The sequence below is a fragment of the Bradyrhizobium sp. BR2003 genome (genome assembly GCF_009720285.1).
Taxonomy (GTDB): Bacteria; Pseudomonadota; Alphaproteobacteria; order Rhizobiales; family Xanthobacteraceae; genus Bradyrhizobium; species Bradyrhizobium elkanii.
The window spans coordinates 165,020-278,661 of sequence record NZ_SMYJ01000024.1 but is presented as its reverse complement, the minus strand read 5'-3'; the positions used below and the strand labels follow the sequence as shown (position 1 = coordinate 278,661).

The following is a 113,642-nucleotide window of genomic DNA, read 5'->3' as shown; positions in this document are numbered from 1 at the left end:
GGCCCGGACACGCCGCAGGCTGCCGAAAGGCAGTAAGCTCCCGCTCCATCTGATGTGATCAGGCGCTCGCGGCGCGGTGATCGCGCGTGATGAAATAATTACCTGGCGCCCGCGGTCCTTGATCACAGGAGCCGAGCTAGGTCGGCTTCAGCCACCGTACGGAGAAATCCCATGACCAAATTGACCCTCGCGGCGCTTGCGCTGGTTGCGGCGGCCGCCTGTTCGGCCCAGGCGTCCGCCGCCGGCAACAACGCTGCGGTGCGGCGCGCCCATGCTGCGATGACGACAACGCCGGTCAGCAGCAAGTCCAACGATTGCGTGCGCGCGCCGAAGGTCGGATCGTTCGCGACCGCTCCCTTCACCGAGCCTCCCTGCATGCCCGGCACGATGCGCTGACAGCGCACAGCAAAAAGCCCCGGACCTGAGGTCCGGGGCTTTGGGCCTGGCCTCGTTCCTGAGGCGGTTATTCCGGCTTGCCGATCGTCACCGCCAGCTTGCCGACGCCGTCGACGCCGCATTCGAGCTTGTCGCCCGCCTGCAGCTGCGAGACGCCGGCGGGCGTGCCGGTCATGATGATGTCGCCGGCGGCGAGCTTCACCTGCTGCGAGAGCTGCCAGATGATTTCAGGCACGTTCCAGATCAGCTCGGTGAGGTCGCCCTTCTGCGCTTCCTTGCCGTTGACGGTGAGCCAGATCTTGCCCGCGGTCGGGTGGCCGATCTTCGCGGCCGGCTGGATCGCCGAGCAGGGCGCGGAATAGTCGAACGACTTGCCGATCTCCCAGGGCCGCTCCTTCTTGCGCGAGGCGATCTGCAGGTCGCGGCGGGTCAGGTCGATGCCGACGGCATAGCCGTAGACATGCTCGAGCGCCTTGTCGGCGGGAATGTTCAGCCCGCCGCTCTTCATCGCCACCACCAGCTCGACCTCGTGATGCAGGTCCTTGGTCAGCGGCGGATAGGGGATGGTCGCGCCATCGGGCACCAGCATGTCGGCATGCTTGCCGAAGAAGAACGGCGGCGCGCGCTCGTCATTGCCCATCTCCCTGATATGCTCGAGATAGTTGCGGCCAACGCACCAGATGCGGCGGACCGGATAGGTACCGGATTCGCCGACGACGGGAAGCGAGGGCTGCGGGGGAAGCGGAATGACGGTGGAGGCGGCGTTCATGCGGGGTCTCGCTGCTCTTGAGGTGAATTCGAGTGGTCTAGCCGGTGGCGCTGATCGGCGCCAGCGCCAGCGGCGACGGGTCGTGGTGGTGCTGCAGGCGGAAGAACGAGGCGTAGCGGCCGCCACGGCGCAGCAGCTCCTCGTGCCGTCCGCGCTCGACGATCTCGCCGCCCTCGACCACCAGGATCGCATCGGCATGCATGATGGTGTGCAGGCGGTGCGCGATCACGATCGTGGTGCGGCCCTGGCAGAGATGCTCGATCGCTTCCTGCACCTGCTTCTCGGATTCCGAGTCGAGCGCGGCGGTGGCCTCGTCGAGCAGGATGATCGGCGCGTTCTTGATCAAGGCGCGGGCGACCGCGATGCGCTGGCGCTGCCCGCCGGACAGCTGGGTGCCGTGCTCGCCGACCGGCGTGTCATAGCCGAGCGGGAAGCTCATGATGAAGTCGTGCGCGCAGGCGGCCTTGGCGGCGTCGACGATCTCTTGCTCGCTAGCGCCCTGCTTGCCGAAGGCGATGTTGGCACGAATGGTATCGCGGAACAGATAGACGTCCTGTCCGACATAGGCGGTCTGCTGCCGCAGCGACTTGCGCGACACCGACGAGATCGGTTGTCCGTCGATCAGGATGTCGCCCTCGCGCGTCTCGTAGAAGCGCAGCAGCAAGGCCAGCACGGTCGATTTGCCGCCGCCGGAGGGGCCGACCAGCGCGGTCACCTTGCCGGGCTCGGCGACGAAGCTCATGCGGTTCAGCACCGGCTCGCCCGGCCGATAGGCGAAGCTGACGTCGCGCAGTTCTATCCGCGCGTCGGAGAGTTTCAGCGCCGGCTTGTCGTCATCGGTCTGTTCGCTCGCCGGGCTGTCGACCACCTCGAGCAGCATCCGTGCGCCGACCAGCTGGCTGTTGAGGTCGATGTTGAGCCGCGCCAGCCGCTTGGCCGGCTCGGTCGCCATCAGGAAGGCGGTCAGGAACGTGAAGAACTGGCCCGGCGTGGAACCGAGCGCCACCACGCTGTAGCCGCCATACATCAGGCAGCCGGCGACCGCGAAGCCGCCGAGCATCTCCATCAGCGGATTGGAGCGGTTGGCGACGCGTGCCATCTTGTTGGCATTGCTCTCGACGGTTGCGATGTGCTCGTCGATCCGCTGCTGCATGGTGCCTTCCAGCGTGAACGCCTTCACGGTGCGGATGCCCTGCAGCGATTCCTGCATCGTCTCCATGATGTCGGCGGTGCCGGTGAACTGGTTGTAGGCGAGCCCCTTGATCCGCTTCACCAGCTTGCGCAGCATCAGCATCGCCGGCGGCACCGCCACAAGCCCGATGAACGACATCAGCGGGTCCTGCCAGACCATGACGGCGACCATGCTGATCAGCATCAGGAAGTCGCGGCCGATCGCGTTGACCAGCATGTTGAGTACGTCGGTGATCGACTTGGCGCCGGCGGTCAGCCGCGCCAGGAATTCCGACGAGTGCCGCTGCGAGAAGAAGCCGATGCTCTCGCTCATCAGCTTGGCGAAGAGCTGCCGCTGGTTGCTGGCGAGGATGGCGTTGGAAATCTTGTTCAGGATCACCATGTGGCCGTAGGTCGCCACGCCCTTGATGAACAGCAGCACCACCGTGATCCCGGCGAACATGGCGATGCCGGGGATGTTCTTGTCGACATAGGCCTGGTTGATCACCTGGCCGAGCACGTAGGTGGCGCCGGCCGTCGAGCCGGCCGCAACGGCCATCAGGGCGAACGCCGTCAGATAGCGCCGCCAATAGGTAATCCCTTGTTCCATGACCAGGCGGCGAATCAGGATCGCCGCGCCATAGGGATCGTCGGTAATTTTCTTTGGAAACTGGGCCATCCGCGTTCCATTGACGGCGGGCAGCGCCGGCCGTCAGGGTTGCGGGACCTCCTTGCCCGCTTGGCGGGGCTTTTTCAAGCACAATAACTGCTTGATAACGGTTTGTTTTTTAGGCCGATTCCGCCTGTCGCGCGGAGCCGGCGCGCTCCCGGAACAGCTTCTCCTCCCAGGCCAGTGCGTGGCTCGCGATGGTCTCGAGATCGTCGAAGCGCGGCGTCCAGTCGAGCAGCGAGCGGATCCTGGTCGTGTCGGCCACCATGGTCATGATGTCGCCGGGCCGGCGCGCGGCGTAGGCGACTGCGAAATTGCGCATCGAGACCCGGCGCACCGCCTCGATGGTTTCGAGCACGGAATAGCCGCGGCCATAGCCGCAATTCATCGTCACCGATTGCCCGCCGGCGCGCAGATAGGACAGCGCCGCGCGATGCGCCTCGACGAGGTCGCTGACATGGATGAAATCCCTGATGCAGCTGCCGTCCTGGGTCGGATAGTCGGTGCCGAACACGTCGATCTTGGCGCGCTGGCCGGTCGCTGCCTCGACCGCGATCTTGAGCAGATGGGTGGCGCCGATGGTGGCAAGGCCGACGCGGCCCTTCGGGTCGGCGCCGGCGACGTTGAAGTAGCGCAGCACGACGTAGCTCATGCCATGAGCGGACGCGACGTCGTGCAGCATGATCTCGGTCATCAGCTTCGACGAGCCGTAGGGCGACAGCGGACGGGTCGGTGCGATCTCCGGCACCGGCACCTGGTCCGGGTTGCCGTAGACGGCCGCGGTCGAGGAGAAGATGAAGCGGCTGACGCCGCCCTTGACCGCGGCGTTGAGCAGGCTGCGCGTCGTCATGGTGTTGTTGCGGTAGTAGCCGAGCGGATCGCGCATCGAGTCCGGCACCACGACGGAGCCGGCGAAATGGATGATGCTGTCGATGCCGTGCTGGGCGATCACGCCCTCGACGAGGTTGTCGTCGCCGGCATCGCCGATGAACAGCGGCACGCCTTCGGGCAGGAACGCGGAGAAGCCCGTGGAAAGGTTGTCGATCACGACGACGCTCTCGCCGGCATCGACCAGCGCATGAACCATGTGACTTCCGATATAGCCGGCGCCGCCGGTCACGAGCACGGTCATGGATAGAGCTCTCCCGATATTCTTTAACTGACGATGCTAGCGGGAGTGCGGTGAAGAGGGGGTTTCGCCGCGGCCGAACTGGCCACTATGCTTAATGTTGCGTATAGGAACTGGCACGAAACGGAGACTTGCGTGCCGATCGAGAACACACCTGCCGGCGAGCTCGAGCTCATCGTGCCCAATCTGCACCGACGCTATTCGGGTGTCACCGCGACCAACCGCATGGTCGCGCCGAAGCTCGCAAAGATGTTTCGCGCAGGCTGGCTCGGCTCGCATCGGCCCGACGGCATCGACGCGATCGGATTTGCCGATCTCCTGCGCCTGTGGCGGCGCGCATCGCCGCTGATCTGGCACGCGCGGCGCAACGACGAGATGATCGTCGGGCTCGTGCTGCGCGCGCTCGGCTGGCCGCTGAAACTGATCTTCACCTCGGCGGCGCAGCGCCATCACACCTGGCTGACGCGCTGGCTGATCCGCAACATGGATGCGATCATCGCTACCAGCCCGCTGTCGGCCTCCTATCTGAAGCGCGATGCGACAGTGGTCATGCACGGCGTCGACACCGATCGTTATGCGCCGCCCGCCGATCGCGCGGCAGCCTTCGCCGAGAGCGGACTGCCGGGACGCTATGCGATCGGCTGCTTCGGGCGGGTGCGCGCGCAGAAGGGCAGCGACGTCTTTGTCGAGGCGATGTGCAGGCTGCTGCCGCGCTATCCCGATTTCACCGCCGTCATGGTCGGCGCCGTGGTGCCGGAGCAACTCGCCTTTGCCAACGAGCTGAAGCGGAAGATCGAGGCCGCCGGCCTGCAATCGCGCATCATCATCACGGGCGAACTGCCGATCGAGGATGTCGTGCGCTGGTACCAGCGGCTGACGATCTACGCCTTCACCTCGCGCAATGAAGGTTTCGGCCTGACCCTGATCGAGGCGATGTCGGCGGGCGCGGCGCTGGTGGCGGCGCGCGCCGGCGCGGCCGAGTTCGTGGTCGAGGACGGCGTCACCGGCGTGCTGACGCCGCCCGGCGACGCCGACGCTCTGGTGGCCGCGCTCGAGCCCTTGATGCGCGATCCGGCAGCGGCCGCGGCGATAGGCGCGCGGGCGCGGCAACGAGTTGTGGATAAGTTCAGCCTCGATGCGGAAGCGGGCGCGATCGCCAGGGTCTATCGCGCGCTGACCTGAGCCAGCACGCGCTGCGCAATCTCCACGACCTCTTCGGCTGCGATGTCGCGCATGCAGCGATGGTCGTTCATGGTGCAGACCGTGCGCTGGCACGGCTGGCAAGCCAACTTGCTTTTGGTCTGCAGCACCGTCGCGGCGAGGCCGTTGAGGGGCGCCCAGAGATAAGGATCGGTCGGGCCGAAGATGCCCATGGTCGGCGTGCCGATTGCGGCGGCGATGTGCATCAGCCCGGAGTCGTTGGTCACGGCGACGCTGGCCGCGGCCATCGCAAGGATGCCGTTACGCAGATCGGTGCCGGTGAGGTCGCGGACCCGCGGGCCGCCGACAGCCGAAATCTCCTGCGCCAGCGCCTTCTCGCCGGGACCGCCCACGACCCAGACGTCGAAACCATGGTCGGCGAACAGCCGCGCGGCCTCCGGATAATAGGTCCAGCGTTTCGAGGCGCCGACCGAGCCGGGTCCGAGCGCGATGGCGGGCCGGCGGTCGAGGCCGTTGGCCTGCCGCCAGCGTTCGATGTCATCCGCGGGAACCCGGAGCTGCGGCACCGGCCATTCCGGCGGGCGGACAGCGCCGTCAGGCAGCGCCAGGATCGCGTTCTTGTCGATGAAGCGCGGCTGCCGCTTTTCGCCCCATCGCATTGCGTTGATGAGGCCGAACCGCACCTCGCCAAAGAAGCCGACCCGTTCCGGGATGCCCGCCAGCGCCGGCGCGAGGGCGGCCTTCCAGGTCCGGGGCAGCACCAGCGCGGTGGCGTAGTTCCGGCTGCGAAGCTCGGCCGCGAGGGCCTGCTGCTGGGCCAGTGCCAGCCGGCTGCGCGGCAGGTCGAACACGATCCCGGCGCGAACATCGGGCATATAATCGACCAAAGGGGCGCAAAGCCTGGATGTCAGCAGGTCGATCGGCCGGTTCGGCCAGCGCTTGCGGAGCACCCTGACCACGGTGTGGCCGCGCACGAAATCGCCGATCCAAACATAGGGCACGACGAGGATAGGTCTGGTATCCTCGGTGTCCTGCGTTTCGATATCAGATATTGAATCAGTATTCATTTCTAAGTAGGCCAAGGCCGATCGGGCGCGGCCAAGTCGGTAACCGGTTCGCGATGAGAGGTAAAGCCGTCGTTGCCTGCGACGCGGGAGTGGGGCAAAGCTGACGGCTGCAAAGGAATCTGGCGGGATTTCATCATGTTTCTGGTAACCGGGGGCGCCGGTTTTATCGGATCGAACGTCGTGGCCGCGTTGAACGACGCCGGGCGCAGCGATGTCGCGGTCTGTGACGTGCTTGGGCAGGACGGCAAGTGGCGGAACCTGGCCAAGCGCCAGCTTGCCGATCTCGTTCCGCCGGCCGAGCTGGGCGACTGGCTGAACGGGCGGCGGCTCACCGCCGTGATCCATCTCGGCGCCATCTCCGAGACCACGGCAACCGACGGCGATCTCGTGATCGAGACCAATTTCCGCCTCTCGATGCGGCTGCTCGACTGGTGCACGGCAAATGCCACGCCGTTCATCTATGCCTCCTCGGCCGCGACCTATGGCGACGGCGAACGGGGGTTTGACGACGACGCGTCGGTCGAGGCGCTGAAGCGGTTGCGGCCGATGAACCTGTACGGCTGGAGCAAGCACCTGTTCGATCTTGCGGTCGCCGAGCGCGTTGCGAAGGGCGAGCGTCTGCCGCCGCAATGGGCCGGGCTGAAATTCTTCAACGTGTTCGGCCCCAACGAATACCACAAGGGCGCGATGATGAGCGTGCTGGCGCGCCGCTTCGACGACATCAAGGCGGGCCGCGTCGTGCAGCTGTTCAAGTCGCATCGCGAGGGCATCGCCGACGGCGATCAGCGCCGCGACTTCATCTATGTCGACGACGTCGTGCGGGTGATGATGTGGCTGATCGCGACGCCGCGGGTCTCCGGGCTGTTCAATGTCGGTACCGGCAAGGCGCGCAGCTTCAAGGACCTGATCGTCTCGGCCTATGGCGCGCTCGGGCTGGAGCCGAACATCCAGTATGTCGACATGCCCGAGCAGATTCGCGGCAGCTACCAGTACTTCACCCAGAGCGTCGTCGATCGTCTCGGGCGCGCCGGGTACAATGGCGGTTTCACCCGCCTGGAAGACGCAGTCGGGGCCTATGTGACGGGCTTTCTCGATCGCGCGGATCGCTATCGCTAGTGCGGATGACGGTGACTGATGTTCGATTTTGAAGCGATCTCGCGTGCAATGTCCGGCCAGACCGTACTCTGCGTCGGCGACCTCATGCTCGACGAGTTCGTCTATGGCGAGGTGTCGCGAATCTCGCCTGAGGCGCCGGCGCCGGTGATCGCGGTCAGGCGCAGCGAGACCAATATCGGCGGCGCCGGCAACGTCGCGCGCAACATCGCCGCCCTTGGCGGGCGCTGCATCTTCGTCGGCCTGATCGGCGAGGACGCCGCCGGCACGGTGCTATCAGAGGCGCTGGCGAAGGAGGCCGCTATCGAGACCGTGCTGGTGCGCGACGCCGCGCGTCCGACCACGCGCAAGGTGCGCTTCGTCTCCGAGCAATTCTCGACCCACATGCTGCGTTCCGACTGGGAGCTCGCCGCGCCGGCCGCGCCGGCCATCGAGCAGCAGCTGATCGATGCGATCCTGCCACGTCTTGCGCGGGCCGACATCGTGCTGCTGTCGGACTACGCCAAGGGCGTGCTCACCGCGCGCGTGATCCGCAACGTGATCGACGCGGCGCGCCAGGCGCAAAAGCGCGTCATCGTCGACCCCAAGAGCGCAAATCTCGCGATCTATCGCGGCGCGACCGTGCTGACGCCGAACCGCAAGGAATTCGCCGAGGCGACCCGCAGCCGCGCCGACAGCCAGGACAGCATCGCGCAGGCCGCGCCCGATGCGATGTATCTCGCGGATTGCGAGGCGATGCTGGTGACACAGGGCGAGCGCGGCATGACGCTGGTGACGCGGGACGGCGACTCGATCCATGTGCCGGCGCTGCCGGTCAAGGTGCGCGACGTTTCCGGCGCCGGCGATACCGTTGCCGCGGCGCTGGCGCTGGCGCTGGCGGGTGGGGCCGATTGGGAAGGCGCGCTGCGGATCGCGAGCGCGGCGGCGGCGGTTGCGGTCGGCAAGACCGGCACCGCGATCGTCAAGTCCGCCGAATTGCGCCGAAGGATCCTGCCGCACGCTTCGCTGGCGGCCGAGGAGAAGATCGTCCCGGCGGGCGGCGACATCGATGCACACCTTGCGGAGTGGCGCCGGCAGGATCTGCGCATCGGCTTCACCAATGGCTGCTTCGACATCCTGCATCCCGGCCACGTCAAGGTGCTGACCGCCGCGCGCGGCGCCTGTGACCGCCTGGTCGTCGGGCTGAACAGCGACCCCTCGGTGAAGCGGCTGAAGGGCGAGGGACGTCCGGTGCAGAACGAGCGCGCCCGCGCCGAGGTGCTGGCGGCGCTGGAAGCCGTCGACCTCGTCGCGATCTTCGAGGAGGACACGCCGATCAATCTGATCACGCAGGTGCGGCCGAGCGTGCTGGTCAAGGGCGGCGACTATACCCGCGAGCAGGTGGTCGGCCACGAGATCGTCGAAGCGGCCGGCGGCGAGGTGGTGCTGGTCGAGATCCTGGCCGGCCACAGCACGACGTCGCTGGTTGCGCGGGCCCGTGAGGGCAAAGCGTGAGCGCAAGCATGGCATCCCCGGCAGGCGCCGCGGCATGTCCGGCCTGGCGCGATCCGGCGCGCTGGCAGACCGCGACCGATGTGGTCGCGGTCCTGATCGCGCTGTCGCTGCCGTGGTCGACCTCGCTGGTCGGCATCTTCGGCGTGGTGCTGCTGATCGCGATTGCGCCGACCGTCGATCTGAAGGCGTTCTGGGCGCTGCTGAAGCGGCCGATCTGCCTGGCGCCGGTCGCGTTGTTTTGCCTCGCGCTTGTCGGCACGCTCTGGTCGGACGCGGCCTGGGGCGCGCGATTCTACGCGGTCGGGCCGACCGCAAAACTGCTCGTGCTTCCGGTCCTGCTCTATCATTTCCAGCGCTCGGCCCGCGGGACCTGGGTGTTCGTCGCTTTCCTCGTCTCCTGCACGCTGCTGATGCTGATGTCCTGGCTGGTGCTTGCCTATCCGCACCTCGCGCTGAGGGCGCCCGCGCCTGGCGAGCAGGGAGTCTTCGTCAAGAACTACATCGACCAGAGCCAGGAATTCACGTTGTGCGCGGTCGCGCTGGCCTATCCGATCGTGATGCTGCTACGGGCCAAGCGCATCCTGCCGGCCATTTTGCTGATCGCGATTGCGCTCAGCCTGTTCGCCAACATGGCGATGGTGGTGGTGTCGCGCACTGCATTGGTGACGGTTCCGATCATGTTCGCGGTGTTTGCGCTGCTCCATCTGCGTTGGCGCAGCATCGTCCTGATCCTTTGCGCGGCCGCCGCGTTAGCCGTGGTGGCGTGGTACGGCTCGCCCCAATTGCGCTCGACGGCGGAGTCGTTCGAGCGCGACTACAAGCTCTACATGGAGCGCAACGAGCCGACCTCGCTCGGCTTGCGGCTCGAATTCTGGCGCAAGTCGCTCGGCTTCTTCTCCGAGGCTCCGGTGATCGGCCATGGCACCGGCGCGACGCGGGGCCTGTTCGAGCGCGTCGCGAAGGGCGGTGTGACCCAGGCCTCCGGCGAAGTGATCGGAAACCCCCACAATCAAACGTTGAACGTCGCCGTGCAGTGGGGCATTGTGGGTGTAGCGATACTGTACGCGATGTGGCTCCTGCACCTTTTGCTGTTCCGCGGCGACGGTCTCGTCAACTGGATCGGGCTTCTCGTCGTGGTACAGAATATTTCTAGTTCGTTGTTTAATTCACACATCTTCGACTTTCATGAGGGCTGGATGTATGTGCTGGGCGTCGGAGTTGCGGGCGGCATGGCGTTGAAGGGGCAATTGGGGGCCGGTATGGAACCCGAGCCGCCTGCTCGTCCGTGATCGCTGGCAAGGGCTGTGCAGATACGCTATCAGCCTGCCAATGTCTCATCGCGAACTCCCAGTTGCCGGCAACCCGTCCGTTAGATGACGCGTCTTTCACAACTCACCCTGCGCAATTTCCTGATTTTGGTGCATGACGCGCTCGCGACGACGTTTGCGTTGCTGGCGAGCTTCTATCTGCGTTTCGAGGGCAGTCTCCTCACCGATCGATTGCCGCATCTGCTGCTGATTCTGCCCTGGTTCGTGCTGTTCAGCGTTTTCGTCAGCTATTTCTCCAATCTGACCACGGCGAAATGGCGCTTCACCTCGCTGCCGGACGCGGTGAATATCCTGCGGGTTGCAGCCGTGCTGACCCTGGCACTGGTCGTGCTGGACTACGTCTACTTCTTCACCGGAACGAATTCGCAAAGCCCGGTGTTCCTCGGCCGGGTCACGATCATCCTGTTCTTCTTCCTCGAGGTGTTCGCGCTGAGCGCGTTGCGTCTCGGCTACCGCTATTTCCGTTATTCGCGCACGCGCCTGCATGCCCGATCCGACAATGCCGCGCCGGCGCTGCTGGTCGGACGTACGGCCGATGCCGAAGTCGTGCTGCGCGGCATCGAGAATGGCGCGATCAAGCGGCTCTGGCCGGTCGGCGTGCTCTCGCCGTCGGACGCGGACCGCGGCCAGATGATCCGCAACATTCCCGTGGTCGGCGGCGTCGACGACATCGAGGCCGTGATTCGGGATTTCGAGACCCGCCAGCGGCCGATCAAGCGCGTGGTCATGACACCGTCGGCCTTCGAACCCGAAGCGCATCCGGAAAGCGTGCTGATGCGCGCCCGGCGGCTCGGCGTGATGGTCAGTCGCCTGCCGTCGCTGGAGGGCGGCGACGCGCCGCGACTGACCAACGTCGCCGTCGAGGACCTGCTGCTGCGCCCGAGCCAGAAGATCGACTACGCGCGGCTCGAGACGCTGGTGCGGGGCAAGTCGGTCATCGTGACCGGCGGCGGCGGCTCGATCGGCGCCGAAATCTGCGAACGGGTCGCGACTTTCGGCGCGGCGCGCCTCCTGGTCGTGGAGAACTCGGAGCCGGCGCTCTATGCGGTCACCGAGGCGCTGGCCGCGCGCGACTCCGGCCCCGAGATCGAGGGCCGGATCGCCGATATCCGGGATCGCGAGCGCATCACGCGGCTGATGAGCGAGTTCAAGCCCGACATCGTGTTCCATGCCGCGGCGCTCAAGCATGTACCGATCCTGGAGCGCGACTGGAGCGAAGGGGTCAAGACCAACATCTTCGGGTCGGTGAACGTGGCCGACGCCGCGCATGCCGCGGGCGCGAGCGCGATGGTGATGATCTCGACCGACAAGGCGATCGAGCCGGTGTCGATGCTGGGCCTGACCAAGCGGTTCGCCGAGATGTATTGTCAGGCGCTGGACCATGACCTGATGACCGAGGCAAAGGGCAGGCCGCACATGCGGCTGATCTCGGTGCGGTTCGGCAACGTGCTGGCGTCCAATGGATCGGTGGTGCCGAAATTCAAGGCGCAGATCGAGAGCGGCGGACCGATCACGGTGACCCATCCGGACATGGTTCGCTATTTCATGACGATCCGCGAGGCCTGCGATCTCGTGATCACGGCGGCGACGCACGCCATGACGCCTGCGAGGCCCGACGTCTCGGTCTATGTGCTGAACATGGGCCAACCGGTGAAGATCGTCGATCTCGCCGAGCGGATGATCCGTCTGTCGGGCCTGCAACCCGGCGTCGACGTCGAGATCGTGTTCAGCGGCATCCGTCCCGGCGAGCGGCTGAACGAGATCCTGTTCGCAAGCCAGGAACCGACGCTTGAGATCGGCGTCGCCGGCGTCATGGCGGCCAAGCCGAACCAGCCTCCGATGTCGACGCTGCGCAAGTGGCTTGCGGCGCTGGAGGATGCGATCGAGAGAGATGACCGTGTGACCATCCGCGCCGTCCTTCAGGACGCCGTGCCCGAGTTCGGATCGAATGCCGCCTGACCGCGCCGTTCTGCGGACGCCGAGACAGGACCGTTTCGAAAGCCATTGATGCGTAGTTCTCGAAAAGTCGTGGTCGTCAGCCAGCACTATCCGCCGGACCACAGCACGACCGCCGCGATCATGTCTGCGATCGCCGAACGGATCGCGCAGGAGGCGGAGGTGATGGTGGTCTCGGGGATGCCGGGCTCGGCGCGGGCGCCGGCGCCCGGGCGGCCCGCCGTCGTCGAGATCAGGAACTGGCTGCCTGGAAAGGCGGCGCTGATCAAGCGCGCGCTGGCCGAGGCGCTGTTCACCGGCCGGATCTTTTTTGCGCTGTTGTCGCGGCTGAAGCGGGGCGACGTGGCGCTGACGGTGACCGCTCCCTTCGCGCTGCCCTATGCGGTTGCCGCCGCGGCAAGGTTGAAGGGGGCCAAGTCGGCGCTGATCCTGCACGACCTGTTTCCCGACGTGCTCGTGATGGCCGGGCTGCTGCGGTCGTCCTCGCTGGTCGCGCGGGCGATGCGCGCGATCAATGCGCTGATGTTCCGGGCCCTGAACGCTGTCATCGTGATCGGCCGCGACGCCGAGAAGCTGCTGCTGCGATTTGGCGGAATGACTCAGGACAAGATCAGGTTCATCCCGAACTGGGCCACGCTCGCGCCCGGCAACCGTCCCGTGAGCCCCGACAATCCGTTTCGCAAGGCCATCGCCGCCCGCTTCGTCGTCGGGCTGTCAGGCAATCTCGGCTTCACCCATGATCCGGACATCGTGTTCGAGGCCGCGCGGCTGCTGCGTGACGAAAGCGAGATCCACTTCCTGCTCTCGGGATGGGGCATCGGCTTCGCGCGGCTCAAGGAACTGCAGGCCACCGCCCGGCTTGCCAACGTCACGCTGGTCGACCGCGTCGCGGACAGCGAGCTGGATGCGCTGCTCTCCAGCGCAGACGTCTGGCTCATTCCCTATCGCAAGGACGTCGCCGGCGTGTCGGTGCCGAGCCGGTTCTATAATCTGCTCGCGGCCGGTCGCCCCGTCATTCTCGTCTCCGAGCCCGAGGCAGAGGCCGCGCTCACCGTCAGCGAAAACCGGCTGGGCTGGGTCGTCACGCCGGGAAGGCCCGATCAACTGGCCGACGCCATCCGCCTGGCGTCGCGATCGCAGGACGCCGCGATGGCCGAGCGCGCCGTCGCGACCGCGCGGACCTTCAGTCCCGAGCGGGCGCTCGCGAGCTATGCTGCGCTGGTCCAGGAGCTGCTATCCAATCGCGATGTGGAGCGGATGGTATGAATGATGGTCGCCGGACGGTTCTGGTGACGGGTGCCAGCGGCTTCGTCGGCCGCCACGTCGTGCCCGTATTGGCGCGCAACGGCTGGGTGGTACGACGCGCGGTGCGAACGGCGCCGCAGGATGCGAACGACGTGACGATCGACTCGCTCAGTCCGGTCACCAATTGGGGCGCCGCGCTCGATGGCGTGGACGCCGTTGTTCATCTTGCGGCCCGCGTCCACCAGCAGTCCGACGAGCAGGCGATAGAGCTCTACCGCAACGTCAATATCGAGGGCACGCTGCATCTGGCACGTTCCGCGGCCGCCGCCGGCGTGCGCGATTTCATTTTCGTCAGCACGATCCTGGTGCATGGGCGCAGCAATTACGGGCGTCCTCCGTTTCGCGAGGACGATGTCCTGACACCGCGCGGCCTCTACGGAAACTCGAAGGCGGCCGCCGAGGTTGGCTTGAAGGAAATTGTGCCGGGCAGCGGCATGAGGGTGACCGTCATCAGGCCGCCGCTGATCTACGGCGCCGGCGCCAAGGGAAATTTCGCGTTGCTCAGGCGTGCCGTGATCAATCGCATGCCGCTACCGCTCGCTTATGTGAAGAATCGCCGCGCGTTCGTGTCGGCGGAAAACCTCGCGTCGTTCATCTTGCACCGGTTGTCGCACCCGGGAAACGATTTCGACGTGTTCCTGGTGGCTGACCGCGAGCAGGTCTCGACGCGGGAATTCGTCGAGCGCCTGGCCCGGGCGGCGGACACCGCGCCGCGTCTGTTCTGGCTGCCGGCGCCGCTCCTGAAGATGGCGCTCGGGATCAGCGGCCGCAAGGAAGCTTATGACAGCCTGTTCGCCTCGCTCGAGCTTGATCTCTCCAAGATCGCGGGCACCGGATGGCAGCAGCCGATCAGCCTCGACGAGGGGCTGCGGCGCGCGCTGCGTCAAACGGATAGCTGAGGCGATCAGAGCGGTCGCGAGAACCGCCGCAGCTGCCAGGCGACGGCGAGCGCGCCGGCCAGCAGCAGCGCGATGTCCGCGGTGAGCGAATTGAGGGCGACCGAGGCGAATGCGAGCAGCGCCAGCACCGCGTTGAGCGCAAACACCTCGCCGACGACGCGCCACACCGTGAACCCGTTGTCGGTCGCGCGCTGGTAGAAGTGCGAGCGATGCGCGGCCCAGAAAGGCTCGCGCCGCGCCATGCGGCGAAACAGCGTGACCGTCGCGTCCGTCAGATAGTACAGCGGCAACAGCAGCGCGGCGGCGAATTGCCGATGCAGGGCGAGCTCGAGCAGGCACCAGCCGAGCAGCAAGCCGATCGGCAGGCTGCCGACATCGCCGAGGAATATCCTTGCGACCGGTCGGTTGAAGGGCGCGAAGCCGAGCAGCGCGCCGCACAGCGCTGCCGCGACCAGCGCGGGAGCTGCGGGGACATGGCCGAAGCTACCGAGCAGGGCGATCGCCACGGTGATCGGCACGGCCTCGGCCGCGGTCATCAGGTCGAGCCCGTCCATGAAGTTGACGAGGTTCACGAACCAGAGGCCGGCGATCAGCAGCAGGCCGCGTTCGAGCCAGAGCGGGCCGGCTGGAACCAGCCTGAGACCATCAGGCGCGGAAAACACCACGGCCGCAACGGCGGCGGCCTGCATCAGCAGCCGCGGGACGACGGGCAGCGAGCGGATGTCGTCGGCAAAGCCCACCACCGCGATGAACAGGCAGGCCGCGAAGACGATGAAGGGAATCGTCAGGTCCTGCGATCCGGCCAGGACGATGACGATCCCGCCCGCCAGCAGCGTCGCCGCCGTGACCGCGATGCCGGCACCCTGCGGCGTTGGAATACGGTGCGACGAGCGCGCATTCGGCTTCGCCAGTGCCACACGCAGCAGCAGCGGCCGCGTCGCCTGGATCAGGACAGCCGAGATCGACGCAGCCAGAACCGCTGCGATCAATGACAAGAGGATTTCGAAAGCGCTCATTCTGGTCCGGCTATTGCGATCCCGGGACTCGCGATTGCGATCCCGGGACTTCGATCGGCTCTGTGCCCTTGGCGGCCTTTTCCGGGCTCAGGATCCACACCAGGCCGCCAAACACGCCAACCACGAACGATACTGCGCCGAACAACAGCGAGATGTTGACGCCCTCATTCGCGATCAATCCGGCGTAGCCGAAGGCCAGCGCCATCGTGGCCTCGCGCACGCCCCAGCCTGCGATCGAGATCGGCATCATCGTGATCAGCATCACCGGCGGCAACAACTGGAAGATCTGGCCGAAGGTGACGGGGGCGGTGATCGACTTCACCACGCACCAGGCGATCACGACGGTCACCACGTGAATGGCGATCGAGAGGGTTGCGACCCTCAATCCGTGCTTGCGGCTGAACAACACCCGGTTCGCGATGACCGCGCAGGCGTGGATGTGATGCGTCGCCCACCATTGCTTCAGCCAGGCCCATGGCAACACGCCGATCAGCAGGAAGCCAAATCCGGCCGCGAGTGCGGCGAGGTCGAGAAGCAGCAACGCCATCCAGCCGTTGGAATCGGAAATCAGCCGATAGCTCCAGGGCAGGGTGGCGGCGATGACGACGGCGAGGGCGATCAGTCCGATCGCGCGGTCGACGAAAATCGAATAGGTGGCTGCGCGCCAGCCCGCACCGGCACGCGCGACGAGCCAGAGCCGGACCGCGTCGCCGCCGATCGAGGACGGCAGTGTCTGGTTGAAGAAGGTGCCGATCACATTGAAGCGCATGGCCTGAGCGGTCTCCAGCGGAGCGCCGCACTCCACGCTGATCTCCCGCCAGCGCAACACCCCGAGAAAGATCTGCAGGAACGTGACCGCAATCGCGAGCCCGAGCCAGCCCAGGCTCTCGACCTGGATACGGGAGGCAAGGTCGTACAGATTGACCTTGCGCAGCGAGAAATAGAGCAGCGCGGCCGAGATCAGGATCTTGACGGTCGAAAGCAGGATTCGGCGCATTTCCGTTCGCGCTGCCAGGTTTCAGAATGTGTCAAAAACAGCGCAAAACGCTTTCGCGCGCCCAAATTCGCCGCCTTGGTATGGTTTCCGCGCCGATCTGGCAATACCCGTACTGGTCCCTATTGCGGCAGGCGCGAAGGGGTGGCTAAAGAGGCCGAAACGGGGGACGGCCGGCCACTCACCGGGGATTTAGGTTACCGGTAAAATCCGACCAGACGCGCGGGGGCGCGTGCTACTGCTTGGATAGTGCTTCCTAGGTAACAGGGCCGCCGGCTGCGATGGCCCGGGCTGATTTGGTGTGTCGTCGGCAGGCGGATACGACAGGATTTGCACGACAGGACTTGAGGCATCGATGGATCGACGAATTATTCCCCTGATCATGTGCGGCGGCGCGGGCACGCGGCTGTGGCCGGCGTCACGCGAGGTGCATCCGAAGCAGTTCCTGTCGCTGTTCGGGGCCCGCTCGACCTTCCAGGAGACGCTGCTGCGAGTTTCTGATCCGACTTTGTTCGAGCGTCCCATCGTGATCACCAACGAGGCCTATCGCTTCATGGTGCTGGAGCAACTGGCCGAGATCGGCCGCGAGGCCGACGTGCTGCTGGAGCCGATGCGCCGCGACTCGGGGCCGGCGATCGCGGCCGGTGCGGCGTTCGCGCAGAGCCGCGACAGCGAGGCGATCGTGCTGGCGCTGGCCGCCGACCATCTGGTGCGGGACACCCCGGCCTTCGTCGCCGCGTGCCGCGGTGGGTTGGTGGCTGCGGACACCGGCCGCATCGTGACATTCGGCGTCAAGCCGGAGCGGCCGGCCACCGAATACGGCTACATCAATCCGGGTGAGGTGGTCGCCGGAGAGGTGCGCGCGGTGGCGAAATTCGTCGAGAAGCCGGATGCCGCGACCGCGGCGGGCTATATCGATGCAGGTTATCTCTGGAACAGCGGCAACTTCATGTTCCGCGCAAGCGTGCTGCTCGACGAGTACCGCAATGTCGATGCGGACAGCGTGGCCTCGGTGGAGCAGTCGGTTACGTCGGCGGCGCGCGATCTCGGCTTCGTCAAGCTCGATGCGCCGGCCTTCGGCGCGGCGAAGGCGATCTCGATCGACTACGCCGTCATGGAGAAGACATCGCATGCCGCGGTGGTGCCGGTGGCGTGCGGCTGGTCCGACATCGGCTCGTGGCGTCAGGTCTGGGAGCTCGCCGACAAGGACAGCCTCGGCAACGCGGCGCGGGGCAAGGCGGTGTTCGAGGACTCCCGCAATTGCAACGTCTCGACCGACCGGGCGCTGGTTGCGCTCGAAGGCGTCGACGATCTCGTCGTGGTCGCGACCCAGGACGCCGTGCTGGTGTCACGCCAGAAGGACGCCAATGGGCTGAAGCGCCTGGTCGCGAAACTGAAAGTGGCGGCGCCGGAGGTGACCGAGAACCACATCAAGGTGCATCGCCCCTGGGGCTCCTATCAGTCGGTCGACAATGGCGATCGCCACCAGGTCAAGCGCATCGTCGTCAAGCCGGGCGGACGGCTGTCCCTCCAGAAGCACCATCACCGCTCCGAGCACTGGATCGTGGTGCGCGGCACCGCGCAGGTCACCGTCAACGAGCTGATCAAGACGGTGCACGAGAACGAATCGATCTACATCCCGATCGGCGCGGTGCACCGGCTGGAGAACCCGGGCAAGATCCAGCTCGAGCTGATCGAGGTGCAGACCGGCAGCTATCTCGGCGAGGACGACATCATCCGCATCGAGGATGATTATCGGCGCACCTGAGGCCAACGGGCCCGCGCTCAAGATCGAGTTGCGGGCGATGTAACTCTTTGAATCAAAACGTGTCCGGATTTCGCCGTTGGCATTCGCCACATTTGTGACGCCGTGCTATAGCGGCTGCCAACGAAGCGGTCGTGATTTGCGCCAAAGGCGCGGATCGGGCAGAGGGGCCTTGGTACTGATTCCCTCGGAGCCGGGACGGCTCCCTGAGAAGCCGGGACAACCGCCAGAACGTTACTTGGGGTCTACGATATGAATGCAAAAGTGTCCGCAGCCGGCGCGAAGGCCGATATCGGCCGCGCATTGCGCGTCGGCGTGATCGGCGCCGGCGTGATGGGCAGCAACCATGCCCGCGTGCTGGCCGGACTGCCCGGGGTGCTGTTGATCGGCATCGTCGATCCGCTGCCGGAACATCGCACCCGCGCCATCGACCTGGTCGGCTGCCGCGCCTTCGAAAGCCTCGATCAGCTGTTCGCCGAGGGCATCGATGCGGTGACGATCGCTGCCCCCACCCATCTGCATCACGAGATCGCGCTCGCCTGCATCGCGCGCAACATTCACATCCTGGTCGAGAAGCCGGTCGCATCCACGGTCGAAGAGGGCCGCGAGATCGTCGCGGCCGCCGAGCGGGCCGGCGTCACGCTGATGGTCGGCCATGTCGAGCGCTTCAATCCGGCGGTCGCCGCGATCAAGAAGGCGATCTCCGGCGAGGACATCCTGTCGATCGGCATCACCCGGGTCGGCCCGTTCCCGCCGCGAATGTCCAATGTCGGCGTCGTGATCGATCTTGCCGTGCACGACATCGACCTGATCCGCTGGTTCACCGAGTCCGACATCGTCGAGGTGCAGCCGCAGCTCTCGAGCGCCGTCGCCGAGCGCGAGGACATCGCGCTGCTGCAGTTCCGTACCGCGTCCGGCGTGCTCGCCCACATCAACACCAACTGGCTGACGCCGTTCAAGGCACGCAACGTGACGGTCGCAACCCGCGGCAAGTATGTGATGGGCGATCTGCTCACGCGTCAGGTCACCGAATGTTTCGGCTTCAAGCCGGACGGCAGCTATTCGATGCGTCATCTGCCGGTCGGTCACGACGAGCCGCTGCGCGCCGAACTGATCGCCTTCCTCGATGCCGTGCGCGGCGGCAAGCTGCCGGCCGTGTCCGGCGACGAGGGCGTGGCGAGCCTCGAGATCGCGATCCGCTGCCTGGAATCGCCCGCCAGGCCCGCCGCCTCGACAATGCGCAAGGGGCCGCGCCGCATCGCCGGCTGATTTTCATTCATTCAACACGTGCAAAGAGCTTCCATGAACCAGCATATGCAGCTTGAGCCCATTCCCTTCATCGATATCGCCGCGCAGCGCCGGCGGCTCGGCAAGTCGATCGATGATGCGGTCGCGCGCGTGCTCGACCATTGCCAGTTCATCAACGGTCCCGAAGTGACCGCGCTGGAGAAGGCGCTGGCGGATTATAGCGGCGCAAAGCATGTGGTCAGCTGTGCGAGCGGCACCGACGCGCTCTTGATGGTCCTGATGGCGAAGAATGTCGGGCCGGGCGACGCGGTGTTGTGCCCGACCTTCACCTTCTGTGCGACCGGCGAGGTCGTGACGCTGACCGGCGCGACGCCGGTTTTCGTCGACGTCGACGAGGAGACCTTCAACATCGACGTCAACTCGCTGAAGCGCGGCATCGCGACGGCGCGCGCGCGCGGCCTGAAGCCGGTCGCCGTGATCCCGGTGGACCTGTTCGGCCAGAGCGCCGATCACGATGCGATCGGCGCGGTCGCCGAGGCCGAGGGCCTGTTCGTGCTCGATGACGCCGCGCAGGGCTTCGGCGCAACCTACAAGAACCGCAAGCTCGGCACCTTCGGGCTCGCGACCGGGACCAGCTTCTTCCCGGCCAAGCCGCTCGGCTGTTTCGGCGACGGCGGCGCGATCTTCACCGACGACGAGGAACTCGCACGCACGCTGCGCAGCATCCGCGTGCACGGCCAGGGCTCGGACAAGTACGACAACGTGCGGCTCGGCCTCACGGCGCGGCTCGACACCATGCAGGCGGCGATCCTGCTTGAGAAGCTGAAGATTTTCGACGACGAGATCGCGGCGCGCAACAAGGTGGCGGAGCGCTATTCGCGCGCGCTCGGCAACCTCGTCGCGGTGCCGCGCCTTGCGCCGGGCTGTACCTCGGTGTGGGCGCAGTACACCATCCGCCTGTCCGACGGCATCGATCGCGACACCTTCGCGGCGGCCCTGAAGGCGCACGGCGTCCCGACCATGATCTACTATCCCAAATCGGTGCACCAGCAGACGGCCTACAGCCACTATCCGGTTGCCGACGGCGGCCTGCCGGTCAGCGAGCGCCTGTCGAAGGACGTCATCGCCCTGCCGATGCACCCCTATCTCGACGAGACGACGCAGGACCGCGTCATCCAGGCTGTGCGCAGCGCGCTACAGGCATGATCCCGAAAAGTGGCTTCCGGTTTTAGGGCAGGATCATGCCTAAATCGTTAAAGGCCTGATAGGAAACTTTTTCGTACCGTAATCATGCGCTAGAAGCAGCGCATGCTTGGGCGCATCTTCACCGTCGGCGGCTATACCCTGCTATCGCGGGTCACCGGGTTCGCACGCGACATCATGCTCGCGGCGATCCTCGGTGCGGGGCCGGTTGCCGACGCCTTCTTCGTGGCGCTGCGGCTGCCCAACCATTTCCGCGCGATCTTCGCCGAAGGCGCCTTCAACGCCGCTTTCGTGCCGGCCTACGCCCATGTCCATGGCGAGCGCGGCGAGGCGTCCGCACGGCTGTTCGCCGACCGCATCTTCACGCTCCTGTTCGCCTCGCAGGTGATCCTGCTGGCGGTGGCGATGGCGTTCATGCCGCAGGCGATGAGCGTCCTCGCGCCGGGCTTCACCGAGGACGCGGCGCAGCGCAAGCTCGCGATCGAGCTGACGCGGATCACCTTTCCCTATCTGCTGCTGATCACGCTGGTGACGCTCTATGGCGGCATGCTCAACGTGATGCATCGCTTCGCCAGCGCGGCCGCGGCGCCGATCTTCCTCAACCTCGCCATGATGATGACGCTGGCGCTCGCGGCTTTCTTCCCCAGCGCGGGCCACGCCGCGGCATGGGGCGTGCTGATCTCGGGCTTCCTGCAATTCTTCCTGCTCGCCGGCGACCTCGCGCGCCACAGCGGCCTGCCGCGGTTCGCGCCCTTGCGGCTCGACGAGGACGTCCGCGGCTTCTTCCGCGCGCTGGGTCCGGCGACGCTGGGCTCGATGGGCACGCAGGTGGCGCTGTTCGCCGACACCATCATCGCGACCTTCCTCCCCGCAGGCGCGCTGTCGGCGCTGTATTATGCCGATCGCCTCAATCAATTGCCGATCGGCGTGATCGGGATCGCGATCGGCACCGTGCTGCTGCCGGAGATGTCGCGGCGGCTGAGCGCCGACGACCACGCCGGCGCGATGGCTGCACAGCGCCGCGCCTTCGATTTCACGCTGCTGTTCTCGGTACCGTTCGTGGCGGCGTTCCTGACCGTGGCCGATCCGATCATGCGCGCGATGTTCGCCCGCGGCGCCTTCTCCAAGGCCGATGCGGCAACCGCCGGCGCCACGCTCGCGGCCTATGCGGTGGGGCTGATTCCGTTCGTGATGATCCGCAGCGCGGTTGCGACCTTCTACGCCCGCAAGGACACTGCAACGCCGGTAAAAGCGGCGCTGACCGGGGTCGCGGTCAACGTCGCGCTGAAGATCGCGCTGGTCGGCACGCTGGCGCAGGTCGGGCTCGCGCTCGCGACCGCGGTCGGCGCCTGGATCAATCTGCTGCTGGTGCTGATGTTTGCCGTGCGCCGCGGCTACCTCGCGCTCGATCGCGCGATGATCCGCTCGTTCGGCACCTTCGCGCTGTGCGGGGTGCTGCTCGCGGTCGCGCTGTGGCTGACCTCGCATTTCGCTTATGTGTGGTTCGCGCCGATGCAGATCTTTCGTGATGAGCTGATCCTGCTGCTGCTGATTGCCGTCGGCGTCTTCGTCTATGCCCTCTCGATCCTCACGCTGTTCGGCCGCGGCTGGCTGTTCGCGCTGCGCCGCGTATAGTTTTACCTGTCAAATCAAGTGCATAGGAGGCGGCTGTGTGATAGCGCCGCGCGCGGCGGAAAGCGGTTTGCGCTTCGCCGACAACCACGCCAATATGCGCAAAACACACCAAGGCAATTGGAGAGACGATGGCAGCTCCCATCAAATTCGGCGTCGGACAAAGTGTGCGGCGCAAGGAGGACGACGCTCTGATTCGCGGCAGGGGCCGCTATACCGACGACGTTGCACCGTCTCCCGCATTGCACGCGCTGATGCTGCGTTCGCCGCATGCGCACGCGACCTATACGATCGATGCCGGCAAGGCCCGCGGCATGCCCGGAGTGGCGCTGATCCTGACCGCCGCCGACGTCGCCGAGCTCGGCGGCCTGCCGTGCCTGTTCAATCTCGAAACCGATCCGTTCACCGCTCCGCCTTATCCGATCCTCGCCAGGGACGAGGTGCGCCATGTCGGCGACGCGGTAGCCTTCGTGGTCGCCGATACCGTCGACCATGCCCGTGACGCGATCGAGGCGATCGACGTCAAATGGACGCCGCTGCCGGCCGCGGTCGGCCTCGTCAATGCGGTGAAGAAGGACGCGCCGCAGGTCTGGCCGGACAAGCCCGGCAATGTGCTGTTCGACGTCTCGATCGGCGACAAGAAGGCCGCCGAAGACGCGTTCGCCAAGGCGCATGCGGTAGCCGAGATCACCATCGTCAATCCGCGCGTCATCACCAATTTCATGGAGACGCGCGCCGCGGTCGCGGAATACGACGCCAAGAAGGATCATCTGACGCTGACGATCGGCAGCCAGGGCAGCCACCGCCTGCGCGAGATCCTCTGCGACATGATCCTGAAGATGCCGAAGGAGAACATGCGGGTGATCTGCCCGGATGTCGGCGGCGGTTTCGGCACCAAGCTGTTTCCCTATCGCGAATATGCGCTGATCGCGGTCGCCGCGCGCAAGCTCAAGAAGAGCATCAAATGGACGGCCGAGCGCTCCGACCATTTCATGGGCGACGCGCAGGGCCGCGACAATCTCACCACCGCGAAGATGGCGCTCGCCGAAGACGGCAAATTCCTCGGCATGGATGTCGACCTGATGGGCGACATGGGCGCCTATCTCTCGACCTTCGCGCCTTATATCCCGCATGGCGGCGCCGGCATGCTGCCGGGCCTCTATGACATCCAGGCCTTCCACTGCCGGGTCCGCACCGTGTTCACCAACACGGTGCCGGTCGATGCCTATCGCGGCGCCGGCCGCCCGGAGGCCGCCTATGTCATCGAACGCCTGGTCGATGCCGCCGCGCGCAAGCTCGGCATGACGCCGGACGCCATCAGGCGGAAGAATTTCATTCCGCCGAAGTCGCTGCCCTACACGACCGCGACCGGCAAGGTCTACGACTCCGGCGACTTCGTCGCGCACATGAAGCGCGCGATGGAGATTGCCAACTGGAAGGAGTTTCCGAAGCGCGCCAAGGCGGCCAGAAAGGACGGCCTGGTGCGGGGCATCGGCATGGCGAGCTATGTCGAGGTCTGCGGCACCATGGGCGAGGAGACCGCCAATGTGGCGCTCGATGCCAATGGCGATATCTCGGTCCTGATCGGCACGCAGTCGAGCGGGCAGGGCCACCAGACCGCCTATGCGCAGATCGTCGCCGAGCAGTTCGGCGTGCCGCCCGAGCGCGTCCATGTGCTGCAGGGCGATACCGACAAGATCGCGACCGGCCTCGGCACCGGCGGCTCGGCATCGATTCCGTCCGGCGGCGTCAGCGTGCAGCGCGCGACGCATGATCTCGGCAACAAGCTGAAGGAGCTCGCGGCGCAGGCGCTGGAAGCCGGCGCCGGCGACCTCGAAATCGCCGACGGCCGCATCCGCATCGCCGGCACCGACCGCTCGATCAGCTTTGCCGATCTCGCCAAACGCCCCGGCGGCGATACGTCGAAGATGAATGCGAGCGCGACCTTCGCTAGCGCCGACGGCACCTATCCGAACGGCACGCACCTCGCCGAGGTCGAGATCGATCCCGCCACCGGCATCATCAAGATCGTCAGCTACGTCATCGTCGACGATTTCGGCGTCACGCTCAATCCGCTGATGCTGGCGGGCCAGGTTCATGGCGGCGCGATGCAGGGCATCGGACAGGCGCTGATGGAGCAGGCGGTGTACAGCCCGACCGACGGTCAGCTCGTCACCGGCACGTTCATGGACTATGCGCTGCCGCGCGCCTCCGACGGGCCGTCCTTCGTGTTCGAGACCCATAACGTGCCCTGCACGACCAATCCAATGGGCGTGAAGGGCGCGGGCGAGGCCGGCGCGATCGGCTCGTGCCCGGCGGTCGTCAACGCGATCGTCGAGGGGCTGCATCGCGAGTACAAGATCGACCACATCGACATGCCGGCGACGCCGGAACGGGTCTGGATCGCGATCCGCGAGGCGCAGCGCCGCCACAATCTCTGATAAATTGTCGCAGGCGGAATGAAGATTCCGCCTGCGGTGTTTTGCAAACCAGGCCGGCCGCAGACCGCGGACCGGGACAGAGCGGAATTGAGGGGTTTTGCCGATGAAGCGGATTGTCGTCGTCGCAGCGATGCTTGCGTTGAGTGCCGGTGCCGTCGTGGCCCAACAGGATCAGGTCAAGAAGACCCAGGCCATGATGAAGGACAATGGCAAGAATGCGGGCGCGCTGGCGGCGATGCTCAAGGGCGAGAAGCCCTACGACCAGGCGACCGTCAATGCCGCGCTGGCCCAGTTCGAGGACACGGCCAAGCAGCTTCCGACACTGTTTCCGGAGAGCATGAAGGGCGTCAAGCTGGACGGTGACTATGCCCCTTCGCCAAAAATCTGGGAAGACAAGACGGGTTTCGCGCAGCAGGCAACGAGCTTCGCCAAGGCCGTCACCGATGCCAAGGGCAAGATCAAGGATGTGGATACCCTGAAGGTCGAATTGGGCCTGATCGGCAAGCAGTGCGGCGGCTGCCACGAGACCTATCGCCTCAAGAAGGGTTGATCGCCATTCGGCCCATCGTCGTTCGATCAATGAAAAGGGCGGACGCTTCGAGGCGTCCGCCCTTTTTTGTGTCGGCCGCTTCTTGTTGAAGCGACGTCGCGACGACGACTTCGTCAGGATGACTTGGTGACGGATTACTTCGTCACTTGGCCGCGGATCTCACCGCCCGGGTTGGCCGCGGTGTGAACGTTGACATAGTACTTGCCGGCGAGGAGATCGGCGGCCTGCGCGTCGGTCAGGGTTGCGCTGCCTTCGACCGGGCTCGATGTCGCGTTCGGGATGGCGACCGCGACACCGGAATTCTTGCCGGCCTCGGCGGGGCCGTGGAAATGCGCGGCGGTGGCCGGACCCGACAGGCCGGAATAGGTCAGCTTCCAGCTCAGCTTCTTGCTGGCGGCATCGTAGTCGATGTCGGCGGTGCCGGTGGCGGCGCTGGTATTCGGCGGCACTTCGCTCTTGCCATCCAGCTTCGCCGTGAACTTCTCGGCAAAGGCCGGACCGGCGAGGGCGATGGCGGCGCCGAGCGTCAGCGTGGCAAGCAAGGTCTTGTTCGACATGGTTCTCTCCCCTTTGACGTTACAGGATGGTTGCAATCTTCAAACAGCGGCTTTTCGGATTTATTCCCAAAATGATCGTGGGTGCGGCAAATTTGATGCGAGCTTGTCCGACGGGTTGCCATCATACTGGTTGCTACGATGACGCGACCAATGACGGATCGGCGAATGCTGCGACGAATTTTCCTCCTGGCGATTCTGGCCGGCGTAATCGGCCTTGGCGTGTTCTGGTGGCTGACGATCCCCGCGACCGTCGCCGCCGGCGCCCTGCCAGCCTATCAGCCTGACCTGGCCAACGGCCTCACAACGTTCAATGCGGGGGGATGTTCCTCCTGCCATGCCGTGCCGAAGCAGGACGACCGCACGAGGCTCGGCGGCGGGCTCGCGATCACCTCGCCGTTCGGTACCTTCTATGCGCCGAACATCTCGCCCGACCCGAACGACGGCATCGGCCGCTGGAGCGAGGCCGATTTCGTCACTGCGGTCATGAAGGGCACCTCGCCATCGGGCGCGCACTATTTCCCGGCGTTTCCGTACCCGTCCTATCAGCACGCCAAGGTCAGCGATGTGCGCGACCTGTTCGCCTATCTGAAGACCTTGCCGCCGGTCGCCGGCAAGGTGCGCGACCACGAGTTGCCGTTTCCGTTCAACATCAGGCGCAATGTCGGCGTCTGGAAATTGCTGTTCATGAACGGCAAGCCGTTCATCGCGGATGCAAGCCGCTCCGCGCATTGGTATCGCGGCGCCTATCTCGTCAACAGCTTCGGCCATTGCGCCGAGTGCCACAGCCCGCGCAATGTCCTCGGCGGCATCGTCACCGCGCAGCGCTTCGCTGGTGGTCCGAATCCGGAGGGCGAAGGCTGGGTGCCCAACATCACACCAAGGGGGATCTCGGACTGGAGTGTGAAGGATATCGCCTATTTTCTCGAGAGCGGCCAGACGCCGGACGGCGACTCCGCCGGTGGGGCGATGGTGCGCGTGATCCGCAACACCTCGCAACTGTCGTCGTCCGACCGCGACGCGATCGCCGAGTACATCAAGTCGCTGCCGCCGGTCGAGGGACCGCCGAAGCCGGTGAAGAAGGAGAAGGAGTCGTAAAGCGGGATGAGCTTTGGTTGAACCGGCTCGCCGCGGTTTCGGTTCACCTCTCCCAAGGGAGAGGTGAACTTTCGACGCCGTTCAAGCTCGATCCAATCTCATCATGCTCTCGTGGACGCGTCCTACTTCGCGCCGAACGCCTTGAAGGTGATGATGGTGAGGGTGTCCTGGATGCCCGGGATCACCTGAACCTTCTCGTTGATGAAATGGCCGATGTCGGTGTCGTGGTCGACGTAGAACTTGACCAGAAGGTCGTAATTGCCCGCGGTGGAATAGATCTCGGACGCAATCTCGGCCTCCGCCAGCGCGTTGGCGACGGCGTAGGACTGGCCGAGCTTGCATTTGATCTGGACGAAGAAAGGAACCATCAAAGTCGTCTCCGGGGATTTCCGCGACTATAGGCCCAAAACGGGCGACCAAGGCAAGGGGCGAGGCAAGGGGGCAAGGCGAGGCCAACCCGCGCTAAAGTCAGGCGAACTTGCCGTCGATCCGCGGTCGGGCTAGGACAGGCCATGGTCTTGTTCGCGATGGTCGCATTCGTATCAACCGCCGGTTCTGCTAGATGACGCCGGTCGCGCTCACCATTGCCGGCTCGGACTCCTCGGGCGGGGCGGGCATCCAGGCCGACCTCAAGAGCTTTGCCGCGCTCGGGGTGTTCGGGGCGTCTGCGATCACGGCGCTGACCGCGCAGAACACCACGGGGGTCAGCGGCATTCATCCGGTGCCCGCGTCATTCGTCACCGCCCAGATCGATGCGGTGTTCTCCGACCTCGCGGTCGGCGCGGTCAAGATCGGCATGGTGGCACAGGCCGAGACGATTGCGGCGATCGCCGACGGGCTGATGCGCTGGGCGCCGCGTCATGTCGTCCTCGATCCGGTGATGGTCGCAACCTCGGGCGATCGGCTGCTTGCCGCCGAGGCGGTCGATGCGCTGAAGACCCTGCTGTTTCCGCTGGCCTCGCTGATCACGCCGAACCTGCCGGAAGCGGCGGCGCTGCTCAACGAGCCGGTTGCCGAGAGCGAGGCCGACATCGAGCGACAAGGCAAGCGATTGCTGGCGATGGGTTGTCGCGCGGTGCTGGTCAAGGGCGGCCACGGCCACGGCGTTGACAGCATCGACTATCTGATCGACGCCGAGCGTAGCATCGCGCTGGCTGCGCCGCGCATTGCGACCGCCAATACGCATGGCACCGGCTGCTCGCTGTCCTCGGCAATTGCAGCAGGGCTCGCGAAGGGCGAGAGCATGGAGACCTCCGTGCGCAACGCCAAGGCCTGGATCACCGAAGCAATCGCCGCTGCCGATCGTTTTGCCGTCGGCCACGGCCATGGGCCGGTGCATCACTTTCACAAATACTACTGAAAGTATCGTAGCCGTGTAGCCCGGATGGAGCCAACGGGTCGCGCGAACGCGCGCCGGTTGGCTCCATCCGGGCTACGCACCGCGCGCGTCGTTCCATCGCGTTACGCAGCCACACAACGCCTCTTCCCCACAGCCGCGACCGCCGATGTCGCCAGATTGTCGCACGCTGCTGTTATCCGCAGGGCAGGGGCGTACTGCTGATTCTCGTTAACTGTTTGTGGGGCCTTGGGTCGCGGGGATCGTCATCGCCTTGTCACAGGAATCTGTTAGGTGCACAGGCATGGGAAGTGACTCCTTGAGTGAAGAAAGTCCCGAGCGGCACTTTCGCACTTTGTTTATCTCCGATGTCCATCTCGGAGCCCGCGGTTCGCAAGCCGACCGCCTGCTGGACTTCCTCCGCTCTCACGATGCCGACACGATCTACCTCGTTGGTGATATCGTCGACGGCTGGGCGCTGAAGTCGAACTGGTACTGGCCGCAGACCCATAACGATTTCGTGCAGAAGATGCTGCGCAAGGCGCGCAAGGGCGCCAAGGTGATCTACGTCCCGGGCAACCACGACGAGTTCCTGCGCAAATATTACGGCACGCATTTCGGCGGCATCGACGTGGTGGAGAACACCGTCCACACCGGCGCCGACGGCAAGCGCTATCTCGTGATCCACGGCGACATCTTCGACCTCGTGGTGCAGAACGCGCGCTGGCTCGCCCATCTCGGCGACAAGGCCTACGACTTCGCGATCCAGATGAATCGCTTCGTCAACTTCTTCCGCAAGATGTTCGGCGTGCCGTACTGGTCGCTGTCGCAATGGGCCAAGCTGAAGGTCAAGAAGGCGGTGAACTATATCGGCGCCTTCGAGGCGACGCTTGCCGGCGAGGCGCGGCGCCACGGCTGCGACGGTGTGATCTGCGGCCACATCCACTACGCGACGATTCATGACGAGCACGGTATCCGCTACATGAATTGCGGCGACTGGGTGGAGAGTTGCACAGCGCTCGCCGAGCATGAGGACGGCCATTTCGAGATCATCACCTGGACCGACCCGGTGCGCCGGATCGCGCCAGTTCCGCGAGTGACGGCACGCGCTGCATGACGCATATCCTGGTCGCGACCGATGCGTGGCATCCCCAGGTCAACGGGGTTGTCCGCACGCTGACCATGATGGCACAGGCGGCGAAATCGCTCGGCGTCGAGGTGAGCTTCCTGACGCCGGACGAGTTCCGCACCTTCGCGATGCCGAGCTATCGCGATCTCCGGCTGGCGCTGCCGTACCGGGCCAAGGTCGCAAGTCTGATCGAGGCTGCGAGGCCCGACAGCATCCATATCGCGACTGAGGGGCCGATCGGGCTTGCGGTGCGCCGCTACTGCCGCAAGCGCGGCCTGCCGTTCACGACGAGCTTCCACACCCGCTTCCCCGAATACGTCTCGGCGCGGACGCCGGTCCCGGAGGCCTGGGTGTGGCGCGCGCTGCGCTGGTTCCACAGGCCGAGCCGCGCGGTGATGGCGGCGACCCCGGCGCTGGCGGCCGAGTTGCGTCAGCGCGGCTTCCGCAACGTGGTGCTGTGGTCGCGCGGCGTCGATACTGCGCTGTTCCATCCGCGCGACGTCGATCTCTGCCTGCCGCAGCCGGTCTATCTCAGCGTCGGCCGGGTGGCGGTGGAGAAGAATCTGGACGCCTTCCTCGAGCTCGATTTGCCGGGAACCAAGGTCGTGGTCGGCGACGGCCCGGCGCGGGCGGCGCTGGAGCGGAAATATCCGGACGCCGTGTTCCTCGGCGCCCGCCATGGGGAAGAATTGGCTGAGATCTACGCCGCGGCCGATGTGTTCGTTTTCCCGAGCCGGACCGATACGTTCGGTCTGGTGCTGCTTGAAGCGTTGGCGAGCGGCCTGCCGGTTGCCGCTTTTCCGGTCACCGGTCCCCGCGACGTGATCGGCGCGGCGCCGGTCGGCGTGCTCGATGAGGATTTGCGCCATGCCTGCCTGGAGGCGCTCAGCATCCCGCGGCAGGCCTGCGTCGATTTTGCTGCGCTCCACACCTGGCAGGCGTCGGCCCGGGTGTTCATCGACCGTTGCATGAACGTCCGTCCCGCGCCGCCGGATGGCGAAGGGGAAGCGTTCGAATTCGGTGCCGAAGAGCACCATTTCGCCGTCCTGCCGGCACCACAGCCAAACTCACGCTAGTTGGGTCACGCAAGCTTGTTTTTGACGCGTTTTCTTCACGCGAACCGGTCCCCACTTCACTCGAAAACGCTATGAAGCGTCTTGCCCGCCAGCCTGCTGCCGCGATACAAATTGCGAATGACGGACACCGTTCTCAATCCACCCGTCGCTGCCGCGGACATCGATGCCGCCGCAAGGGTGGTCGCGCCGTTCGCGGTGCGCACGCCGCTCCTGACCTTCCCCGTTCTCAACGAACGCGTCGGCAGCCAGGTTTTCCTCAAGCCCGAAATGCTGCAGCGGACCGGATCGTTCAAGTTTCGCGGCGCCTTCAACAAGCTCGCCTCGATCCCGCAGGACAAGCGGAGCGGTGGCGTCGTCGCGTTCTCCTCGGGCAACCACGCCCAGGGCGTCGCCGCGGCGGCCAAGATCCTCAACATGCAGGCGACCATCGTGATGCCTGCGGACTCGCCGATCACCAAGCGCGAGCGCACCAAATCCTATGGCGCCGAAGTCGTGCTCTACGACCGCGATCGCGACGACCGCGAGGCGATCGCCAACGGCATTGCCGGCAAGCGCGGCGCGACCTTGGTGCGCCCCTACGACGATCCCTTCGTGATCGCGGGCCAGGGCACCGCCGGCCGCGAGATCGCCGAGGACATGGCCGCGCTCGGACTGACGCCCGACATCGTGGTCGCGCCGGCGTCGGGCGGCGGATTGATCGCCGGCGTCGCAACCGCGGTGAAGGCGAAATATCCGCAGGCCCAGGTGATCGTCGCCGAGCCCGCGGGCTATGACGACCACGCCCTGTCGCTCAAGGTCGGACATCGCGAGGCGCATCCGGTCGCGGCGCGCACCATCTGCGATGCGCTGATGGCGATGATGCCGGGCGAACTGACCTTCGCCATCAACAGCAAGCTGCTCGCAAATGGCGTCAACGCCACCGATGACGAAGTCGGCGCCGCCGTCGCCTTTGCCTACCGCGAGCTGAAGCTCGTGGTCGAGCCCGGCGGCGCGGTCGGACTCGCCGCGCTGCTCGCGGGACGGATCGACGCCAAGGGCAAGAACGTCGTCATCGTGCTGTCGGGCGGCAATGTCGACGCCGACCTGTTCGCGAAACTCGTTGCCTGACGCCGGGTTAGGCACCGATGCTGCCGCGGCACATGAGCTGGCTCACGTTGCGTGTGCGGGGCATGAATGCTTCGCGCGCCACGCATCATGCGCGGGCTTGACCCGCGCATCCATCTCAAAGGAAGCTCTTGGTCGATGGATTGCGGGGGCGCAGGCGAGCTGAGCGACGCCGTCCTTTGGACGGCTATGCCCGACAATGACGAAGTGCGGACGTCGGCGCTTACGAGAAGAACGCGATCCTCTCGGCCTGGCTCATGCGGCGGATCGGCGCGAGCGGGTCGTTGGCCGCAGCACTCGGCCTTTTCAGAAGACCACTGGCGATGATCGTCGAGCCGAGTGAGACCTCCGCTGCTGGAACAGCAGCCTCAACGGCGGGCGGGAGAGGCGGCGGCATCACCAGAGTTTCGGCAATCGGCGCTGCGGCCAGCGGTGGCGGCTCGATCTTGACTTCGGCCCTGACCTCGACCTGCGACGCGGGCGCCGGTGCAGGCTCGGGCTGAATGGCGGGCGCAACCATTTCGGGCTCGGCCGTCATCGCCTCGGCGACGCCCATCGCTTCCGCGATGCGCATCTCCTCGGCGGCGCGCATTTCCTCCGCGATCGCCTCTTCGTCGATCGGATCGGGCGCGCCCATCTCCATCGCGATCAGGTCGAGCACCGCCTCGTCATGGGCGTCGGCCGCCGCTTCGTTGCTGACGCGGGCGAGTTCTGCGGCCTCGGCTTCGGCCAGCGCGGCTTCAGCCTTGAGCCAGGCCTCGCTCGGCTGTGGCATCACGGCCGTAGCGGCCTCAGGGGCGGGAATCGCGGCTTCGACGTTCGACACGGCAGCGGCCTCCTGAGGCGGCGCTGGCGGCGTAGCGGCCATATCGGGGGCTTCACTTTCGACCACCGGTGGCGGCGCAGGGGCCGCTGGCGGCGGCTCCGCAACCGGCGCCTCGGCCACATCTGGCTCGGCCGCAGGCGTCGCCGCCTTGTCCGGATCGAATTCGCTCAGGCGGCGTGCCAGCGCAGCGAAGGCGGCATCCAGCACGGCCTTGGCATCGTCCATCGAGACCTCGGCGGCGCCAGCCTCGATCGCGCTGACCTGCGAATCGATGATGTCGCAGATCCGGCCGTCATTGCCGATCTCGCGCAGCCGCCACGAGATCTCCCTGATCACCCGCACGCCCTTGCGCACCGGCGCGAGGCTCTGCTCGAAGCTGATGCCGTCGAGCGCGGCGATGGCGGAGGCCTGGGCGGCTTCGATTGCGCCGCGCAGGGCGGCCAGCGCCTGCGCCACCTGCTCGTCCCTGATCGCCGCTGCGGCGGCTTGCCGCTGCGCGCTGAGGCTTTCCTCGATCCGCGCCACCGCATCGAGCACCATGCGGGTATCGGCATTGCGGTTGCGCTTGGCGTATTCGCCGAGGAACCAGCGGCCCCGCGAAGTCTCCATGAAGGCCGCGCTGATCGCGGCATAGTCCTCCTCGCTCGGCAGGGCCGCGCGGGCGGATATCGGCGACAGGGCGAATGCTTCTTCGGCCATCACAATCTCTCCGCGCAAATCACTGCGCGTTACGCTAACGATCACCACGATATCGCGCGAATCGCAATTGAATTGATGTCTTCCGAATCACAAATCCCCATTGCAGCAAAGGTTGCATCGCGGCGATTCGCGCGCAGCCTTGCGGCATTCTATGCCACGCTGTTCGGCATGACCGGCGTTCACCTGCCGTTTTTCACGGTGTGGCTGAAGGCGGTCGGCATCGACGCCACCTGGATCGGCATCATCACCGCGGTGCCGCCGGTGACGCGTTTCACCGTGCTGCCGCTGGTCACCGCGGCGGCGGAACGGCGCCAGATGCTGCGCGGGGCGATCATCGCCACCGGATTCGCCACCGCGTTCGGCTTTGCCGTGATCGGCACCCAGCACCAGGCGTTCGTGCTGCTGGCGATCTATGCGCTGACCTGCTGCGTCTGGACGCCGATGGTGCCGCTCACCGACGCCTATGCGCTGCGCGGCGTCAGGCAATTCGGCCTCAGCTACGGACCGCTGCGGCTGTGGGGCTCGGCCGCCTTCGCGGTCTGCGCGCTGCTGTGCGGCTTCCTGCTCCGCTATGTCGCGGAGGTCGACCTGATCTGGATCATCACGGCCGTGACGGTGCTCGGCGCGCTGGTCGGGCTGACGCTGCGGCCGCTGGGCCGTCCAGCGGCTGCCGTCACACCTGCGGCCGGCGCGCCAAAACTGCTGCGCAATCCCACCTTCCTCGCCATCATCGTATCCTCGGCGCTGATCCAGGGCAGCCACGGCGCCTATTACATCTTCGCATCGATTGCCTGGCAGCAGGCCGGCTTCAGCGGCCTGACGATCGCGTGTCTCTGGGTGCTCGGCGTGATCGCCGAGATCGTGCTGTTTGCGGCCTCGCCGCGCTTCACTCTGCCGTCCGCTGTGCTGGTGATGATCGCAGCCTCCAGTGCCGCGGCGCGCTGGGCGATTACCGCGCAGGACCCGCCGCTTGCGGTGCTTGCCGTGGTCCAGCTCGGACACGGGCTGAGCTTCGGCCTGACGCAGGTCGGCATCATGGGCCTGATGGTGCATCACGTGCCGGTTCACGTGATGGCGCGCGCGCAAGGCTATCTCACGGCCTGCGGCGGCATTGTCGCCAGCACCACCGCGATCGTCAGCGGCACGGTCTATGCGCGCTTCGGGCTCGGCGTCTACGACATGATGGCCGCAATGGCGGCCACGGGCGGGCTCGTGATGTGGCTGGCGCGCAAGCGTCTCACCGATTAGCCCCAGAGCGCGGCGTCGGGCGGATAGACCAGGCTGCCCTCGTAGCGCAGGCCGTGGTCGCGGTCCCTGGCCAGCAGCAGCGGGCCGTCGAGATCGATGAAGCGCGCGGCTTGCGCGATCAGCATCGCCGGTGCCATCGCCAGCGAGGTCGCGACCATGCAGCCGATCATGATCTCGAAGCCGAGCGCACGGGCGGCATCCGCCATCGCCAGCGCTTCGGTCAGGCCGCCGGTCTTGTCGAGCTTGATGTTGACGGCGTCATAGCGGCCGCGCAGGCCGGCAAGCGAGCCGCGGTCGTGCACGCTCTCGTCGGCGCAGATCGCAACCGGGCGCCGGATCCGCGCCAGCGCCTCGTCCTTGCCCGCCGGCAGCGGCTGCTCGATCAGGGTGACGCCGGCATCGGCGCAGGCCGCGAGATTGGCGGCGAGGTTGTCCTCGGTCCAGGCCTCGTTGGCGTCGACGATCAGCTCGGATCGAGGCGCCGCCTTGCGCACGGCGGCGATCCGTGCGCCGTCGCCATCGCCGCCGAGCTTGATCTTGAGCAGCTGACGATGCGCAGCCTTCGCGGTGGCCTCCGCCATCGCCTCGGGCGTTCCGAGCGAGATCGTATAGGCGGTGGCGCGCGGCTCCGGCGCGGGCCGGCCGAGCAGGTTCCAGATCCGTTTGCCGGCGCGTTTGGCCTCAAGGTCCGCCAGCGCGCAATCCAGCGCGTTGCGGGCGGCGCCGGCGGGCATCCGCTCCTGCAAGGCGATGCGGTCCATGCCGCCGGCGAGCGGCGCCTGCATCGCCTGGATCGCCTGCAGCGTCGCCTCGGGCGTTTCGCCATAGCGCGGGTAGGGCACGCATTCGCCGCGGCCAGTGCGGCCGCCCTGGCTTACCTCGGCGACCACGACGACGGCCTCGGTCTTGGCGCCGCGGCTGATCGTGAAGGTCCCCGCGATCGGCCAGCGCTCGATCCGACCGGTCAGGGAAATCGCTCCGGATGGGGTGGAAGTCATTTTAAAGTCTACTATTTCCTGAACCGTAGCTTGCGACGCGCAGCCAACTATGGCTGGTTAGCGGCAGATTCGACAAGCCGATCCGGCAGCGCCGGAGATCAGCGTTAGCGGCAGCCAGCCGGCTTGAGGGGTAGGCAAAAGGTGAGCGGCGACCCGACACTGGAGCGGATAGCCCAAGGCGAAGGACTGGCGTTGTGTGCGGCGGGCAACTGGACCGCCCGCTTTGCCCCTGCGCTCGAGCGGATCGTCTCCGACGCGGAGAAGCTGCGCGGCAGCCGGCCGCACATCTTCATCGACGTGTCGCAGGTCGCGAGCCTCGACACCTTCGGTGCCTGGCTGATCGAGCGGCTGCGCCGCAGCCTCAGCGACGCCAGCGGGGAAGCCGAGATCGCGGGCCTGTCGGCCAACTATTCCAGCCTGGTCGACGAGGTCCGCCGCGTCGGCCCCGCGCCCAGGGTCGTCGGCGACCCGCTGTCGATATCAGGCATGCTCGAGCAGATCGGGCGCACCGTGGCCGGGATCGGCGGCACGATCATCGGCCTCGTCGACATGCTCGGCGCGGTGCTGGCGGCCTCCGGCAAGGTGCTGATCCATCCGCGCAGCTTCCGCCTGACCTCGACCGTGCATCACCTCGAGCAGGTGTGCTGGCGCGCGGTGCCGATCGTGGTGCTGATCACCTTCCTGATCGGCTGCATCATCTCGCAGCAGGGCATCTTCCATTTCCGCAGGTTCGGCGCCGACATCTTCGTCGTCGACATGCTGGGCGTCCTGGTGCTGCGCGAGATCGGCGTGCTGCTGGTCGCGATCATGGTCGCGGGCCGTTCCGGCTCGGCCTATACCGCCGAGCTCGGCTCGATGAAGATGCGCGAGGAGATCGACGCGCTGCGCACCATGGGCTTCGATCCGATCGAGGTCCTGATCCTGCCGCGCATGCTGGCGCTGGTGCTGGCGCTGCCGATCCTGGCCTTTCTCGGCGCGATGGCCGCGCTCTATGGCGGCGGCCTGGTGGCCTGGCTCTATGGCGGCGTCGATCCGGAGGCCTTCCTGCTCCGCCTTCGTGATGCCATATCGATCGACCATTTCATCGTCGGCATGGTCAAGGCGCCCGTCATGGCGGCGGTGATCGGTATCGTCGCCTGCGTCGAAGGCCTGGCGGTACAGGGCTCGGCGGAGTCGCTCGGACAGCACACCACCGCCTCGGTGGTGAAAGGGATCTTCTTCGTGATCGTGATGGACGGCGTGTTCGCGATCTTCTTCGCTTCGATCGGGATGTGATCATGGCGGAAGAGGACAACGACGCCATCATCCGGGTCCGCGACATCACGGTTCAATTCGGCAACACGCGGGTGCTCGACGGCCTCAACCTCGACGTCAGGCGCGGCGAGATTCTCGGCTTCGTCGGGCCCTCGGGGGCCGGCAAGTCGGTGCTGACGCGCACCATTATCGGGCTCGTGCCGAAGGTCGCCGGCCGCATCGAAGTGTTCGGCGTCGATCTCGACGCGGCGAGCACCTCGCAACGCCGTGCCGTCGAGCGCCGCTGGGGCATCCTGTTCCAGCAGGGCGCGCTGTTCTCCTCGCTCACGGTGCGCCAGAACATCCAGTTTCCGGCGCGCGAATATCTGCGCGTCTCGCAGCGGCTGCTCGATGAGATCATGGTGGCGAAACTCGTGATGGTCGGGCTGAAGCCGGAAGTCGCCGATCGTTATCCGTCGGAATTGTCGGGCGGCATGATCAAGCGCGTCGCGCTGGCGCGCGCACTCGCGCTCGATCCCGAGCTCGTGTTTCTCGACGAGCCGACCTCGGGTCTCGATCCGATCGGCGCCGGCGAGTTTGACGAGCTGGTGCGCACCCTGCAGCGCACTTTGGGGCTGACCGTTTTCATGGTAACCCACGACCTCGACAGCCTTTACACCGCGTGCGACCGCATCGCCGTTTTAGGGAACGGTAAGATCATTGCTGCAGGATCGATCGCCGACATGAAGGCATCGCAGCATCCATGGCTGCAGCAATATTTCAACGGCAAGCGCGCCCGTGCCGTTGTGGCCTAGCCCATGATCCCGAAACCTGGAGCCGATTTTCGGACGAAATCATGCGCCAACAGGGAATTCGACGGGTTCGAGCGCAGCCGGCTGCGCGAGGGCCCAAGAGTGATTCCAAGAGTGATTAACGCGAGTAATTGATGGAAACGCGGGCGAACTACGTCTTGATCGGGGCTTTCACGCTGGCGGTGATCGCCGCCGCGTTCGGCTTCGTGCTCTGGTTCCAGAGCCTGCACACCACCAAGCAGCGCAGTCCCTTGCGGGTGATCTTCGAAGGGCCGGCGTCAGGCCTGCGCAACGGCGGCAATGTCAATTTTAACGGTATTCGGATAGGGGAGGTGGTCTCCGTGAAGCTCGACAACCCGCGACGCGTGGTCGCGCTGGCGATGATCGAGAACAACGCACCGCTCCGCAAGGACACCCTGGTCGGTCTCGAGTTCCAGGGGCTCACCGGCGTCGCCGCGATTTCGCTCAAGGGCGGCGAGGAGGCCGCCCCGCCGGTGCCGCTGGACGAGGACGGCATCCCGGTTCTGACCGCCGACCCGAATGCGTTGCAGGACGTCACCGAGGCGATCCGCGCCACCCTGCAAAACGTCAACCGCATTGTCGCTGACAATCAGCAGTCGGTGAAGAATTCGCTGAAGAATCTCGAGGTCTTCACCCAGGCGCTGGCGCGCAATTCCGAGAAGATCGACAACGTCATGCTCAAGGTCGACGGTGTGATGGGCAAGGCCGACAGCCTGATGCTGGGCCTCAATGCGATCGCGGGCGGCAACAATGGCAGCGAGCTGAACCTGATGGTGAAGTCGATCCGCGAGCTCGCCGAGGATCTCGACAAGCGCTCCAATCTCCTGATCAACGACGGTCGCAGGACGCTGTCCGATATCAGCCGCGCGGTGAACAATTTCGACCGCAACCCGAGCCGGGTGATCTTCGGCGGCAGCAACAACGCCGCACCCGAGCCCGCGCCGGCTCCGGCGGCACCCGGGCCGCGGCGGCGGCAGTAGTGAACGTCGTGGGCGAATAGCGAGTAGGGTTCGCTAGCGAGCGGATCCGTCATTGCGAGCGAAGCAACTCGTAGCCAGGATGGAGCGAAGCGTAATCCGGGGTCAACTCCGCGGCGGCACTGCCCCGGATTTCGCTGCGCTCCATCCGGGCTACGGCTCGTTGCATTCGCGTGACCGCGGCTGAGCCGGCCGGCTGCGAACCCAATTCCGAGCCCAAAACAAAAACGGAGGCCTTTCGGTCTCCGTTTTCCATTCGCTATTCGCCACTCACTATTCGCTTGCTTCGCAGCTTACCCCAGCCGTCCCGCGGCGTGCGCGAGCAGGGTGTAGACCAGCCCGGTCTCCGAGGTCAGGTGGCTGCTCAGCTCCTGCTGGCCGCGGCCGTCGCGGGCGACTTCGTCGAGCAGGCGCTCGAACTCCGCGATGTAGCGGTCGACCGTCTGCTTGAAGCCGCGGTCGGAGCGGTACTTGCGGGCCACCTCATCGAAGGCCTTCTGGCCGGCCGGCGTGTAGAGGCGCTTGGAGAACGCCTTGTTCTCGCCGCGCTGGTAGCGATCCCACATCTCGGCCGCAAGCGTGCGGTCCATCAGCCGGCCGATGTCGAGCGACAGCGACTCCAGCGGATTGACCGGCTGCTGCTGCGGACGCGGGCGCTGCTGGGCATCGCGGCTCTGCGGGGCGGGCGGCGGCGCGTCGCTGCGGTTGAGCAGGTCGGACAGCCAGCCGTCGCCGTTGTTGTTGGGGCCTGCCGGGCTGACCGGCGGGGCCTCGGTGCGGCGCGAACTCGCCATGCCGAGATCCGGCGGCGGCAGCGTCGAGGCGCTGTTGCCGTTGTCCCGCATGCGCACATCGCCGCGGCCGCCGCCGGCAGCCATCACCGGCTCCTCGTGGCGAACGCTGGCGCGGTTGGTCGAGACCACGTCGAGTCCGCGGCCGTGATGAGCGACGATGCGGTTCAGCTCGGCCAGCGCCTCGATCTGGTCGACGATCACCTTGCGCATCTGCGCGGTGTTCTCGGCGGCCTCCTGCGGCATCTCGAGCACGCCGCGGCGCAGCTCGTTGCGGGTGGCCTCGAGCTCGTTGTGCATCTCGCTCGCCATCTGCTTCATCGCCGTGACCATCGCGGAGAACTTCTCCGTCGATTCCTTGAACATCGCATCGGTCTCGGCATTGCTCTGCTGGTAGAGCTCGTTCATGGCGTCGACGGTCTGCTGACGCTCGTTCTCGGCTGCCTGGCGCACCGCCTCGAACTGCCTGCTGATCGCAGCCGAACCGGCGCCTGCGGTCTCCGCCACCACGCGGGCGATGTCGCGGGCGCGTTCCTCGGCCGCTCCGAGCGATTCATCGAGCAGCCCGGTGAAGCGTGACAGCCGCTGGTCGAGATCGGTGGTGCGAAGGTCGATGGTCGTGACCAGCGCTTCCAGCGCCGACTTGCGCTCGCTGACGGAGGCCGTCGTCGAGCGGTTGGCCTGCTCGACCAGGGCAGCCGCATCGATCAGCGCCTTGCCATGGGTCTCGAACTGGCTCGACAGCGCGCCGAGATCTTCCAGCGCCTTGCCGGTCTTGCTGTTGAACACCGTGAGCTGGTCTTCCAGCGTCTGGGTTGCCACGCCGTTGCGCGAGGTGACGTCGTTCATGGCGGACACGAAGTCGGCCACGCGGGTCACCAGCGCGCGCTCCAGCGAGTTGAGGTTGTCGTGGGCGCCGGTCAACACTTCCTGCAAGAGGATGTTGCCTTCACGCAGCCGCTCGAACAGCGCGACCGTATCGGTGCGCAGGATCTTGCTGGTCTCCTGCATCTCCGTGACGGCCGAGATCGAGACCTGGCGCGACTGGTCGATCGCCGCGCGCGAGGCCTGCTCGAGCTCCTTGAGCGACTTCGCCACCGCGCCGGTCGCCTGATCGCCGGCCGAGGTGATGTTGCGCGCGACATCGCTGCCGTGGGCCGCCATCGACTGCGAGAAGGCGAGGCCGCGGGTTTCGATCGCCTTCAGCGCGTCAGCGGTGGCGCGATCCATGTCGCTCGACAGCTGCGTGGTCTTGGCGGTCAGCGCCTCGACCAGCGAGCCGCGGCGGCCGTCGACCATTTGCGACAGACGCTCGGTCTGCTGCTGCACATAGGTGACGATCTCGTCGGTCTTGCCGGTCATCGCCGAGCCGAAGGCGCTGGAGGCCGACAGCACCGAACGTTCTATGTCGGCGGAGGTCGTCTTGACCTTGGTCGAGACCTCGTTGGACATGGTGATCAGCGCGGCCTGGGCGTTCTGCGCCGAGGTCTGGATGTTGTCGGTGGTCTTGGCCGTGACCGCACTCAATGCGCGCTCGATATCGGTCGAGAGCGTGCGGATCTGGGCGGCAGCATCGGCGGAGGTCGCCGCAAACGAGCCCTGGGCCTCGCGGGCGCTGCCCAGGATGGTCTGCGCAGTCTCCGCGCTGGCTGTGGTCAGCGAGCGCTCGATCTCGGCGGAGATCTCGCGGATCTGGCTTGCGGCCTCGCTGGAGGTCGCCACGAACGAGCTTTGCGCATCGCGGGCGCTGCCGAGGATCGCCTGCGCGGTGTTGGTGCCGACCGAGGTCAGGGTGCGCTCGACATCGGCGGCCAGCGACTTGACGTGGTTGGCTGCCTCCGTCGATGCGGTGACGAGGGTGTTCTGCGCCTCGCGGGCGCCGGCCGTCAGCATCTCGACGGTGCCGGAGCCGGCCATCGACAGCGCACGCTGGATGTCGGCGGCAAGCGCAGACACCTTGGTCGCAGCCTCGGTCGACGCGTTGACCAGCGTGCTCTGGGCCTCACGCGCACCTGATGTGATCGATTCCGCGGTGGCGGAGCCGGCCATCGACAGCGAACGCTCCATGTCGGCCGCCAGGGTGCGGACCAGATCGGCGGCCTCGGTGGATGCGCCGGCCAGCGTGCTCTGGGCCTCGCGGGCGGAGGCGACGACGGCTTCCGCGGTGGCGGAGCCGGCCATCGACAGCGAGCGCTCGATGTCGGCCGACAGTGTCCGGACCAGGTTGGTGGCGTCGGTCGACGCGCCGGCCAGCGTGCTCTGGGCCTCGCGGGCGGAGGCGACGATGGATTCCGCGGTGGCGGTGCCGGCGGTCGAGAGCGAGTGCTGCATGTCGGCCGCGAGCGTGCGGACCAGGTTGGCGGCTTCGGTGGATGCGCCGGCCAGCGTGCTCTGGGCCTCGCGAGCGGAGGCGACCACGGCTTCGGCAGTCGCGGTGCCGGCCATCGACAGCGAACGCTCGACGTCGCTGGCGAGCGACTTGACCTGGCCGGTGACGTCGGTCGACGTCGAGATCAGCGTGGTCTGGGCCTCGCGGGCACCGGTCATGATCGCCTCGGCGGCGGCAGAGCCGGCCATCGACAGCGACTGCTCGACATCGGTGGCCAGCGACTTGACCTGGCTCGCGGCGTCGACAGAGGCGCTGACCAGCGTGGTCTGCGCGTCGCGGGCGCCGGCCAGCACGGAGGCTGCGGTAGCGCTGCCGGCCGCCTGCAGCGTGCGCTCGACATCCTCGGACAGCGCCTTGATCTGCGAGGCGACGTCGCCGGAGGCCGAGACCAGCGACACCTGGGCGTCGCGGGCACTGGTGAGGATCGAGTTGGCGGCGCTGGTGCCGACGGCGGTCAGCACGCTCTCGACCTCGGCCGAGCTCAGCTTGAGCTGGTTGCCGACGTCCGCGGACACGGTGAGCAGCGCCTGCTGCGCGGTGCGCGCGCCGGTCTGGATGGTTTCGCTGGTGTTGACCACGAGGTTGGTCAGCGAGCGCTCGGCGTCCTCGACATGGGACTTGATGCTCGACGACAACAGCTCGGCGCGGGACATCAGGTCCTCGCTCGCCTGGCGGCCGCTGCTCTCGATGCGGCCGGCGACGGCCTCGACGCGCGAGCCCAGCAGGTCCTCGAACTGCGCGACGCGGGTGTCGATGTCGCCGGCGATGACGCCGACGCGGCTCTCGATGCCCTGCTGGATGTCGGCGAAGCGCGCCGAGATCGTGTCGGTCAGGTTCGCGCTGTGACCATTGATGGTGTCGGCGAGGCGGGTGCTGTGGCCGTTGAGGGTGTCGACCAGACGGACGCTGTGGCCGTCGATGGTCTCGGTGACGCCGTTGATGCGATGGTCGACCGCGGCGATCGCCTGCACGGTGCCTTCGGTCAGGGTGGTGGTGAGCAGGCCAAGCCGCGAGTCGATCGACTGGATCGCCTGGGTGGCGCCGTCGGTCAGCTGGGTCGCGAGCGTGCCGAGATGGCCGTCGATGGTGTCGGTGACCGACTTGGCGCGACTCTCGAAGGTAACTTCGAGGGACTTCATGCGGCCGTCGATCGCATCATCGAGCGATTGCAGACGGCCGTCGAACGAGCCGATCTTGGTGGCGAGCGAACTATCGAACGACGACAGCTTGTCGGTCAGCGAGGCATCGAGATTGGTGACGCGACTGCCGAGCGTGGTCTCGAACTGCAGCAGACGCTGGTCGAGCGAGGCGGTGATCTCGCCGCTGTTCGTGGTCACGCGATGGTCGAAGGTGTCGACATAGGTCTTCAGGCTGTCGGCGATGTCCTGGGTCCGCTGGCCCATGCGCTCGACGATGTCGCCGCCGAAGGTCTTCACCGTGCGGTCGAATTCCGAGATGTGCCGGGTGATCAGCGCGCCGAGCGTGCCGGAGTCGCGGGCGAATCTCTCGGCGAGCTCGCTGCCATGGTTCTTCACCAGGTCGTCGAACGCGCTCATCTGCAGCGACAGCGAGTCGTGCGCGGTCTCGGTCTGGCCCACCACCTTGGCGACCAGCGAGTTGACGGTGACGTCGAGCGCCTCGCTCGCCTTGTCGCCGGACGTCAGGATCTGGCCGGCGAGGCGGTTGCCGGCGTCGTCGATCTTGCTGACGAGGTCGTTGCTGCGCAGCTCGAGCTCGAGCAGCAGCGAGTCCGCGGAGTTCTTCAGGGAGTCGTGGACCTCTTCGGTGCGGTCGGAGATGCCGTCGACGATGGCGGACGAACGCTGCTCGAACTCGCCGGTGATGCGGTCGATGCGCTCGTTGAGCAGCTCGTGGACGCGATCGGCCAGATCGACGAACTCGTCATGGACGTGGCCGGTCTTGAAGTTGAGGCTGGTGGTCAGCCGCTCGGAGGCATCCATCACCGCGCGCGTGGTCTCGGCGCTGGCTTCCTCGAGGCGGTCGAGCAGGTCGCCGCCGCGCTCGCCGAGCGCGAGGATCATGTTGTCGCCGGCGTGGCTCAGCGCGGTCGTGATGTGCTGGCCGCGCTCTTCCAGCGCGCCGGTGATGCTCTTGGCGACCTCGTCGACGCGCGAGGCGATCGCGTCCGAGATCAGCGCGATATCGTGGCGCAGGTCGATCTGCACGCCGGAGATCGCGCTGCGCACCTGCTCGGCCTGGCCGACCAGGTTGTCGCGCTGGTGGGCGATGTCCTGCAGCAGCGCGCGGATGCGCACCTCGTTGTCGGAATAGGCGCGTTCCAGCGCCGCGACCTCGTTGGCAACGAGGGTCTCGAGTTCGCCGGCGCGCGCGATCGCGCGCTCGACGCCGTCGCCCATCGCCGCGACCTCGCGGCGAATCGCCTGGCCGACCGTCACCATGGAATCGGCGGCGGCGTTTTCGGGCTCGGAGAATCGCATCGCGACCTGCGCCATCGATTGCGCGATCATCTGCATGCGCTGACCGTGCGAGGCGAGGCTGGCGAGATAGTAGAACAGCAGGATCGGCACGGCGAACAGCGCGGCAAGGCCGGCGAGCACCAGCACACCGGTGCCCTGGGCCATCGAGGCCTGCAGGGCCGGCCAGAACGCGATGGTGAGAATCACGCCGCCCAGCAGCCAGGCGCCGGAGCAGACAAAGAACAGCGTGAAGGCGTTGCGCGCTCGTCCTCCCTGCAGCGTCTGCAGCATCTGGCCGATGGTTTCGCGATCGTCGTTGGCGGCGCGGCGCGGCGCGCGCGGTTCTTCGATCGGCTCGAACGCCGAACGATCGGTATTGTTCGGACGGGACTCGAACGATGCGGCTGAAAAATCGGCCGCGGGCGGCGGCAGGTTCGGCGGCGCGGCGCCTTCGTTGAGGGGGCTGCGATTCTCCGCGCTCTGTTCGCTGATGTTGAGGGCTTCCTGGATGGCAGAAAGCGCGACTTCGGTGGGATCTTTGACCTTCTTGGGAGTGTTCGCCATGTTCAGTCTGAGCCCTCTCACTATTTACGCGTCGGCGAGCCTGCGATCGTCCCCACGCAAGCTCGAAGCCGGTGCCCACAAGCGGAGCGCAAGCGGCCCCCTCGGCGGCTTGTCCGCTACATCCGCAAACATCCTATTGGGAGAGCGATGCGAATGAAATGCTTGCGATTAATACTTTCTTAATCATCGTTAACAGCTTTGCGCCATAAGGCCTTATGGGTACTCGAAATTCCGGCCGTAGAGCGTCGATTGTGTCCAGAAATTGTCCAGAATCGGGCGGTTTTGCCGATCATCCCGACAACAATCCGTTAACCAGTTTCGTGATTGGCTGGGCCAACGATCCGCCGGCGAGGGTCCGGCGGAGACGACAGGGACTGGCCATGCCGCTTCATCTCGAACGGGTCGAATGGACGCAATCGCCGCCGCTAGCGCCCGGCGCCGGGCCGATCGACGTCGATCACCTTCAGCGCATGACGCTGGGCGATCCGGGCCTCGAGCGGGAAGTGCTGGCCATGTTCTCGGCCCAGTCGGCCCGGATCCTCGGTGAACTGGCCGCCTTGCCGCCCGAGGCGGCGACCCACGCCCACACCCTGAAAGGATCGGCGCGGGCGATCGGCGCCTTCGGCGTCGCCGAGGCTGCGGCCCAGCTGGAGACCGCGCTGGCCGGCGGTTCCGATGCGGCCCAGCCGCTTGCCGCGCTCGGCGCAGCGATTGCCGAGGCGCGCACGGCGATCGAGCTGATCCTGGGCCGCACCTAGGCCTCCGGCGTCTCGGCGGCGCGCCGCGACAGCTTGGGCGGCGTCCCAACCGGCGGGCAGGTTTTCGGTCTCCGTGCTAGCGCTGTGCGGATCGACCCGTTATACGACTGCCCGGGACCTTTCCATCCATCGTCCGGCGCATTCCGGCAGCACGAGCAATCATGGCCAAAATCCACTTTATCGACCATTCCGGCGAGAAACGCACAGTTGAGATCGAGAACGGCGCGACGGTGATGGAAGGCGCGATCCGCAACGCCATTCCCGGCATTGAAGCCGAATGCGGCGGCGCCTGCGCCTGTGCGACCTGCCATGTCTATGTCGATGAAGCCTGGCGCGAGAAGGTGGGCGCGCCGTCGCCGATGGAAGAGGACATGCTGGATTTCGGCTTCGACGTGCGTCCGAACTCGCGGCTGTCCTGCCAGATCAAGGTGACCGACGATCTCGACGGACTGGTCGTGTCGACGCCGGAGCGGCAGGCCTAATGCTTCGGTTCTGATTGAATCAGAACCGAAGCTTCAGCTTTCTGTTTTGACGCGTTTTCTTGACGCGAACCGGCGTCTACTTCGCTCGAAAACGCTCTATTGTCTTTCATTCGCCGTCCGGATTCACACCGCGACGGACCCAGCGGCGGAAGTTCTGCTTGACCTCCGCCGGCAGCGGCGTCGGCCTGCGCGTGGCCTCATCGATCATCACCGTGACCGCCTTCGCCGACGCCACGCACCTGCCTTCCGAAAACACCACCTGGTCGAAGGTGGTCGATGTGCGTCCAAACTTGACGAGACCGAGCCCGAGCTCGATCTGACCCGGCCAGTGCAGCTCGGCGCGGAAATGGATGTCGAGGCGCACCATGATCCAGCCGAGCCCCGCCGGCATCAGCCCCATGCTGCGGTCCTTCACCAGCGTGACGCGGCCGGTTTCAAAATAGCTCGCATAGACGGCGTTGTTGACGTGGCCGTTGGGGTCGAGATCGGCAAAGCGCACATTGTCGGACAGGCGATAGGGAAAGTCTTCCAGGCGCGGCGCATCGTCAGCACGGACAGGGGCATTCACGAGGGGGATCTCCGTCGGTTTCCCGCCCATACAGCCGAGTTGCGCAGGCTCGGCAAGGGGTTGCCGCGCCAGCCGCTGTCCCTATTATGCATGTCCCGATCGGGCCATACTTGGCTGGGCAGGCGAGAGCCGTCCAGTCGATTTCAACTGAAAAGAAGCGGATATGAGCGAAGCGATCAAAACCGATGTGCTGATTATTGGCGCGGGTCCCTGCGGACTGTTCGCCGTGTTCGAACTGGGCCTGCTCGACATGAAGGTGCATCTGGTCGACATCCTCGACAAGATCGGCGGGCAGTGCGCCGAGCTCTATCCCGAGAAGCCGATCTACGACATTCCCGGCATTCCCTTCGTCACCGGCCAGGGTCTCACCGACCAGCTGCTGGAGCAGATCAAGCCGTTCAATCCGACCTTCCATCTCAACGAGATGGTCGAGAGCATTGAGAAGATCGGCGATCCCCTGTTCCGGGTGAAGACCGATGCCGGCAAGGAGTTCGAGTGCAAGGTCGTCGTGATCTCGGCCGGTGGCGGCTCGTTCCAGCCGAAGCGCCCGCCGGTGCCGGGCATCGAGGCCTATGAAGGGACGTCGGTGTTTTATGCCGTGCGCAAGATGGAGCAGTTCCGCGACAAGAACATCCTGATCGTCGGCGGCGGCGACTCCGCGCTCGACTGGACGCTCAATCTGCATCCGATCGCCCAGCGCATCACGCTGCTGCACCGGCGTGACGATTTCCGCGCGGCGCCGCACAGCGTCGAGCAGATGCGCGCGCTCGTTGCCGACGGCAAGATGGATCTGAAGATCGGCCAGGTCACGGGGCTCGAAGGCGCCAACGGCCAGCTCTCGGGCGCCGCGCTCAAGGGCAACGACAATGCGGTCTCGACGATCGCCTGCGATACGATGCTACCGTTCTTCGGGCTCACCATGAAGCTCGGCCCGGTCGCGAACTGGGGCGTGGCGCTGGAGAACAATCTGGTGCCGGTCGACACTGCGGCGTTCGAGACCAACGTGTCCGGCATCTTCGCGATCGGCGACATCAACACCTATCCGGGCAAGCTCAAGCTCATTCTCTCCGGCTTCCACGAGGGTGCGCTGATGGCGCAGAAGGCGCACCGCTACGTGTATCCGGACAAGCGGCTGGTGTTCCAGTACACAACCTCGTCATCGAGTCTGCAGAAGAAGCTTGGGGTGAACTGATTTCACTCGAGCAGAGACCAATGCCGGCGGCACGGGCCATTTCCTGCGCGGCGCGGGTACTGGAACACTCCGTGAAATGGCCGTAGTTTGCTTGTACTCGAGTTGGTCGATTGATCAGGTGATGATGATGCGGAACACGCTATCCAGACTTCGGCTGATCCTCGCGATCGCCACGGCCTTTGCGCTAGCTGCTCCGCTTGCGGCCTCGGCGGCCGACCCGTCGGCGGCCGGCCTGTGGCAAAAGATCGAAGACGGCAAGCCCGAGGGCTGGTTCCTGGTGATCGAGCGCAATGGTCTGTTCGAAGGCATGATCGCAAAGATGTTTTCATCGCCCGGCGATCCGCCCAATCCGGTCTGCTCGAAATGCACCGACGATCGCAAGGACATGCCGTGGCTCGGCATTCCGCTCATCCGCGACATGAAGCGCAACGGGCTCGCCTATGAAGGCGGCAACGTGCTCGATCCGCGCAACGGCAAGGTCTACAAGGCCAAGATGACGTTGAGCGCCGATGGTCAGACGCTGACGATGCGCGGCTTCCTCGGCATCTCGCTGTTCGGCAAGGATGAGGTCTGGACCCGGCTGCCTGACACCGCGGTGGCCCAGCTCGATCCCGCGATCGTCGCCAAATATCTGCCGGCGCAAGCCGCTGTAGCGAAGCCGGCGCCGGTGCCCGCGACGAAGCGGCACTAACACTTCTCTCTGGCTAACGCTCCGATCTGCGCGCGCTCACGCTCCGCTCTTGCCTGGCAGCGTGAGCGTTCAGCGCTGTCCCATTGGTGCAATCGGCATCGGCAATGGCGCGACCGGCTCGGAGATCACTTCGGGCACGGCGGTGTTCAACTGCAGCACGGTAGCGGCCGCGGGGACCGCGGCATCGGCCATCGCCGCATGGCCTTCGGCGCTCGGATGCACCGCGCCGCCATACACCGCCGACAGGATGCCCCATGTCGCGTCGTGGATGTCGCTTGGCTGCATCGAGGACGGCAGGCCCTGCGGGTAGGTCATTGCCGTGAAGTAGCTGTCATTGGCGTCGCGGATCCAGCGCGCGCGCGGCAGATAGGCGCGGTATTCGCCGGCGCTGCGGCCGCATTTGAGTGGCTCGTTGGCCGCGGCGACGATGTCCGAGACGAAGCTGTCGCCATTGGCGGCGAAGCAGTCGCGGTCGAATTCCGGATCGGTCGACGCGCGTGCGCAGAAGCCATGGCTCGCAAACGCGTCCTGATGCGCATCGACGAAGGTCATGCGATCGGCCTGCGGATTGCGGCAGATGATGCCGGACTGGCACTGCGCGATCGCCTTGAGCTGCGGCAGGAACTCGTTCTGCACGAAGCTCGAGACCGACGCGAGGCGATTGGGATCCGCGTTGAAGGAGGGATGGATCTCGAAGCCGGCGCGGCCGCCGGGGCAGGGCGCCCCGCCATTGGCCAGCGCCGGATTGGCATAGGCCGTGTAGATCACGTGCGAGAGATCGCCGCCGACCAGCGGCTTCAGCGCATCGCGCAGTTTGGCAAAATCGGCCGGCAGGTCGCGCGCCAGTGCCGAACGGGCATCGTCGACGCTGGCCATCGAGCCGCCGCGGCTGAACAGCGTGCGCTCGGTCGGCGTGTCGACGATCACGTTGGCGACGAGGCCTGAGAAATAGATGTCGTTGGCACCGATCGACAGCAGCACGAGGTCGAGGGTGCGGTCCGGCTGACGGCGCTTGGCGGCGGCGAGTGCCGTGCGCAACTCCGCGATCTGGCCGTTGACGGTGCCCGAGCAGGTATTGGCTGTCTTCGTCGGCAGGCATTCCCGCGCCTGCTGCGAGCCGAGCAGGCCGTCGGAGATGGTGGCGCCGGTGCAGGCCAGCGGCAGATAGGTCACCGCGATGTGCGGATATTGCACGGCGAGCGCGAGCGCCGTGCGGGTCTGGTAGCTGTACAGCGACCGGTGACAGGCCGAGTTGAGCCACAGCGCGCTCTGGCGCTGCCAGTTGGTCAGGGTGTCCGGTGCTTCGCAGGCGCGGCCGCCCTTGTAGCCGGCGCGGCTCGGCCGGTAATATTGCGCCCCGCCGAGATAGGAGCGGAAGCAGAACCCCTCGTCGGAGAGCGCAATCGCGCGGTCGGGATTGCCCTCGCCGGACGCGATGCTGTCGCCGAGGCCCGCAATCAGCAAGTCGCGCACCTCGATCGGCGTCGTTACGCGCTGGTTGGCGTCCGAGCCGCTCGCGACGTCGACGGTCGCGACTGTGGTGCGGCCGTAGCGAACGCGTAGATTGACCGGCTCGGCGCAATCGAATGTCGAGGATTGCGGCCCGTCGCCGTCGTCGAACGACCAGGCGCAGGTCGCGCCGACCGGAACCGGTCCGGTGAGCCGCACGACGATCGGATGATCGATCGGCGTCAGATAGCTTTCCTTGACGTTGTCGCGCGTGCAGGGCTCGCTGACGCGGCCCTGCAGGTCGATGCAGAGCCGGTTCACGGTGTTGCGCGCCCAGCCGCGGCCGTCGCTTTGCAGTTCCAGCGCCTGTTCCGAGGCCAGCACGCTGCGGCCAAGCCCGCTTTCGACATGCAGGCGGAAGTCACGTTCCTCGCGGAACAGGCGGAAGCGGTTGCGGACCTCCCAGGAGATCTGCAGTTGATTGTCCTGCGCGTCCGCGGCCGATGCGAATACCGCGGCCAGCGCGCTGCCGAGCAGCACGCTGCAGACCGTCACCCGAAACGAAAATCGAACCAAAATGCCAATCATGGCGCGGTTTGACGCGAGCGGTACGGCGAAAATAAGAGAAGGGGCCGCGAGGATCGAAAATCCGGGGTCGAGCGGCCCGCACAAGGGCCGATAACCTTGTCTGTTATCGTTTCAGCTGCCTGACCCGCTGCTGCCGGCTTTCGATCGGTTGCCGCACGGTCGCCGAAGCCGTGCAGGCTTGGCTTAGTCGTTTCCGTTCTTGCCAGGGCTGCACCACGTTGAGCCAGAGCTCGCGCATGCCCATGATCGAGATCGAGATCCCGAACGGGATCAGGAAGTAGAGGATGCGGAACACGACCAGCGTCGCCAGCAATTGTTCCTTGCTGAACTCCGGCAGCGCCACCAGCATCGCGGCGTCGAACACGCCGATCGAGCCGGGGGCGTGGCTGGCGAAGCCGAGCAGCGTCGCCAGGATGAACACGACCGCCAGCGAGACGAAGTCGATATGCGGCTCGGTCGGCATCAGCAGGTACATTGCGAGCGCGCAGAAGCCGAGATCGACCACGCCGATCAGGATCTGCAGCAGCGTCAGCTTGGCCGAGGGCAGCACCACCTTCCAGCCGTTCTGGCCGAGCTCGCGGCGCTTCTCGCCGGTCAGGAGCCAGACGAAATAGGCGCCGATGCCGGCAAGGCAGCCGAGCGCGATCAGCCGGTTCATCGCCGGCGGCAGCAGGTCCATCGCCGACGCTGCCGCCGGGTGCCAGGCCATGCCGAAGCCGAGCACGAACAAATTGCCGAGCCAGAAGGTCAGGCCCGACAGAAAGCAGATCTTGGCGACGTCGATCGCGGAGAGGCCGTAGTCGGAATAGATCCGGAAGCGGATTGCGCCGCCGGTGAAGACCGTGGCGCCGATATTGTGGCCGATCGTGTAGCTGGTGAAGCTCGACAGCGCTGCGATGCGGTAAGGGACATGGATCTTGCCGATCGTGCGCAGCGCGAAGAAGTCGTAGAAGGTCAGCGTGCAGAACGCCCCGACCACGCAGAGCGCCGCGAGCGCGATCCGATGCGGCGCGATGTTGGTGAGCGCGGTGAGAATGATGCCGGTATCGACGCCCTTCAGGGTGTGAACAAGCGACGTGATCGCGAACGCGATGATCAACACACTCGCGGCGATCCCGAGCCGTTTCCAGCCGATCTTTTCCTTGAAACCACGCCCAAGCGTGGTCAGCAGCCGAAGCATTCATCCTCCCGGCGGGGCGGCAATTTCAGTGGGACCCGGTCACGGACGGCGACGGGTGACGGGCAAACGCACCGTACGCGATGACCCATAAGGCAAAACCGATGCGTTGTGCAGCCCTTGACAAGCCAAGCTTCGGCCCTCGTCCAGCGTCATTGTCATATTGGCTACATATGTTCTCGCTCTGCGGAATGTGAGTCGCAGGACAGCGACGGGGCCATTGCATGTTCCGCCGTTCCAGGCGATTTCGTCGGCTTTTTTGCCGATTTTCCCGCCGTCCCCGCGACGGTGCGGGTTCGTTGGCGCGAGGCGAATAGACGATATGCATCAGCCTGGGGACGCCTGAGCCGGCCATGGCGTTTACCAAAGTGTGAAGTCGACAGGCGCTTTGGGCGTGATCGGCCCTGCGCTCGGGGCCGGGTGAGGCGCGCGAGGGCGGTCCGTAGGTCTATTGAGGCAAAACGCCGCGCGAGCCGGCCGCCGTCGGGCAGGCCGGCCAGGCATGCGATTCCACACTTCGATTGGTGGCGAAGTGTTGCGGCGAAACGAAGGCCTATGTCTCGCATTGGTTGCCGAGAGCAAGGACAAGACCATGCAACAGACATCCCTGAACGTCCGGCACATGCCGGATGAGTGCGCAGCGTCAGATCAGCAAACGAGCGGGCTCGCGGCGACGCTGACGCTCGCCGCGATGAGTCTCGGCTATGGCGTCGTGCAACTCGACGTCACCATCGTCAACACGGCGCTCAATGCGATCGGCGCCTCGCTCGGCGGCGGCGTCGCCGAACTGCAATGGGTGGTCAGCGCCTACACGATTGCCTTTGCGGCCTTCATCCTGACCGCGGGCGCGCTCGGCGACCGGATCGGCGCCAAGCGCATCTTCATGGCCGGGTTTGCGATCTTCACCGCGGCATCGGTTGCCTGCGCGGTCGCGCCTGATGCGGCGACGCTGATCGCCGCCCGCTGCGTGCAGGGGCTGGCCGCGGCCATCCTGGTGCCGAACTCGCTGGCGCTGCTCCGCCATGCCTATGAAGACGAGAAGGCGCGGGGACGCGCGGTCGGGGTCTGGGCCGCGGGCGCGAGCCTTGCGCTGACCGCCGGCCCGTTCGTCGGCGGCGGACTGATCGCGCTGGTCGGCTGGCGCGCGATCTTTCTGGTCAACCTGCCGATCGGCCTAGCCGGCCTGTGGCTCGCCTGGCGCTTTGCCGGCGAAACCACGCGTCATCAGCAACACCGGCTCGATCTGCCGGGTCAGGTCGCGGCGATCGCCGCGCTCGGCACGCTGGCCGGCGCGCTGATCGAAGGCGGCGCGCTCGGCTGGGGCAGCCCGTTCGTGATCGCAGGCTTTGTTCTCGCCGCCGTCTTCTCCGTGCTGTTCGTCTGGCGAGAGGCGCGCGCGCCGCAGCCGATGCTGCCGCTCTCGCTGTTCCGCCACCCGATGTTTGCCCTGACCTCGCTGGTCGGCCTTCTGGTCAATGTCGCGTTCTACGGTCTGATCTTCGTGCTCAGCCTCTACTTCCAGCAGGTCAACGGGCTGTCGGCGTTCGCCACCGGCCTCGCGTTCGTGCCGATGCTCGGCGCCGTGCTGCCCGCCAACCTGATCGCGCCGCATGTCGCGGAGCGGATCGGCGCGCCGGCGACAATCGCGCTCGGCGCCGCGCTCTCGGCCGCCGGATGCCTGGCGCTGCTGTTCATCGGCCCCGGTACGCGCTATCTCGCGATCTGCCTGCAATTGCTGGCCATCAGCGGCGGCCTCGGCCTGCTGGTGCCGCCCCTGACATCGGCGCTGCTCGGCAGCGCCGGGCAGCAGCATGCCGGCATCGCGGCAGGGGTGTTGAACGCGACCCGGCAGACCGGCAGCGTGCTCGGTGTCGCGCTGTTCGGCTCGATGGTCAGCCGGTCCGCGGCCTTCATCGCCGGCCTGCATGCGGCCCTCGTCATCTCCGCCGGCGTGCTGCTGGCGGCCGCTGCGCTGATCTGGATCGGGGCATGGTCACGGGCTCGGCGTTGAGACGAACTGCGGCGAGGGATCTCCGCTCGCCCTGACCCGATCGCCTGCATTCAAGGCTTCTTCACCATGCGTGGAACCTTGCTGCAGTGCGGTTACCGTTCGTACACGAATGCGTCTGTTCTTATAGGTCCATAAAGGGGGCCTATATGTATCGCGTTCTGACCTGTCTCACTTTGGAACATGACTGGCGGCTGGTCGTCCTTGGCGGGGTGATCTGCCTGCTCGCCAGCGCCGTCGCGATCAGCCTGTTTCACCGCGCCCGCGCCGCACAGGGGCGTGCCCGCGAGATCTGGATCGGCCTCGATGCGGCGGTCGGCGGTTGCGGTATCTGGGCCACCCATTTCGTCGCCATGCTGGCGTACGATCCCGGCATCGAGGCCGGGTACAACGTTCCCATCACGCTGCTGTCGCTGGTGCTCGCGGTTGCGATCCTGGCCGTCGGATTGGCCGTCGCCACGCTCGACGAACGCTGGCGGACGGTTGCGGCCGGCGGCGCGATCGTCGGCGCCGGTGTCGCGGCGATGCATTACACCGGCATGCTCGGGCTGGAGCTGCCCGCGCGTATCGTCTGGTCGCCCGGCATCGTCGCCGCGTCGATCGCGTTCGGAAGCCTGTTCGGCGCGCTCGCGCTGGTCGTTGCCACGCGTGGCGAACGTTTCGGCACCACCGCCGCCGCGACCGGTCTTCTGACGGTCGCGATCGTCTCGCATCATTTCACCGCGATGGGCGCGGTGACGCTCGTCCCGGATCCGACGATCGTTTCCGGCGGACTTACGGTCTCGCCGCGCGTGCTCTCATTCATGACCGCCGTTGCGGCCTTCGCGATCCTCGGCCTCTCGCTGATCGCCTCGATCCTCGACCGTCGCGCCAAGACCGAGCTTCACAAGCAGAAGGTGGTGCTCGATACCGCGCTCGAGAACATGTCGCAGGGGCTGTGCATGTTCGATGCCGACGGCCGCATCATGCTGTTCAACGAGCGCTACAGCGAGATGATGGGGCGCAGTCGCGTGCCGCTGCAGGGACGCCTGCTGATCGACGTGCTGCAGGATCTCCATTCCATCGGCGAGTGGGACGGCGATCCCGAGGAGTTCTGCAACGCGCTCGTCGCCGAGGCAAAGGCCGGCCACAGCGCGACGCGGATCGTCAGCCGCAACGAGCGCGCGATCCGCGTCGTCGACCAGCCGATGAAGGGCGGCGGCTGGGTCGCGACCTTCGAAGACATCACCGAATGGCAGCAGGCGCAGGAACAGATTTCGCACATGGCGCGGCATGACGCGCTGACCAATCTGCCGAACCGGACGCTGTTCCGCGAGCAGCTCGAGAAGGCCTCGAGACTGGCCAAGCGCTCCGACCAGCTGGCCGTGCTCTGTCTCGATCTCGATCATTTCAAGGAAATCAACGACACGCTCGGACATCCGATCGGCGATGCGCTGCTGCGCGAAGTCGCGCGCCGGCTGGGCGAATGCGTGACCGAGCACGATACCGTGGCGCGGCTGGGCGGCGACGAATTCGCCATCGTGCAGTTCTGCAGCAATTGCGAGCCGTCCGTCGTGTCGTCGCTGGCAAGTCTCGTGGTCGAGCGGATCGCCGCGCCCTACGAGATCGGCGGCCATCAGCTCGTGATCGGCGTCAGCATCGGCATCTCGCTCGCGCCCGAGGACGGCAAGGATCCCGACGAATTGCTGCAAAAGGCCGATCTTGCGCTGTACCGCGCCAAGGCCGACGGCCGCGGCACCTATCGCTTCTTCGAGACCGGGATGGATGCGCGTGCGCAGGCGCGCCGCCTGCTCGAGCGCGACCTGCGGCTCGCGCTCGAGCATGACGAGTTCGAGGTCTACTATCAGCCGATCCGCGATGTCGAGGGCGATCGAGTGGTCGCCTTCGAGGCGCTGGCTCGCTGGAATCACGCGCAGCGCGGGCTGATCGCGCCGAACAATTTCATTCCTGTCGCCGAGGAAACCGGGCTGATCGTTCCGCTCGGCGAGATCGTGTTGCGCAAGGCCTGCGCGGATGCCGCGGGCTGGCCCGAGGCCGTCGCGGTTGCCGTCAATCTCTCGCCGGTGCAGTTCAAGAACCCGAACCTGGTGTCGTCGGTGAAGGCGGCGCTGCAAGCATCCGGCCTGTCGGCGGACCGGCTCGAGCTCGAGATCACCGAATCGGTGCTGCTGCAGAACAGCGAGGCGACGCTCGCGGTGCTGCATGAGCTGCGCGGCTTCGGCGTCCGCATCTCGCTGGACGATTTCGGCACCGGCTATTCCTCGCTGAGCTATCTGCGCAGCTTCCCGTTCGACAAGATCAAGATCGACCGCTCCTTCGTCACCGACCTTGCGACACGCGAGGACTCGATGGCGATCGTGCGCGCGGTCACCGGCCTCGGCAAGAGCCTCGGCATCGTCACGACCGCCGAAGGGGTCGAGACCGATACCCAGTTCGACCTGCTGCGTCAGGAGGGCTGCACGCAGGCGCAGGGCTATCTGTTCAGCCCGCCGCGGCCGGCAGCCGACGTCGCCAAGATGTTGCGCAGGGCGCCGGAACGGTCGGTCGCCTGAGTTGGAAGGCCGGGAAGCTGGATTCTGGTTTGGACGCGTTTTCTTCACGCGAACCGCGTCCGCTTCGCTCGAAAACGCTCTAGCTCTTGCGCAGGGCAAAATAGGCGCCGCAGAACGCCATCACTGCGCCGAGGCACAGGGCGGCGAGGCCTGCGAGCACGGCGGAAATGGTTGAGACCGAGCTCGGCGCCGACGCGGCCTGGCCTGCGCCGGCCAGCATCAGCACGCCGACGACGATCAGGAAGTTGCGCATCCGATGCGGGATCTGGCCGGCCACCGCGCTGTGCATCAGATTGGCGGTGAAGTAGCCGCCCGAAAATCCGACGGTCGCGATCAGCCACCACGCAATCGCGGCGCCCGCCGGCATGAACTCGTGGCTATCGGAGCGCCACAGGCCGCCGAGATCGAGCCCGTAGCGCGCGCCGAGCATGTGCACGGCAAGCGCCAGCAGCACGCCGGATATCATCGCGCCGCCGAGGATGAGATAACGCGGAAAATAGGTCGTCTCGGGCATGGCTCGCTTGTAGGATAGGCGCGACAGGTAGCGCAAGCCAGAGCATGATCCGGAAAAGTGGAAACCGGTTTTCCGAAGAGATCATGCTCAAACAGAGAGTCTTGCGCGTACGTTTGAACGGGTGGAACGGCGAATTGCCAACAACGTTGCAGGACCGGTCGGAGGCAGGTGAGGGCACGGCGGTGCGCTACGCCTACAACGCCTCCTTGATCGGCTCGGCGCACCAGTTCGAGCTGACCGAGGAGGGGCTGTCGTGGCGGATCGCCGGCCGGACCGGCGTGTGGGACTATGCCGATATCTCCGCGGTGAAACTGTCCTATCGCCCGGTCTCGATGCAGCAGCAGCGGTTTCGCGCCGACATCGACAACGCCAAAGGCGGGCGGATCGCGATTCTCTCGACCACCTGGCAGACCGCGACGCTGGTGGCGCCGCAGGGGCATCTCTACCGCGACTTCATCGTCGAACTGCATCGCCGGATGCAGGCGGCGGGCAGCAACGCCAGGCTGGTCGGAGGCCTCGGGCCGAAGACGTACACCGCCGCGCTGGCGCTGCTGGCCTGCCTTGCGGTGGCAATGATCGGATTGCTGCTGATGGCGCTGCTGACGGCGAACTGGATGGGGGCGCTGTTCCTGGTCGGCTTTGCCGCGCTGTTCACCTGGCAGGTCGGCGGCTTCGTCACGCGCAACCGGCCGCGGCGCTACAGCTTCGATCAATTGCCCGATGCGCTGCTGCCGAAGGCGGTTCGCAATCAAGCCCGATGACGTGCGATGGCCTCGCACTCACTCGGTCGAGTCAAAATCCTCTTCGGTCGCGCTCAGCATGCCTGCGAGAGTCCGCAGGCCGAGGTCGAGCTGCTCCATCGGCGGCGCGGCCAGCGCGAGCCGCACCGCATTGGGCGCATGCCCCGGCGTGGCGGCGAAGGTCGTCGACGGCGTCAGCGCGATGTCGCGCCGCGCCGCGGCCGCGACCAGGGTCTGCGAGCGCCAATGCGGCGGCAAGGTCAGCCAGAGATGATACGACTTCGGGTTGGTCTGGATTTCGAAATCGGCCAGATGCTTCGCCGCCAGAAGCTGGCGGCGACCGGCATCGATCCGCTTCAGCCGTGACAATTCGGCGGCGGTGCCGTCGGCCATCAGCCGCTGCCCCGCGGCGAAGGCGTAGCCCGACGCGGTCCAGCCGCCCGAGCGCACCGCGGCCATGATGCTCTCGCGCAGCCGCGGCGGCGACACGATGAAGCCGAGCGCGAGGCCCGGCGCCACCTTCTTCGACAGGCTGTCGAGCATGATGCAGCTGTCGGGTGCCAGCGCGGCGAGCGGCGCCTCATCGTCGAGGAATCCGTAGACGCCGTCCTCGATGACGACGAGGCCGAGCTTCTCCACCACGCGCAACAGCTCGGCGCGGCGCTCGGGCGGCATGGTGATGCTGAGCGGGTTCTGGATCGTCGGCTGGACGTAGATCGCAGACAGATGCGCCTCGCGATGCGCCTTCTGCACCGCATCCGGTCGCACGCCGTGCTCGTCCATCGCGAGCGGCACCAGCGAGATGCCGAGCCGCGCGGCAATGCCCTTGACGAACGGGTAGGTCAGCGCCTCGACGCCGCAGCGTCCGCCGGCCGGCACGACGGCGGCGAGCGCGGCGGCGATGCATTGCCGGCCATTGGCGGTGAACAGGATCTGGTCCGGATTTGGCGTCCAGGTCTTGCGCGCCAGAAATTCCGAGGAGATGGTTCGGGCCGCCCGCGTGCCGAAACTGGTTGCCGGCCGCAGCGCGCCCTCGAGCACCTCGGGCCGCTCCAGCCCTTCGAGGCTCTTGGCAATCATCGTCGCCTGGTGCGGCAGCAGCGGGTAGTTGAACTCGAGGTCGATGCGGGCGCCGCGCGGCTCGGTCGGGGCCGCGATGCCGCGGCGTGCCTCGCCGGAGACGAAGGTGCCGCGGCCGACTTCACCGACCACCAGTCCGCGCCGCAACAGCTCGGTATAGACCCGGCTCGCCGTCGAGACGGCGATGTTGCGGTCATAGGCGAAATGACGCTGCGGCGGCAGCCGGTCGCCCGCCTTCAGCGCGCCGCTCGCGATCTCGGCGGCGACCGCATCCGCCAGCTTCAGATATTCGAACCTCGACATTATTGCACCGAGAGCAATATTTTACTTGCTCCGACCAATGTACCGGATCATTTAAGAGGGAACAAGCCCATGATTGCACCGAGGAGCGCGCAAGCAATCCGAGGTTCCGACGGCGCAGGCGCTGAAACAGCATTTGTGTCAACGGCGTAGCTTTGTCTATGGGCAGCGAAGGAGACGACAATGTCAGCGATATCCTCAGCCGCCGCAGGGCCCGCGCGGCCCAGTATGTTGGGCGGATTGCTCCGATTGCTCCGAGTGTGGGGTGATGCACTCGCGACCTATTGGGTGCGCCGCGAGGCGATCAAGACGCTGCGCCAGCTCGATGACCGGGCGTTGCGCGATATCGGACTCTCGCGCTGCCAGATCGAGACCGCCGTTACCGGCGACTTCGACCTCGAGCTGCTGCGGATCCGTTAAGATGCCGTGCGGCGGCAAAGCATGGTCCGGAAACGTGCGAAGCGGTTTTCCCTCGCGACAAACGCGGGACGCGTTTGCGGAGATCATGCTCAAACAAAGAGCTAAAGCGCGATGACGATTCAACCCAATCACATCGCGCTTTAGGGCCGGGCGCCGACTGCCGGTTGCAGAATTCACCGAAACTACACCAAAGAAGCGGAAGAACCTCGTCTCGTCACCGCCGTTGCTCCAAGGTTGTGAGGCCATATGCTAGCCTGTTAGCTGCGTACGCTCGCGTTGAGTTGGGGACCGATGGCCGCTCGCAAATTGTCGCAAGGGCAGGTCCCGACCCGGGAAGCGCGTCGCCGCTGGCATGAGGAGCGATCGCTGCGCTGTGCGATCAGGTTGGCCCGCATGGGCTACTGGGAGTCGCAGAGCGCCGCCGCGACCGATCTCTGGATATCGCCTGAGCTCGCCGCATTCTACGAATTCGAGACCGCCGACGGCTACATCCCCATCGCCACGGTGCGCGAGCGCTATTTGCCTGAGAGCCGGAAGCTTTTGGAGGCGCATTACGCGGCCTGCTGGACGGAGGGGCGGCCCTATGCGGTGCGCACGAGACTCCGCAGTACCGATGGCAGCCTGCTCGACTGTGTGGTGCACGGCGAGCCGGAATTCGACGCGCATGGTCAGGTTCGACGCGTGTCCGGCATCGTCCGCGACGTCACGGAGGAGACCTCCGCACTGCGGCGCCTGGCGGAGAGCGAGCAACGGCTGGCCGATTTTGTCTCTACCGCCTCGGACTGGTGCTGGGAGAGCGACGCCGAGCATCGGCTGCTGCCCTATCCCAAATCGCTTGCCGGCAATGCGGCGTTCCAGACGGTGGCCGCCGGCAGGAAGGCGCGCTGGGAACTGACTTATGCGCCCGAGGATGGGGAGGCGATGGCGCGGCACCGCGCCGATATGGAGGCCCACCGCCCTTTTCGCGACTTCACCTATACGCTGATCGGCAAGGACGGCTCGCGCGTCAGTATCTGCACCAGCGGCAAGCCCATCTTCGCCGATGACGGCAGCTTTCTCGGCTACCGCGGCACGTCCAGCGACATCACCCAGCTCAGGGCGGCCAAGGCGCTGCTCGACCAGCGCACGCGGGCGCTGGAGGAGGCCCACCGCCTCGGCAAGATCGGCACCTGGAGCCACCGGCTGGACAGCGGCCGCACGATCTGGGCGCCCGAGCTCTACCAGCTGCTCGGCTTGCCCGACACGTTCGAGCCGACCGATGAGAACATGCAACCCTATTTCCTGGACGGCGACGCCGACCGCTTCCGGGAGGTGCAGAAACGCGTGCTGCGCACCCGCCGGACCGAGGCCACCGACCTGCGCATCCTGCACGCGGACGGCATGCCCCGCGATCTGGCTGTGATCTGCAAGGCGGAGGTTGCCCACGACAAGGTCATCGGCATCATCGGTACCGTGCAGGACGTCACCGAGCGCAAGGAAGCCGAGCGCCAGCTCGAGCAGCTCGCCTACAGCGATCCGTTGACCGGCCTTGCCAATCGCGCGCTGTTCACGCGCCAGCTCGCCGCCCTGACCGAAGGCTGCTCCCAGGGAGGCCGGACTGGTGCGCTGCTGCTCATCGACCTCGATCGCTTCAAGGAGGTCAATGATTCCCTCGGCCATGCCGCCGGTGACGAATTGCTGATCAAGGTGGCGGCTGCGTTGCGGCAGGACCTGGGGCCGCGCGCCTTCATCGCCCGGCTCGGCGGCGACGAATTCGCCGTGCTGGCGGACGGATGCGACACGTCCGACGCCGCGCTGACCGGGCTTGCCGATCGGCTCATCGGCAAACTGTCCGGCCCCGTCGATCTCGCCGAAGGCGAGGCCTCGGTCGGCGCCACCATCGGCATCGCCCGCCTGCCGGAGCATGGCGCGACGGCGGAGGCCGCTGTGCGCAACGCAGACCTCGCGCTCTACATGGCCAAGGAGGCCGGGCGAGGGTTGGCGCAGCTGTTCGAGCCGGTCTATGCGCAGGCGGTCGATGAGAGGCTCGATCTCGGCCGCCATCTGCGCCACGCCGTGGAGGCCGGCGCCCTCGAGGCCCATTACCAGCCGCAGGTGGATCTGAAGACCGGCCGCGTCACCGGTTTCGAGGCGCTGCTGCGCTGGAGCCATCCCGAACGCGGGCCGATCTCGCCGGCGGAGTTCATCCCCATCGCCGAAAGCTCCGGCCTGATCGTCGACCTCGGCCTCTGGGTGCTGCGCGAGGCCTGCCGGCAGGGCCGCGCCTGGCTGGATGCCGGGCTGCCGCCGCGCTCCATCTCGGTCAATGTCTCGCCGGCGCAGATCTGGAGCGTGGATTTCGAGACCGCGGTCTCGGCCATCCTGGCAGAGACCGGCTTCCCGGCGGAGCTGCTCTGCCTGGAGCTGACCGAAAGCCTGTTCGTGGATCATACCGAGCAACGGATCAGCCGCACGCTGACGGCGCTGTCCGGCTTGGGCGCCCGGCTGGCGCTGGACGATTTCGGCTCGGGCTATTCCTCGCTCGGCTACCTGACGCGCCTGCCGTTCGACTGCCTGAAAGTGGACCGGGCCTTCGTGGATGGCATTTCCACCGCGCCGGAGAAGCGCAAGCTGCTCGGCGGCATCATCGCCCTGTCGCACGGGCTCGGCATGACGGTCGTGGCGGAGGGCGCCGAATTGTCCGCCGAAGTGGATGTGCTCGGCACGCTCGATTGCGACCTCGTGCAGGGCTTCGTTTTCTCGCCGCCGATCGCAGCCGACCAGGCGCCGCTGGTCGCCGCCTCGATCGAGCGCGAGGCGCGCCGGATCCAGCCGAAACGGAATCGCCTCTAGGCGAACATCGCTTTGGCAGCATTCATTGCCCGCGGCTTTGCCTCGATGGTGGCCGCTGACCAAATAGCCAAGCCGGGTACTCATCAAGTGGGTTGGGTGAGGGGCGCTTGATGTCCGCTTTCACCCTGACAGCGGCGAGAAGGCGGACCTCGCCGGAGGTTCGAGAAGGGCCAATAGCGGACGTGCCGTCCTCGCTGCCGCGTTCGGGAAGCTGACCGGCGAGAACCCGAGCGATTGGCGCAGGCCTATGCGTTAGTAGCAATCGCTCGACAGAAACGGCAACCGTTCTGCCGCCGGGCGGCGCGGCGGAATTGGACCGAACGGCCGCGGTGCACACGTCGGCCGCAATCTCTCTACAACTAGCTCAATCGCTCGGGGGCAACGGCACACCCGGTTCGCTAGATGTCGTCGTGTCCATGCCAATGACACGGAGACGATAGCGGTGTGCAACAGATGTTTGACTTCTTCTACTGCCAGGGACGGCGTCCTCTTTTTCGGGAGCGCATCATGATGCCGGGTTTGAGCTTGACGATGTTGGTGACGGTCCATGTGATCGTCAGCCTGATCGCAATCGTGGCGGGCGTAGTCGTGATGTTCGGGATGCTTGGCTCGAAGCAGATGCCCGGACTCACTGCGACGTTCCTTGCGTTCACTATCCTGACCAGCGCTTCGGGGTTTCTGATCCCACCGCTGCTGTTCGAAAAGTTCTTGCCGTCTCACATGATCGGCATTCTCTCGCTGGTTCTGCTGTCGATCGCCTGTTTCGCACTTTACGGCATGAAACTCACCGGCTCGTGGCGCTGGATCTATGCACTGACCGCCTCGGTCGCGCTTTATCTCAACGTATTCGTGCTGGTCATCCAGTCCTTCCTGAAAGTACCGAAGCTGCATGCGCTGGCGCCGAGCGTGCCGCCGGCCGAGCCGCCGTTCGTCATCGTTCAGGGCGTCGTGCTGGTATTCTTCGCCGTCGTGATCGTCGGCGTGATCGGGCGGTACCGGCCAACGCCCTCAACTTAGGTTTCGTCTTCTCCGAGACGAAACCGGAGATCATCGAGTTCAAACCACGCTAACACTTCTGCGACCACCCGACTCTGACTCCGCAGCCAAGCGTCTTGCTTGGACCCGCGTATGAGGTCACATGTTTGAAACTATTGCAGCAGTCCTTTTCGCTCTCAGCATCGGAATTTTTGCCGCCCACGTCTTCGATGCTTTGCGGTGGTGAAAGGAAAATATTCGGGCCATGCGCGCTCGCTGACCATCACCCGCCGCCGCGCTTGCTCGCCGGGAATTCAAACGAGCGACGCCAGCATGGGATCAGGGACTGGGCCCACGCCTTCGAGACTGAACGCTTCTAGCCGGAGCGGACAAGGCGCGGTCACTTTAGGAGAGACTCCAGACCCGTAAGGCGCTAAGAACGCCCGAGCGCTCGAACTAGGCCCTCTCAACGACGAGAACAGGTCCATGAGCAAATCACTCCTGCGAGATATCTCGCAGAACCAGCAAGACACATCCCAGGTACAGCAGCGAGATATGTCGGTCGGCGAACGTCCTCACGCCGACGAGGAAATGACGCGCGTGCTCAAGACGGCACCACTGCGCATGGCTTCAGACCCATCCAACGGCGTGATCACCTTCTGGAGGCATGATCCCCTGCACGACATCGTCAAACCCATGGTCGATCATGTCATCATGGCTTTCCCCGCCGAGCCAGTGCGGTTCGAGCGCCGCGACGGGAAAACGTTTGCGAACGGAATGACGCGTCCCGGGACCCTGACGATCATTCCGGCCGGTTCATCCTCACGATGGGATATCTATCACCCATTGAGCGTGCTTCAGCTCTACCTCCCGCAGGCAACGCTGGACCGCGTAGCCCGCGAAGCCGGAGCAGGCGATCCCACCGACCTTGTGGAGCGAACTGCCCATCCCGACCCCGTTACAGCCCGATTGCTGCTGAGTGCGGCGGACGCACTGGAAGGCAGCGAGGCGCTGGACACGCTGTTCAGGCACCAATTGACCGACCTTCTGGCCACGCGGCTGCTCGCAGCTCATGCCGGCGCGCCAGTAACGTTCCGGCCGATCATGGGCGGACTGTCGCCCAAGGTGCTGGCCCGCGCCATCGAACGCCTGCACTCGGACAGCGATGCGGATGTCTCGCTCGCGGCGCTGGCGTCCGATGCTGGTCTGTCGCGCTTCCACTTCTGCCGCGCCTTCAGGGAAAGCACCGGGCTTTCGCCGCACGCATGGTTACGCCAGCACCGGCTCGAGCAGGCCATGAACATGTTGCGAGACACTGACGTGTCGGTCGTCTCGGTCGCAGCCGCGCTCGGCTATTCCTCCCAGAGCGCCTTCGCTGCGGCGTTCAGGAAGCTGACCGGCGAGACCCCCAGCGAATGGCGCAAACACATGCGGTGATGGTTTCGGCAACCGTGATCTCACCCGTTTCAAGTGCAACATCGAAAGGAGACAGGAGATGAAGACATTTCTCAGCATCGGAGCGGGCCCGGGAATCGGTTTCGCAACCGCCGAACGCTTTGCCAGAGAAGGTTTTCAGGTGGTTTTGGCCGCCCGGAGCGTCGCCAGGACGCAAGAGCTAGCCGAAAGATTGATAAAGAAAGGGTACAAGGCAGACGCTCGCCAAGTGGACTCCAGCGATCCGAAGAGCATTGCGGAGTTGGTCGCTGAAGTTCAGAAACAGCACGGCTCTATCGACGTCTTGCACTACAACGCCGCATCCGCGCGAAAGGCGACCCTCTCTGAACAGCCTCGCGACAGCTTCAACGATGATCTCGCGGTGAACATCGGAGGAGCGCTTGTCGCCGCCCAGGCTGTTGCCCCGAAGATGGAAGAGCAGAAGTCCGGCGCCATCTTTTTGACGGGAGGTGGCTTCGCCCTAGCTCCCCACCCGGACTACCTCTCGGTAAGCATCGGCAAGGCCGGCATTCGCGCCTTGGCTCTCGGGCTTTTCGAACCGTTCCGGGAGAAGGGAATTCACGTCGCGACAGTGACGGTCTGCACCCTTGTTTCTCCGGAATCGAAGGAGGCCTCTGCGGTGGCCGAGCACTTCTGGCGTCTGTACAGCCAGCCCCAGGATTCCTGGACCGTCGAAACGAGCTACGTCCCTGCGGCACATGAGCATGCTGCGTAGTACCGAAGCGATCGTGTCAATGGCAGCCGCACTTCGCCATTCCCTGCAGGCCGCGTTCGCCGCCGCATTCAGGAAGTGACTGGCCAGAGCCGAGCGATTGCTGCAGGCGCATGCGTTGGCAGCAATCGCTCTACAGGTACGGCAATCGCTCTGGGGCAGCCGCAGCTCAAATCCGCTAGATCATCACGGTGCCCACATCCAACCGGATGGAGAAAAAAGATGATCCGCAAGAGCATCGTCGGTTCCCGTGCGATTGCAGCAAATTTCTCGCGCTGGTCCGCAATGTCTGATCTTACCAGCAAGACGGTTGAGACAGTCTCCGACTTCGCCGGCTTCATTCACAACCTGGTTCTGGACGTACGTGACAGCTATCGGCCCGAGCTGCACTACATGCGTGGCCCCGGCCCAAAATGGCGCGCCAAGCACCAGCCCTTTGCCGGGGTTTGACCCCGTGCCGAGCGACTGGCGCAAACGCATTCATTAGCAGCAATCGCTCGACAGGTACGGCAATCCCTCAGGGGCAGCGGTACCCGGCATCAGTTAGACCATCATAGTGCCCACGAACGCCGATGGAGATCGACGATGATCTGGAAAACCTTCGTCAACCGGCTTGCAATTGCATCGCGACGACGCGGTCTTGCTACTGCGTTCGTATACGGGCTTTCGCTGGCCGTCCGCTTCACCTCCGCAGCGGGCGAGGAGGTGGAAATCCCGGTGCAGTCCGTGCAGAGGACCTATCCCGCGATCTCCATCATGAGCACGGCTCAGCCGATTGTTCTTCGACAAGGCTGGTCGTTGAAGTCTCCGATGTCGGCGCGCTCGTCGCCGGAGTGCCTCACGCCATAGCGAGCTACGCCTTCGTTTCACGCCTTCGCGTCGTCGTCGATCGCCACCCTTGATGAAGGGCGGCGGCGGGAGCGCGCGGACTTTTGGAAGTCCAAACTAGGAAGAAAACACATGAGACTAGTCATCATTGGCGCCGGCTTCGCCGGCATGTATTCCGCCCTCTCCGCCGCACGCCTGCGCGATATCCGCGGCGTTTCACCGGAAGAGCTCGAGATCGCGCTGGTTGCGCCGGAGCCGACGCTCGTCGTCCGTCCGCGGCTTTACGAGCCGAAGCCGGAGACCCTGACGGCGCCGCTGCTCGATGTCCTCAACGCCATCGACGTCAACCACGTGCAAGGCAGCGCCGAGACGATCGACACCAAGTCCCGCAAGGTGCAAATCGCGACAGGCGTGGGAACGCGGAAGACGCTGTCCTACGACCGCCTGGTCGTGGCCACCGGCAGCAAACTGTTCCGTCCGAATATTCCGGGCCTCGCCGAGCACGGCTTTGCCGTCGACTCGTTCGATGATGCGCTTGCCCTCGACAAGCATCTGCACGGCCTCCCCGACCGACCTGCCGTGAACGGCCGCGACACCGTCGTCGTCGCCGGCGGCGGCTTCACCGGCATCGAGGCGGCAACCGAAATGCCGGCGCGGCTGCGCGAGATCTTCGGCAAGAAGGCGACGCCGCGCGTCATCATCGTCGACCGCAACAAGGCGATCGCCCCCGACATGGGCGAAGGCGCCCGCCCCGTCATCGAAGACGCACTACGCAGGCTCGGCGTCGAGACCCGGCTCGGCGCCGGCGTCGCCTCGCTCGATGAATCCGGCATCACGCTCTCCAGCGGGGAACGCATCGAAACCGAGACCGTGATCTGGGCCGCGGGCATTCGCGCCGCGCCCTTGACCCAGCAGATTCCCGCCGAACGCGACAATTTCGGCCGGCTGCTGGTTGATCGCGATCTGCGCGTACCGGGAGTGGACGGCGTCTTCGCCACCGGCGACGCCGCACGCGCTGCCTGCGACAATGACGGCAACTACGCGCTGATGTCGTGCCAGCACGCCACGCGAATGGGCGCCTTCGCAGGCAACAACGCCGCCGCCGAGCTGCTGGGCGTTCCGACCAAACATTACCACCAGAAGGGTTACGTCACTTGCCTCGACCTCGGCGAAGCCGGTGCGCTGTTCACGACCGGCTGGGAACGCAAGGTGGCGATGGTCGGCGACGTCGCCAAGAAGACCAAGCAGGAGATCAACACCGTCTGGATCTATCCGCCCAAGGCCCAGCGCGCCGCTGCGCTGGCCTCCGCCGATCCCGAGCGTGTGACCGATGTGACCGGCTTCCTCTAAGCCTTCACGCGGAACGGGCCACACTTCGCAAAGCGCGGGCCGCTCGACCGAGAACCGTCCAGGAACCTCAACAAGTGCAACAGGAGACAAACATGAGCTTGGACTACACCCCACAACCCTTCAGGCCGAGGCACGACGAGTTGGTTCCGTCGCGCTACGCGCTGAAGGTCGGCGAGATTGACGTGCTGGTGATCAGCGATGGAGTGCTGCATCTGCCAACCAATGTGTTGGTCGCTACCGCCGACCCGGCTGCCCGACAGGCCGTGATCGACCAGCTGATGCTGCCGCCGGAAATGCTCGATTGGCCGCTGAACGTGGTCGTGGTGCGGAGCGGCGGCCGAACCATCCTGGTCGACTCCGGGGCGGGAGTGAACTCGAACCTGCCGAAGGCCGGACAGTTGACCCATCGACTGGAGGCCGCCGGCATCGATCTTGCGGACCTGACCGACGTGGTGCTGACCCACTTGCACATGGACCACGTCGGCGGGCTGCTCGTCGATGGGGTAAAGGAGCAGCTGCGTCCGGACCTGCGAATCCACGTGGCCGCCGCCGAGGTCAAGTTCTGGGCGAAGCCCGATTTCTCCCTCGTCTCCATGCCGGAGGGTTTCCCGGAGGTGCTTGAATCGACCGCGCAGAAGTTCCTGCGCGAATACCGCAGTTATCTGCGGACGTTCGAGGACCGGGCTGAAATCGCGCCGGGCGTAGTCGCCCAGCGCACCGGTGGTCACACCCCCGGCCACTGTGTGGTCCGCCTCAGGTCCGGCAGCGATCGGCTGACGTTCGCCGGCGATGCCGTATTCCAGATCGGGTTCGACCACCCCGACGTGCACAACGGCTTCGAGCACAACCCGATGGAGGCGGCCCGCATCCGGGTCCGTCTGTTGCGGGAGATGGCGGAGAGCGGCGAACTGCTGCTGGCCACCCACCTGTCGTTCCCCTGCATTTGCCATGTGAAGGTCGACGGCGACGTGTTTCGCTGTCTGCCGGTCAACTGGGACTACTGACCGCTTGCTCTTAAACTGGCGCCTTCGTTTCTGACGAAGGCGCCGACATGAACAGCAACCGAAACAGTCTAACAGAAGGAATCAACAATGTCACAGCGGATGGATTACAACGCAGCCTCGCCGGCTGGAGCGAAGGCACTCGGCGCCGTACATGCATACGTTTATCAGTCGGGACTGCCCGCACAGCTTATCAACCTAGCGTGTCTCCGCGTGTCCCAGATCAACGGATGCGCCTTCTGCATCGACTTTCATTCGCAGGACCTTCTCAAGGCCGGACTATCTGTCGAACACCTCGTTCTCGTAGCTGCCTGGCGCGAGGCCGGCAGTGTGTTCGACGAGCAGGAAAAGGCAGCGCTAGCCTGGGCAGAGGCCGTGACTCGCCTTGGAGACCAAGGTGTTTCGGACGAGGCATTTGAAGCGGCGTCGGCTGTTTTCAACGAGAAGCAGCTCGCCGACCTGACAATCGCGGTTGGCCTGATGAATGCCTACAATCGGATGGCGATTAGTTTCCGCACGACGCCGCTCGCGGTCGTCAAGCACAGCGCACAACAGCGCTCTCCGTCGAGAGCCGCGTCATGATCGTCTGTTCGTGCAATGTGTTGAGCGATCAGGACGTGCGCTCCGCCGCAGAAGCGGAGCGGACTCGGTCGACCAGCCGGGTCTATGGCTGTCTCGGCTGCAGCGCGCAGTGCGGCCGCTGCGCGCGCACCGTCCGCCGCCTCGTGGACGAGACGCAAGCCGTGCGGCGTGCCACGAGCGAAATGACCATCGCTGTTGCTGCGCGTCAATCAGTCCGCGTCCTGGTCTGATCGAGCAGGATGCGACTAGTCTGCGTCCGCAAATAGGGCGCGTTCCCTTTCCCGCCTGCAACGTATGGGGCGAGGGGATGTGGGCACAATTTCGGAATATTAGAATAATATCCCTGAGTTGCCCGACGTGTCAAGTTAGCCTGGCCGAACGCCGGCAGCCGCCGGCTCCTTTGCATGGGGTTGTTTTCGATATTTTGGCAGCGCCGCCTGCGACGGCCCCATAACTCATCCCGCTTTAGTGCCGCACCACCAGCACCGAGCATTTGGCGTAGCGCACCACGTGGCCGGCATTGGAGCCGAGGAAGTAGGTGCGCATCGCCGGGCGGTGCGAGGTCATCACGATCAGGTCGGCCTTCATGGTCGCGGCCTCTTCGAGGATCTCGTGATAGATGCCGCCCTGGCGGACCACGCCCGAGATGCGGGAGGGCGCGATGCCGGATTCACGTGCGACGATCGCAAGCGCTTCCTCCGATGTTTCGCGCTGCTGGCTGTCGAAATCCGCCGGCACGTATTCGGCGAGCATCACCGGCGTCATCGGCAGCACGTTGAGCAGGCGCACCGACCCGTTCCATGTCTGCGACAGCGTCGCGGCGGTTGCGATCGCCGGTTTCGCCAGATCGGTATCGGCAAGGTCGATCGGAACGAGAATGGACTTGTACATCTGCGCCTCCTGTCCGCGATTGGTCTGGAGCCGTTTGGTCCCTGTGCCCGGGACGCGCGCCTTCTTGTTCTTGAAGTCGTTCTGTATCGACGCGAACCGGTCCCCCTGTCGCGCAGACGTCAATATAGCATGGCGGCGCGGCGCTGTCCGCTTGCGTCAGCTGCGCGAGGCCTGCTTCAACAGTTTAGGGCTGACGAACAGGACGAGCTTGCCGCGCCGGAACGAGACGTCGTTCCAGTCGTCGATCGCGAAGTCGAAGACGGCGAGCCCCGAGGTCGGCAGATTGTCGCCGAGCGCGCGTTTTGCGGCCCCGTCGCCGCTGCCGGTCAGCGTCAGCGCGAGTTCGTGCATGCCGGGATTATGGCCGATCAGCATCAGGCGCTTCGGATCGCTGACCGAGGCCATCCGAATCGCGGTCAGCAAATGCACCGGATCGGCGCCGTAGAGCTCCGGCACGAATTCGACTTTCGGCGCAGGCCCGGCGCCCTTCAGCGCCTCGCGGACGATGTCCCAGGTCTGAGTGGTGCGGACTGCCGGCGAGACCAGGGCCAGATTGGGCAGGGGCGGATGACGGGCGATCCAGCCGCCGATCTCCGCAGCGTCGCGGTGGCCGCGCTCGTCGAGGCGGCGGTCCTGGTCGTGCCCCGAAGGCGCGTCGTGTTCGGTCTTGGCGTGGCGCAGCAGCAGCAAACGGCGCATGGACTTCCATTCTCGATTCGGTCAGGTCGAATTAATTCTACAGGCTCATGCCCTGGACAAGGTGACAAGCGCCGCAGCGGTCCGTAAGAAACGCCATGAGCGAGAGTTCCACAAGTGCGGCGGACGGCCCCGACCAGGCGGCCTCGCCGCTCCGCGACCGTCTGGCGTTCGACCTCGACGTCGACATTTGCGTGGTCGGGGCCGGGCTGGCCGGCCTGACCGTGGCGCGTGAGGCCGCGCGGCTCGGTGCGAGCGTCGCGGTGCTCGAAGGCCGCCAGATCGGCTGGAACGCCTCCGGTCATCATCTCGGCACCGTGATGCCGGGATTCGGCCTGCCGATGACGGACGTGATCGAGCGCGTCGGCCTCGACGATGCCCGCGAATTATGGGCACTGTCGAAGGAGGGGGCCGATTATGTCCGCGCCACCGCTACCGAAGATTTGATCCCCGGCATCAAGCCGAGCGATGGCGCGCTGGAAGTCTCCAATGTCGATGTCGGCGAGGCGCTGATCAGCCGCCTGCAGACCTTGGGCGAGGATTTCGCGACCGAGGTCGAGGGCTGGCAGGTCGATCGCGTGCGCAGCGTGCTCAGGACCGGCCGCTATTTCCACGGCATCTATTATCCGAAGGCGTTCCAGATCGATGGCCGCAAATATGTGCATGGCCTCGCCGCGCTGGCGATGCGGGCGGGCGTGCGGATCTTCGAGGAGACGCCGGTCGTCAGCATCGATTTCTCGGGCATCCGCAAACGCATCGTGACGCCGACGGCGCGGCTGCGCGCCAACCATATCGTCCTCGCCGGCAATATCCATCTCGGTGCGCCGTTGAAGCGCTTGTCCGATACGCTGCTGCCGGTGTGGCGCTACGCGGCCTTGACCGAGCCGCTCGGGGAGCGGCTGGCGGAGACCATCGCCTTTCCCGGCTCGGTCGTCGACAGCGATGGCATCGACCATTTCCGTGTCGTCGATGGCGATCGGCTGTTGTGGGCGAGCCCCGAAACCACCTGGGACGCACGGCCGAAGCGGCTCGGCGGGGCGGTGCAGCGCCGCATCGCCACGGTGTTTCCACAACTCGGCAAGGTTCCGATCGCGGAGATGTTCGGTGGCGCGGTCGGCGTCACCGTGCATGGCATGCCGCAGATCGGCCAGTTGCGCCGGGGCCTGTGGGTGGCGAGCGGCTTCGGCCGGCAGGGGCTCAACACCTCGGCGCTCGCCGGGCAGCTGATCGCGCGCAGCATCCTGTGGGGCGACGACCGCTGGCGGCTGTTTTCGCCGTTCGAGCTGGTCTGGGCCGGCGGCGCCACCGGCCGCGTCGCCGGTCATTTCGTCAGCCTGTGGACGAGAGGCGCCGCGTCCGCAGCGGGTGTTCTGGCGCGCTACCGCGAGGGTACACGTGCGAAGGAGCGCCTGCGCGAGGCGCGGCTCGCCGAGGCCAATCTCAGGGCGGGAACCCGGGGACCCGCACCCCGCCGTCCGCCCCCGTCGGCGGTGCGGCCGGTGCGGCCGCCCGCGCCCAGGCAGATCGAGGACGGCGAGGCGCCGTATCCGGATGCCTCGCAAGAAAGTGAGCAGATCTCCGACGGGCGGATGTAACGTCCGCCGGCGGGGTTCGTATCTGTTGACGAACCTCGGGCACGCCCTCCTGAGCCGTCCGCACCGGAGATGATTGATGATCGATCGCCGCATCCTGCTTGCTTCCGTCGCCGGCCTGTTCGGCCTTGCCGCCTTTCGCTGGCTGCGCGCCTCGCCGGCGCAGGCCGCCGAGAAATTCGAGATCGAGAAGACCGACGCCGAATGGCGCGCGCAGCTGACGCTGCAGCAATACGAAATCCTGCGCAACCAGGGCACCGAGCGGCCGGGATCCAGCCCGCTGCTCAAGGAGCACCGCAAGGGCACCTTCGCCTGCGCCGGCTGCGACCTGCCGCTGTTCTCGTCCGAGACCAAGTATGAGAGCGGCACCGGCTGGCCGAGCTTCTGGAAGCCGTTGGACAATGCGGTCGGCACGACGTCGGACCGCACCTTCGGCATGGTGCGCACCGAGGTGCATTGCCGCCGCTGCGGCGGCCATCTCGGCCACGTCTTCGACGACGGCCCGAAACCGACCGGACTTCGCTACTGCATGGACGGTTTCGCGCTGGTGTTTCACCCGGCGGCGCCGTCCGCGACCTGACATTTCTTCCCGGCAATTGTTGCCGCTCCCGGCAAATGTGCCCCGGTCGAACGACCGGGGCATTTTTTTCAAGCGGATGATTTTGTTACGTTTTGTTTCGTGGCACGACCTTTGCGACATGCTCCGCCGATGCGGCCATTCCTGTGATTGCCAGCCGCCGGGAATCGAATTGGAGAACATGTCATGGGTATCTTCGGCGCTCTCACGACGGCTGTCGGTGGCTTGCGCGCGGGGTCTTACGCGCTCGAAAACATCTCCGGCAACATCGCCAACTCGCAGACCACGGCCTTCAAGCGCATCGATACCTCATTCCTCGACCTCGTCCCGCAGACCGCGTTGACCGCGCAGCTCGCCGGCGGCGTCACCGCGCAGTCCCGTTCGACCAACTCGGTGCAGGGCGACGTGCAGTCGGCATCGGTCGCGACCTTCATGGCGATCAACGGCAACGGTTTCTTCGCGGTACAGAAGCCCGGCAGCTTCACCGACGGTGCGCCGGTGTTCGACGGCGTCGACCGCTATACCCGCCGCGGCGATTTCCAGCTCAACAAGGACGGCTATCTCGTCAACGGCGCCGGCTACTATCTCGAGGGCGTGCCGATCGACCCGACCACCGGCAACCCGGCAGGCTCATCGCCGCAGGTGCTGCAATTCAAGAACGACTTCCTGCCGGCGCAGCAGACCACCAAGATCGACTATCGCGCCAACCTCGCGTCTTATCCCTTGACCACCGCGCACGACACTTCGGTTCCCGGTTCCGAGCTGATCCGGCCGGGCGCGTTCAGCAGCGGAAATAATCCGTTGGTGCTGGGCACGCCGGCTGCGCCGTATACCGATTCCGCCATCACCGGCACAGCGCAAAACAACAAGGCGACTCCGTCGGTGGCCATTACCGCCGCGACCTTGCTTTCGGGCGCAGCCGGCACCGATTCGATCAATACGAACTTCAGCGCCGGCTCTGCCGGCCCGCCCGTCGTGCCCGCCGACACGATCACGGTCAACGGGACCGTCATCACCTTCGTCGCTTCGGGGGCGACCGGCAACCAGCTGAACGTCACCGATAGCATCGCAACGCTGCTCGCGAAGATCGACGCGATCACCGGTACCACGACGCCATCGACGATCAGCGGCGGCAAGATCACCTTGCACTCCGGCAAATTGGCCGATCTCAACGTGACGAGCTCGAACTCGACCGCTTTTGCGGCGCTCGGCTTCACCGGGTCGGCGGTTGCGGTTCGCGGCGGCGGCGGCACCGTCGGCACCGGCCAGGTCGTCGGCAACGACAACTCGACCTTCCTCAACGAATCCGTCTCAGGCGGCGCCGTCACGGCCTACGACGTGTCGGGCGCGCCGGTGAACCTGCAATTCCGCTGGGCCAAGACCGACAGCTCCTCGCTGGGCAGCGGACATACCGATACCTGGAACCTGTTCTATCAGGTCAATCCCAATGCGACCGGCACGCAGGTCTCCTGGCAGAACGTCAACGTCAACTTCACCTTCGCCTCGAACGGCCAGATGTCGCCGGCGATCTCCTCGGTGGCGCTCACCAATGCCGTCGTCAACGGCGTGTCGCTCGGCAGCCCCGTGATCAATTTCGGCTCCGGCGGCGTGACCCAGTTCGCCGATGCCAACGGCAACGTTCAGGTCAACCAGATCCAGCAGGATGGCTTCCCCGCCGGCCAGCTGCAGTCGGTCAGCGTCTCCACCAACGGCCGCATCGTCGGCAACTACACCAACGGCCGCAACATCGACCTCGCCGAAATCTCGGTGGCGACCTTCAACGGCACCAACTTCCTCAAGCGCATCGACGGCGGTGCGTTCGAGGCGACCGACGAGTCCGGCGCGGCGCTGTTCGGCAAGGCCGGCACCATCGTCGGTTCCTCGCTCGAGAGCTCGAACACCGATATTGCCGACGAGTTCACCAAGCTGATCGTGACCCAGCAGGCCTATTCGGCGAACACCAAGGTGATCACCACAACCAATTCGATGGTGCAGGATCTCCTGAACGTGGTGCGCTGATCGCATCGTTGCGGCACGTGTGAAGAAGTAAAGGCGAGTACACATCATGGGTTTGAGCCAAGCCCTTTCCACCGCGATGTCGGGCCTGCGCGCCACGCAGGCCTCGCTCTCGCTCGTGTCGTCGAACGTCGCCAACGCGGAGACACCTGGCTACGTCAGGAAGACGCTCAACCAGGTCACCGGCACCACCGGCCAGTACGGATCGAGCGTCCTCATCACCGGCGTCAACCGCCAGCTCGACGAATTCCTGCAGACCCAGCTCCGCACCGAGACGTCGGGAGCGGCCTACGCCGACGTCCGCTCGGATTTCCTGGCCAATCTGCAGGGCGTGTACGGCAATCCCGACTCCACCGGCACGATCGAGGACGCCTACAACAAGTTCCTGACCGCGCTGCAGGGGCTGTCGACCAGCCCGGAATCGCAGTCGGCCCGCATCGGTGTCATCAATGCCGCGCAATCGATGGCGCAGCAGCTCAACGCGACCTCGCAGGGAATCCAGACGCTGCGCGCCAACGCCGAGGCCGGCATCAGCGATTCCATCAACAGCGCGAACAATGCGTTGCAGCAGATTGCGCGCCTCAATGTCCAGCTGGCGGCCAATGGCGGCACGACCGATGCATCGACCGCGGCATTGCTCGATCAGCGCGACCGCTACGTCACGCAGCTCTCGCAGCTCATGGACATCCGCACCGTCACCAACAGCCAGAACCAGGTGAGCGTCTTCACCAATTCCGGCGTGCAGCTGGTCGGCACCGAGGCCGCGACGCTCAGCTTCAACGCCCAAGGCACGATGACGCCCAACACGTTGTACAATACCGACCCGACCAAGAGCACCGTCGGCACCATCACCATCACGTTCCCGCATGGCGGCACCTATGACATGGTGTCCACCAACTCGATTCGCTCCGGCAAGATCGCCGCCTATCTCGAGTTGCGTGACAACACGCTGGCGCAGGCCCAGACACAGATCGATCAGTTCGCCGCCGCGATGTCGAGCGCGCTGTCGGACAAGACCACCGCGGGCACCGCGGCGACGGCGGGGGCGCAATCCGGCTTCGACCTCGACCTGTCGGGGTTGCAGAACGGCAACACCATCCACGTCTCCTACAAGGACAACACCACCGGCCTCACGCATAATCTGTCGATCGTCCGCGTCGACGATCCGAGCGTGCTGCCGCTGAGCAATACCGCAACCGTCGATCCGAACGACGAGGTGCTGGGCATCGATTTCTCCGGCGGCATGAGCTCGGTGCTGTCGCAGCTCAACGGCGCACTCGGCGGAACCGGCCTGCAATTCTCCAATCCGTCGGGGTCGACGCTGCGCGTGCTCGACGACGGCGCCGCCAACAAGGCCGATGTGGCCGCGGCGTCGGTCACGTCGACGGTTTCGTCGCTGACCTCAGGCGATCCGCACCTTCCGCTGTTCACCGACAATGGCGGGCTCTACACCGGCGCGATCACCGCCAACGGCTCGCAGACCACCGGCCTTGCCGCGCGCATCAGCGTCAACACCGGCCTGATCGGCGATCCCTCGCGCATGGTGGTGTACTCGACCAATCCGCAGACGCCGGCCGGCGACACCACGCGCGCCAACCTCGTTCTGAACCAGCTGTCGAACGCCTCGTACAGCTATTCGCCGCAGACCGGCCTTGGCACGTCAGGCGCGCCGTTCACCGGCACGCTGCTGAACTTTGCCAAGCAGTTCATCAGCCAGCAAGGCGAGTCGGCGACCGCTGCCAAGCAACTCGCCGACGGCCAGGACGTCGTGCTGAACACGCTGCAGACCAAGATGGACTCGACCTCCGGCGTCAACATGGACGAGGAGATGGCGCATCTGCTTTCGCTGCAGAACGCCTATTCCGCCAATGCGCGCGTGATGTCGTCGATCAAGCAGATGTACGACGCGCTGCTGCAGCTCACGTGAGGGTAACATGTCGATCGACGGCGTAAGCGGCAGAACTTCCTATATCGGCACCACGATCCTCAACCTGCGGAATCAGCTCAATGACCTGACCACGCAGCTTGCGACCGGCAAGGTATCGACGACCTATGCGGGGCAGGGGCTTGATCGCGGTTTTGCGCTTAGCCTGCGCGCGCAGATCAGCGGCATCAACGCGTTCTCCGATACCGCCACCAACCTCAACACGCGCCTGAGTGTCGCGAACCTCACCTTGCAGGGCCTGTCCGACGTCGGGACCCAGGTGAAGAACGCCGCGACGACGGCGACGCTGACGCTCAACGACAGCGGCCAGACCTCCGGCCAGATCACGGCGCAGGCGGCCTTCGCCAACGCGGTCGCGATGCTGAACAGCCAGTCGGGCGACCGCTATCTGTTTTCCGGCCGCGCGATGGATACGCCGGCCACGGTGTCCGCCGATACCATGCTCAAGGGCACCGCAACCCAGGCCGGCCTCACCCAGCTCATCAATGAGCGCAAGCAGGCCGATCAGGGTGCCGGCATGATGGGACGCCTGAGCGTCTCCTCGCCGCCGGCGACCACGATGGTCACGAGTATCGCCGAGGACGGCTCGCCGTTCGGCCTGAAGCTCCTTTCGGTGCAGTCATCGTTGACGGGCGGCGCCACGGTGACGCAGCCGATCGGCACGCCGAAATCGGCTTCGGTCGATCTCGGCGTCGTCAATCCGAAGGACGGCGATAAGATCAAGTTCAACTTCACGTTGCCCGACGGCACCACCGAAGCGATCGAACTCACGGCGACTGCGACGAACCCGCCGCCCGCCGGCTCGTTCCTGATCGGCGCCGACACCGCGGCGACGACGGCCAACCTGCAGTCGACGCTGACCTCGTCGATCAAGACCTTGAGCGACACGTCGCTGGTCGCGGCGTCCGCGGTCGCGGCGTCGAACAATTTCTTCAATCCGGTCGCGACCGTCTCGGGCGCAGCGGTCAACAACCAGAACACGCCGCCGGCGCCGATCAGCGGCGCCACGGCGCTTTCGGGGGCAGCGGGCACCGACTCGCTGTCCACGAGCTTTGCCGCCGGTGACACCATCACGGTGAACGGCACGCCGATCACCTTCGTGGCCTCGGGCGCCACCGGCAACCAAGTCAACGTCACCGACAGCGTGCAGACGCTGATGGCCAAGATCGACCAGATCAGCGGCACCAAGAACCCGTCGACCATCAGCAACGGCGCGATCACCTTGCACGGCGCGGACGGCGAGAGCCTGTCGATCTCGAGCTCCAATACAGCCGCACTCGGCGCACTCGGCATCGCCAACAACACCACCGCAGCGCCGGCGCCGCTCAGGGTAGGGGGACCGCCGTTCGACACCGCGGCCAACCTGGTCGCCGGCACGCCCGACAACACCGTCTACTGGTACACCGGCGAGAATGGCCCGGGGTCGGCGCGCGGCACCGCGGTCGCGCAGGTCGATCAGTCGATCACCGTGCAGTATGGCGCGCGCGCCAACGAGCAGGCCTTCCGCTATCTGCTGCAGAACGTCGCGGTGTACGCAGCCGTCACCACCAATGCCAGCAACCCGAAAGCGAGCGCGCAGGTGACGGCGCTCGCGCAGCGCGTAAGCGCCAACCTCGCCCCGCAAAACGGTCAGCAGCAGATCCAGGACGTCCAGGCCGAATTCGCCGGTGCCCAGACCGCGACCAAGGCGGCCACCGATCGGCAGACCCAGCTCAAGGGGATGGCAGAAACGATGCTCGACTCGGTCGAGGGCGTCAATCAGGACGAGGTCGCGACCAAGATCCTGGCGCTGCAAACCAGCTTGCAGGCGTCGTACCAGACCACGTCGATGCTGTATCAGACGACGCTGCTGAAATATCTGCCGATCAGCTGATCACGGGCCCCTCATCTCCAGCCAGAAAAAGGCCTCCGCGAGGAGGCCTTTTTCGTTGAGATGAGTGAGGTTAGAGCGTTTGAAGTGGACGTCGGTTCGCGTGAAGAAAACACGTCAAAACAAGAAGCTCTACGCGCTCTTGCGTGTGTCGTCACGCTCGGCGTTTTGCTGGTCGCGCGCGGTTTCCAGCAGCTTCTCTTCGTGTGCGATCAGCTTCTTGGACTCCTTCAGCGCGTGATAGAGGTCGCCGTTGAGGATGAAGTTGTTGACGCTTTCGATGAAGGGCCACGCGCTCGGCATCGCGGTGATAATGTCGCGCACCAGACTGAAATAGGTCGGGTGGTGCGCCATCGGGTCCGGCGACAGATACATCAGCTGCACGGCGAGATAGATCAGCTTCGCCGGCGTGTCCGCGGTCTCGGGCGTCAGGATATCCTTCTCGCGCAGGATCGGGATGCGGTCGCCATCGATCAGCAGGCGGGCGCGCTGGTCGGTGTTGGTGATCACGCAATTGCCGACGATGATGCGCTCGTTCGGTTTGAGTTCGACCTTCAGGGCCATGACCGTTCTCCTTTGCCTGCAGTCGCGCGACGTCTTCGCTGGCGGAGCGAAGTGGTTCGGCACTGCTTAGCAGCCGCCGTTGCGGCCGGGGGCCGATGCGACAGCGATCCTTTCCCATGATGGTTAATGCTTGATGAACGAGGGGCGGGCGCGAACGTCTACACGTCGTCGGAATTGACAGTCCTGTCAGTAGTTTTCGGGACGAGGCTCGTCCAATGGCGACAATTTTATTCTTCGGCCTTTGTCTCAAATGCCGTGCTGGAGATTTCGTTTTCCTTCGCGGCTTGACCGCAGGATCGGCTGTCCGCCCGATCAGAAAGGATTGGAGCGGCTTTTTCCTCAGTTTCACACCAGAAAGGTATGAAAATGTCCGATATCATTCTCTCCTCCTCCGTTCGTCAGAACCTCCTCTCCCTCCAGTCCACCGCCGATCTGCTCTCCACGACGCAGAACCGCCTTGCCACCGGCAAGAAGGTCAACACGGCGCTCGACAACCCGACCAACTTCTTCACCGCGCAGTCGCTCGACAATCGCGCCAGCGACATCAACAACCTGCTGGACGGCATCGGCAACGGTGTGCAGGTGCTGCAGGCCGCCAACACCGGCATCACCTCGCTGCAGAAGCTGGTCGATACCGCGAAGTCGATCGCCAACCAGGTGCTGCAGAGCCCGACCGGCTACACCACAAGGTCGACGGTCACCTCCACCGCGGCGCTCGGCGGCACGTCTGCCAACCTCGTCGACGGCACCACGATCAAGAGCGGTGACGTCCTGGCGATCGCAGCGTCGGCCGGCCAGCCTGCCTTCAGCTTTACGTTCGGGGCCAGCACGTCGCTGGCGCAACTGAACACGTCGCTGGCGGCCAGCAACCTGACGGCGAGCCTCGACAGCTCGAACAAGCTCGTCATCACCACGACCAACGACGCGGCCTCCTCGACGATCGGTGCGGTGACCTTCACCAACACCGGCGGCGGCACCGCGACCTTCAGCGCGGCCGGCACGGCGCCGGTTGCCGACCAGGCCTCGCAGTCGGCTCGCGCCGCTCTGGTCACGCAGTACAACAACACCATCGCGCAGATCACGACCACGGCGCAGGACGCGTCTTTCAACGGCATCAACCTGTTGAACGGCGACAGCCTGAAGCTGACCTTCAACGAGACCGGCAAGTCGACACTCGCCATCACCGGCGTCACCTTCAATGCCAGCGGCCTCGGTCTGAAAGCGCTGACCGCGGGCACCGACTTCCTCGACAACAACTCGGCGAACAGCGTCATTGCGTCGCTGAGCTCGGCGAGCTCCTCGTTGCGCAGCGAAGCCTCGACGCTGGGTTCGAACTTGTCGATCGTGCAGATCCGCCAGGACTTCTCGAAGAACCTGATCAACGTGCTGCAGACCGGCTCGTCCAACCTGACGCTGGCCGACACCAATGAGGAAGCGGCCAACAGCCAGGCGCTGTCGACCCGCCAGTCGATCGCGGTGTCCGCGCTGGCGCTCGCCAACCAGAGCCAGCAGAGCGTGCTGCAGCTGCTCCGCTAAGCGCGCCGGCAAGTGCTTCGAGAGCGGCGGGGGAAACCCCGCCGTTTTCTTTTGTCTCCGGGATATTACGGTCTCTGTCCATGCCGTCAGAACGACGCATTTCGTAACGGCTGCTAACCATATTTAAAGGCGCCGGATGCATAAATATCGGGCGCTAGAATTGCGTCTTCGCGGCTCGAGAAATCCGCATCCCATCGAGGTCATTGAATGTCGAATGCAGCCCAGGCCTACGCTCGTACCTCCACGACGACGGCGTCCCCACGTGAAATCGAAGCGCAGGCGCTGTTGAAGGCCGCGCGGCAGCTGCAGGAAGTCCAGACGAACTGGAACGGTCCCGACAGGGCGCTCGATCACGCATTGCTGTTCAACCGCCGGCTGTGGTCGATCTTCCTCAGCGCCGCGCAGGGCGACGACAATCCGCAGCCGCTCGAGATTCGCCAGAACATCGCCAATATCGGCGTGTTCGTGATGAAGCAGACCGTCGACATCCAGATGAATCCGGATCCGGCGAAACTGAAGTCGCTGATCGATATCAACTGCAATATCGCCGCCGGTCTCTCGGGCCGCGGCTGATTGATTCCTGACGGAGACCTCGGCATGGCCGACGTGTTGAGCATCCTGTCGGCCAACTACAAGGCCGCCGGCCTGACGGTTCCGTCGAAGACGCCCTATGTGGCCGTCGATCCGAACCTCTATGAGGGCAGCTGGAGCGGCAAGTACGCCAACAACAAGTCGTTCAACATCTCGGTGTCGAACGTCGATGGCTTCCGCGCCAAGGTCCACTACCAGAGCGACGGTACCAGCAAGTATCAGGACGTGCTGATCAAGGACGGCGGGTTCCGGATCGGCGATACCAAGTTCGCGCTGGTGCAGCAGGGGACGGCGTTGATCGCCAATGTCGTCACCGATCCGGCCACCGGAGCGACCTATCTCGACAAGGCCTACGCCACCCAGAAGACCTGAACGGTCGTTGGTCCGCGCCTAAAGCATGATCCGGAAAAGTGTGAAGCGGTTTTCCCTCGCGACAAACGCGGGACGCGTTTGCGCGGAGATCATGCTCAAACAAGGAGCTAAGGCGCGATGATGCTTCAACCTAATCTCATCGCGCTTTAGGCGCGGCGATCGGTGGCACGCACCCGCGTCGGCGCGTCCTTGCTGAGATCGAGCGCGTGGAAATAGGCGCGGCGGCGCAATACGGCTTCTTCCGGAAACTGCCTCACCACCAAATTCGTGCGATTGTCGACCACCTGATAGACCACGGCGCGCGCGTCGCGGTCGATGATGACCTGATCGCTGACCGACGGAGCCTGATTTGAAATCGATGCGTTGACGGCGTTGGGATCGATGGTGACGCGCACGCTCGGCTCCGGAGCGGTGACGCTCTGGCTCGCCGGCAGTTCAGTCTTGACCGCCTTCTGCGCCGTATCGCTCGTGGGAGAGATCATCGGCGCTGCGACCGGTGCCCCCACCGGCTTGATGTTGAAATCTGTACTCATGGCAGCCTCGTAGTGCACAGGCACTAGTTTGCTTGAGTCAAATCCCAACCCCTCACGATCCGCAACTCTACGGGGAACCTCTCAATAGGCTGTTAGAAAACACGCTGAATGCCGCGCTGCCGGGGCTGCGTCGAATTGAGCCAAATTGTAGGCGTTCGCGTCAGAGCGTGCGGCTGACCGCGATCGGCGTCATGTTGCGCGGGCCCGGCGTGGCGCGCTGTCCGCTTGCGGTGTAGGTGTTCGGAATGTTGCGGCGCTGCACTTCGGCATTGACGCCGCGCACGATTCCTTCGGAGACGGCGTGCGCGGTCGCAAGCACGGTCAGATTGACCTGCAGCATGGCGCGGAACGTCTCGTGATGCCGGCGCAACGTCGCGAGCAGCTCGGGATCGGTCTGCGACAGCATCTTCTGCATCGATTTCAGGTGCTCGACCGCGAGCATATACCGCCGCGACAGCTCCGACTTCTGCGGCTCGAGCTGCATGCCCTCGCGGATCTTGCCGGCGCGGACGAACTCGGTCTCCTGCTCGATCACGGCGAGCAGGCCGCTCATCACTTCGGTCAGCTCGTTGGCGAGACGCGCGACGTCCGGCGGCGTCGACGTCGCGGACCGCGCGGCGGAGGCGGATGCTACTGGCCGCGGCTGCTGTGGACGCTGGTTCATCGCGCTGCTCCTTGAAACCCTAGCTCTTGTTCGCCTGCTGCAGGATCAGCGAGCGGAACACTTCGTTGGAAATGCCGACGCCGCCGGCCTTGGCGAAGTTCTTCGAGTATTCGTCGGTCAGCATCGACCGCCATGCGCCGGTGCCGACGGTGTCGCCGTACGGGCCATCGCCCTTCAGGCCGGTCGTCATCTGCGAGAACATCGAATTGAGGAACATCGATTCGAAATCGGTCGCGGTCGCCTTCGCCTTGGCGGCCTGCTGCGGCGTCACCTTCTTCAGCGCGTCCTGCAGCACGGGATCGGGGCGGCCGTTGAACGTCGGCATCAACGCCTTGTTCGGCATGCTGCCGGTGGTGCTGTTGATCAGGCTCGCCATCACATCACCTCGATGTCGGCTTCGATCGCGCCGGCGGCCTTGATCGCCTGCAGGATGCTGATGAGGTCGCGCGGTCCGATGCCGAGGCCGTTGAGGCCGTCGACCAGCTGCTGCAGCGAGACGCCGTCCTTGACCACGGCGAACTTCTTGCCGTCCTCGCTGACGCCGACGCTGGTGCGCGGTGTCACGACCGTTCGGCCGCGCGACAGCGGATTGGGCTGGCTGACCTGCGGACTCTCGGAGATCGAGACGGTGAGGTTGCCCTGCGCCACCGCGACGGTGGCGACGCGAACGTCGCGGCCCATCACGATGATGCCGGAGCGCTCGTCGATCACGATCTTTGCCACGAGATCGGGATCGACCTGCAACTGCTCGATCTCGGTCAGGAAGGCGACGACGTTGCCCTTGAACTCCGTCGGGATCGCAAGCTGCACCGTGGAGGGATCGATCGGCTCGGCGGTCTTGACGCCGAGATAGTCGTTGACCGCGGCGGCGATCCGCTTGGCGGTGGTGAAGTCTGCGTTGCGCAGCGCGAGGCGCACATTGGGCAGGCGGTTGAGCGCGAACTCGATCTCGCGCTCGATGATGGCGCCGTTGGCGATCCGGCCGACGGTCGGCACGCCGCGCACGACGCTGGCGGCGGCACCTTCGGCCGCGAAGCCGGCGACCGCCACCGATCCCTGCGCCACCGCGTAGACATTGCCGTCGGCGCCGAGCAGGGGGGTGACGAGCAGGGTGCCGCCCTGCAGGTTCTTGGCATCGCCGAGCGCGGAGACGGTGACGTCCATGCGCGTGCCCTGGGTGCCGAACGCCGGCAGATTGCCGGTCACCATCACGGCGGCGACGTTGCCGGTGCGGATGGTGGCGCCACGGATGTTGACGCCCATGCGCTCGAGCATCGCCTGCAGCGACTGCTTGGTGAAGGGGATGTTGTTGAGCGTATCGCCGGTGCCGTTGAGGCCGACCACGAGGCCGTAGCCGATCAGCTGGTTCTGGCGCACGCCCTCGATATTGGCGAGATCCTTGATCCGCGACGTCGCGGCGGCCGGCATGACGGAGGCCGCCAGCGCCAGCAGCGCGGCGCAGGCCACTCCGAACAGATTTGCGATGCGGATGCCGGGCATCCCGATGCTCCCCTCGAACTGAACTCGCGGATTGCGCGACACTCCCATGACGGCGATCCGCCATTAACCATGCGAGCTGCGTGCCACTCCGCTTCGCTTGGGCAATGTCTTGATATATTTATCGAAATTGTCGGGTCGTCATTTTGCTCCGGTTCGCCAGGGAGCGCGAAACTGCCGCGCGGCGGCAGAAATTGCCGGGTCGTTTACGCGCCGTTAACCATAAAACGGCGATGCTCGGCCATTCAGGCCTGCGGGATCACGACGATGCGCATCTACGGACCGAACGGCACCACGCTTGGCACGTCCACCAGCTCCACGCGGCGCACGTCGTCGAGCGGCTTCTCGCTGCCGGATGCGACGACCGCACAGGAAGAGGTTCGCTCCGCCGCCGCGCCGAAGGCTGCCGCCAGCCTCGATGCGCTGCTCGCGCTGCAAGGCGTCGAGGACCCGACCGAACGCCGCAAGCGCTCGGTGGCCCGCGGCAAGGGCGCGCTCGACGTGCTCGATGCGCTCAAGCTCGGCCTGCTGTCCGGCAATTTCGATTCCTCCACGGTGAACCGGCTGCGTGACGCCGCGGCGAGCCTGAAGGAATCCTCCGGCGATCCGGGCCTCGATGCCGTGCTCGGCGAGATCGAACTGCGCGTCGAGGTCGAGCTCGCCAAGGCCGGGCAATACTAGGCTCCTCTCGATCAACTCGTCTGTGCCACGCCGCCAGTGCCTTCAGGCCACAGTGCCCTCAGGCCGCCAGTGCCTTGCGCTGCGCGTCGTAGCGGCGCTGCGCGGCCAGCACCTCCTTCAGATTCCGTTCGGCCCAGTCGCGCAGCGGATCGACCGCTTCGGCGAGCGTCGATCCGAGCGGCGTGATTGAATACTCCACCGTCACCGGCACCGTTGCGATCGCCCGGCGGCGCAGCAGCCCGTCGCGCTCCAGGCTCTTCAGCACTTGCGACAGCATCTTCTGCGAGATGCCTTCGATGGCGCGGCGAAGCTGGTTGAAGCGCATCGGCTCGCTGCGCAGCAGCAGCAGGATCAGCACCGCCCATTTGTCGCCGACCCGGTCGAGGATCTGGCGCGTCGGGCAATTTGCGGCATAGGCGTCCGGCTTGAGGCTCGTGGCTTTCATCGCGGTTACTCCGGCGTGATCAGGTGAGACGAGAGTGCCTTCTTCACACCTACATCCATTTGGCTATCTAGTCACCATTGGAAACTATCAATCGGAGACTTGAGATGAAGATCGCCATCGCCGGCGCGTCCGGCCAGGCCGGCTCGCGCATCACCGCGGAACTCGCCGGCCGCGGCCACGCCGTCACCGCCATCGCCCGCAACCCGGAGAAGATCGCCAGCCTGCCCAACGTCACTGCCCGCAAGGGTGACGCGAACGACCAGGCCGCCCTGGCCGCGCTGTGGGCCGGCCACGATGCCGCGATCAGTTCGATCCATTTCCTGGTCAGCGACCCCGCCAGGCTGATCGGGGCCGCCAAGGCATCCGGGGTCGGCCGCTATCTCGTGGTCGGCGGGGCCGGCAGCCTCGAGGTGGCGCCGGGGGTCCGCCTGGTGACCACCCCCAACTTTCCGCCCCAATACAAGGCCGAGGCCTCCAAGGGGGCTGAGTTCCTCGACCCGCTGCGCCAGGAGAAGGACCTGAACTGGACCTTTTTGTCGCCCTCGGCGCTGTTCGTGGCCGGCGAGCGGACCGGCAAGTTCCGCCTCGGGACCGACCAGCTCCTGACCGCAGCCGACGGCAAAAGCTCGATCTCGTTCGAGGATTTCGCAGTTGCACTCGCCGACGAAATCGAGCGTCCGGCCCATATCCGCCGGCGTTTCACGGTCGGCTATTGAGGGGGCAGGGTCGTCCCCCGGGCAGGGCGGATAAGTTTGCCTGTGCAAGGCCTTGGGGGCGGCCCGGCTTTCGCGGTGGCAGATATTGTCTGTCACATGACGTGGCTATATAAGGCGCCGCGCGGAGGGGTTGTGTTCCCTCCGCCTGACAGGGACATGGCTGCCTTTGGAAAAGCTGAAGAACTACCGGCCGACTGAAAAAGAGCCTTTCATGAATGAGCGGCAGCGCGACTATTTCCGCGCCAAGCTGCTGGCGTGGAAGGATGAAATCCTCCGCGAATCGAAGGTCACGTTGCAGACGTTGCAGGAAGAGAACGTCAATCATCCCGACCTCGCGGACCGAGCGTCCTCGGAAACCGACCGCGCGATCGAACTTCGTGCCCGCGACCGTCAGCGCAAGCTGATCTCCAAGATCGACGCGGCGCTCCAGCGCATCGAAGACAACACCTACGGCTATTGCGAAGAGACCGGTGAGCCGATCTCGCTGAAGCGGCTCGAAGCCCGCCCGATCGCAACGCTGTCGGTGGAGGCGCAGGAACGCCACGAGAAGCGAGAGAAGGTCTATCGCGACGAATAGTGGCGACGGATCGCCGCGGATTGCTACCGGCGCGTACCGGTTGTACGTTCGCGCCGCCATGATGACACGCACTCTCAACATCGCTTCGGTGTTTTTCCCGGGCTGATCCCGCTTCCTCCTGGAAGCGCTGAGCGGCCCCACGAGCTTTCGCTCCTGGGATTCCAGTGAAACCGAATGAGCCGGTCGGGTTCCGCACGTCGCGGAGCAGCGATGGCTGGCGACAGTTTGAGAGACAATCATGGCCTATCGAAACGACGCGCATGCGCTTGACTGCGCGCAAATCGAGCAATTCATCCAACAGGGCTTTGTCCGGATCGACAGCGCCTTTCCCCGGGAACTCGCCGACCGGGGACGCGCCATCATGTGGCGTGACCTGCCGTGCAGCGAGCACGACCCTTTGACTTGGACCCAACCGGTGATCCGGTTGCCGGGGTACGGCGGTACGCCGTTTCGCGAAGCGATCAATACGCCGCTGCTGCACCGGGCGTTCGACCAGATCGCCGGTCCCGGCCGCTGGCGCCCGCGCGGCGACATCGGAACCTTTCCGGTGCGCTTCCCACATCCGGACGATCCCGGCGATGCCGGCTGGCACATCGACGTCAGCTTCCCCGGCGAGGATTGTGATCCGAACGAGCGCAGCGACTTCTCCGCCTGGCGGGCCAATGTCGTCTCGCGCGGCCGGGCGCTGTTGATGCTGTTCCTGTTCTCCGACGTCGGCGAGGACGATGCGCCGACCCGGATCAGGGTCGGCTCGCATCGGCCGATGGCGCGCTACCTTGCGCCGGCGGGCGAGACCGGGCGCGCACGCATGGTGCTCGACGATGTCGGCGCCGACTGCGAGGTCGCGCTCGCGACCGGTGAGGCCGGCACGGTCTATCTGTGCCATCCGTTGCTGGTGCATGCCGCGCAGAAGCATCGGGGCACGACGCCGCGCTTCATGGCCCAGCCGTCGCTCGCTGCCGGCGAACCGTACAGACTGGAACGTGCGGATGGTGCGTATTCGCCGGTCGAGATCGCGATCCGGCAGGCGCTTGGCATGAAGTGAAGTGGCATGATGCGTGGTCGAGCCTTGCCACGCATTCGCTGCACCTCTCCCGCGTGCGGGGGAGGCAATGTAATTCCTATGCCGAAACGGCCTATGGCGAGACGACATTCAGGCCCGTCCGGCTCCGACTGTCATCTCGCTTGCTGCCGCGGCACCGCGGCGCGGGCCGAACGTCTTCGACCATGCCAGCAATTCGCGGAAGGCCGGCGTCAGGCTCCAGGCTGAATCCGTCAGCTCGTATTCGACCTGCAGCGGCTTCTCGGCGAGCACCTTGCGCGCCACCAGGCCGTCGCGCTCGAGCTCGCGCAGCTGCGCGGTCAGCATGTGCTGGGTGATCGGCGCGAGCGCGCGGCGCAGCGCGCCGAACCGCACGCCGCCATTCATCAGCGTGAACAGGATCTCGAGCTTCCATTTTCCCCCGAGCGCGTGGATCGCGTGCTTGAATTCGATCAGCACATTGGGGTCGGTGGGACGGCTCTCGCATTCACCGCCGTCACACATATCGCTGGTATTGTTTTCCATACCGGTCTCGAATTTCATCCTACTTGTCCAGGGTCAGATAGGTGACCAGATGCGCCCTGTGCAGGGCGGGCAGTGCAATGTTGGGCCCATCCGCCGAACCATGAAGAGGGCAGGGACATGAGCACGGTTTTGGTCACGGGCGGATCGGGTTTCATCGGCGTGCATACCATTCTGCAGCTGCTTGCCGACGGGCAAGCGGTGCGAACGACGGTGCGCAATCCGGGGCGCCGCAACGACGTGATCGCGATGCTGCGCGAGGGCGGTGCGCCGGCGCCCGACCAGGTCGGCTTCGTCACCGCCGATCTGCTGCGCGACGACGGTTGGCGCGAGGCGGCCACCGGGTGCGACTACGTGCTGCATGTCGCATCGCCGCTCGGCGCCTATGTGCCCGAGGACGAGAATGAGCTGATCGTCCCGGCGCGGGAAGGCACGCTGCGGGTGTTGCGCGCCGCGCGCGACGCCGGCGTCAAGCGCGTCGTCGTGACGTCGTCGTTCGCCGCAATCGGTTACGGCCATCCGCCGCAAGCGGCGCCGTTCAACGAGACGGTGTGGTCCAATCTCGATGGTCCCGGCGTGCAGGCCTATCCGAAATCCAAGACGCTGGCCGAGCGCGCCGCCTGGGATTTCGTCGCGCGCGAAGGCAATGGCCTCGAGCTTGCCGTGGTCAACCCCACCGCGGTGTTCGGCCCGGCGCTCGGTGCCGATTTCTCCGAGTCGATCGGCATCATCAAGGCGCTGCTCGACGGCGCGATGCCGGCGGTGCCGCGGATCCATTTCGGCCTCGTCGACGTGCGCGATGTCGCCGACCTGCATCTGCGCGCCATGCTGTCGCCCAAGGCGAGCGGTGAGCGCTTCCTGGCGGTCGCCGGCGAGACCATGTCGGTCCTCGGGGTCGCGCGGGTGTTGCGCGCCAGACTCGGCAGCAAGGCGCGGCGCGTGCCGCGGTTCCAGGCGCCGGACTGGATGATGCGGCTTGCCGCTCGGCGCAACCCGGTGGCCCGTGCCGCGCTGCCGCTGCTCGGCAAGGTGCGCCGCTCGACCAGCGCCAAGGCGCAGCACCTGCTGGGCTGGCGCCCGCGCGGCAATGAGGAGATGATCGTCGCGACCGCGGAGAGCCTGATCCGGCTCGGCCTCGTCAAGGCCTGACGGCAGCTCCCGTCCAGCGTGCTTGCCAGACGCGTCGGCGAGTGCTGAATTGCAGCGAGCAGACGGAGGCGCCACCGCGCCGCCGAGAACACCAGGGAGGCTGCGCAGATGGATCGGGTCCTCGCGGCCGCAAAGGCGATCGCCAGCGCGCGTCGCAGCCGGGCGCCGCTCAAGGCGCTACCGAAGGACGTCGTGCCGCGCGACGAGGCCGAAGGCTATCAGGTGCAGTACGCGCTGCACGCTCTGATGCAGCCACACCTGGGCAGCCTCGTCGGCTACAAGATCGGCTGCACCAGCGCGGTGATGCAGGAATATATCAACATCCCGCACCCATGCGGTGGTGGTGTGTTCGAGAAGGTCGTGCATGACAGCGGCGTGCAGCTGCCGGCGGCAGAGTTCGTCCATGTCGGCGTCGAGTGCGAGATCGCGGTGCGGCTCGCCCGCGATCTCGCTCCCAGCGAGGCGCCGTTTACCGCCGAATGGGTCGCGGAAGCGATCGATGCCTACTATCCCGCGATCGAGATCGTCGACGACCGCTACGTCAAATGGGAGACGCTGGGCGCGCCGACGCTGATTGCCGACGACTTCTTCGCCGCCGGCTGCGTGCTCGGCGAGGCGGTGCCGCGCATCAACGTGCCCGATCTGCGCGCGGTCGCGGGACGCGCGATCGTCAACGGCAAGGAAGAAGGCCGCGGCACCGGCGCCGACGTGCTCGGGCATCCCCACAACGCGCTCGCCTGGCTCGCCAATCATCTCGCCACTGAAGGCCGTGGCCTGCACGCCGGCCAGATCGTGCTGACCGGCAGCCTAGTCAAGACGGTGTGGTTGAAGGCGGGCGACACGGTCGTCATGGAGCTCGACGGTCTCGGCAAAGTGGAAGCGACCTTTACGTGAGGCGACGTTTGGGCGAGCTTGCCTCCACATAAGAGACGTCGTCCCTGCGAAAGCAGGGACCCATAACCACGAATGCTGATTGTTGCGCGTCGCCGGAGCGACGAGCGCGGCTCACAACCGCCGCCGCGGGGTATGGGTCCCTGCTTGCGCAGGGACGACACCGAGAGTAGCGACGTTCACCTGACCTTCAAGTCGCCGGGCGTTTGGTGTCCGTGACCAGTTCGACCTTGCCGTCGGTCAGCCGATAGACCGCGCCGACCACCTTGAGCTTGCCCTGATCGACTGCGGCGCTGAGGATCGGCGTCGCCGATTTCAGCTTCGCGACGTTGTCGATGACGTTCTGCCTGATCGCGTTGGCGAGGCGGTCGCCTCCCTTGCCCTCGGTCGCCTTCACCGCCGGTGCGATCGCATTGACCAGCGAGGGTAGATGGCCGGGGAGGGTGGTGTTGTCCTTCAGCGACTTGATGGCGGCGTCGACCGCGCCGCAACTGTCGTGGCCGAGCACCATGAACAGCGGCACGTTGAGCACGGACAATGCATATTCGAGGCTCGCGATGGTCTCGTCGCTGGCGAAATTGCCGGCGACGCGGCAGACGAACAGATCGCCGCGGCCGGTGTCGAACGCGTATTCCGGTGCGATGCGGGAGTCCGCGCAACTCAGGATGCCGGCGAACGGATTCTGTCCGCCGGCCAGCGCCTCGCGCTCGTGCTTGAAATCATGCCGCCGCGAGACGCCTTCGACATAGCGGAGATTGCCCTTCACCAGCCGGTCCAGCGCCGCGTCCGGCGCCAGCACATTCTGCGGCTTCGGCGGCGATTTGGTTTCCTTGGCGGAAACCGGCGGCCCGAGGGCGAGGCTGGCGGCGGTGCAGGCCGCGGCAGCGAGGAAGCGGCGCCGGGAGGTCTGGGTGGGAGCTGTGATTTCGCAAAGCTGGCACATCAAAAATCTCCGTAAAATTATCCGAGAATAGCAATCGCGTCCGTGCAAAGGTTGTAGATCATGCGCTGTGCCACCGCAACGATGTGGTTTCGCACGCTCGGAGCCACCACGTTCGCTGTTGCGCAAGCAGGGTCGACGATGAGGATGAGTCCCAATTCAAGATGTCAAACAGCGCGGTGTCATCACCCGCGCATGCGAAAGCGGGTGATCCAGTATTCCAGAGACGCCGGTGCGAGCCGGGCGATAACAGTGCGGACACGCACGATCGTCGTCCTGGCGAAAGCCCAGGACCTATAACCACCGCATTTGATCATGAACGGGATCGTGGCCCCAGCGTCGCGCAACAATTGAGATTTGGGGTAATGGGTCCTGGCTTTTCGCCAGGATGACATTGAGTGTGTGCTCTTCCTTCCGCTCTCTCTTCAGAGGGCGCAGGGAAAGTCGGGTGCTGATCGCACCCATGGGCCCCGTGCAAAAGGTAGAAATCACGGGGGTAGAACCACTGGTGTAACCGGAAACAACCCGGCTTTCCCTGCGCGATGGGCTACGGCCCGACGGGCCGATCGGCTCAACCGGATAACCTGCGGGTTATGAAAGGCCCGGGCGGTCTCGTTGTGCGATTGAACCGGAAAACCCAGGTCGCGCGACCGCAGCCGAACGGCCGAAATTTCTGGTTGACTCATTCATAGCTGGCTGGTTATACGTTAATTCATAACCAGCGGGTTATTGATCGCAAATGCCAGACGCTCACGACATCCTGTTTCGAACCCTTGCAGACCCGACCCGCCGGGCCATCTTCGAGCGCCTGTGCCGCGAGGGCGAGCAGACCGTCGGCGCCCTGACGGCCCGCGCCAGGATTTCGCAGCCGGCGGTGTCGAAGCATCTCGGTGTGCTGAAGCAGGCCGGGCTGGTGCGAGACCGCCATGAAGGCAGGCAGACCCATTACAGCGCGCAACTCGGCGCGCTGGCGCCGCTGATCGACTGGACCAGCCAGATGGCGGGCTTCTGGCAGAACCGGTTCGACCACCTCGAAGATCTCCTCAAAAGGATGGACCAATGAACAAGACCACCGCTAAAACGCGCTCCGCGATCGTCGAGCGTGAATTCGCTCATCCACCGGAAAAGCTCTGGCGCGCGCTGACCCAACCGCATCTGATGGAGGAGTGGCTGATGAAGAACGATTTCAAGCCCGAGGTCGGGCACAGCTTCAACCTGCGCGGCGAGTGGGGCGGCGTGCTGGACTGCAAGGTGCTCACCGTGGAGCCGCACAGGACGTTGTCCTACACTTGGAATTTCGCGCATGCAGACGCCGCCTACAATCTCGAAAGCGTCGTGGTCTTCACGCTGACGCCGACAGCCACCGGCACCCATCTGCGCGTCGAGCAGTCCGGCTTCCAGCCGCATCAGAAGCAGGCGTATGGCGGCGCCCATGCCGGATGGAAGCAGTTCCTCGAGAATCTCGATCAGCTGATGGCGCGGCCGGAGTGAGGCGCGCTCGCGAACTCGCAACATTCATCCAACAGGAGGTCACATTGGACTGGAACAACTGGATCCGGCAATTGCACCGCTGGCTCTCGATCGCCTTCACGGTCGCCGTCATCATCAACATCGTCGCGATGGTCCTGCAGCAGCAGGCGGTCTGGATCGGCCTGCTGGCGCTGTTCCCGCTGATCTTCATGCTGCTCAGCGGCCTTTATCTGTTCGCATTGCCCTATCTGTCGCCGCGGCGTCGGCATGGGGGATCGACGTCCGCGTCCCAAGTGTGATTGCATGACGTGACGACTTGACGTGACGATTTGGGGCGGATGAGGCGCAAGAGACAGCAATGACGGCATCGGAACGTATCGACCGGATGATCGAGGATCTCACCGACTGGCGCGGCAAGACGCTCGCCAGCCTGCGCAAGAGCATCCTCGCCGCCGATCCTGAGATCATCGAGGAGTGGAAGTGGATGGGCAGCCCGGTGTGGTCGCGCGACGGCATCATTGCGGTCGGCAACGCCCACAAGGGCAAGGTCAAGCTGACCTTCATGTATGGCGCGCAGCTGCCGGACCCCGACAAACTGTTCAACACCGGCTTCGAGGGCAATGCGCGGCGCGCGATCGATCTGTTCGAGGGCGACAAGATCAACGTCCCGGCGCTGAAGACGCTCATTCGTGCCGCGATCGAGCTCAACCGGGCCAAATCCAGGAAATCCGCGAGGAAGCCGGCGAAGAAGGCCGGCGGTACCCGCGCGACCGCGAAGAAGGCGTGAGCTGCGCCGCCATGGTGCTCGCGATCCATCCGAGATGATCAAGACCAGACTCGCCACATCGCCGGATGCGGACTCCATCTCCGCGCTGCTGACGGCCAACGGCGGCGACCGTGGCGGCATGCTGCTCGGGCAATGGCCGCGCGAGGTGATCGAGACGCGCATTGCAAACGGGCAGCCGATCGTCGTCGCGACCGACAATGAGGGCAGGTTACTCGGCGCGCTCCTGACGTCGGAGAAGGGATATGGCGAGACGCCGCCGGTGCGGGCCATGCTGAACGCCTGGCCGGGGCGGGCAGATGCCTATGTTTATGGTCCGGTATGCGTGTCGCGGGACGCGCGCGGCCTTGGCGTATTAGAGGCGTTGTACGCGAAGCTTCGGGCGACGTTCCCCGGCCGCGAGGCAATCCTGTTCATCAGGGAAGACAACCCGCGCTCGCTCAGGGCGCATCTGCGGCTCGGCATGCGCGAGGTCGCGCGATACGACTTCGACGGCAAGGTCTTTATTGTCCTGAACGACCGGCCGGATCTCCGTCAGTAGCCGGGCCTTCGCGCATCGGAAGCCAAACTCCCCCTTTCAGAAATAGAACGAAATAAACCGTTCACCATTGGACATGAAAGCCTTCCGGTTGTAGCGGTGTACCCACGCAACTTAACGAGTGGCTGCTAAACCTGTGGCTGTGGAATGAGCGGGTCTCGTGTCGAAGCGCCCGCTGGAATGGCAGTCGGAATGCTCAGTCAGGTGGTTGGTCCGTCACGGATCGCGTCGTCGGCGGACATCCTTGCCGCGCGAAAGGTCTCTCCAGAGGCGAAAGCTTCAGCAGAGACACTTCGGGGAGCCCACCCCTACAAATGGAGCATGCTCGGCTCATGGCTGGTTGCCGTCTCGGCGAGCGGTTTCACCGGCTTCCTGCTTTGGCGATTTCGCGTCGCGATCGACGCCAGAGATCTGGCGCTGTTTTCCGGCATGATGGCGTTCCTCATCATCGTCCATGTCGTCTATGGCAGATGGCGCACCGCGCCGACACTCTCTCATCTCGGTGGAGCTGTCGCAGCGACTTGCTGGTCGATCATCGCGGCTGCGGTCATCAGCCTAGTCGGCTTGCGATACAAGTTCCCCTTGATCGATGACGTTCTCGGCAACGCCGATCGTGCCGTCGGGGTCGACTTGCCGTCCATGATCCGGTGGTTTGCGGATCATCCCTCGCTGTCCCATCTGCTATTCGTGGCTTACGACAGCTGGCTGCTCCAGCTTGCCGCACTGCTTCCGTTCCTGGCCATGATGGGACGCTTCGACAAACTCTGGCAGCTGGTATTTGTGTTCAGCCTGACCGCGGTGGTCGCTGCGACGTTTTCGGTGTTCTGGCCCGCCAGGGGAGCTTTTGCCTATTTCCATCATCCCATAGAGGTGCTTGAGCAACTTCCGGACGGCGCAGGAATCTATCATCTCGCAAAGTTCGAGTATTTTCGCAATGCGCCGTTTCCGAACGTGTCATTCGAAAATCTGCAAGGCGTGGTGACATTCCCGTCGTTTCACACCTGCCTCGTCCTGATGACGATCTGTGCGACGACAGGGACGCGATGGCTGTTCGCAATCACGTTGATCTGGAATGCGCTTGTGCTGATCGCGACCGTTCCGATCGGCGGGCATTATGTCATCGATCTGTCCTGTGGTGCACTGCTGTGGCTGGCCGCGATGGCGGTCGAGGCGATGCTCGGCAGATCGTACGCCACCATGCGCGGAATGCCGGTGCCGGAGGCCGCGTCCGCCTAGTCGCGTGCTCAAATGGCGTTATCCGATCAGGCGATCACCTCGGCGATGCCACCGCCGATGGCTTGCGTTCAGCCGGGCTAGGCCGAGATGTCGACCGCCTGGCCGGCCTTGCCGGCGTTTTTCCGGAACGCCTGCTCGATCAGCTCCTTGATCTTCTGCTCGACCGCGGCGCGCTGATCCGGCGTCATGGTCTTGAGGTCTTCTTCCGACATGCCCATGCTTTTGAGGATATTCGCGCGCATCCGGTCCATCGGGCTCATCTGCGCGTATTTGAGAAACCTCTGCTCGACGGTGTCGCCGAGCGAGCTGCCGCCGGTGGCGTCGGCGGTCAGCGGCTTCTTCAATGTGCCAGTCGTCATGCTGGCGGTGACCGATCCAAGGGCCGAAATCGACGTCATCTGCGCGCGCAGTCCCCGTTGCAATGCTGCAATCGTGGAGCAAATGGCGTGCCATCCGTTGCAGCCGTGATTTCAAGGGGATCGCGGCGCCGCCAGGCGCGCACGACGCGCCGCGGGCAGCTTCTGCCGGGCCAAGTTTGCCGGGCGTGGTGTGCGCGATCACCGGACCCGCCACCGCGGTTGCGGCCTTCAGGCCACGGTGTGCACGATCACGGGACCGGCGACTGCGGTGGCCTGGCCGACCAGCAATGGACCGAGATTGTCGTCGATCCAGGCCAGCGCGCGGCGGTTGGCCTCTTCGGCGCCGGCATGGTTGTTGAAGACGCTGATCGCGGTGACCGTATCGTCGCCGGCATAGACCACGTAATAGGCCATGAAGCCTTCGACGTCGCTGATGATCGGGATTGCGCCTTCCTTGATCCGGCGCGCGAGTTCCTCGGCGCTACCAGACTTCGCCTTGGCGTGACGGATGGCGGCATACATGCGTTCCTCCTTCCGGCTGCATCGATCGGGCTGCGCTTCGCGCGTGCGCGATCGTACGCCGAACCGGGTGGCGACGCCATCGGGATTGCGGACGGATTAGCTGAAACGCCGGCTCACGAGCGTCGTGCGCCGGTCGGGGAGCTTCGGCAGTCTTGCCACGCCGGCGCGCGTCGTCGTGGTCTTTGGTCCGGGGGCGGGCTCCGGCTCCTGCTGCTGCAGAAACAGCGTGGCTTCGAACAGCACGCCGGGGGCCTGCTTGGCCGTGCCCGAGCATACCGCCCGGTTGCCGTTGAACGAGCCAGTCAGCTGCGCCTCGACCTCGTCGCATCCGAACACGGTGGTGAACGGACCATCGGCATAGCGGTGCGTCGTCAGCGTCGCCGTGAAGCGGTCCTGATCGAGCTGATAGGTGCCGCCATAGGTGAACATGGCGTCGCCGCCCGAGATCCTGCCATTTGCGAGCTGGACTATTCCGGTGCCTTCGCCCCGCGGCGTCCGGAACCACGCCGCATATTTTCCGTCTCTTTGCATGACCGTCATACAAACAGAAAACCCTGCGTTGTCGTCTCCCTACGTTGCAAGCGCCGGGACTTCTACTGTGCGCTGCTGCGAGGGTTAACGAACCGACAAGGCGATGGCGCGACTTTCGTGAAGCGGTATCGGACTGGTGCGCGGCGACCGCGCCGGCGCACGCCACCGGTCACAAAAAGCCACGGCCCTCGCCAGGGGAGCTAGCGAGGGCCGTGTTGGTACACCGCGCCGCGCCTAGGTTCGCGACGAGATGTGGGAGCTCGTAAAAAGTCCTACTCAGGCATGATCCGTTTCCGAGAACCGGTTTCCACTTTGCGGGATCATGCCGCTAAAGCGCGACGAGACTAGGTTGAATCATCATCGCGCTTTAGCTCCTTGTTTGCGCATGATCTTTTCGGAAAACCGCTTCGCACTTTTCCGGATCATGCCTTAGAAGGGCAGCAGCACGTCGAGAACCTGCTGGCCGTAGCGCGGCTGTTGCACGTCGGTGATCTGACCGCGGCCGCCATAGGCGATGCGGGCCTGAGCGATCTTCGAGGAATCGATGGTGTTGTCGCTCTGGATGTCTTCCGGGCGCACGATGCCGGCCACGATCAGCTCGCGGATTTCGAAATTGACCCGGATCTCCTGCTTGCCCTCGACCACGAGATTGCCGTTCGGCAGCACCTGGGTGACGACCGCGGCGACGTTGGTCTGCAACGCTTCCTGGCGGTTGACCGAGCCCTTGCCGTCGCTGGAGGCCGTGGAGTCGGCGGTCAGGATGCGGCCGGGCAGGATCTTGTTCGGCTGCGTGATGGTCTGCGAGCCCAGGAAGTTGGTGACGCCCGAGTCTTCCGAATTGGTGCGGCTGCGTTGGGTCTCGTTGGCGATCGCGGCCTTGTCGGTGAAGTTCACCGTGATGGTCAGGATGTCGCCGACGCGCGCGGCGCGCTGATCCTTGAAGAAGGCGCGGGAGCCGCTGCGCCACAGCGAGTTCGGGCTGTAGGAGGCGATCTCGGGCTTCGGCATCGGCATCTGCACCGGCTTGTAGCCGGGCTGGGTGGTCGGATTGTCGATCGACGACAGCTTCGGCTGCTCGCCGATCTGGGAGAGACGGTCGATCGACGAGCAACCGCTGGCGATCGTTCCGAGTGCGAACAGCGCGCCGGTCAGGACGAGGCGGTTGATGCGGTACTGGGACATGAACTTTACTCGGCGTTTGGTGCGACTGAACTCAGCTTGACGGAAGCGGAATTGGACCCGGTGGCGTCGGCGGTCGGCACCGGGCGCGGGGTCGCGACCGAGATCGAGACCTCGCCGCGGCCGGTGACGACGCCGGAGACGGCGCGCTTGGACTGCAGATTCATCACGCTGACGGTGTCGCCCTCGGCGCCGCCATCCATCGCCTTGCCGCGGATCGTCAGGTAAAGGCCGGCGGTGCGGTAGATCAGCGTGACGTTCTGGTCGCGGGTGACCAGATCGGGCTTCGCGAGGTCGGCGACGCGCAGCGCCTGGCCGGGACGGAGCTGGCGGCGGACCTGCATGCCGACGGCGCTGTCGCGCACCGCCGCGTCGTTGCCGATTTCGGCTTTCGGACGGCGCTCGACGATCACGTCGGAGGCCTTCAGCACGTCGCCGCGCTCGACATTGCGCGTCAGCACGGCGGCCTCGATGGTTTCGATCGCGGTTCCGGTGAAGCGCAGCTTCGACGGCGCGGCGCCGGCGTCGTTGCCGATCTCGAAGGTCAGGTCGAAACGCGTCGAGCGCGGGTCGTAGCGCACGGCGATCGGCTGCATCACCCCGGTGTTGGTGGCCTCGAGGCGGATGTCGCCGGGATCGCGGTCGAAGGTCAGCGCGATGTTGCCAGCCCTGCCGAGCCCGTGGCGGCCTTCCAGCGCGCGCGACACCTGCTGCTCGATTTCCTTGCTGTCGATGGTGCGCGCCAGCCTGGTGACGGTGATCTCCTTCAGTTCGCGGGTATCGACGCCGATCACCTGGTGCGAGCGCAACACGTTCAGCACCTGCGCGACCGGTAGCGTGCCTGTGGTGCCGAGGTCCGGCGCGCGGTAGACCGCGACACTGCCGGCGCTGCCGGCATTGTCGATGAGGTCGCCGACCCGCACGATGTCGTCGGCGACCGTGATGCTGGCGCGCAGCGTCGGCACCGCGATGGTCTCGCGGCGGCCTTGCGCGGCAGCCGAAGTCATCGAGGCTGCAAGAAACGCGGTTGCGATCAGGAGTGAGCGGGCGATCATCGACATCATCCTCAGCGGAACAGGTTGGAGGTCGACTGCATCATCTGGTCGGCGGCCGAGACCACCTTCGAGTTCATCTCATAGGCGCGCTGCGCGGCGATCAGGTCGGAGATTTCCGAGACCACCTCGACATTGGCCTGTTCGAGGCTGCTCTGCTGCATGTCGCCATAGCCGTCGGTGTTGGCGGTGCCGTCCTGCGGCTGGCCGGAGGCCGGCGTTTCCACGAACAGGTTGTCGCCGATCGGCATCAGGCCGGCCTTGTTAATGAAGCGGGTCAGGCCGATCTGGCCGATGTTGGTCGATGCGGTCTGGCCCGGCAGCGTCACCGAGACCTGGCCCTGCGCATTGATGGTGAGGCCGGATGCGTTCTGCGGGATCGTGATCGTCGGCTGCAGCAAATTGCCCTGCGCGTTGACGATGCGGCCCTGATTGTCCATCTGGAACGAGCCGTCGCGGGTGTAGGTGAAGGTGCCGTCCGGCATCAGGATCTTGAAGAAACCTTCGCCGCGGATTGCGATGTCGAGATCGTTGCCGGTCGGCGACAGCGTGCCCTGGGTCATCATGCGCGGCGTGCCGACGGTCTTCACGCCGCCGCCGAGGTCGATGCCCATCGGCATGATGGTGTTCTGGTCGGAGGCCTGCGCGCCGACCCGGCGCACATGATCGTAGATCAGGTCCTGGAACGCGGCGCGCTGCTTCTTGTAGCCGGTGGTGCGCAGGTTCGCGATGTTGTTGGAGATCACCTGAACGCTGAGTTCCTGTGCCGCCATTCCGGTCGCAGCTGTATAGAGTGCGCGCATCGGTCAAGCCCCCGGATCAATTCGGCACGTCGGCGAGCTTCTCGATCGCCGATTTGTGCAGGTCGCTCTGCTGCTGCAGCAGCGAGGCGATTTGGGTGTAGGTCCGCGTGATCTCGATCATGCGGCTCATCTCGACGACGGAATTGACGTTCGACTTCTCGATGAAGCCCTGGCGGATCTGGGCCTTGGTGTCCGGCAGCGCCTGCGTGCCTTCGCCCGGCGCGTAGAGGTTGGAGCCTTCCTTCAGCAGGCGCTGGGCCTGCGCGAACGAGACGAGCCGCAGCTTGCCGCGGATCGAGTCGAGACGGGAGGTGCCCTCGAGCACGGTGATGTTGCCGTCGGCGGCGATCGAGACGTCGTGGTCGGTTTGCTGGAAGGTGATCGGGCCGGCGGTGCCGAGCACCTGGTAGCCCGAGGCGGTGACCAGCTGGCCGCGATTGTTGATCTGCAGGCTGCCTTCGCGGGTGTAGCGCTCGCCACCCGGCGTCTGCACCACCAGGAAGGCATTGCCGTCGATCGCGACGTCGAGCGGGTTCTTGGTCTCTTCGGTCGGGCCCTGCGAGAAATCGTGGAAGGTCGCGCGGTCCTGCACGAAGGAGACGCGGCGGTCGGAGGACGCGAAATTGTCCTCATGCGCGTTCGAGGACAGATATTCCTGGAACAGCGACCGGTCGGCCTTGTAGCCGTTGGTGTTCATGTTCGCGATGTTGTTGGAGACGACATCCATCTGCCGTTCCAGCACCATCTGCTTCGATAGGCCGACCAGAAGGGTATTCTGCATCGGTGGTTCTCCCCTGTGAGGCGATCCGAATGCAGGTTCTCCCAAACCTTCACGCCGGACCCGTCGGTAACTATTGGGTTCTCCCAAACCCGCCAGTCACGCCGTCCTCTCAGCGAAAGCCGTGCCAACTTGAAATAGTGATTTATTTGAATGGCTTAGGTGTTTGGTCGGAGTCTGCAAGGGGCGGCAGAAAGGTCTTGTTGACCATGTTTGCCCGGCAGTTTTTTCCTAGTGGAAGGTAAATCCTAAGCTTCCGTTAACCATTATGACCCCAGTGTTGCCGGCATTGGGGCGCGTGTGCGCCGGCGGCATTTGTATCGCGTCTTCAGGCCAAGGCTGGGGCAAATCGCGTTCGCATCCTTCAGGGTGAAGCGAGCGGACGATGGCGGACGAGGAAAAGACGGAGAGCGGCGAGGGCGCGGCTGCTCCGAAGAAGGGCAAGCTCAAGCTGATCATTGCCGTCGTCGGCTTCCTCGTCGTGCTCGGCGCGGGCGCCGGCGGCTGGTTCTTCTTCATGCGCGGCCACGGCGAGGAGCAGCACGCCGAAGCGCCGCCGCCGAAGCCGCCGAGCTTCGTCGACGTGCCGGACATGCTGGTCAATCTGGTCGGCGCGCCCGGCGAGCGCGTGCAATATCTCAAGCTGAAGCTCGTGCTCGAGGTCAAGGAAGAGAAGCAGATCGAGGCGATCAAGCCGGCGCTGCCGCGCGTCACCGACCTGTTCCAGACCTACATGCGCGAGCTGCGCCCGAGCGACCTCAACGGCTCGGCCGGCCTGTTCCGCCTCAAGGAAGAGCTGACCAAGCGCGTCAATCTCGCGCTGGCACCCAACCAGGTGAACGCGGTGCTGTTCAAGGAAGTCGTGATCCAGTGACGGGGTGGATGTAAAGCCATGGCCGGCAACGACCAGATGGACCAGGACGCCATTGCGGCGCAGTGGGAAGCCTCGCTCGATTCCGAGGATCCCGCGGCAGCCGCGGCGGAAGCCGCCAAGAACGAGCTCACCGAGAACATGGCGCTGCAATGGGCCGCCATGGTCGAGGACGGCAGCCGTGACTTCGGCAGCAAGAACACCAATGGCGAGCGCGTGCTGTCGCAGGAGGAGATCGACAATCTCCTCGGCTTCACGGTCGGCGACGTCAGCCTCGACGACCATTCCGGCATCCGCGCCATCATCGATTCCGCGATGGTGTCCTACGAGCGTCTGCCGATGCTCGAAATCGTGTTCGACCGCCTGGTGCGGTTGATGACGACCAGCTTGCGCAATTTCACCTCCGACAATGTCGAGGTCTCGCTCGACCGCATCACCTCGGTGCGCTTCGGCGACTACATGAACTCGATCCCGCTGCCGGCGGTGCTCTCGGTGTTCAAGGCGGAGGAGTGGGAGAATTTCGGTCTCGCCACGGTCGATTCCAGCCTGATCTATTCGATGATCGACGTGCTGCTCGGCGGCCGCCGCGGCCAGACCCAGCTGCGCATCGAGGGCCGGCCCTACACCACGATCGAGACCAACCTCGTCAAGCGCCTGGTCGAGGTGGTGCTGTCGGATGCCGAGCAGGCGTTCCGGCCGCTGTCGCCGGTGACCTTCACGATCGACCGGCTCGAGACCAACCCGCGCTTTGCCGCGATCAGCCGCCCGGCCAATGCCGCGATCCTGGTGCGCCTGCGCATCGACATGGAAGATCGCGGCGGCAATGTCGAATTGCTGCTGCCCTACGCCACCATCGAACCGATCCGCAACGTGCTGTTGCAGATGTTCATGGGCGAGAAGTTCGGCCGCGACCCGATCTGGGAAGGCCATTTCGCCACCGAAGTGGCGCAGGCCGCGATCTCGGTCGACGCGGTGCTCTATGAAGCCGATATCCCGCTGAAGGAGCTGATGAAGCTCAAGGTCGGCGACACCCTGCCGCTGGATATCCGCTCCGACGCGCTGGTCTCGGTGCGCTGCGGCAACGTCACCCTGACGGAAGGGCGCATGGGCCGGGTCGGCGACCGCGTCGCGATCCGCGTCACCAAGAATTTGCGTAAACCCCAAACCACCTTCGCGATGTTCGAGAAGGCGGACGAGCGGACCAAGATGATGGAGGCACCATGAGTCATGTGCTTGGACTAGCAATCGAGAGTCTGGTAGCCGTGCTGCTGATGCTGACGATCGGCTATTGCTGGCTGCTCAACAAGCGCCTGCAGCGGCTGAAGGCCGACGAGCATTCGCTGAAGGCGACGATCGCCGAATTGATCACCGCGACCGAGATCGCGGAGCGGGCGATCGGCGGGTTGAAGCACGCGGTGCGCGACGTCAACGAGAACCTCGGCAACCAGCTCGATGTGGCGACGCAGATGTCGGCGCTGCTGAAGAACCAGCTGGCGGAGGGCGACCACGTGGTGCGCCGCCTGTCCAAGATTGCGCTGGCCGCGCGGCCGTCGGAGCCCGCGCATGCGCCGGCACAGGCAGTTGCGCCCGCCGCGCCAGCGGCGCCGGCGCCCAGGGTTTCGGCCGCGCACGCGGTTGCCGCGGCGGCTGAAGCCTTCACCGAGCGCAGGAGGGCCGGCGGCCTCGCTGCATGAAGTTGCTTCGTGACATCAGAGTGATGCCTGTGGTGCTGGTCGCGATCTTCGGCCTGATGGTGCTGAAGGTCGCCGGCCTCGTGCTCGATGGCGGTTACGTGTTTGCCGACGATACGCCCCCGGCCGGCCCGTCTTGGGCGCAGCAGAACTTCAACTTCCCCGGCGCCGGCAAGGCTGCGGTTGTTGACAGCAAGATCAAGGGCGATCCCGGCGACATCACGGGATCGGTCGAGCAGAAGGAGGCCAAGAAGGACGAGGCGCCGAAGCCGGCCGCACCGGCCGCGGAGCCGTCCAAGCCCGATGGCGTTGTCGTCAATCTGGATGCACCCGCGCCGGTGTCGGCGTCGGAGCGCGCGATCCTGGAACGGTTGCAGTCGCGCCGCCAGGAGCTCGAGACGCGCGCGCGCGAGGTCGAGATCCGCGAAAGCCTGTTGAAGGCAGCGGAGAAGCGCATCGAGGCCAAGGTCGAGGAGGCCAAGGCCAATGATGCCAGGGCGAATGCCGATGCCGCGGCAAAAGCGGAAGCCGAGGCCGCGCGTTTCAAGGGCATCGTCACCATGTACGAGAACATGAAGCCGAAGGACGCCGCAAAAGTGTTCGATCGTCTGGAAATGAACGTGCTCTACCAGATCGCTTCGCAGATCCAGCCGCGCAAGATGTCCGACATCCTCGGCCTGATGCAGCCGGAAGCCGCCGAACGGCTCACGGTCGAACTCGCCCGCCGTGCCGGCGGCGACAAGTCGGCCTCGACCGACGACCTTCCCAAGATCGAAGGCAAGATGCTCACGCCGAAGACGAATTGATGGGAGCTGTCTGAAAGTCCGCCGATTGGCGGTGGCCTCCTCAGCCGTAAGCCAGATCCGACTTAACACCGGGTTGCCTGCATCTCATCCAGATCATCGCGATCAGGGTCGCGCACATGAACGGACCGACGGGCACGAGTGCGACCGGGTAGGTAAACCCCGCCAGGACAAGCACGCCGAACCCGATCCGGAGTTCGGAGCGGTTCGAGAGAAGCGAGCCATGTTCGGCCATGGGCGCGTTCATGAGAAAGATGAGCGCGAGAGCCAGGAGCGCCGTATCGTAGATCGCCAAGTAGGGAGAGACGAGCAATGTCGCGACCAGCAGGCTCGCGGCCTTGACGGCGAAGCTGACGTTGCGGCGCCATATGATCAGCATCCACGTCGCGGCTGCCGCGGCGACCGCGACGTGCAATGCCATGGCCGATCCATAGCCAAAACCGGCAAACCGAAGCACGCCATAGACGCTCTGCAGTTTGTACCAAGCCAGCGTGCCGGTGAGATGGAACTGCGTCGTCGCGAAGATGGCCGCCCCACGGAACCCCTCAAAAGTGTCCCAGCCGAAGGTAAGCCCGGTGAGCAGCATGAGCACCGGTATCACCAAACTGGCGGTGATGAAGACGGTCCAGCGTCCAGTAGCGATCAGAATGAGGGGAAGCAGGACGCCATATTGCGGCTTGAAGATCAGCAGCGCGATCAGGAAGCCGCTGACGATCGGACGCCTGTCGAGCGTCAGCAGAATGGCGCCGAGCAGCGATGCCGCGAGCAGGGAGCTCTGGCCGACAATGAAATCGTACAGGACGGCCGGCACGGCGAATGCCAGCAGCAGTACGGCGAAGCGCGGCCGGATGGCGAAAACAACGAGCCCCCAGCACAGCAGCTTTGTGGTGCTCCAGATCCAGAACGCGGTCGGAAACGGCAGCAGTGCCAGCAGTGCCGCCGCAAAGAAAAAAAACGGCGGGTAGAAAAATGGTATCGGCACCTCGTAAACGGGGAACGGAGCGTGGTTCAAGCTGGGATGTATGTGAAGGATCGCTTGCCGCAACCGCGGCCAATCGTAGGCGGTCGCGGCCTGGCCATCGAGAGCCATCTGCCCCGCGCTCCAAAAGCATGAAAAGTCGAGCCCGGTCGCGCCGGTACCGTCAACGACCTTCGGCACCACGCAGTACAGGGTGAAGCCCAACACGATGAGGCAGGCAATGGCCAATGCACGGTCGTATCCGCTGCGCTCCACACGGGCGCGCGCCATTCCAAATCCGTTCATGAAACTGCCAGAAACTAAGAATTGCTTGAAATGTAAGCGGTTGTATACCGCAACTGGCGGTGGCGCAAGCGAGTGGCCGATCTCGATGCGGCGTTGGGTTAATCGCCAGGAGTTCCGCGCATGCCCGGTAGATCGAGGGTGATCCTCTCGATGCAAAGGCGGAAGCCGACGCCATCCGCTTCAGGGATATCGTCACCACGTACGACATAGGTGCAGTCGCAGGCGCTGCAGCGCCGTGTGCCGGCTGGCAGACGCGGATCGCCGCCTCCGATGATGCGGGCTCGACGGGGTCCCAGCGAAGCCAAACGCCTATCGACGCCGAGAAGCGTCTGATTGCCACCTTGTCCCAGTGCGAGGTGCGGAGGTCTCTTGCCCACGATCGCCACCGGGCACCCGGGTTATGGTAGCCTTAACCGGTAGCGTTAAGTTGCAACCGATTTTTGATTCTGGAATTGAAGTCGCTATGTCTCAAGGTGGTGTTTCAGGAATTGCCGATGCTGAAAGACATGCCATGGCTCACCGCGCCGCGCGCCCGATTGTACGTGAGTGGCATCGCAATTGTGCTGGTGCTGACCCTTGCGAGGTCGCTTTTGCTATTTTACCGCGATGGCGGCTATGGCGCGAATAACTTTCTGCTCGGCTCGGACTTCCTGACGTTCTGGGCGGCCTCGCTCCAGGTTTTGGCTGGGCATCCTGCCGAGGTTTATCTGCCCGAATTGCATCTGCTCGCGGAAGCTCCATACCTTCGAGAGGGCTACGAGGCGTTCTTCTATCCGCCGACGATGCTGCTCTTGTGCCTGCCGCTCGCGCTCGCGCCGTATTTCGCCTCGCTGTTCGTGTTCATCAGCATGACGGCGGCGTCGTTCGCCGCGGTGATCTGGCGCATCTTGCGAACGCCCTGGTGCCTGGTCGCGATCCTTGCCTATGCGCCGGTCTATCTTAATGCTGTGGCAGGGCAGAACGCCTTCCTGACGGCATCGATCCTTGGCTGCGGTCTCAACATCATGGACCGGAGGCCAAAGCTCGCGGGCGCGATCCTCGGGCTGATGGTGATCAAGCCGCACCTGGCGCTGGCCGTGCCGATCGCCCTGATCGTCACAGGTCGCTGGCGAACGCTGATCTGGGCAGGCCTGTCGTCGATTTCGCTCGTCGTGCTGTCCGTGCTGCTGTTCGGCCTGGATACGTGGCTCAACTTCCTCGACGTCTCTCATTCGGCCCGCCAGGCTCTGGAGAACGGGGACGTCGAGTTTTCATTGCTGCAGAGCGTGTACGCGACGGCCCGTCTGCTCGGCGCCGGCGTCAACACGGCCTTTATCATTCACGGCCTCGCGGCGCTGAGCATGACGTGCGTGCTGGTCTGGATGTTGCGTCAGAAGATCAGTGCTGCGACCGAACGCTCGATCATCGTGCTCGCCTGCCTTCTGATTACGCCGTTCTGCCTGTTCTACGACATGCTCATCATGGCGCTGCCGCTGGCCTGGATGCTCCGCGAATGGTTGAAGGTCGGCTTTCCGGCCTGGTCGAAAATGGTGCTTGGCGTGACGTTTCTCGCGCCGATGGTCTTCTACCTACCTGTCCTCTATCAACTGTCGGTCGTGAAGCCGCTGCCTTTTGGTTCTCCGGTCATCATCCTGTTCTGTTGGTTGCTGGTCCGGGAGAGCACGCAGACGCGGCAAGCGGCGCATGGCGAGCCAGAGGTCGCGGCGGTCTGAGTTCGCAGCACCTGACTAGAACCTCCGTAGTATCACGGGAGTGTCCAGTTCCCGGCTTTGATCCGGCGGGGCATCCAACGCCGCGATAAATCAGGCGCGTTGCCATTGGCGCAGGAGCAAGGGCGCAGAACCGTAACGTTGGCGGCGCCAAGGCCATTGCAACAGAACCATCGCAGACATTGCCAAAGTGCTTGATGCGAGTCTAGCATTGGCGTGAGGAAGGCGAGCGCGACTTCGCTGTTTTGGAGCCTTCCGTGATTGCGGTCGCAAGGACCGCGGCCCGAGTTGATTGATTGAATTGCTCATTTGTGCCGGTCGCGAAGCTGCGCCCGATCAGAGATTGAATTTCTAGTCACCAAGAAATTTCGAGGAAACCAATATGCGTAGCCTGTTCATGATGCTTGTCGTCATCGCCACCACCAATCTGACATGGGCCCAATCCGAACTGGTCAAACGGGGCGATTACCTTGTCAACGGCATTCTGGCTTGCGGCAATTGCCACACGCCCAAGGGACCGAACGGCGATGTTTTGGAGAAGGCGTTCTCGGGCGGAGGATACTGGGATGAGCCTTCCTTCACGGTGCATGCCGCCAACATCACGCAAGACAAGGAAACAGGCATCGGAAACTGGAGCGATGCCGATATCAAGAAACTGCTGCGGACCGGGCAAACCCCAAAGGGTGTGCATACCGCGATGGTCATGCCGACCAGCTTCTATCACATCCTAACGGAAAATGATCTCGACGCGGTCGTCGCATATTTGCGTACGATCACGCCGGTCCACAACAAGGTGCCCGATCCGATCTACAAGGTGCCTCAAGTCGAGAACGTTCCGCCGGGCGGCGAGAACCCGTTCGCCGAACCGATGATGAGCGACAAGGTGCAGAAGGGATTCTATCTCGTCACGATCGCGCATTGCATGGCGTGCCATACGCCGATTGGACCGAGGGGACGAGAGTACAAGAGCAGTCTTGGTGCCGGTGGCGTCAAATTTTCCGGGCCGTGGGGAGTCTCGGTTTCACGCAACATCACGCAGAACAAGACCAATGGGATCGGTACGTGGAGCGACGACGAGATCAAACGTGCGATCACCGAGGGTGTCAGCCGCGATGGCAGCCGTCTCGGTCGACCGATGGGATACCATTACTATGCCCGGATCAGTCCCGATGACCTTGATGCCATCGTGGCGTATTTGCGCAGGTTACCTGGCAGGGCGGAGTAAGCCTCGTTGCAAGGACAAATCCTGTCCGGTCACGGCCGCGCAGCGCGCCCCTGACTGACTCCAAAGGATAGGCGCCCGCCAGCCGTGCAGCCAGGCGGCGCTCGGAACAAGATTCAGCTTCAAACCGAGCGTTTTTGGTCGCCATTCCGTGGGAGCGGCCGGTTCGAAACAAACCGTTGACGTTAACAGCTCCTTAACGCCGCCCGATCAAAGATCGGGAGGCGTGGGCGAGGGCGCTTCGCGCTTGGTATGGCTGGGGTCCCGAGAAGACGTTTCGAGATGGCGCGAACGGCTGCCGCTGGAACATGGTCGCTAGGCCGCGCCTGGGCGCGGACCGCGCGTCTGTGCCTGCTTGCCGCCGGCCTTGCGCTCACAACCCTTACATATCCGACCGCGGTGCGCGCCGAAGACCCGGTGCCCGGTGAGGCGACATTCTCTGCCGCGAACGGCTATGCCCGGCTGGTACTGAAGCTGAAGGAGGATGTCGAGTCGGAGGTCACGACCGCCGGTTCGATCATCGTGATCCGCTTCAAACGTCCGGTCGATATCCCCGTCGAGAAACTGCAGGATGCGGTGCCCGATTATGTCGGGGCCGCCCGCCGCGATCCCGACGGCTCGGCGATCCGCCTGTCACTCGCGCGTCGCGTCAGCATCAACACCATGACCGCCGGCGAGCGCATCTTCATCGACTTCCTGCCCGACAGCTGGACTGGCCCGCCGCCGTCGCTGCCGCAGGAGGTGATCCGCGAGCTTGCCGAGCGCGCCCGCGCCGCCGAGCGCCTGCTGCGCATGCAGCGCGCCGCCGACGCCGCCAGGAAGAAGCCGCCGGTGCGCGTTCGCGCGCTGGTGCAGCCCACCTTCGTCCGCTTTGTGTTCGAGGTGCCCGACGGGGTCAGTGTCTCCTCGGTGCTGAACGAGCAGAAGTTGACGCTGTCGTTCAATTCGGTCCTGACCTTCGACCTTGCCGATGCCAAGGTCGCCGCCCCACCAAATGTCGCGTCGATCAGCGCGCGCGCCGACGCGGACACGTCGGCAGTCGACGTGTCGCTGATTGGCGATGTCGACGTGCATTCGTTCCGCGACGAGAAGAACTACATCGTCGACGTGGCCTTCCAACAGAACGAGCAGCAGGCCGCAAAGCCCTCGCTGAGTTCGTTGTTGCCGACGCCGCGCGCCAAACCGAAAGGCGCCGCGGCGATCGCGCCGGCGACATCGGAAAGCATCGCCCAGCAGGCCAGGATCGAGATCAAGCCCGAACAGTCCAAAGCCGAGCCGGTGAAATCCGAACCGGCGAGGTCCGAGTCTGCCAAATCCGAACCTGCCGAGTCCGAGCCGCAGCGCTCCGAGCCGCTTAAATCCGAGCAAGCCACGGGCGAGCAGCCGGCGGCTGCGCCGGCCAAAACGGAGCAGCCCCGATCGGAACTGTCCGATCCGGAGCTGCCGAAAATCGCGGCCGCACCTGCGGCGAGCGCCGAGAACGCTGCTGCGCCGACCCCGCCGCACGAGGGCGGTGCCGCGGCGGAACAGAACCCGGCACCCGTGATCGACGCGCCGAAGCCGGTGCCCGCTGTCGCGGCCGCCGCGCCGGCGATGGAAGCGCCGAAGGCCGCTGCGGCGCCATCGCCGCGTGCTGCCGAGGCCCGTGCCGTCGGCAAGCCCGCGGTCGAAGCCCAGCGCGACAGCGACGGCTTGCGCGTGACGTTCTCATTCCCCGGCGCGACGCCGGCGGCGCTGTTCCGCCGCGCCGACACGGTTTGGATGGTGTTTGACACCGCTGAGGCAATCGATGTCGATCCGGTGCGCGCCGAGGCCGGCTCGCTGATATCGGATGTCAGCCGGATCGCGCTGGACAAGGGCCAGGCGGTGCGGTTCCGCCTCAACCGGCCGCAGATGCCGTCGCTTGAAAGCGACGACCGCTCGCGCGGCGTGAGCTGGACGCTGACCTTTGCCGACCGCGTGCAGAAGCCGCCATTGCCGCTCACCGTGGTGCGCAACATCTCGGAGCCCTCGCTCGCCAATGTCAGCGTGCCGCTCGCCAATCCCGGCCAGCTGCACAGACTGGTCGATCCCGACGCCGGTGATACGCTCTGGGTGGTGACCGCGCCGCCGCCGACCCGCGGCGTCATCAAGCGGCAGGATTTCGTCGAGCTGTCGCTGCTGGAATCGATTCACGGCGTCGTGGTTCATCCGAACGCGGACGACGTCAAGGCCGAGGTCGGCGCCGACAAGGTGATGCTGGGCCGGCCCGGCGGCCTGACGCTGTCATCGGCCGACGTCGCCGCCGAGCGCGCGACCGCGGCGGTGAAGCCGTTGTTCGAACCGGACGAGTGGCGCAAGAACCAGTCGGAGACGTTCCTCAAGCAGCTCGACGGCCTGATTGCGGCGGCCGCGTCGGCCAATGCCGAGCAGTTGCCGCAGGCACGGCTCGATCTCGCCGACTTCTACATGGCGCGCGGCATGTACCAGGAAGCCCATGGTGTCGCCAATCTGATCCTGTCCGAGAGCAAGCGCGGCAGCGAGACGGCGCCGGTGGTGATGGTGCACGCGGTCGCCAGCATCCTGATCGGACACCCGGCGCAGGGCCTGAAGGATCTCGCCAATCCGGTGATCGGCAACGGCTACGATTCCCAATTGTGGAAGGGGCTCGCTTTCGCCCGCGAGGGCAAATGGGCCGAGGCGCGTGAGAAGTTCAAGAACGCCGAATTCGCGGTGGCGACGCTGCCGCCCGATTTGCAGCGCATCGTCACCATGGACTCGATGAAGGCCTCGCTCGAGGTCAAGGATTACGCCGGCGCCGCGCGACGCAAGAGCGATCTCGACGTGGTCGGCGTTCCCGGCGAGCTCAAGCCCGCGGTTGCGGTGCTGCGCGGCCGGCTCGCCGAGGCCCTCGGCCAGGAGAAGGATGCGCTCGACGCCTATCGCTTCGCCGCCAATTCGGCCGATCGCCAGGCTGCCGCCGAAGGCAGGTTGCTGGAGACGCTGCTCAAGCAGAAACGCGGCGAGATCGGCCGCGACGACGTGCTGAAGGAGCTCGAACTGCTGTCGATGCTGTGGCGGGGCGACAATATCGAGCTGAAGACGCTGTATGTGCTGTCGAAGATCTACGCCGAGACGGCGCGCTATGCCGACGCCTTCGCAGTGACGCGTGCCGCGACCCGGCTGCAGCCGAATGCGCCGGAATCGCGCCAGGCGCAGGATGCCGCCTCGGCCTTGTTCGTGCAGCTCTACCTTGGCCCCAGGGGCGACGAGATGTCGCCGATCGATGCGCTCGGCACCTTCTACGAATATCGCGAACTGACGCCGATCGGCCGCCGCGGCGACGAGATGATCCGCCGTCTCGCCGACCGCCTGGTCGGTGTCGATCTGCTCGACCAGGCCGCCGACCTCTTGCAATACCAGGTCGACAAGCGGCTCGAAGGCGCGGCCCGCGCCCAGGTCGCGGCGCGCCTTGCGATGGTCTATCTGATGAATCGCAAGCCCGACCGTGCCATTGCCGCGCTGCGCTCGACCCGGATCGCGGATCTCTCCGGCGAACTGCGCCAGCAGCGGCTGCTGCTCGAGGCGCGCGCGCAGAGCGACGTCGGCCGGCACGATCTCGCGCTCGACATCATCTCGAACATCACCGGCCGCGAGGCAATCCGGCTGCGCTCCGACATCTATTGGGCGTCGCGGCACTGGCGCGAGGCCTCCGAGCAGATCGAGCTCTATTATGGCGACCGCTGGCGCGACTTCACCCCGCTCAACCCGGGCGAGAAGGCCGATATCATCCGCGCCGTGGTCGGCTACGCGCTTGCCGAGGACGCCATCGGGCTGTCCCGGTTCCGCGAGAAATACGCGCCGCTGATGTCCGGCGATGCCGACAAGCTCGCCTTCGACTCGGCCAGCAAGCCGGTCGCGACCTCCAGCGCCGAATTCGCCCAGATCGCGCGAATGGCATCCAGCGTCGACACGCTCGACGGCTTCATCCGCGAGATGAAGACCCGCTTCCCCGACGCCACCGCCCGCGCGCCATTGCCCGATCCGGCCGCGACCGGATCGGTGACTGACAAGCCAATGGCCGCGCCGGTGAGCGCGCTGCCGGCGATCAAGGGCGAGCGCCGCGCCAGCGCGGCGCAGTAGCAGCGCAGAGTCTCACGGCCCAGCAGACACCCACGCGGTCGAAATGGTCCCGGTGGCGTCGAGCGCGATCCGCCAATGCGAGGCGCCGTTGGCATGTCGCACACTGTAGACATCCTCGCCCTGCGCGCCGACGCCGAGGAAACGTGTGGACTCGATCGCGCCGAGGTCGGCGAGGAAAGGCTGCAGGTGTGGCAATTGCTCGCGGGTCGCTGCGGCGAGCGCGGGGGTCATGTCCGCATAGTCGGGCTGTCCCGATGCGACCCCCTCGATCAGGCGGCGGAGTGCGGCCTCGGTTCCGGGAGCCGGCGACTGGTTCTTCACACGCTCCGCGGTGCGACCCGCAATCTGCTTCGGCCTTGCAGCGTCGATGCGCGGCATCGGCTTGTCGCCATTTTGATGCAGGATCAGTGACGTCGCCTGACCGTCAGCCGCGATGACAAAGCTGATCTGCGCGTCGACCTCCCTGGCGAAAAACTCGGTCTGGCTTTCCGCAAAGAACGCTACGGCACGCTGCCCGGTGAGCTGTACAGCCAGGTGGAGATCCTCGCGCATCACACTGAGGACGGCCTGCTCGCTAAGCTGGTAGAAGCCGGCATAGCGGTCGAGCACCGCCGGAGCGACTGCGATCTCCTGCCGCACCGCGTCCGGCGGCGATTGCTGAGCGGGAGCCGGCACGTCGGCAGATCCGCCGGCGGCCTGGATCCGCGCCGCCAACGTGTTCCAGTCGCGCTGGCCGAACAGTTTGGCGATGAGCTCCAGGCTGTCGCTGTGGGTGAGGGGGATCGATTTGGCGCCGAGCGCTTCGCGCAGCGTCTGCGCCATGGTTTTGGCATCACGAAAGTCACGCATGGGATCAACCTTTGCATCGACGAACGGAGAGCGTCAGGGGCTTGCGTTGCTGACCCGTTCGTGCGGGCAAAGGAAGCCTGAACACGGCTTGATACATTCACCGTCCCCGGGGGGGCGGGGTGCAAGCGGCGGGTGGTATCGACACTGCCAAATGTTCGCCGGGGACGAGCATTTTGTCAATTGCAACTGGTTGTGATCGCACGCGTGGTCTCGACATCCTGCCGTCAAATCGGCAACCATGGCGCCGGTTGCAAAGCGCCGGGAGGACGTCGTTACATGAGCAAGCCGATCAAGACCGAAGCCGAACTCATTGCGATGGCGCGGGCCGAGTTGAAGGCCCATGCCGACTGCCCCGACGGCATCGACATCTCGGTGCTGCGCGACGGCGACAGCTGGGAGTTTCGCGCCAGCGCCGATGACGCCACGGTGGCGAGGCCGGTTATCCCGAATGCGTCGCGATGCTGGTGCAGATTGGCGACCACCTCAGCAAGCAGTATGACGTGAAGGAGTAACGGCGGCCGCGAAGCGCGGGGGATCGATGGACCGCATCGACGCCATGAAAGTGTTCGTCGCGGCGGTCGACGAGGGCAGCCTTGCCGGTGCCGGGCGGAAACTGCGGCGATCGCCGGCGGCGGTCAGCCGGGCGATCGCGTTTCTTGAGCATCATGTCGGCGCCGAGCTGTTGCATCGCACGACACG

The 113,642-nt window shown here is 65.3% G+C and carries 105 protein-coding genes and 1 pseudogene (2 of these 106 running past the window's edge); 71 read left to right on the top strand and 35 right to left on the bottom strand.

The window, feature by feature from the left end; all coding sequences use genetic code 11:
* Positions 1-36: the 3' end of an SPW repeat protein gene (locus E2I15_RS17505; RefSeq protein WP_246668194.1), read on the top strand. The gene continues 342 nt to the left of window position 1, outside the view; only the last 36 of its 378 coding nucleotides appear in the window; the start codon falls outside the window, past its left edge; it ends in the stop codon at positions 34-36.
* Positions 37-171: 135 nt separating this feature from the next.
* Positions 172-396, top strand: a complete 225-nt coding sequence (locus tag E2I15_RS17500; RefSeq protein WP_137480215.1) for a hypothetical protein — start codon at positions 172-174, stop codon at positions 394-396.
* 67 nt (positions 397-463) lie between these two features.
* On the opposite strand, the gene E2I15_RS17495 is transcribed toward E2I15_RS17500, so the two are convergent.
* The 3 genes from E2I15_RS17495 to galE form a co-directional block, all read right to left on the bottom strand.
* A complete protein-coding gene (locus tag E2I15_RS17495; RefSeq protein ID WP_137480213.1) occupies positions 464-1,165 on the bottom strand; it encodes a fumarylacetoacetate hydrolase family protein in 702 nt (233 codons plus the stop codon).
* 37 nt (positions 1,166-1,202) lie between these two features.
* Entirely contained in the window at positions 1,203-3,014 is a 1,812-nt protein-coding gene (locus E2I15_RS17490; protein WP_137480210.1) for an ABC transporter ATP-binding protein, read from the bottom strand.
* A 109-nt stretch (positions 3,015-3,123) separates the two neighbouring features.
* Positions 3,124-4,137 carry a UDP-glucose 4-epimerase GalE gene (gene galE / locus E2I15_RS17485; protein ID WP_137480208.1) on the bottom strand — a complete coding sequence of 338 codons (1,014 nt, stop codon included), beginning with the start codon at positions 4,135-4,137 and terminating at the stop codon, positions 3,124-3,126.
* Positions 4,138-4,275: 138 nt separating this feature from the next.
* Between galE and E2I15_RS17480 the strand changes: the two genes are divergently transcribed.
* On the top strand, positions 4,276-5,316 hold the full coding sequence (locus tag E2I15_RS17480) for a glycosyltransferase family 4 protein (protein ID WP_137480286.1): 1,041 nt from the start codon (positions 4,276-4,278) through the stop codon (positions 5,314-5,316).
* Here the strand turns inward: E2I15_RS17480 and waaF are convergent.
* Complete coding sequence (gene waaF / locus E2I15_RS17475; protein ID WP_137480206.1) at positions 5,298-6,362, bottom strand: lipopolysaccharide heptosyltransferase II; 1,065 nt, start codon at positions 6,360-6,362, stop codon at positions 5,298-5,300. The two genes, E2I15_RS17480 and waaF, sit on opposite strands and share 19 nt — an antisense overlap.
* A 135-nt stretch (positions 6,363-6,497) precedes the next feature.
* Here waaF and rfaD point away from each other — a divergent pair, with 135 nt between their 5' ends.
* The 6 genes from rfaD (at position 6,498) to E2I15_RS17445 (ending at position 14,457) form a co-directional block, all read left to right on the top strand.
* Positions 6,498-7,478, top strand: a complete 981-nt coding sequence (rfaD, locus tag E2I15_RS17470; protein WP_137480204.1) for an ADP-glyceromanno-heptose 6-epimerase — start codon at positions 6,498-6,500, stop codon at positions 7,476-7,478.
* 18 nt (positions 7,479-7,496) lie between these two features.
* Entirely contained in the window at positions 7,497-8,969 is a 1,473-nt protein-coding gene (rfaE1, locus tag E2I15_RS17465; protein WP_137480202.1) for a D-glycero-beta-D-manno-heptose-7-phosphate kinase, read from the top strand.
* An 8-nt stretch (positions 8,970-8,977) separates the two neighbouring features.
* Positions 8,978-10,258 (top strand): O-antigen ligase family protein, encoded by a 1,281-nt coding sequence (locus tag E2I15_RS17460; protein WP_137480201.1) that lies wholly within the window; start codon positions 8,978-8,980, stop codon positions 10,256-10,258.
* An 84-nt stretch (positions 10,259-10,342) separates the two neighbouring features.
* Positions 10,343-12,256: a nucleoside-diphosphate sugar epimerase/dehydratase gene (locus E2I15_RS17455; RefSeq protein ID WP_137480199.1), complete on the top strand. Its 1,914-nt coding sequence runs from the start codon at positions 10,343-10,345 to the stop codon at positions 12,254-12,256.
* A gap of 48 nt (positions 12,257-12,304) precedes the next feature.
* Positions 12,305-13,519, top strand: a complete 1,215-nt coding sequence (locus tag E2I15_RS17450) for a glycosyltransferase family 4 protein (RefSeq protein ID WP_137480197.1) — start codon at positions 12,305-12,307, stop codon at positions 13,517-13,519.
* Positions 13,516-14,457 carry an NAD-dependent epimerase/dehydratase family protein gene (locus E2I15_RS17445; RefSeq protein WP_137480195.1) on the top strand — a complete coding sequence of 314 codons (942 nt, stop codon included), beginning with the start codon at positions 13,516-13,518 and terminating at the stop codon, positions 14,455-14,457. Before E2I15_RS17450 ends, E2I15_RS17445 begins: the two co-directional genes overlap by 4 nt.
* Positions 14,458-14,462: 5 nt before the next feature.
* On the opposite strand, the gene E2I15_RS17440 is transcribed toward E2I15_RS17445, so the two are convergent.
* Both E2I15_RS17440 and E2I15_RS17435 read right to left on the bottom strand, forming a co-directional pair.
* A complete protein-coding gene (locus tag E2I15_RS17440) occupies positions 14,463-15,473 on the bottom strand; it encodes an MraY family glycosyltransferase (protein WP_137480193.1) in 1,011 nt (336 codons plus the stop codon).
* Positions 15,474-15,483: 10 nt separating this feature from the next.
* Positions 15,484-16,470, bottom strand: a complete 987-nt coding sequence (locus tag E2I15_RS17435) for a lysylphosphatidylglycerol synthase transmembrane domain-containing protein (RefSeq protein ID WP_137480191.1) — start codon at positions 16,468-16,470, stop codon at positions 15,484-15,486.
* A 352-nt stretch (positions 16,471-16,822) separates the two neighbouring features.
* On the opposite strand from E2I15_RS17435, the gene E2I15_RS17430 reads away from it, so the two are divergent.
* From E2I15_RS17430 to E2I15_RS17405, 6 genes are all read left to right on the top strand, one after another.
* Positions 16,823-18,235: a mannose-1-phosphate guanylyltransferase/mannose-6-phosphate isomerase gene (locus E2I15_RS17430; RefSeq protein ID WP_137480189.1), complete on the top strand. Its 1,413-nt coding sequence runs from the start codon at positions 16,823-16,825 to the stop codon at positions 18,233-18,235.
* 249 nt (positions 18,236-18,484) lie between these two features.
* Positions 18,485-19,501: a Gfo/Idh/MocA family protein gene (locus E2I15_RS17425; protein WP_137480187.1), complete on the top strand. Its 1,017-nt coding sequence runs from the start codon at positions 18,485-18,487 to the stop codon at positions 19,499-19,501.
* Positions 19,502-19,534: 33 nt separating this feature from the next.
* Positions 19,535-20,686 carry a DegT/DnrJ/EryC1/StrS family aminotransferase gene (locus E2I15_RS17420; RefSeq protein WP_137480185.1) on the top strand — a complete coding sequence of 384 codons (1,152 nt, stop codon included), beginning with the start codon at positions 19,535-19,537 and terminating at the stop codon, positions 20,684-20,686.
* A 102-nt stretch (positions 20,687-20,788) separates the two neighbouring features.
* Positions 20,789-22,318 carry a murein biosynthesis integral membrane protein MurJ gene (murJ, locus tag E2I15_RS17415; RefSeq protein WP_137480183.1) on the top strand — a complete coding sequence of 510 codons (1,530 nt, stop codon included), beginning with the start codon at positions 20,789-20,791 and terminating at the stop codon, positions 22,316-22,318.
* 128 nt (positions 22,319-22,446) lie between these two features.
* On the top strand, positions 22,447-24,756 hold the full coding sequence (locus E2I15_RS17410; RefSeq protein WP_137480181.1) for a xanthine dehydrogenase family protein molybdopterin-binding subunit: 2,310 nt from the start codon (positions 22,447-22,449) through the stop codon (positions 24,754-24,756).
* A gap of 103 nt (positions 24,757-24,859) precedes the next feature.
* Entirely contained in the window at positions 24,860-25,306 is a 447-nt protein-coding gene (locus E2I15_RS17405; RefSeq protein ID WP_137480179.1) for a c-type cytochrome, read from the top strand.
* Between the two features lie 134 nt (positions 25,307-25,440).
* On the opposite strand, the gene E2I15_RS17400 is transcribed toward E2I15_RS17405, so the two are convergent.
* Positions 25,441-25,863 (bottom strand): CHRD domain-containing protein, encoded by a 423-nt coding sequence (locus E2I15_RS17400; protein ID WP_137480177.1) that lies wholly within the window; start codon positions 25,861-25,863, stop codon positions 25,441-25,443.
* A 165-nt stretch (positions 25,864-26,028) separates the two neighbouring features.
* On the opposite strand from E2I15_RS17400, the gene E2I15_RS17395 reads away from it, so the two are divergent.
* Positions 26,029-26,958, top strand: coding sequence for a c-type cytochrome (locus E2I15_RS17395; protein ID WP_137480175.1), 930 nt, complete (start codon positions 26,029-26,031; stop codon positions 26,956-26,958).
* Positions 26,959-27,080: 122 nt separating this feature from the next.
* On the opposite strand, the gene E2I15_RS17390 is transcribed toward E2I15_RS17395, so the two are convergent.
* Positions 27,081-27,326, bottom strand: coding sequence for an Lrp/AsnC ligand binding domain-containing protein (locus E2I15_RS17390; protein WP_137480173.1), 246 nt, complete (start codon positions 27,324-27,326; stop codon positions 27,081-27,083).
* Between the two features lie 194 nt (positions 27,327-27,520).
* Between E2I15_RS17390 and thiD the strand changes: the two genes are divergently transcribed.
* The 4 genes from thiD to E2I15_RS17370 all read left to right on the top strand — a co-directional run bounded on the left by thiD (position 27,521) and on the right by E2I15_RS17370 (position 31,606).
* Positions 27,521-28,318, top strand: a complete 798-nt coding sequence (gene thiD, locus E2I15_RS17385; protein ID WP_137480171.1) for a bifunctional hydroxymethylpyrimidine kinase/phosphomethylpyrimidine kinase — start codon at positions 27,521-27,523, stop codon at positions 28,316-28,318.
* 280 nt (positions 28,319-28,598) lie between these two features.
* Positions 28,599-29,411: a UDP-2,3-diacylglucosamine diphosphatase gene (locus E2I15_RS17380; RefSeq protein WP_026193024.1), complete on the top strand. Its 813-nt coding sequence runs from the start codon at positions 28,599-28,601 to the stop codon at positions 29,409-29,411.
* Positions 29,408-30,499 carry a glycosyltransferase family 4 protein gene (locus E2I15_RS17375; protein ID WP_137480169.1) on the top strand — a complete coding sequence of 364 codons (1,092 nt, stop codon included), beginning with the start codon at positions 29,408-29,410 and terminating at the stop codon, positions 30,497-30,499. Before E2I15_RS17380 ends, E2I15_RS17375 begins: the two co-directional genes overlap by 4 nt.
* A gap of 117 nt (positions 30,500-30,616) precedes the next feature.
* A complete protein-coding gene (locus E2I15_RS17370; RefSeq protein WP_016841247.1) occupies positions 30,617-31,606 on the top strand; it encodes a threonine/serine dehydratase family protein in 990 nt (329 codons plus the stop codon).
* A 220-nt stretch (positions 31,607-31,826) separates the two neighbouring features.
* Here E2I15_RS17370 and E2I15_RS17365 read toward each other — a convergent pair whose 3' ends face one another.
* Positions 31,827-33,128 carry a hypothetical protein gene (locus tag E2I15_RS17365; protein WP_137480167.1) on the bottom strand — a complete coding sequence of 434 codons (1,302 nt, stop codon included), beginning with the start codon at positions 33,126-33,128 and terminating at the stop codon, positions 31,827-31,829.
* 75 nt (positions 33,129-33,203) lie between these two features.
* Between E2I15_RS17365 and E2I15_RS17360 the strand changes: the two genes are divergently transcribed.
* Positions 33,204-34,376: an MFS transporter gene (locus tag E2I15_RS17360; RefSeq protein ID WP_137480165.1), complete on the top strand. Its 1,173-nt coding sequence runs from the start codon at positions 33,204-33,206 to the stop codon at positions 34,374-34,376.
* On the opposite strand, the gene dgcA is transcribed toward E2I15_RS17360, so the two are convergent.
* Complete coding sequence (gene dgcA, locus E2I15_RS17355; protein ID WP_137480163.1) at positions 34,373-35,374, bottom strand: N-acetyl-D-Glu racemase DgcA; 1,002 nt, start codon at positions 35,372-35,374, stop codon at positions 34,373-34,375. The genes E2I15_RS17360 and dgcA overlap by 4 nt on opposite strands.
* A gap of 141 nt (positions 35,375-35,515) precedes the next feature.
* Here dgcA and E2I15_RS17350 point away from each other — a divergent pair, with 141 nt between their 5' ends.
* The 3 genes from E2I15_RS17350 (at position 35,516) to E2I15_RS17340 (ending at position 38,420) form a co-directional block, all read left to right on the top strand.
* Complete coding sequence (locus E2I15_RS17350) at positions 35,516-36,649, top strand: MlaE family ABC transporter permease (protein ID WP_137480160.1); 1,134 nt, start codon at positions 35,516-35,518, stop codon at positions 36,647-36,649.
* A gap of 2 nt (positions 36,650-36,651) precedes the next feature.
* A complete protein-coding gene (locus E2I15_RS17345) occupies positions 36,652-37,422 on the top strand; it encodes an ABC transporter ATP-binding protein (RefSeq protein WP_028338275.1) in 771 nt (256 codons plus the stop codon).
* Between the two features lie 131 nt (positions 37,423-37,553).
* Entirely contained in the window at positions 37,554-38,420 is an 867-nt protein-coding gene (locus E2I15_RS17340) for an MlaD family protein (RefSeq protein WP_018272595.1), read from the top strand.
* Between the two features lie 290 nt (positions 38,421-38,710).
* Here the strand turns inward: E2I15_RS17340 and E2I15_RS17335 are convergent, their stop codons facing one another.
* A complete protein-coding gene (locus tag E2I15_RS17335; protein WP_137480159.1) occupies positions 38,711-44,599 on the bottom strand; it encodes an apolipoprotein A-IV repeat region-like domain-containing protein in 5,889 nt (1,962 codons plus the stop codon).
* A gap of 380 nt (positions 44,600-44,979) precedes the next feature.
* On the opposite strand from E2I15_RS17335, the gene E2I15_RS17330 reads away from it, so the two are divergent.
* Both E2I15_RS17330 and E2I15_RS17325 read left to right on the top strand, forming a co-directional pair.
* Positions 44,980-45,357 (top strand): Hpt domain-containing protein, encoded by a 378-nt coding sequence (locus E2I15_RS17330; RefSeq protein ID WP_137480158.1) that lies wholly within the window; start codon positions 44,980-44,982, stop codon positions 45,355-45,357.
* Between the two features lie 161 nt (positions 45,358-45,518).
* Complete coding sequence (locus E2I15_RS17325) at positions 45,519-45,839, top strand: 2Fe-2S iron-sulfur cluster-binding protein (protein ID WP_018272592.1); 321 nt, start codon at positions 45,519-45,521, stop codon at positions 45,837-45,839.
* A 106-nt stretch (positions 45,840-45,945) separates the two neighbouring features.
* On the opposite strand, the gene E2I15_RS17320 is transcribed toward E2I15_RS17325, so the two are convergent.
* Entirely contained in the window at positions 45,946-46,407 is a 462-nt protein-coding gene (locus tag E2I15_RS17320) for an acyl-CoA thioesterase (RefSeq protein WP_076825837.1), read from the bottom strand.
* Positions 46,408-46,570: 163 nt separating this feature from the next.
* Between E2I15_RS17320 and E2I15_RS17315 the strand changes: the two genes are divergently transcribed.
* Positions 46,571-47,599 carry an NAD(P)/FAD-dependent oxidoreductase gene (locus E2I15_RS17315; RefSeq protein ID WP_016841527.1) on the top strand — a complete coding sequence of 343 codons (1,029 nt, stop codon included), beginning with the start codon at positions 46,571-46,573 and terminating at the stop codon, positions 47,597-47,599.
* Positions 47,600-47,726: 127 nt separating this feature from the next.
* Positions 47,727-48,290 (top strand): DUF2147 domain-containing protein, encoded by a 564-nt coding sequence (locus tag E2I15_RS17310; protein ID WP_069277854.1) that lies wholly within the window; start codon positions 47,727-47,729, stop codon positions 48,288-48,290.
* A gap of 69 nt (positions 48,291-48,359) precedes the next feature.
* Here E2I15_RS17310 and E2I15_RS17305 read toward each other — a convergent pair whose 3' ends face one another.
* Both E2I15_RS17305 and E2I15_RS17300 read right to left on the bottom strand, forming a co-directional pair.
* On the bottom strand, positions 48,360-50,327 hold the full coding sequence (locus E2I15_RS17305) for an SGNH/GDSL hydrolase family protein (RefSeq protein ID WP_137480156.1): 1,968 nt from the start codon (positions 50,325-50,327) through the stop codon (positions 48,360-48,362).
* Between the two features lie 103 nt (positions 50,328-50,430).
* Positions 50,431-51,507: a lysylphosphatidylglycerol synthase transmembrane domain-containing protein gene (locus tag E2I15_RS17300; RefSeq protein WP_028337716.1), complete on the bottom strand. Its 1,077-nt coding sequence runs from the start codon at positions 51,505-51,507 to the stop codon at positions 50,431-50,433.
* Positions 51,508-52,126: 619 nt separating this feature from the next.
* Between E2I15_RS17300 and E2I15_RS17295 the strand changes: the two genes are divergently transcribed.
* A complete protein-coding gene (locus E2I15_RS17295; protein WP_246668200.1) occupies positions 52,127-53,515 on the top strand; it encodes an MFS transporter in 1,389 nt (462 codons plus the stop codon).
* Between the two features lie 146 nt (positions 53,516-53,661).
* On the top strand, positions 53,662-56,064 hold the full coding sequence (locus tag E2I15_RS17290) for an EAL domain-containing protein (RefSeq protein ID WP_137480155.1): 2,403 nt from the start codon (positions 53,662-53,664) through the stop codon (positions 56,062-56,064).
* A gap of 79 nt (positions 56,065-56,143) precedes the next feature.
* Here the strand turns inward: E2I15_RS17290 and E2I15_RS17285 are convergent, their stop codons facing one another.
* Entirely contained in the window at positions 56,144-56,578 is a 435-nt protein-coding gene (locus E2I15_RS17285; RefSeq protein ID WP_137480154.1) for a hypothetical protein, read from the bottom strand.
* Between the two features lie 146 nt (positions 56,579-56,724).
* Between E2I15_RS17285 and E2I15_RS17280 the strand changes: the two genes are divergently transcribed.
* Entirely contained in the window at positions 56,725-57,339 is a 615-nt protein-coding gene (locus E2I15_RS17280; RefSeq protein ID WP_137480282.1) for a hypothetical protein, read from the top strand.
* 18 nt (positions 57,340-57,357) lie between these two features.
* Here E2I15_RS17280 and E2I15_RS17275 read toward each other — a convergent pair whose 3' ends face one another.
* Entirely contained in the window at positions 57,358-58,701 is a 1,344-nt protein-coding gene (locus tag E2I15_RS17275) for an aminotransferase-like domain-containing protein (protein WP_137480153.1), read from the bottom strand.
* A 255-nt stretch (positions 58,702-58,956) separates the two neighbouring features.
* On the opposite strand from E2I15_RS17275, the gene E2I15_RS17270 reads away from it, so the two are divergent.
* From E2I15_RS17270 to E2I15_RS17220, 11 genes are all read left to right on the top strand, one after another.
* Positions 58,957-59,118: a DUF1127 domain-containing protein gene (locus E2I15_RS17270; RefSeq protein WP_137480280.1), complete on the top strand. Its 162-nt coding sequence runs from the start codon at positions 58,957-58,959 to the stop codon at positions 59,116-59,118.
* Between the two features lie 393 nt (positions 59,119-59,511).
* A complete protein-coding gene (locus E2I15_RS17265) occupies positions 59,512-61,950 on the top strand; it encodes a sensor domain-containing protein (protein ID WP_246729412.1) in 2,439 nt (812 codons plus the stop codon).
* A 507-nt stretch (positions 61,951-62,457) separates the two neighbouring features.
* A complete protein-coding gene (locus E2I15_RS17260) occupies positions 62,458-62,967 on the top strand; it encodes a hypothetical protein (RefSeq protein ID WP_137480151.1) in 510 nt (169 codons plus the stop codon).
* Positions 62,968-63,411: 444 nt separating this feature from the next.
* A complete protein-coding gene (locus E2I15_RS17255) occupies positions 63,412-64,362 on the top strand; it encodes a helix-turn-helix transcriptional regulator (protein ID WP_137480150.1) in 951 nt (316 codons plus the stop codon).
* A 58-nt stretch (positions 64,363-64,420) separates the two neighbouring features.
* On the top strand, positions 64,421-65,095 hold the full coding sequence (locus E2I15_RS17250; protein ID WP_137480149.1) for an SDR family oxidoreductase: 675 nt from the start codon (positions 64,421-64,423) through the stop codon (positions 65,093-65,095).
* 219 nt (positions 65,096-65,314) lie between these two features.
* Positions 65,315-65,542: a hypothetical protein gene (locus E2I15_RS38755; protein ID WP_170991608.1), complete on the top strand. Its 228-nt coding sequence runs from the start codon at positions 65,315-65,317 to the stop codon at positions 65,540-65,542.
* Positions 65,543-65,677: 135 nt separating this feature from the next.
* Positions 65,678-65,941, top strand: a complete 264-nt coding sequence (locus tag E2I15_RS17240; protein WP_137480147.1) for a hypothetical protein — start codon at positions 65,678-65,680, stop codon at positions 65,939-65,941.
* 111 nt (positions 65,942-66,052) lie between these two features.
* Positions 66,053-67,270: an NAD(P)/FAD-dependent oxidoreductase gene (locus E2I15_RS17235; RefSeq protein ID WP_137480146.1), complete on the top strand. Its 1,218-nt coding sequence runs from the start codon at positions 66,053-66,055 to the stop codon at positions 67,268-67,270.
* A gap of 92 nt (positions 67,271-67,362) precedes the next feature.
* Positions 67,363-68,274 (top strand): MBL fold metallo-hydrolase, encoded by a 912-nt coding sequence (locus E2I15_RS17230; protein WP_137480145.1) that lies wholly within the window; start codon positions 67,363-67,365, stop codon positions 68,272-68,274.
* Between the two features lie 87 nt (positions 68,275-68,361).
* Positions 68,362-68,853, top strand: coding sequence for a carboxymuconolactone decarboxylase family protein (locus tag E2I15_RS17225; RefSeq protein ID WP_137480144.1), 492 nt, complete (start codon positions 68,362-68,364; stop codon positions 68,851-68,853).
* Positions 68,850-69,083 (top strand): (2Fe-2S)-binding protein, encoded by a 234-nt coding sequence (locus E2I15_RS17220; protein WP_137480143.1) that lies wholly within the window; start codon positions 68,850-68,852, stop codon positions 69,081-69,083. The genes E2I15_RS17225 and E2I15_RS17220 overlap by 4 nt, the downstream gene beginning before the upstream one ends.
* A 235-nt stretch (positions 69,084-69,318) precedes the next feature.
* Here the strand turns inward: E2I15_RS17220 and E2I15_RS17215 are convergent, their stop codons facing one another.
* Positions 69,319-69,744, bottom strand: coding sequence for a universal stress protein (locus E2I15_RS17215; protein ID WP_137480142.1), 426 nt, complete (start codon positions 69,742-69,744; stop codon positions 69,319-69,321).
* Between the two features lie 156 nt (positions 69,745-69,900).
* Positions 69,901-70,443 (bottom strand): SixA phosphatase family protein, encoded by a 543-nt coding sequence (locus E2I15_RS17210; RefSeq protein WP_137480141.1) that lies wholly within the window; start codon positions 70,441-70,443, stop codon positions 69,901-69,903.
* A 95-nt stretch (positions 70,444-70,538) separates the two neighbouring features.
* Here E2I15_RS17210 and E2I15_RS17205 point away from each other — a divergent pair, with 95 nt between their 5' ends.
* From E2I15_RS17205 to E2I15_RS17185, 5 genes are all read left to right on the top strand, one after another.
* A complete protein-coding gene (locus E2I15_RS17205; protein ID WP_137480140.1) occupies positions 70,539-72,035 on the top strand; it encodes an NAD(P)/FAD-dependent oxidoreductase in 1,497 nt (498 codons plus the stop codon).
* Between the two features lie 76 nt (positions 72,036-72,111).
* Entirely contained in the window at positions 72,112-72,612 is a 501-nt protein-coding gene (gene msrB, locus E2I15_RS17200; RefSeq protein ID WP_137480139.1) for a peptide-methionine (R)-S-oxide reductase MsrB, read from the top strand.
* A 183-nt stretch (positions 72,613-72,795) separates the two neighbouring features.
* Positions 72,796-74,628 (top strand): flagellar hook-basal body complex protein, encoded by a 1,833-nt coding sequence (locus E2I15_RS17195; protein ID WP_137480138.1) that lies wholly within the window; start codon positions 72,796-72,798, stop codon positions 74,626-74,628.
* Between the two features lie 46 nt (positions 74,629-74,674).
* On the top strand, positions 74,675-76,552 hold the full coding sequence (flgK, locus tag E2I15_RS17190; RefSeq protein WP_170991617.1) for a flagellar hook-associated protein FlgK: 1,878 nt from the start codon (positions 74,675-74,677) through the stop codon (positions 76,550-76,552).
* Between the two features lie 7 nt (positions 76,553-76,559).
* Entirely contained in the window at positions 76,560-78,443 is a 1,884-nt protein-coding gene (locus E2I15_RS17185; RefSeq protein WP_137480137.1) for a flagellin family protein, read from the top strand.
* A gap of 129 nt (positions 78,444-78,572) precedes the next feature.
* On the opposite strand, the gene flbT is transcribed toward E2I15_RS17185, so the two are convergent.
* Positions 78,573-79,004, bottom strand: a complete 432-nt coding sequence (flbT, locus tag E2I15_RS17180) for a flagellar biosynthesis repressor FlbT (protein WP_028337700.1) — start codon at positions 79,002-79,004, stop codon at positions 78,573-78,575.
* A gap of 366 nt (positions 79,005-79,370) precedes the next feature.
* Between flbT and E2I15_RS17175 the strand changes: the two genes are divergently transcribed.
* The 3 genes from E2I15_RS17175 (at position 79,371) to E2I15_RS17165 (ending at position 81,503) form a co-directional block, all read left to right on the top strand.
* A complete protein-coding gene (locus E2I15_RS17175; RefSeq protein ID WP_137480136.1) occupies positions 79,371-80,540 on the top strand; it encodes a flagellin N-terminal helical domain-containing protein in 1,170 nt (389 codons plus the stop codon).
* Between the two features lie 207 nt (positions 80,541-80,747).
* The gene (flaF, locus tag E2I15_RS17170; RefSeq protein WP_137480135.1) at positions 80,748-81,113 is read left to right on the top strand and encodes a flagellar biosynthesis regulator FlaF; all 366 of its coding nucleotides are present in this window, start codon (positions 80,748-80,750) and stop codon (positions 81,111-81,113) included.
* A 24-nt stretch (positions 81,114-81,137) separates the two neighbouring features.
* Complete coding sequence (locus E2I15_RS17165) at positions 81,138-81,503, top strand: hypothetical protein (protein ID WP_016846761.1); 366 nt, start codon at positions 81,138-81,140, stop codon at positions 81,501-81,503.
* A 146-nt stretch (positions 81,504-81,649) separates the two neighbouring features.
* Here E2I15_RS17165 and E2I15_RS17160 read toward each other — a convergent pair whose 3' ends face one another.
* The 4 genes from E2I15_RS17160 to E2I15_RS17145 all read right to left on the bottom strand — a co-directional run bounded on the left by E2I15_RS17160 (position 81,650) and on the right by E2I15_RS17145 (position 84,200).
* On the bottom strand, positions 81,650-82,036 hold the full coding sequence (locus tag E2I15_RS17160) for a hypothetical protein (protein ID WP_026193018.1): 387 nt from the start codon (positions 82,034-82,036) through the stop codon (positions 81,650-81,652).
* A 160-nt stretch (positions 82,037-82,196) separates the two neighbouring features.
* A complete protein-coding gene (locus E2I15_RS17155; RefSeq protein ID WP_018272571.1) occupies positions 82,197-82,700 on the bottom strand; it encodes a hypothetical protein in 504 nt (167 codons plus the stop codon).
* Positions 82,701-82,719: 19 nt separating this feature from the next.
* Positions 82,720-83,076, bottom strand: coding sequence for a flagellar assembly peptidoglycan hydrolase FlgJ (gene flgJ / locus E2I15_RS17150; RefSeq protein WP_137480134.1), 357 nt, complete (start codon positions 83,074-83,076; stop codon positions 82,720-82,722).
* Entirely contained in the window at positions 83,076-84,200 is a 1,125-nt protein-coding gene (locus E2I15_RS17145; protein ID WP_038385504.1) for a flagellar basal body P-ring protein FlgI, read from the bottom strand. The genes flgJ and E2I15_RS17145 overlap by 1 nt, the downstream gene beginning before the upstream one ends.
* A 264-nt stretch (positions 84,201-84,464) precedes the next feature.
* On the opposite strand from E2I15_RS17145, the gene E2I15_RS17140 reads away from it, so the two are divergent.
* Positions 84,465-84,878: a flagellar assembly protein FliX gene (locus E2I15_RS17140; RefSeq protein ID WP_074131707.1), complete on the top strand. Its 414-nt coding sequence runs from the start codon at positions 84,465-84,467 to the stop codon at positions 84,876-84,878.
* 58 nt (positions 84,879-84,936) lie between these two features.
* Here E2I15_RS17140 and E2I15_RS17135 read toward each other — a convergent pair whose 3' ends face one another.
* Positions 84,937-85,323 (bottom strand): winged helix-turn-helix transcriptional regulator, encoded by a 387-nt coding sequence (locus E2I15_RS17135; protein ID WP_137480133.1) that lies wholly within the window; start codon positions 85,321-85,323, stop codon positions 84,937-84,939.
* Positions 85,324-85,427: 104 nt separating this feature from the next.
* On the opposite strand from E2I15_RS17135, the gene E2I15_RS17130 reads away from it, so the two are divergent.
* The 3 genes from E2I15_RS17130 (at position 85,428) to E2I15_RS17120 (ending at position 87,661) form a co-directional block, all read left to right on the top strand.
* Positions 85,428-86,039, top strand: coding sequence for an NAD(P)-dependent oxidoreductase (locus E2I15_RS17130; RefSeq protein WP_137480132.1), 612 nt, complete (start codon positions 85,428-85,430; stop codon positions 86,037-86,039).
* Between the two features lie 211 nt (positions 86,040-86,250).
* The gene (gene dksA, locus E2I15_RS17125) at positions 86,251-86,616 is read left to right on the top strand and encodes an RNA polymerase-binding protein DksA (RefSeq protein WP_170991616.1); all 366 of its coding nucleotides are present in this window, start codon (positions 86,251-86,253) and stop codon (positions 86,614-86,616) included.
* A 238-nt stretch (positions 86,617-86,854) separates the two neighbouring features.
* Positions 86,855-87,661: a phytanoyl-CoA dioxygenase family protein gene (locus E2I15_RS17120; RefSeq protein ID WP_137480131.1), complete on the top strand. Its 807-nt coding sequence runs from the start codon at positions 86,855-86,857 to the stop codon at positions 87,659-87,661.
* 108 nt (positions 87,662-87,769) lie between these two features.
* Here E2I15_RS17120 and E2I15_RS17115 read toward each other — a convergent pair whose 3' ends face one another.
* Positions 87,770-88,201: a winged helix-turn-helix transcriptional regulator gene (locus E2I15_RS17115; RefSeq protein WP_137480130.1), complete on the bottom strand. Its 432-nt coding sequence runs from the start codon at positions 88,199-88,201 to the stop codon at positions 87,770-87,772.
* A gap of 99 nt (positions 88,202-88,300) precedes the next feature.
* Here E2I15_RS17115 and E2I15_RS17110 point away from each other — a divergent pair, with 99 nt between their 5' ends.
* Together E2I15_RS17110 and E2I15_RS17105 are read left to right on the top strand one after the other, a co-directional pair.
* Entirely contained in the window at positions 88,301-89,329 is a 1,029-nt protein-coding gene (locus tag E2I15_RS17110; protein ID WP_137480129.1) for an SDR family oxidoreductase, read from the top strand.
* A gap of 108 nt (positions 89,330-89,437) precedes the next feature.
* Entirely contained in the window at positions 89,438-90,223 is a 786-nt protein-coding gene (locus tag E2I15_RS17105; protein ID WP_137480128.1) for a 2-keto-4-pentenoate hydratase, read from the top strand.
* Positions 90,224-90,410: 187 nt separating this feature from the next.
* Here E2I15_RS17105 and E2I15_RS17100 read toward each other — a convergent pair whose 3' ends face one another.
* Positions 90,411-91,163, bottom strand: coding sequence for a carbonic anhydrase (locus E2I15_RS17100; RefSeq protein ID WP_137480127.1), 753 nt, complete (start codon positions 91,161-91,163; stop codon positions 90,411-90,413).
* Positions 91,164-91,899: 736 nt separating this feature from the next.
* Here E2I15_RS17100 and E2I15_RS17095 point away from each other — a divergent pair.
* The 6 genes from E2I15_RS17095 to E2I15_RS17070 all read left to right on the top strand — a co-directional run bounded on the left by E2I15_RS17095 (position 91,900) and on the right by E2I15_RS17070 (position 95,188).
* Positions 91,900-92,223: an ArsR/SmtB family transcription factor gene (locus E2I15_RS17095; RefSeq protein ID WP_016846748.1), complete on the top strand. Its 324-nt coding sequence runs from the start codon at positions 91,900-91,902 to the stop codon at positions 92,221-92,223.
* The gene (locus tag E2I15_RS17090) at positions 92,220-92,651 is read left to right on the top strand and encodes an SRPBCC family protein (protein ID WP_137480126.1); all 432 of its coding nucleotides are present in this window, start codon (positions 92,220-92,222) and stop codon (positions 92,649-92,651) included. Before E2I15_RS17095 ends, E2I15_RS17090 begins: the two co-directional genes overlap by 4 nt.
* 44 nt (positions 92,652-92,695) lie before the next feature.
* Positions 92,696-92,929 carry a hypothetical protein gene (locus tag E2I15_RS17085; protein WP_137480125.1) on the top strand — a complete coding sequence of 78 codons (234 nt, stop codon included), beginning with the start codon at positions 92,696-92,698 and terminating at the stop codon, positions 92,927-92,929.
* 59 nt (positions 92,930-92,988) lie between these two features.
* Positions 92,989-93,417, top strand: a complete 429-nt coding sequence (locus E2I15_RS17080) for a DUF1801 domain-containing protein (RefSeq protein WP_137480124.1) — start codon at positions 92,989-92,991, stop codon at positions 93,415-93,417.
* A 34-nt stretch (positions 93,418-93,451) separates the two neighbouring features.
* Positions 93,452-93,955, top strand: a complete 504-nt coding sequence (locus E2I15_RS17075; protein WP_137480123.1) for a GNAT family N-acetyltransferase — start codon at positions 93,452-93,454, stop codon at positions 93,953-93,955.
* 318 nt (positions 93,956-94,273) lie between these two features.
* Positions 94,274-95,188, top strand: a complete 915-nt coding sequence (locus E2I15_RS17070) for a phosphatase PAP2 family protein (protein WP_170991615.1) — start codon at positions 94,274-94,276, stop codon at positions 95,186-95,188.
* Positions 95,189-95,265: 77 nt separating this feature from the next.
* On the opposite strand, the gene E2I15_RS17065 is transcribed toward E2I15_RS17070, so the two are convergent.
* The 7 genes from E2I15_RS17065 to flgF form a co-directional block, all read right to left on the bottom strand.
* Positions 95,266-95,586 carry a hypothetical protein gene (locus tag E2I15_RS17065; RefSeq protein ID WP_137480121.1) on the bottom strand — a complete coding sequence of 107 codons (321 nt, stop codon included), beginning with the start codon at positions 95,584-95,586 and terminating at the stop codon, positions 95,266-95,268.
* Between the two features lie 189 nt (positions 95,587-95,775).
* A complete protein-coding gene (locus E2I15_RS17060; RefSeq protein ID WP_137480120.1) occupies positions 95,776-96,069 on the bottom strand; it encodes an antibiotic biosynthesis monooxygenase in 294 nt (97 codons plus the stop codon).
* A gap of 96 nt (positions 96,070-96,165) precedes the next feature.
* Complete coding sequence (locus E2I15_RS17055) at positions 96,166-96,600, bottom strand: hypothetical protein (RefSeq protein WP_246668191.1); 435 nt, start codon at positions 96,598-96,600, stop codon at positions 96,166-96,168.
* A gap of 429 nt (positions 96,601-97,029) precedes the next feature.
* A complete protein-coding gene (gene flgH, locus E2I15_RS17050; RefSeq protein WP_137480118.1) occupies positions 97,030-97,782 on the bottom strand; it encodes a flagellar basal body L-ring protein FlgH in 753 nt (250 codons plus the stop codon).
* Positions 97,783-97,787: 5 nt separating this feature from the next.
* The gene (gene flgA / locus E2I15_RS17045; RefSeq protein ID WP_137480117.1) at positions 97,788-98,843 is read right to left on the bottom strand and encodes a flagellar basal body P-ring formation chaperone FlgA; all 1,056 of its coding nucleotides are present in this window, start codon (positions 98,841-98,843) and stop codon (positions 97,788-97,790) included.
* A gap of 2 nt (positions 98,844-98,845) precedes the next feature.
* Positions 98,846-99,634 (bottom strand): flagellar basal-body rod protein FlgG, encoded by a 789-nt coding sequence (flgG, locus tag E2I15_RS17040; protein ID WP_026193007.1) that lies wholly within the window; start codon positions 99,632-99,634, stop codon positions 98,846-98,848.
* Between the two features lie 16 nt (positions 99,635-99,650).
* A complete protein-coding gene (gene flgF / locus E2I15_RS17035; RefSeq protein ID WP_016846737.1) occupies positions 99,651-100,415 on the bottom strand; it encodes a flagellar basal-body rod protein FlgF in 765 nt (254 codons plus the stop codon).
* A 382-nt stretch (positions 100,416-100,797) separates the two neighbouring features.
* Between flgF and fliL the strand changes: the two genes are divergently transcribed.
* The 4 genes from fliL to E2I15_RS17015 are packed head-to-tail and all read left to right on the top strand — an operon-like array spanning position 100,798 to position 103,780.
* Positions 100,798-101,286: a flagellar basal body-associated protein FliL gene (gene fliL, locus E2I15_RS17030; protein WP_137480116.1), complete on the top strand. Its 489-nt coding sequence runs from the start codon at positions 100,798-100,800 to the stop codon at positions 101,284-101,286.
* Between the two features lie 18 nt (positions 101,287-101,304).
* Positions 101,305-102,507, top strand: a complete 1,203-nt coding sequence (gene fliM / locus E2I15_RS17025) for a flagellar motor switch protein FliM (protein WP_137480115.1) — start codon at positions 101,305-101,307, stop codon at positions 102,505-102,507.
* A complete protein-coding gene (locus E2I15_RS17020) occupies positions 102,504-102,977 on the top strand; it encodes a DUF6468 domain-containing protein (RefSeq protein ID WP_137480114.1) in 474 nt (157 codons plus the stop codon). Before fliM ends, E2I15_RS17020 begins: the two co-directional genes overlap by 4 nt.
* A complete protein-coding gene (locus E2I15_RS17015) occupies positions 102,974-103,780 on the top strand; it encodes a MotE family protein (protein ID WP_137480113.1) in 807 nt (268 codons plus the stop codon). Before E2I15_RS17020 ends, E2I15_RS17015 begins: the two co-directional genes overlap by 4 nt.
* A gap of 40 nt (positions 103,781-103,820) precedes the next feature.
* Here the strand turns inward: E2I15_RS17015 and E2I15_RS17010 are convergent, their stop codons facing one another.
* Positions 103,821-105,026 (bottom strand): glycosyltransferase family 87 protein, encoded by a 1,206-nt coding sequence (locus E2I15_RS17010; protein ID WP_137480112.1) that lies wholly within the window; start codon positions 105,024-105,026, stop codon positions 103,821-103,823.
* A gap of 509 nt (positions 105,027-105,535) precedes the next feature.
* Between E2I15_RS17010 and E2I15_RS17005 the strand changes: the two genes are divergently transcribed.
* The 3 genes from E2I15_RS17005 (at position 105,536) to E2I15_RS16995 (ending at position 112,094) form a co-directional block, all read left to right on the top strand.
* Positions 105,536-106,753 (top strand): glycosyltransferase family 87 protein, encoded by a 1,218-nt coding sequence (locus tag E2I15_RS17005; protein WP_155262437.1) that lies wholly within the window; start codon positions 105,536-105,538, stop codon positions 106,751-106,753.
* Positions 106,754-107,132: 379 nt separating this feature from the next.
* On the top strand, positions 107,133-107,975 hold the full coding sequence (locus tag E2I15_RS17000) for a c-type cytochrome (protein WP_137480110.1): 843 nt from the start codon (positions 107,133-107,135) through the stop codon (positions 107,973-107,975).
* 279 nt (positions 107,976-108,254) lie between these two features.
* On the top strand, positions 108,255-112,094 hold the full coding sequence (locus E2I15_RS16995; protein WP_137480109.1) for a tetratricopeptide repeat protein: 3,840 nt from the start codon (positions 108,255-108,257) through the stop codon (positions 112,092-112,094).
* A 12-nt stretch (positions 112,095-112,106) separates the two neighbouring features.
* On the opposite strand, the gene E2I15_RS16990 is transcribed toward E2I15_RS16995, so the two are convergent.
* Positions 112,107-112,916 carry a glyoxalase superfamily protein gene (locus tag E2I15_RS16990; RefSeq protein ID WP_422109856.1) on the bottom strand — a complete coding sequence of 270 codons (810 nt, stop codon included), beginning with the start codon at positions 112,914-112,916 and terminating at the stop codon, positions 112,107-112,109.
* A gap of 303 nt (positions 112,917-113,219) precedes the next feature.
* Between E2I15_RS16990 and E2I15_RS16985 the strand changes: the two are divergent.
* Positions 113,220-113,455: pseudogene (locus tag E2I15_RS16985) on the top strand (hypothetical protein).
* Between the two features lie 26 nt (positions 113,456-113,481).
* On the top strand, positions 113,482-113,642 hold the start of the coding sequence (locus tag E2I15_RS16980) for a LysR family transcriptional regulator (protein ID WP_137480107.1). The gene runs 781 nt beyond the window's last position; 161 of the gene's 942 nt are visible here — the first part of the coding sequence; the start codon lies at positions 113,482-113,484; the stop codon falls past the right edge of the window.

Coding starts and splice junctions, on each gene's coding strand:
- E2I15_RS17010 (WP_137480112.1), bottom strand. CDS start 105,026: ATGGCGCGCGCCCGTGTGGAGCGCAGCGGATACGACCGTGCATTGGCC.
- E2I15_RS17130 (WP_137480132.1), top strand. CDS start 85,428: ATGAAGATCGCCATCGCCGGCGCGTCCGGCCAGGCCGGCTCGCGCATC.
- E2I15_RS17365 (WP_137480167.1), bottom strand. CDS start 33,128: ATGGCCGAAGAAGCATTCGCCCTGTCGCCGATATCCGCCCGCGCGGCC.
- E2I15_RS17345 (WP_028338275.1), top strand. CDS start 36,652: ATGGCGGAAGAGGACAACGACGCCATCATCCGGGTCCGCGACATCACG.
- flgA (WP_137480117.1), bottom strand. CDS start 98,843: ATGATGTCGATGATCGCCCGCTCACTCCTGATCGCAACCGCGTTTCTT.
- flgF (WP_016846737.1), bottom strand. CDS start 100,415: ATGCAGAATACCCTTCTGGTCGGCCTATCGAAGCAGATGGTGCTGGAA.
- dksA (WP_170991616.1), top strand. CDS start 86,251: ATGAATGAGCGGCAGCGCGACTATTTCCGCGCCAAGCTGCTGGCGTGG.
- waaF (WP_137480206.1), bottom strand. CDS start 6,362: ATGAATACTGATTCAATATCTGATATCGAAACGCAGGACACCGAGGAT.
- rfaD (WP_137480204.1), top strand. CDS start 6,498: ATGTTTCTGGTAACCGGGGGCGCCGGTTTTATCGGATCGAACGTCGTG.
- E2I15_RS17015 (WP_137480113.1), top strand. CDS start 102,974: ATGAAGTTGCTTCGTGACATCAGAGTGATGCCTGTGGTGCTGGTCGCG.
- E2I15_RS17060 (WP_137480120.1), bottom strand. CDS start 96,069: ATGTATGCCGCCATCCGTCACGCCAAGGCGAAGTCTGGTAGCGCCGAG.
- E2I15_RS17235 (WP_137480146.1), top strand. CDS start 66,053: ATGAGACTAGTCATCATTGGCGCCGGCTTCGCCGGCATGTATTCCGCC.
- E2I15_RS17215 (WP_137480142.1), bottom strand. CDS start 69,744: ATGTACAAGTCCATTCTCGTTCCGATCGACCTTGCCGATACCGATCTG.
- E2I15_RS17175 (WP_137480136.1), top strand. CDS start 79,371: ATGTCCGATATCATTCTCTCCTCCTCCGTTCGTCAGAACCTCCTCTCC.
- E2I15_RS16995 (WP_137480109.1), top strand. CDS start 108,255: ATGGCGCGAACGGCTGCCGCTGGAACATGGTCGCTAGGCCGCGCCTGG.
- E2I15_RS17250 (WP_137480149.1), top strand. CDS start 64,421: ATGAAGACATTTCTCAGCATCGGAGCGGGCCCGGGAATCGGTTTCGCA.
- flgJ (WP_137480134.1), bottom strand. CDS start 83,076: ATGGCGAGCCTGATCAACAGCACCACCGGCAGCATGCCGAACAAGGCG.
- E2I15_RS17500 (WP_137480215.1), top strand. CDS start 172: ATGACCAAATTGACCCTCGCGGCGCTTGCGCTGGTTGCGGCGGCCGCC.
- E2I15_RS17395 (WP_137480175.1), top strand. CDS start 26,029: ATGCTGCGACGAATTTTCCTCCTGGCGATTCTGGCCGGCGTAATCGGC.
- E2I15_RS17185 (WP_137480137.1), top strand. CDS start 76,560: ATGTCGATCGACGGCGTAAGCGGCAGAACTTCCTATATCGGCACCACG.
- flgK (WP_170991617.1), top strand. CDS start 74,675: ATGGGTTTGAGCCAAGCCCTTTCCACCGCGATGTCGGGCCTGCGCGCC.
- E2I15_RS17225 (WP_137480144.1), top strand. CDS start 68,362: ATGTCACAGCGGATGGATTACAACGCAGCCTCGCCGGCTGGAGCGAAG.
- flbT (WP_028337700.1), bottom strand. CDS start 79,004: ATGGCCCTGAAGGTCGAACTCAAACCGAACGAGCGCATCATCGTCGGC.
- E2I15_RS17340 (WP_018272595.1), top strand. CDS start 37,554: ATGGAAACGCGGGCGAACTACGTCTTGATCGGGGCTTTCACGCTGGCG.
- E2I15_RS16990 (WP_422109856.1), bottom strand. CDS start 112,916: ATGGCGCAGACGCTGCGCGAAGCGCTCGGCGCCAAATCGATCCCCCTC.
- E2I15_RS17090 (WP_137480126.1), top strand. CDS start 92,220: ATGAACAAGACCACCGCTAAAACGCGCTCCGCGATCGTCGAGCGTGAA.
- E2I15_RS17155 (WP_018272571.1), bottom strand. CDS start 82,700: ATGAACCAGCGTCCACAGCAGCCGCGGCCAGTAGCATCCGCCTCCGCC.
- E2I15_RS17290 (WP_137480155.1), top strand. CDS start 53,662: ATGTATCGCGTTCTGACCTGTCTCACTTTGGAACATGACTGGCGGCTG.
- E2I15_RS17380 (WP_026193024.1), top strand. CDS start 28,599: ATGGGAAGTGACTCCTTGAGTGAAGAAAGTCCCGAGCGGCACTTTCGC.
- E2I15_RS17195 (WP_137480138.1), top strand. CDS start 72,796: ATGGGTATCTTCGGCGCTCTCACGACGGCTGTCGGTGGCTTGCGCGCG.
- E2I15_RS17095 (WP_016846748.1), top strand. CDS start 91,900: ATGCCAGACGCTCACGACATCCTGTTTCGAACCCTTGCAGACCCGACC.
- E2I15_RS17135 (WP_137480133.1), bottom strand. CDS start 85,323: ATGAAAGCCACGAGCCTCAAGCCGGACGCCTATGCCGCAAATTGCCCG.
- flgG (WP_026193007.1), bottom strand. CDS start 99,634: ATGCGCGCACTCTATACAGCTGCGACCGGAATGGCGGCACAGGAACTC.
- murJ (WP_137480183.1), top strand. CDS start 20,789: ATGCTTGGGCGCATCTTCACCGTCGGCGGCTATACCCTGCTATCGCGG.
- E2I15_RS17315 (WP_016841527.1), top strand. CDS start 46,571: ATGAGCGAAGCGATCAAAACCGATGTGCTGATTATTGGCGCGGGTCCC.
- E2I15_RS17000 (WP_137480110.1), top strand. CDS start 107,133: ATGCGTAGCCTGTTCATGATGCTTGTCGTCATCGCCACCACCAATCTG.
- E2I15_RS17220 (WP_137480143.1), top strand. CDS start 68,850: ATGATCGTCTGTTCGTGCAATGTGTTGAGCGATCAGGACGTGCGCTCC.
- E2I15_RS17375 (WP_137480169.1), top strand. CDS start 29,408: ATGACGCATATCCTGGTCGCGACCGATGCGTGGCATCCCCAGGTCAAC.
- E2I15_RS17105 (WP_137480128.1), top strand. CDS start 89,438: ATGGATCGGGTCCTCGCGGCCGCAAAGGCGATCGCCAGCGCGCGTCGC.
- E2I15_RS17165 (WP_016846761.1), top strand. CDS start 81,138: ATGGCCGACGTGTTGAGCATCCTGTCGGCCAACTACAAGGCCGCCGGC.
- E2I15_RS17400 (WP_137480177.1), bottom strand. CDS start 25,863: ATGTCGAACAAGACCTTGCTTGCCACGCTGACGCTCGGCGCCGCCATC.
- E2I15_RS17275 (WP_137480153.1), bottom strand. CDS start 58,701: ATGTCGAGGTTCGAATATCTGAAGCTGGCGGATGCGGTCGCCGCCGAG.
- E2I15_RS17080 (WP_137480124.1), top strand. CDS start 92,989: ATGACGGCATCGGAACGTATCGACCGGATGATCGAGGATCTCACCGAC.
- E2I15_RS17075 (WP_137480123.1), top strand. CDS start 93,452: ATGATCAAGACCAGACTCGCCACATCGCCGGATGCGGACTCCATCTCC.
- E2I15_RS17450 (WP_137480197.1), top strand. CDS start 12,305: ATGCGTAGTTCTCGAAAAGTCGTGGTCGTCAGCCAGCACTATCCGCCG.
- E2I15_RS17410 (WP_137480181.1), top strand. CDS start 22,447: ATGGCAGCTCCCATCAAATTCGGCGTCGGACAAAGTGTGCGGCGCAAG.
- E2I15_RS17020 (WP_137480114.1), top strand. CDS start 102,504: ATGAGTCATGTGCTTGGACTAGCAATCGAGAGTCTGGTAGCCGTGCTG.
- E2I15_RS17115 (WP_137480130.1), bottom strand. CDS start 88,201: ATGAAATTCGAGACCGGTATGGAAAACAATACCAGCGATATGTGTGAC.
- E2I15_RS17325 (WP_018272592.1), top strand. CDS start 45,519: ATGGCCAAAATCCACTTTATCGACCATTCCGGCGAGAAACGCACAGTT.
- E2I15_RS17205 (WP_137480140.1), top strand. CDS start 70,539: ATGAGCGAGAGTTCCACAAGTGCGGCGGACGGCCCCGACCAGGCGGCC.
- E2I15_RS17360 (WP_137480165.1), top strand. CDS start 33,204: ATGTCTTCCGAATCACAAATCCCCATTGCAGCAAAGGTTGCATCGCGG.
- E2I15_RS17265 (WP_246729412.1), top strand. CDS start 59,512: ATGGGCTACTGGGAGTCGCAGAGCGCCGCCGCGACCGATCTCTGGATA.
- E2I15_RS17440 (WP_137480193.1), bottom strand. CDS start 15,473: ATGAGCGCTTTCGAAATCCTCTTGTCATTGATCGCAGCGGTTCTGGCT.
- E2I15_RS17445 (WP_137480195.1), top strand. CDS start 13,516: ATGAATGATGGTCGCCGGACGGTTCTGGTGACGGGTGCCAGCGGCTTC.
- E2I15_RS17495 (WP_137480213.1), bottom strand. CDS start 1,165: ATGAACGCCGCCTCCACCGTCATTCCGCTTCCCCCGCAGCCCTCGCTT.
- fliL (WP_137480116.1), top strand. CDS start 100,798: ATGGCGGACGAGGAAAAGACGGAGAGCGGCGAGGGCGCGGCTGCTCCG.
- flgH (WP_137480118.1), bottom strand. CDS start 97,782: ATGTCCCAGTACCGCATCAACCGCCTCGTCCTGACCGGCGCGCTGTTC.
- E2I15_RS17240 (WP_137480147.1), top strand. CDS start 65,678: ATGATCTGGAAAACCTTCGTCAACCGGCTTGCAATTGCATCGCGACGA.
- E2I15_RS17335 (WP_137480159.1), bottom strand. CDS start 44,599: ATGGCGAACACTCCCAAGAAGGTCAAAGATCCCACCGAAGTCGCGCTT.
- E2I15_RS17120 (WP_137480131.1), top strand. CDS start 86,855: ATGGCCTATCGAAACGACGCGCATGCGCTTGACTGCGCGCAAATCGAG.
- E2I15_RS17405 (WP_137480179.1), top strand. CDS start 24,860: ATGAAGCGGATTGTCGTCGTCGCAGCGATGCTTGCGTTGAGTGCCGGT.
- E2I15_RS17210 (WP_137480141.1), bottom strand. CDS start 70,443: ATGCGCCGTTTGCTGCTGCTGCGCCACGCCAAGACCGAACACGACGCG.
- flaF (WP_137480135.1), top strand. CDS start 80,748: ATGTCGAATGCAGCCCAGGCCTACGCTCGTACCTCCACGACGACGGCG.
- E2I15_RS17065 (WP_137480121.1), bottom strand. CDS start 95,586: ATGACGTCGATTTCGGCCCTTGGATCGGTCACCGCCAGCATGACGACT.
- E2I15_RS17460 (WP_137480201.1), top strand. CDS start 8,978: ATGGCATCCCCGGCAGGCGCCGCGGCATGTCCGGCCTGGCGCGATCCG.
- dgcA (WP_137480163.1), bottom strand. CDS start 35,374: ATGACTTCCACCCCATCCGGAGCGATTTCCCTGACCGGTCGGATCGAG.
- E2I15_RS17140 (WP_074131707.1), top strand. CDS start 84,465: ATGCGCATCTACGGACCGAACGGCACCACGCTTGGCACGTCCACCAGC.
- E2I15_RS17100 (WP_137480127.1), bottom strand. CDS start 91,163: ATGTGCCAGCTTTGCGAAATCACAGCTCCCACCCAGACCTCCCGGCGC.
- E2I15_RS17255 (WP_137480150.1), top strand. CDS start 63,412: ATGAGCAAATCACTCCTGCGAGATATCTCGCAGAACCAGCAAGACACA.
- E2I15_RS17005 (WP_155262437.1), top strand. CDS start 105,536: ATGCTGAAAGACATGCCATGGCTCACCGCGCCGCGCGCCCGATTGTAC.
- E2I15_RS17160 (WP_026193018.1), bottom strand. CDS start 82,036: ATGAGTACAGATTTCAACATCAAGCCGGTGGGGGCACCGGTCGCAGCG.
- E2I15_RS17425 (WP_137480187.1), top strand. CDS start 18,485: ATGAATGCAAAAGTGTCCGCAGCCGGCGCGAAGGCCGATATCGGCCGC.
- E2I15_RS38755 (WP_170991608.1), top strand. CDS start 65,315: ATGATCCGCAAGAGCATCGTCGGTTCCCGTGCGATTGCAGCAAATTTC.
- E2I15_RS17300 (WP_028337716.1), bottom strand. CDS start 51,507: ATGCTTCGGCTGCTGACCACGCTTGGGCGTGGTTTCAAGGAAAAGATC.
- E2I15_RS17420 (WP_137480185.1), top strand. CDS start 19,535: ATGAACCAGCATATGCAGCTTGAGCCCATTCCCTTCATCGATATCGCC.
- E2I15_RS17110 (WP_137480129.1), top strand. CDS start 88,301: ATGAGCACGGTTTTGGTCACGGGCGGATCGGGTTTCATCGGCGTGCAT.
- msrB (WP_137480139.1), top strand. CDS start 72,112: ATGATCGATCGCCGCATCCTGCTTGCTTCCGTCGCCGGCCTGTTCGGC.
- E2I15_RS17230 (WP_137480145.1), top strand. CDS start 67,363: ATGAGCTTGGACTACACCCCACAACCCTTCAGGCCGAGGCACGACGAG.
- E2I15_RS17370 (WP_016841247.1), top strand. CDS start 30,617: ATGACGGACACCGTTCTCAATCCACCCGTCGCTGCCGCGGACATCGAT.
- E2I15_RS17430 (WP_137480189.1), top strand. CDS start 16,823: ATGGATCGACGAATTATTCCCCTGATCATGTGCGGCGGCGCGGGCACG.
- E2I15_RS17145 (WP_038385504.1), bottom strand. CDS start 84,200: ATGCCCGGCATCCGCATCGCAAATCTGTTCGGAGTGGCCTGCGCCGCG.
- E2I15_RS17070 (WP_170991615.1), top strand. CDS start 94,274: ATGCTCGGCTCATGGCTGGTTGCCGTCTCGGCGAGCGGTTTCACCGGC.
- E2I15_RS17295 (WP_246668200.1), top strand. CDS start 52,127: ATGCCGGATGAGTGCGCAGCGTCAGATCAGCAAACGAGCGGGCTCGCG.
- E2I15_RS17330 (WP_137480158.1), top strand. CDS start 44,980: ATGCCGCTTCATCTCGAACGGGTCGAATGGACGCAATCGCCGCCGCTA.
- E2I15_RS17455 (WP_137480199.1), top strand. CDS start 10,343: ATGACGCGTCTTTCACAACTCACCCTGCGCAATTTCCTGATTTTGGTG.
- E2I15_RS17390 (WP_137480173.1), bottom strand. CDS start 27,326: ATGGTTCCTTTCTTCGTCCAGATCAAATGCAAGCTCGGCCAGTCCTAC.
- galE (WP_137480208.1), bottom strand. CDS start 4,137: ATGACCGTGCTCGTGACCGGCGGCGCCGGCTATATCGGAAGTCACATG.
- fliM (WP_137480115.1), top strand. CDS start 101,305: ATGGCCGGCAACGACCAGATGGACCAGGACGCCATTGCGGCGCAGTGG.
- E2I15_RS17305 (WP_137480156.1), bottom strand. CDS start 50,327: ATGATTGGCATTTTGGTTCGATTTTCGTTTCGGGTGACGGTCTGCAGC.
- E2I15_RS17055 (WP_246668191.1), bottom strand. CDS start 96,600: ATGCAAAGAGACGGAAAATATGCGGCGTGGTTCCGGACGCCGCGGGGC.
- rfaE1 (WP_137480202.1), top strand. CDS start 7,497: ATGTTCGATTTTGAAGCGATCTCGCGTGCAATGTCCGGCCAGACCGTA.
- E2I15_RS17260 (WP_137480151.1), top strand. CDS start 62,458: ATGATGCCGGGTTTGAGCTTGACGATGTTGGTGACGGTCCATGTGATC.
- E2I15_RS17285 (WP_137480154.1), bottom strand. CDS start 56,578: ATGCCCGAGACGACCTATTTTCCGCGTTATCTCATCCTCGGCGGCGCG.
- thiD (WP_137480171.1), top strand. CDS start 27,521: ATGACGCCGGTCGCGCTCACCATTGCCGGCTCGGACTCCTCGGGCGGG.
- E2I15_RS17435 (WP_137480191.1), bottom strand. CDS start 16,470: ATGCGCCGAATCCTGCTTTCGACCGTCAAGATCCTGATCTCGGCCGCG.
- E2I15_RS17310 (WP_069277854.1), top strand. CDS start 47,727: ATGCGGAACACGCTATCCAGACTTCGGCTGATCCTCGCGATCGCCACG.
- E2I15_RS17490 (WP_137480210.1), bottom strand. CDS start 3,014: ATGGCCCAGTTTCCAAAGAAAATTACCGACGATCCCTATGGCGCGGCG.